Raw genomic sequence first — 109,752 nt, 5'->3', positions numbered from 1 at the left:
GATCAAGGCAGTCGAGGTCGAAGCTCACGTGCAGATGCGTGTCTTCGCCGACGTCCTGCAGCGCCTCGGTCATCGTCGTGCGCATTCCGTGCTCGTCGATGTGGCGCATGTCGAACACATTCAGGCCAAGGGCGCGGATGGCGGCTTTCTCGTCGGCATCGACGCTGCGGATGCCAATGAAGCGGATCGCGTCGTGTTCGAGCGCCGCCCGATCACCGCTCCAGCCTGTCAGGGCCGCCGGCCCGTGGCCGAGCAGGCATGAAACCGGCATTCCGTGCAGGTTGCCGCTCGGGCTCGTGGTTTCGGTGTTGACGTCCGAATGGGCGTCGAGCCACAGCACGCGCAGCTTCTTGCCGCGTTGGCGCGCATGCCAGGCCACGGCGCTGATGGAGCCGATCGCGATGCTGTGGTCGCCCCCCAGGAGGATTGGCAGGCGATTCGCATGAAACGCCTGATCCACCGCCCCGTAGACCGCCCGGTTCCATGCGATCACCTCATCAAGGTGATGCAAACCTTCAGCCGGCGCAACCCAGGGCGTCGAAGGGCCGGCCAGGTTTCCGCCGTCCACGACCTTGAAGCCCAGGCGCTCGAGCATCACCGCGATTCCCGCGACCCGCAGCGCATCGGGTCCCATGCCCGCGCCCCGGGTGCTTGCGCCAATGTCGGTTGGCGCGCCGATCAGTTGAAGGGTCGCGGTCATGCTGGAGGTTCCTTGAAGTGCCGGTGTGTTCCAACCCCTGACGGTACTCCAGCTGCAGCCGCGTTGCGTCCGATCAACGACGCAGCAACTCGTCGCTGATGATGACCTTGCGAACTTCGGTCGTGCCGGCGCCGATCTCCAGCAGCTTGATGGCGCGGTAGAGCCGGTTGATTTCGGACTCCCAGATGTACCCGGTGCCGCCGTGGATCTGCACCGCCTCGTTCAACACCTTGTTCATGGTCTCCGCCGCATACATGACCGATGCGGCCGTGATCATGTGGATGTCGCCGCGTCCGCCCCCCCCGATCTCCAGGTCGTTCGCTGCGCGCAGGGCCTGGTAGGTAAAGACGCGCATCGACTCGATCCACACGTACATGTCCGCCAGCTTGGCGCGGATCATCTGGAAGTTGGCGATCGGCTGGCCGAACTGCTGGCGGGTGCGCGCATAGTCGAGCGCCAGTTGCAAGGCCCGCTCGCAGATCCCCAGGCAGATCGGCGAGATCATGGCGCGCTCGAGATCCAGGCCGCTCATCACGACCTGCACCCCGCGGTCTTCTTCGCCGATGCGGTTGCGTGCCGGCACCCTGCAGTTCTCGAACACGAGTTCCGCCGTCTGGCTGCCGCGGAATCCCATCTTGGTGAGCTTCTGGGCGACCTTGAAGCCGGGCATCTCCTTCTCGACGACGAAGGCCGAGATGCCCTTGGCGCCCTTGTCCCGGTTGGTCTTGGCATACACCAGCATCACGTCCGCCACCGCGCCGTTGGTGATGTAGATCTTGCTGCCGTTGAGCAGGTAGTCGTCACCGTCGCGCGTGGCCGTCGTGCGCATCGAGCCCAGTGCGTCGGAACCCGCGCCGGGCTCGGTCAGCCCCAGCGCGCCGATCGTCCTGCCGCTGCAAAGGCCCGGCAGCCACATCTTGCGCTGAGTCTCGTCGGCGTTGCGGTAGATGTTGTAGAGGCAGAGGTTCTCGTGAGCGACCCAGCTCAATGCCAACGCGTGGTTCCAACGCGAGAACGCCTGGACGACGAGCCCGCTCGCGAACAGGTCGAGCCCTGTGCCGCCGTAGGCTTCCGGCACCGGGATGCCGAAGTAGCCGGTCGCGCCGATTTGTGCGAACGCTTCAGGTGGCCACCATTCCTCGTCGTCCATGCGTTGGGAGAGCGGATACAGCTCGTTGCGCGCGAAGCGGTCGGCCTGGTCGAGGATGGCCTGTTCGTCGTCTGAAAGGCCGGAGAAGCGCTGTGCCGCGCTCATGGTCGAAGCGATGGTGTTCATGAAGATGCGATACCGGGGTGAAAGATGGGAAGAGAGATGTGCGCCGGGATCAATCCACGCGCTGGCTGTCGTCGAGAGGAAAGCGCGCGAGCTCGTGTCGCTGCAGCTTGCCGGTGGTGCTGCGCGGCAGTTCCTCCGAACGCACGAACTGCAGATACCGTGGCCGCTTGTAGCCCGCAAGCCGCTCGCGGCACCAGGCAACGATCTCTTCGCGCGTGGCGGTCTTGCCCGCCTGTAGCACCAGCACGGCCTTGATGGTCTCGCCCCAATGCGCGTCGGGCACCCCGAACACGCAGGCTTCCTGGATGGCCGGATGCCGGCCGATCACCGCCTCGACCTCGGCGGGGTAGACGTTCTCCCCGCCCGTCTTGATGAGGTACTTCTTGCGGTCGACGAAGCTGAGCGTGCCGTCGTCCTCGCGACGCAGCAGATCGCCAGTGTGGAGCCACCCGCCCCTGAAGACTTCGGCATTGGCGGCATCGTCGTCGAGGTAGCCGGACATCACCGTCGGGCCGCGGACCACGCATTCGCCAGGTTGCCCGATGGGCATGTCGTTCATGTCGTCGTCGACGATGCGCACGTCCATCAGCGGTGAAGGCAGCTTGCGCAAGGTCGGCGTCTCGCCCGGCCCCGAGCGCCGGTGCGCGAGCAGGTAGCTGGTCTCGCTCTGCCCGAAGGCATCGTAGAAATCGATGCCGCAGCTCTCGGTCAATCGCGCAACCACCTGCGGCATCATGTTCGCGTAGCCGATGGCGAAGCGCAGCGTCGACAAGTCGTGCGCGGCGCGTGCAGGGTGGTCGAGAAAATCGGTGATCACGCCCGGCAGCAGCAGCGTCCAGGTCAGGCGGTCGCGCGCGATCAGCTCGAACATCTGCACGACGTCCGCCCGTCTGAAAGTCGCGTAGGTGCCGCCGGTCCAGACCGTCGCGTAGAGCGATTCGTCGCCGCCGCAATGAAAGAGCGGAAGCCATCCGATGAAGCCGTCGTGCTCGGTGAGGCCGAACCACTGCGCGAGCCGCAGCCCGCGCGTCGCCGCCGCCTGCTGGCTGATCAGCGCGCCCTTGGGTTGGCCGGTGGTGCCACTGGTGAAGAGAATGTTGTGGATGTCGCCGCCTTGCGCGATGCGCGGTGGTTCGGCTGGATGGCTCGCGCGCAGCAGGGCCTCGTAGTCGTCGAATCCTTCCGCCGGGCCGAATGAGATCCAGTGCCTGATCTCCGGTGCGTCGGCGCGAAGCTTGACGGCGAGCGGCGCGAGCGTGTCCGACACCAGCATTCCGACAGGGCCGCATTTGCGCAGGCAAGCCGCGAGCTCGGCCGGATGCAGACGCACGTTCAGCGTCGCGACGGTGATACCCAGCGCGGCCATGGCTGCATAGCACTCGATGTACTCGGGCCGGGTCTCGGAGAGCACCGCGACGCTGTCGCCGCGGCGATAGCCGAGCGAATGCAGCGCGTTGGCCAGCCGCCAGGCGCGATCACCCAGTTCGGCGTAACTGCGCCGGCCGTCGGCCCAACTCACCGCGGTGCGGTCCGCATGGAGCGAGAACGCGCGGCGAAACATCGCATCGACCGTGATGCTGCCGGCCTGCTCAGCTTGCGTGCGCCAATCACTCATGGCGCACCCCCTTGGATGGCCGCGCATCGCCGCGGGATGCGAATGCGGCGACCCGATTTGCGAAGTCCTCGGTCGCCGCGCAGCGGATGAAGGCTGCCTTCTCGCGGTCCAGATGAGCCTGCAGGGCATCCCGGGTCTGCACCGCAGTCAGCTGCTTGAGCTCGGCGATCGATTGCCGGGGCATCGCGGCAAGCTTGCGCGCCCACTTGTGCGCTTCTTCGTCGGCACTCTCCGCATCGACGACGTGATTGATGAACCCGAGCGCATGTGCCTCCTCGACCGTGAGGGTGCTGCGCAGCGTGAGCAGCTCGAAGGCACGCGACGCACCGACGCGCTGCGTGAGCCTGAAGCTCAGGCCGCCATCGGCCGATCCCCCGAGCTGCGCATACGCCGTCACGAAGCGCGTGTTGCGCGTCGCAAGCACCAGGTCGCAGGCCAGGGCCAGCGAAATGCCACCGCCCGCGACCGCGCCCTGCACGCTCGCAATGACGGGGAGCTCGGTCCGGTTGAGCGTCATCACACTGGCGTGAAAGCTGTCGATCATCCGGTTGATGAAGGCCGGCAGGTCACCGCGATGGGCGTGCATCGCCGCCACGTCGCCGCCGCCGCAGAACGAGCGGCCTTCGCCGCGGATCACGATGGCGCGGGCGTCCGGCGCCGCAATCGCGCGGTCGATGGCATGGCGCAGCGATTCGATGGCGGCGTAGTCGAGCGCATTGAGCGCAAGCGGACGCTGCAGCGTGATCGTGGCGACTTCGCGGTCGACGTCGACGCGCACGGCTTGGTCGTTGTTCATAGCTCTCCGGAACGTCGCTCGTGCAGTTCATCTGCGTTGTTGACCATCACTCAATAACCTGGGTGCGACGCGATACAGATCAGACACGCGATCGCCTGGATTGGGAAGTGTCGATGCGTCGGGTTTTACCCTTAGACGCTATAAACGAGAGTGGAGATCAGATGGGGCGATCTCCGAATGGCAGCATCGGATTTCATTGAAGAACGTCCATTCAAAGAAATTGAGTAGGGGTCAGAAAAACTGTTGACACCCCCAATTTGCCAACGCAATATCCGCCTCGATCAATCCCATCAAGCCGGCACCGGCGCGGAGACAAAGCCTTGATCCTCGAACCCGCATCGCCCTCCGAGGGGCAGCGCCCATGCTGAGCATCGCCAATCTGCAGGTGTTCTACGACCACGCGGTCGAGGCGGTGAGGGACGTTTCGCTCGAAGTGGGCAAGGGCCGCATCGTCGCGCTGCTCGGCAGCAACGGCGCGGGCAAGTCGACGGTGCTCAAGTCGATCTGCGGTGTGCTCTATCCGGAAGACGGCGAGATCACGGGCGGTTCGATCCGCTATGACGACGCGGCCATCGACCATTGCCCACCCCACGAGATCGTGCGCCGGGGCCTGGTGCAGGTGCCCGAGGGGCGGCGCCTCTTCGACACGCTCACGGTCGAGGAGAACCTGCGCATGGGCGGCTATCTTCGCTCGGCCGGCGCTGCTGCCGAGGCACTGGCGAGCATCTATGCACTGTTTCCGGCGATCGAGGCGCACAAGCATCGCGTGGCCGGCTACCTGTCGGGCGGCCAGCAGCAGATGGTCGCGATCGGACGCGCGCTCATGGGCGAGCCGCGCCTTCTGCTGCTCGATGAGCCGTCGCTCGGGCTGGCACCGCAGATCATCGAAGAGATCTTCGACATCATCCGGCGCCTGCGCGACGAGCGCGGCCTCACGGTGCTGTTGGTCGAGCAGAACGCGAGGCTTGCCCTGTCCATGGCCGACTACGGCTACATCATGGAGCGAGGCCGTGTCGTGCTCGACGACACGCCCGCGCGGCTGCTGGCCAACGACGACGTGAAGGAGTTCTATCTTGGCGTGCAGGCCGGTGGCGAGCGCCGCAGCATGCGCGAGATCAAGCACTACAAGCGGCGCAAGAGGTGGCTGTCATGAGCCGCCCGGTATTGCTGGAACTCGAGGGCGTCGGCAAGCGCTTCGGCGGCCTGGAGGCTCTGGCAGGCATCGACCTGCGGGTGCAGCAGGGGCACATCTTCAGCGTGATCGGGCCCAACGGCGCCGGCAAGACGACATTGTTCAACCTGATCTCCTGCCTGCTGCCGCCGAGTTCGGGACGCATCGTGTTCGACGGCCGGGACATCGCGGGCTCGTCTGCGCACAGCCTGCCGAAGCGCGGCATTGCGCGCACCTTCCAGAACCTGGCGGTGTTCAAGCACGAGAGCGTCATCGACAACATCCTCACCGGGCTGCATGCGCGACTGTCGACCGGGGTTTTCGGCGCCGCCATGTTCTGCGGCGCGGCGCGGCGTGCGGAGATCGCCGCGCGCGAGACAGCCGAGGAGATCGTGGAGTTCCTCGAGATCGAGACCGTGCGCGACCTGCCTGTCGGAACGCTGTCCTATGGCCTGCAGAAGCGGGTCGAGCTGGGCCGCGCGCTCGCCATGCAGCCGCGCCTGCTGCTGCTGGACGAGATGGTTTCGGGCATGAACCAGGAAGAGACCGAGGACATCGCCCGCTTCATCCTCGACATCCGCGAGGAACGCAACATCACGGTGATGATGATCGAGCACGAGATGGGTATCGTGATGGACATCTCCGATCACGTCTGCGTGTTGAGCTTCGGCCGCAAGATCGCCGATGGGACGCCGGCCGAGGTCGCGGCCGATCCCGCGGTCGTGACGGCGTATCTCGGCGTGGGCATGGAGGCACTGGCATGACGCGCGACCATCGTCTGCTCGCGGACTCCACGCTGCCGCCGGGCGTGGCCGAGGGCCGCGCGACCATGCCGGGCCTTCTGCGCCACCGCGCGCGCCACACGCCGGATCGCGTCGCCCTGCGCGAGAAGGTTCGCGGCATCTGGAAAGGCACCACCTGGGCCGACTACTTCGAGCAGGTGCGCGCCTTCGCGCTGTTCCTGCAGGACGCGGGCTTCGGGCGGGGCGACAAGCTGGTGATCGCGTCGGACGGCACGCCCGAGTGGTTCATTGCGGATCTCGCGGCGCAGTCGCTCGGCGGCGTGACCGTCGGGATCTATCCGACCAACCCCTGGCCGGAGCTGCAATACATCGTCAGGCATTGCGGCGCCAAGGTCGCGGTGTGCGGCGACCAGGAGCAAACCGACAAGGTGCTCGAAGCCATGCGCCAGCCGGGTGGCCTGCCTGCGCTCCAGCGGGTGCTCACGGTCGACTGGAAGGGCATGCGCCACTATGACCAGCCGATGCTCATGCCTTTCGCGAAGGCCCTCGAACAGGGCCGCTCGCTGGCGCAGCAGACCGGCCGCAGCGACGCGTGGGAATCGATCGTCGACGGCCTGAGCGCCGACCAGGATGCGCTCATCGTCTACACCTCGGGTACGACCGGCATGCCCAAGGGCGCGCGCATCTCGCATGCGGGCATCCTCTTCGATGCCGCCGTGCTGGGCCAGGTACAAGGCTTCGCCGGCAAGCCGCTCACGGTGGTGTGCTACTTGCCCTTGTGCCATGTGGCGGAGCGGCTGATGTCGCCCGTGATGCAGCTCGTGTATGGCTCGGTGGTCAACTTCGCCGAGTCGATCGACGCGGTTGCGCACAACCTGCACGAGATCGGGCCGAGCTTCTTCTTCGGCGTGCCGCGCATCTGGGAGAAGCTGCAGTACGAGATCCTCATCAAGTCGCGCGATTCGCGGCCCATCGCGCGCCGCGCCTTCGAGCGTGCGATGGCCATCGCAACGCCGATCGCCGAGCGCACCATCGCCAACGGCGGCCGCCCGGAGAGCCGGCGCGATGCCTTCGTCGCCTGGCTGCTTCGCGTCGCGGTGTTCAGCAACCTGCTCGCGAGCATCGGGCTCGACCGCACCTGGGTCGCGATGACGGGCGGCGCGTCGATCTCGCCGTCGGTGATCCTGTTCTTCCGCGCGCTCGGCGTGCCGATCTACCAGATCTACGGCATGACCGAGACGAGCGGCGCGACCCACGCGCAGTCCGCCGCCATGTCGCGGCTGGGATGGTGTGGCCCGCTGCTGCCGGGCATCGTGGAGCAGCGCGTCGCGCCTGATGGCGAGCTTCAGGTGCGCGGTCCGGTGGTGTTCAAGGGCTATCTCCATGACGACGAGGCGACGCGCGCCGCGTTCGATGACGGCTGGCTGCGCACCGGCGACATCGTCGAGCTGGACGAGGCCACCGGCCAAGTGCAGATCGTCGATCGCAAGAAAGCCATCCTGATCACCAGCGGCGGCAAGAACATCACGCCTTCGCTGATCGAGAACGCGTTGAAGGAAAGCCTCTACATCAGCGAAGCCGTGCTGCTGGGCGATGGCCGGCATTTCGTCTCGGCGCTGATCCAGATCGACCTCGACACCGTGGGCAAGTGGGCGCAGGAGCACGGCATTGCCTACACCACCTACGAGACCCTCGCGCAGCTCGACGCCGTGCGTGAACTGATCGGCATCGAGGTCGAACGGGTAAACGAGCGTTTCTCGCGCGTCGAGAGCATCCGCAAGTTCGTCCTCATCCGCAAGCAGCTCGACCACGACGACGGCGAACTCACGGCGACCATGAAGGTTCGCCGGAGAGTCATCGAGCAGAAGTTCGCGGCCGAGGTCGCGTACATCTACGGACCGGTGGAGGAGGCCGCCTGATGAACTACTTCCTGAACCTGATCACCTCGGGTCTCGTGATCGGCGCCCTGTACGGGCTGGTCGCGATGGGCTTCGCCATCGTCTACCGCGCCACCGGCATGGTCAACTTCGCCCAAGGCGAGGTGATGATGCTCATCGCCTACATCAGCTTCAGCATCGCGACGATCCCGGGCATCGGCTTTGGTCCGCTGCTGGTCGCTGTGCTGGCGGTGTCGGTGCTGCTGGGGCTCGCGATCGAACGGGTGTTCATCCGGCCGATGCTCGGCGAGCCGATGTTCTCGCGCGTGATGGTCACCATCGGCCTGGCGGTGGTGATCCGCTCGGTGGTGATCCTGGTCTGGGGCGTGGAGCCGACCGCGTTCCCGCGCCCCTTCGGCACTGCGGTGATCCGCTTCGCGGGGCTGGCGCTCTATCCGGGGCAGATTTTCGCGCTGGTGTCGCTGGCCGTTCTATGCGTGCTGATGTGGCTCTTCTTCTCGCGCTCGCGCATCGGTATCGCGATGCGCGCGACTTCGAACAACGAGACGACCGCATTGCTGATGGGCATCAACGTCAAGCGGATCAGCGGTATCGCATGGGCGCTGTCGGCGGTGTTCGCGGCCTTCGCGGGGCTGGCCTTCTGCCTCATGTTCAGCCTGGAGCCCGAGATCTCGCAGATGGGCCTGCGCGGCTTTCCGGCCACCATCCTCGGCGGGCTTGACTCGGTCGTCGGCGGCGCGCTCGGCGGACTGGTGATCGGCGTGTTCGAGAACCTTGCCGGCGGCTACCTCGGCCGCGGGCTCAAGGAAATCGCCGGTTTCGTGCTGATCATCGTTGTGCTGATGGTCAAGCCCTATGGCCTCTTCGGCCAACGTGAGATCGAAAGAGTCTGATGCGCAGCAGAACCTATCAAGTCTCCTACGCCGGTCTGGTGTCGCTCTCGACACAGCCCGCAACCTGGTGGTGGACGTTCGCCGGGCTGGCACTGCTGGCGTTGGCGCCAGCGTGGTTCGGCTCGCACGGCCTCAACATGCTGACCAGCATCTTCGTGGTGTCGATCGGCGTGCTCGGGCTTAATCTGCTCTCGGGCGTGGCCGGGCAGATATCACTGGGCCACGCGGGCTTTCTGCTGATCGGCGCCTATGCGCAGGCCATCCTGACGACCGACTATCGCGTGCCGACGCTGCTGGCGATCCCGCTTTCGGGTGGCGTGGCCGCGCTGGCGAGCCTCATCGTCGGCGTGCCTTCGCTGCGCCTCAAGGGCCTGTACCTGGCGATCACGACGCTGGCCTTCACGTTCATCGTGCGGCATGTGGTGCTCTTCGCCGAAGACATCACGCGCGGGTCGGCGGGGATGCCGGTCGAACCACTGAGCGTGCTCGGCGTGTCTTTCAAGGGCGACCAACGCTTCTACTACGCAGCGCTGGCCATTCTGGTGCTGTTCGTGCTCATCACGCTGAACCTGATGCGCACGCGCATCGGCCGGGCCTGGCTTGCCCTGCGCGACCACGACATTGCCGCCCGAGCCATGGGCATTGACCTCATGCGCTACAAGCTGCTGGCTTTCATGGTCAGCGCCTTCTACACCGGGGTGGCCGGCGCGATGGTCGCGTTGCAGACCCGCTTCGTCAACGTCGATACCTTCAGCGTGCTGATCAGCATCGAGGCGCTGGCGATGATCATCGTGGGCGGCATGGGCCGCATCCATGGCGCGATCCTCGGCGTGGCGCTGATCCTGCTGCTGCCCGAACTGCTGAACCTGGGATTCGATGCCGCGGGCGACGGCGTGCGCACGCTGATGGCCGATCGCATCTACGAGGTCAAGGGCCTGATGTACGGCGTGGTCATCCTGCTGTTCCTGCGGCTCGAGCCCGAAGGGCTGGCCGGCATCTGGCGCAAGTCGAAGCGCTTCTGGGTGCAGTGGCCGCTGTCGCAATGAACGAGGTTTCGAACACTACAAGGAGACAAGCATGGACGAGAGAGAAGAAGCGGTCAGGACAAGCGCGCGGAAACGCGCTGCGCTGCGAGGCGCCTTCATTGCGCTGGCAGCTTGGGTTGCTGCATCGGCTGCGATGGCGCAGGACGTGGGCGTCACGGCCACCGAGATCCTGATCGGCGAGGTGCAACCGATGTCGGGTCCTGCGTCGCTGATCGGCAAGGCCGGCGCGGCAGGCTCCAAGCTGGCCATTGCGGAGATCAATGCGGCGGGTGGCATCAACGGCCGCAAGCTGCGCGCCATCTACGAGGACGATGGCTACGTGCCCGCGCGCTCGGTGTCGGCCGTCAAGAAGTTGATCGACTCCGACAAGGTCTTCGGCCTCACCGGTACCACCGGCAGTTCGCACATGGTGGCGATGCTGCCGGCCATCGAAGAGGCGAAGATCCCGACCATCGTGCACATGGCGCCCAACCCGGCGGTGGTCACGCCGCGCCGGCCCAACGTCTTCATGATCGGACCGGACTACGACTATGCGGGCTACGTGCCGATCCGCTACATGGTCGAGAAGATGGCCAAGAAGGGCGGCAAGTTCGGCATCCTCTACCAGGACGACGACTTCGGAAAGGCACTGCTCGCGGGCTACCAGAAGGCGGTGAAGGAATACGGGCTCAACAGCGTCGCCGAGATCTCCTTCAAGCGCGGCGCCAAGGATTTCTCGGCCGAAGTGCTCACGCTGAAGGAGAAGGGCGCCAACGCCGTCTACCTTGGCACGCTCACCACCGAGTCGGCATCGATCATGTCGGAGATGCGCCGCCTCGACATGGACGTGGCGATCGGGACCTTGTGGGCGGGGCAATTGCCGGCCGCGGTGAAGTTGGCGGCGCCGGCAGGCTACCAGTACCTCATCCCCGACTACTACGCGTCGAACTACGACCCGGCGGGCGTGGCGCTCATGACGTCGGCCAAGAAGTTCCTGAGCGCGGACGACTACGCCAACTTCAACCGCTACACGGTCAGCGGCTACGTCGGCACGATGGTGTTCGCCGAAGGCGTGCGCCGCTGCGGCGCCAACGTGACGCGCACCTGCGTCATTGCCCAGCTCGACAAGCTCAAGGATTTCAAGGTCGGCGGCCTCAGCGGGCCCGTCTCCTTCGACAACCCGAAGGGGCAGGCCGTGATGCCGATCAAGCTCTTCCAGACCGATCCGCAAAGCGGCACCGTGAAGTCGCTGACCGACTTCGTCGCGTATTGAACTGAACCGCCCGCGCACCGCGCCGCACCGATTCGCCACGACCATGACGCAAGCTTCATCCCTCAAGAGCACCGAGCGCTACCGCTCGGCCTTTCGCCCTGGCCTTTTCGAGGGCCGCACGGTCGTGGTGACCGGCGGCGGCAGCGGGCTCGGTCGTTGCACGGTGCACGAACTGGTCAGCCTCGGCGCGCGTGTTGCGCTCGTCGGGCGGCAGATGGCCAAGCTCGATACGGTGGCCGAGGAGATTGCCGCGATCTACCCGGAGCGGGCCGGCGGCGTCACGCGCCACGCCTGCGACATCCGCGACGAGGATGGCGTCAAGGCCACGGTGGCGGACATCGTGGCGCAGCACGGGCGCATCGATGGGCTCTTCAACTGCGCCGGCGGGCAGTATCCGGCGCGGCTGCGCGACATCTCCCTCAAGGGCTGGGATGCCGTGGTGCGCAACAACCTGCACGGCACCTTCCTCTTCTCGCGCGAGTGCTATGTGCAATCGATGGAAGCCCATGGCGGGAGCATCGTCAACATGCTGGCCGACATCTGGGGCGGCCTGCCGGGCATGGGGCATTCCGGCGCGGCACGTGGCGGCGTGCTGACCTTCACCGAAACGGCAGCCTGCGAGTGGGGACATGCGGGCGTTCGCGTCAATGGTGTCGCGCCGGGCTGGATCGCATCCGCCGGCATCGACACCTACGACGAGGACTACCGCAACGTGCTGCGCGGGCTGCGTGACAAGGTGCCGCTGCAGCGCTTCGGTACCGAGGCCGAGCTGTCGTCGGCCGTGGTGTACCTGCTGTCGGAGGCCGCCGGCTTCATCAACGGCACCGTCATCCGGGTCGATGGCGGCGTGCCCACCGCGCGGCCCACCTGGAAGCTGGAGCCGGCCGAGCGCAGCTTCCCGTTCGACGGATTCCCGCAGTATCAGCCGCCCGAGACCTTGGCGGACCGGCAGCCGGCAGGAGATGGGAAATGAGCGCCGAGAACGAGGCCGCCGGGCGCCCGCAGGTCGAGGTGGAGCGCGACGGTGCGGCCTGCCGCATCACCATCGACCGGGCGCCATCGCACAACACGATGTCCGACGCCGCGATGCTGGAACTCGTCCAGGCCCTGCGTACGGCAGAGTCGATGGAGGGCGTGCGCGCCATCGTCCTCACCGGTGCGGGCGACAAGACCTTCTGCGCGGGCGGGCAGCTCAAGCCGACAGCCGACGGTTCGCCCTTCGCGCTGGAGCCGGGCCGCTTCGACAACCCGGTGGCCGACCTGTTCCGCGCCCTCGACAAATGCAACCTGCCGGTGATCGCGCGGGTCAACGGCAGCGCCTTCGGAGGCGGCCTCGGCCTGGTCTGCGCATGCGATTTCGCGGTGGCCTGCGATGACGCCATGTTCGGCACCACCGAAGCGAAGGTCGGCGTGTTTCCGATGATGATCCTGCCGCTGCTGATGCGCGTGATTCCGCGGCGCAGGCTGCTGGAGATGTGCTTCTTCGCGCAGCGCTTCAGCGCCGCGGATGCCGAGCGCTTCGACATCGTCAACCGCGTGGTGCCGCGCGACGGCCTGGATGCGGCGGTCGACGAGATGGTCGCGCGCCTGACCGCCAACTCGCCCGTGGCGCTGCGCATCGGGCGCCGCGCGATCGGTGCGATCACCGACCTTTCGTATCACGATGCCCTCAACCTCGCGCAGGCCGTACTGCCGGTGCTCTCGCAAAGCGAAGACACGCGCGAAGGCATGCGGGCATTCGCCGAACGCCGGGCACCTGTCTGGCCCGGACGGTGAGATCGACATGAGCACACCTGCCACTTCTCCGCTGGGCCGCCCGCTGCGGATCGGTTGCGCCAGCGGCTTCTGGGGCGATTCCGAGGCCGGCGCGGCGCAGCTCGTGCGTCACGGCAACGTCGATTTCCTCGTGTTCGATTTTCTGGCGGAGATCACGATGTCGCTGCTGGCGCGGGCCCGGGCCAAGTCGGCCGATGCGGGTTATGCGCCGGACTTCGTCCGTATCGTCGCCGCACTGGCGCCCGAGCTGAAGTCGCGCGGCATCCGGGTGGTGTCGAATGCGGGCGGGGTCCATCCGGCGGCGTGCCGCGATGCATTGAAGAAGGCGCTCGATGCGCAGGGCATTGCCATGCGGATCGCGGTCGTCGAGGGCGACGACATCGCCTCGCAGGTCGACGCACTGCGTGCCGCAGGGACGCGGGAGATGTTCAGCGGTGCGCCGATGCCGGACAACTTCCTCAGCGTCAACGCTTATCTTGGCGCGCAGCCGATCGCGGCGGCGCTCGACGCCGGGGCGGACATCGTCATCACCGGCCGCGTGGTCGACAGCGCCGTGACGCTCGCGCCGCTGGTGCATGCCTTCGGATGGCGCTGGGACGACTGGGACAAGCTTGCGACGGGCAGCCTCGCGGGCCACCTGATCGAATGCGGTGCGCAGGCCACCGGCGGCATCTTCACCGATTGGGAACAGGTGCCCGGATGGGACGACATGGGTTTCCCCATCGTCGAGTGCGAACCTGATGGGAAGAGCTTCGTGCTCACCAAGCCGCCGGGCACCGGCGGGCTGGTCTCGCCCGGTACGGCCGCCGAGCAGATCGTCTATGAAATCGGCGATCCGCGGGCCTATCTGCTGCCGGATGTCTGCTGCGACTTCGCCGACGTGAACTTGGCTCAGGAGGGCGAGCATCGCGTGCGCGTGAGCGGCGCGAAAGGCACCCCGGCACCGCGGACCCTGAAGGCGAGTGCGACCTATGCCGACGGATGGCGCCTGCTCGGGACGCTCATGATCGGCGGCCAGCGCGCGGCGGACAAGGCGCAACGGGTTGGCGAGGCCATCTTCGCCCGGTGTCGTCGTTTCCTGGCCGAGCGAGGCCTTGCGGATTTCAGCGAGACGAGCCTCGAAGTGCTCGGTGCCGAAGGCACCTACGGCGCCCATTCGCGCATGCGGGCGAGCCGCGAAGTCGTCCTGAAGATCGCCGCGCGGCACGGCGAGCGCGCTGCGCTCGAACTGCTTGCGCGCGAGATCGCCCCGTCGGCCACCGCGATGGCGCAAGGCATCACCGGTTTCGCCGCCGGCCGGCCTTCGCCGTCGCCAGTGGTGCGACTCTTTTCGCTGCTGGTGGACCGCAAGACGGTTCATGCGCGCGTCAGCCTCGACGGAGAGCCGTTGCCCTTCGATGAATTCGTGCCGGCGGCGGCCGGCGAGGCGCCGCGGCAGACCGACATCGCGCCTGCACGGCAGGAGGATGGACCCACCGAGCGTGTGCCACTCCTGCGCATCGCCCATGGGCGCAGCGGCGACAAGGGCGACATGGCCAACATCGGCCTCATCGCGAGGTCGCCCGCGGCCTGGCGCGTGCTGCTGCAGGAACTCGATGCCGACAAGGTGGCGGCGTACTTTGCGCATGTCTGCAAGGGGAAGGTCACGCGCTACACGCTGCCGGGCTTCCATGCCATCAACTTCACGCTCGAAAACGCACTCGGAGGCGGCGGCATCGCGTCGCTTCGCTACGACCCGCAAGGCAAGGCCTTTGCACAGATGTTGCTCGACCTCGAGATCGACGTGCCGACAGCGGTACTGCGAACACTCACATGAAACAGAACGCCAAAACCCAATCCAACAGCGGCGATACCGACAAGGTGACTCCGATCGCCGCCGGCAAGCAGACGCCCCGACGCATGCGGCGCGCGGCGGAGATCCTTGCCGCCGCGCGCGAGGTCTTTCTCGAAAAGGGCTTCGAACGCTCGTCGGTCGGCGAGATCGCGACCCGCGTCGGCGTGGTCGAAGGGTTGGTGTACTCGTACTTCCCGACCAAGCGCGACCTCCTCAACGAGGTGCTGCGTGGCATGTACGAGCCACTGATCCAGGACATCGCCGACAGTTTCGCGCGCATCCACGGCCTGCGCAGCCGCTTGCGCTACCTCGTGTGGCGGCATCTGCGCGTGTACGTCGAAGAGCCCAGCCTGTCGCGCATCGTGCTGCACGAGGTGCGCACCAGCCCCGAGTACTTCAAGTCGGTATTGCACGACCTGCACGTGCACTACACCTCCTTCCTGCTGCTGACCGTGCGCGAGGCCATGCAGCAGGGCGAGCTGCCCGCTGACACTGATGCCGAGACGGTGCGCAGCATGGTCTATGGCGGCATCGAGCACCGGATGTGGTCGCTGCTCTACGGCCGGGGCTCGATCGACGTCGAGGCCATGGCGGACAGCTATACCGCGATGCTCCTCAACGGCATCCTGTCGCCGAAAGCGCGCGCAGGCGGCGCTGAAATCGAGGCGCGTGCTGCTGGCCCCGATGACGCGGGTCCGGCCGACGACATCGAACGCCGCCTCGCAAGGCTCGAGCGCATCGTCGCGCTGGGTCTGACACCGACGCCTGCCGCAACCGCCCCATCCGCCCCATCCGCCGCCGCCAAGCGGCTCAGGAAGTCGACATGACCGCGATCCGCAAGCTCTTCATCGCCAACCGCGCGGAGATCGCGCTGCGCATCGTGCGCACGGCCACGCGCATGGGCATCGATACGGTGGTGCCGTGGCACGAGAAAGACCGGGCGGGTCCGGCGCTTGCCGCGGCGACGGAGACGGTCGAACTCTTCGGCGAACCGCCAGTGGCCGCGTGGCTCGACGCAGAGGCGATGATCCGCGCCGCGCGAGACACCGGCTGCGACGCCATCCACCCGGGCTACGGCTTCCTGTCGGAGAACGCGGCGTTCGCGCAGACCGTGGCGGACGCCGGACTGGTCTTCGTCGGCCCCACGGCTGCCGCGATCGAGCTGATGGGCGACAAGATCAGCGCACGCCGCTTCGCGATCAGCCACGACGTGCCGGTGACGCCTTCGGCCGACGAGGCGGACGATCCGGCGAGCTTCGCCCAGCGGGCGCGGGGCATCGGTTTTCCGCTGCTCATCAAGGGCGCTGCCGGCGGCGGCGGCAAGGGCATGCAGATCGTCCGTCGGGAAGAGGACCTCGCGGCCGCGATCGACATCGCGCGCGGCGAGAGCCAGCGCTACTTCGGCGACGGTCGCCTGTTCGCCGAGCGCTTTGTCGAGCGGCCGCGGCACATCGAAGTGCAGGTGTTCGGCGACGTGTATGGCAAGGTCATCCACCTGGGCGAGCGCGAGTGCTCGATCCAGCGCCGTTTCCAGAAGCTCATCGAAGAATCGCCAGCACCCGGGCTCGCACCTGCATTGCGCGAGCGAATCTGCAGCGCGGCAGTGCGACTGGCGTCGGCGGCGGGCTATGTGAATGCCGGCACCGTCGAATGCATCGTGTCGCCCGAGGGCGAGTTCTTCTTCCTGGAGATGAACACCCGGCTGCAGGTGGAGCACCCGGTCACCGAGATGGTCACCGGGCTCGACCTGGTCGAGCTGCAGTTGAGGGTTGCGCAAGGCGAGCCGCTGGGCATCTCCCAGGACGATGTGCGCGCGTCCGGCCATGCGATCGAATGTCGCATCCTGGCGGAAGATGCGGACGCGGGCTTCGTGCCCGACACCGGGCGCGTGCTGCTGCTGCGCACGCCGCAGGGGCCCGGCGTGCGCTTCGACGGCGGCGTGACCGAGGGCGCAGCGGTGACGGCCGACTTCGACTCCATGCTGGCAAAGCTGGTCGTCCATGGCGCGGACCGCCGACTCGCGATCTCGCGCATGCGCACCGCACTGGCCGAAACCACGATGCTTGGCGTCACCCTCAACAGCGACTACCTCGCGCGGGTGCTCGGTCATCCGGACTTCGGGCGGGGCGAGACCGACACGGGCTTTCTCGAACGGCATCGGGACGCGCTGCGACCGGCGCCGCTCACCGATGGCGAGCGCCGCGCGGTGCTCGCCGTGGCCGCCAGCGCCGCACCCGACCGTGCTGCGTATCCGGCGCCCGAGCCGTATGCCTCCATGGGCGCGTGGCGCAACTGAATCACTCGAAGCGACCTTCATGACGACCCTACTTTTCAGCAATGCGCCGGGCGAGCGGCATCAGGTGCACCGGCATGTCGATGGTGTGCAGGTGGACGATGTCCGCCTCCCGGTCAGGAGCCTCGGCCGGGGCGACTTCGTCGCCAGCATCGACGGCCGCGGTGAGCGTCTGTGCGCGGTGGCGCATGGGGATGCGATCTATGTGCAGCTCAAGGGACGGGCCTGGCGACTCGATCGCGTGGACGCCACGCGCTCGCGCGGCGGCAGCGCAACGGAAGCCGCGGGCGCGTCGATCGCGCCGATGCCCGGCGTCGTCGTGTCCGTGCACACCGGCGCGGGAGAGGCCGTGCGGCAGGGCGATCCCCTGCTGGTCATCGAAAGCATGAAGCTGCAGATGACCATCGGCGCCGCCGCGGACGGTGTCGTGGCCGAGCTGCCCTTCGGCGTCGGCCAGACCTTCCAGCGCGGCGCGACGCTGGTGCGCATTGCCGCAGCGGAGGCCACCGCATGAGCCGCATCGAAAGCCGTATCGACACTGCAAGCGAAAGCTTCAAGCAGAACCGCAAGGCCATGCTGGCGCACGTCGAAGGCCTGCGCACCCGCTTGCACAAGGCGCGCTTCGAGCGGCCGGAGCGCGACATCGAGCGACTGCACCGCCAGAACAAGCTCACGGTGCGCGAGCGGCTCGACCTGTTACTGGATCCGGGCACGCCCTTTCTCGAGATTGGCGCCCTGGCGGCGAACCGCGCCTACGAGGGTGAGGTTCATGGGGCAGGGCAGGTGTCGGGCATCGGGATCATCGCGGGGCGCGAGGTCGTCATTCATGCCGACGATCCGAGCATCAAGGGCGGCGCCTGGTATCCGCTTTCGGTCAAGAAGATCGTGCGCACGCTCGATATCGCGATCGAGAACCGCCTTCCTGTCGTGCACCTGTGCGACAGCGCCGGTGGCTTCCTGCCGCTGCAGTCCGACCTTTTTCCCGACCGGCATGCGGCCGGGCGCATCTTCCGCAACCAGTGCACGCTGTCGAAGATGGGCGTGCCGCAGATCGCCGTGGTGCTCGGTCACTGCACTGCCGGCGGTGCCTACATCCCTGCCCTGTGCGACTACAGCGTGATCGTGCGCGGCAACGGCGGCGTCTTCCTCGGCGGTCCGCCGCTGGTGAAGGCCGCGACCGGGGAGGTCGTCTCGGCCGAGGCCCTGGGCGGTGCGCAGATGCACACGACGGTTTCGGGCACTTGCGACTACGCCGCCGACGACGAGCCGCACGCCATGGCCATTGCGCGGGACATCCTCGCCCAGACCACGCCCATCCGCAAGCAGCAGATCGACCGCGTCGATGCCCAGCCGCCGCACTACGACCCCGCCGAGCTGTACGGCATCATCCCGACCGATTGGAAGACCGGCTTCGACATGCGCGAGGTGATCGCGCGCATCGTCGACGGCAGCGAGTTCCACGAGTACCAGCCGGGCTACGGCACCACGATGGTCTGCGGCTTTGCGCGCATCTGGGGATGCAAGGTCGGCATCCTGGCCAACAACGGCGTGCTGTTCAACGACAGCTCCCTCAAGGCCGCGCACTTCATGCGCCTTTGCGACCGCGACCGCACGCCACTGGTCTTCCTGCAGAACATCACCGGCTACATGGTGGGGCGCGAATACGAGGAGCGCGGTATCACGAAGGACGGGGCCAAGATGATCATGACGCAGGTCGGCTGCACCGTGCCCAAGTTCACGGTGATCGTCGGCGGCTCGTTCGGCGCCGGCAACTACGGCATGTGCGGCCGCGCCTTCGACGGGCGATTCCTCTGGATGTGGCCACAGTCGCAGATCGCCGTGATGGGCGCCGAGCAGGCCGCCAACACACTGGCCGAGGTCAAGGTCCGGCAGCTCCAGCGCAAGGGCCATGAACTGTCGGCCGGGGAAATCGCGGCCATCCGCGATCCGGTGCTCAAGAGCTTCGAAGAGGAAAGCGATGCCTACCACTCGACGTCGGAGCTGTGGGATGACGGCATTCTCGACCCGGTCGACACGCGCAATGCGCTGGGCATGGCCATCGTCGCTTCGCTCAACGCGCCGTTCAGCGAAGACATCGGCTACGGCGTGCTGCGGCTCTGACCGGCGATCCCGCAGCGCAGGAGATCCGTATCCATGATCACGATCGACGAAGACACGACCATCGGCAGCGCCTTCTTCAGCGCCGCCCGCAGCTACGGCGGCAATGCCTTCCTTGCGGTGCCGGCGAATCTTGCGCGCAGCTATGCGGCAGAAGGCAGCGAGATCAGCTATGCCGACGCGGCGGCGGAGGTCGAGCGGCTGATGCGCGTGTACACGGAAGCGGGCTACGGCGTCGGCCATCGGGTCGGCCTGCTGCTGGAGAACCGGCCCGAACACCTGTTGCACAAGCTGGCGATGAATGCGCTGGGCATCTGCTGCGTGCCGCTGAACCCGGACCACCGTGCTGGCGAAATGGCCTTCGTCATCGAGCATGCGCGTGTCGACATGGTGGTGGTCATTCCTGCGCTCGAGCCGTTGCTGCGCAGTGCAATGGACGAATCGGCGCGGCAGCCCCTGGCGGTCCGGCTGGGCGCCTTCGACGGTGGCAACGCCGCGATCCCTTCGCCGCGCGTTCGCGCGGCTTCCACCACCCCCGGGCCGGATACGCCCGCGAGCGTGCTCTACACGAGCGGCACCACCGGCCGGCCCAAGGGTTGCGTGCTCTCGCATCGCTACGAGCTGGCCGCCGGTGCCTGGTATGCGACGCGCGGCGGACTGGCCAGCTTCGGTGAAGGCTGCGAAAGGATCTACAACCCCCTGCCGCTGTTCCACGTCAATGCGTCGATCTTCTCGTTCTTCTGCGCGATGGTGAAAGGCAATTGCCAGATCCAGACCGACCGGTTCCAGACCTCGCGGTGGTGGACCGAGGTGCGTGAGTCGCGGGCAACCGTCGTGCACTACCTGGGCGTGGTCGTGCCGATGCTGCTGGGGCAGCCCGCTTCGCCGCAGGACCGCGACCATCAGGTTCGTTTCGCGATCGGTGCCGGTGTCGAGCCGCAGCGGCACGCCGCCTTCGAGGCGCGCTTCGGCTTTCCGCTGATCGAGATCTGGGGCATGACGGAAATGGTCCGGGCCCTGATCGACAACATGGCGCCGCGCCAGGTCGGCACGCGCGCCTTCGGCCGGGCACAACCCGGGGTGGAGGTCCGTGTGGTCGACGACGCCGACGTCGATGTGCCGGACGGCACCGACGGCGAAATGATCGTGCGCCACTCGGCCGCCGACCCGCGCAAGGACTTCTTCAGCGGCTACCTGGACGATCCGGCCGCGACCGAAGCGGCATGGCGCGGCGGCTGGTTCCACACTGGCGATATCGTCAACCGCTCCGCCGACGGCATGCTTCACTTCGTCGACCGGCGCAAGAACATCATCCGCCGCTCGGGCGAAAACATCGCGGCCGCCGAGGTCGAGGCCTTGCTGCAGACGCATCCGCTGGTGGAGCAGGTCGCTGTGCTGGGCGCACCCGACGAGATACGCGAGGAAGAAGTGCTGGCCTGCATCGTCCTGCGCGAGAGCGCCATGGCGGACGTCGACGCGGCCGTGAAGACGCTCTTCGACCACTGCAATGCGCGGCTGGCGTACTACAAGGCGCCGGGTTGGGTCTGGATCACCGACCAGATCCCGACCACCGCCACGCAGAAGATCCAGAAGCACCAGATATTTCCAAAGGGTGTCGACCCACGCACACTGGCCGGCATGCGCGATCTGCGCAGCTGGAAGAAGCGGGGCTGACCGAAAGATTCGCCATGCCGATGCCTCCGCTCTTCCAGCGCGCCCTGTCGCTTCCCGCAATCGGCTCGCCGATGTTCCTCGTGTCCTTTCCGACCCTCGTCACTGCGCTGTGCAAGGCGGGCGTGGTCGGCACATTCCCACATGTCAATGCCAGGCCGCAGTCGCAGCTGGATGCGTGGCTGGGGGAAATCGAGCGCGATCTCGCGGCCTGTCGGGCGTCGAACCCCGATGCAGTCGTCGCACCGCATGGCATCAACCTGATCGTGCATCGCACGAACGCGCGTTTCGAGCCCGATCTCGAAGTCGTGGTGCAGCACCGCGTGCCCTTCGTCATCACATGCCTGGGCAATCCGGCGCCGGTGGTGGAGGCGGTGCACGCCTATGGCGGCACGGTCTTCTGCGATGTCACGAGCGCCGACCACGCGCGCAAATCGGTGCATGCAGGGGTCGACGGCCTCATCTGTGTGGGCGCCGGGGCGGGTGGACATGCGTCGAGCCAGAGCGGGTTCTCGCTGGTGCGGGAGATCCGCGAGTTCTGGGACGGCTGCCTGGTGCTGGGCGGCGCGATCAACGATGGCTGGCAGATCCGTGCCGCCGAGGCGCTCGGAGCCGACCTGGTCTACATGGGCACGCGCTTCCTTGCGACGAAGGAGTCGCAGGCACAGGAGGCGTACAAGCAGATGGTGGTCGATTCCAAGGTGAGCGATCTCGTCTACACCGACCGGTTGTCGGGCGTGCACGCCAACTATCTCCGTCCCTCGATCGAGCGTTTCGGGATCGACGTCGAGAGGCTACCGCCCAAGGCGCCCGACATGAGCGCCCTGACCAATACGGAAGCACGGCTCTGGAAGGACCTGTGGAGCGCAGGGCAGGGCGTTGCGACCATCCACGACATTCCCACGGTGGCGCAGCTCGTCGAACGCATCTCGGCCGAGTACCGTGCGGCCTGCGCGTTGCCGCCGAGCGCGGCGCTGGCACCATTGGCACCGTCGGCGCGATGATGCGGCCGCCAATCGATTTCTGGTTCGACTTCGCTTCGCCCTACGGCTATTTCATGGCCGAGAAGATCGAGGTCGTCGCGGGCCGCCATGGCCGCCGCGTGCGATGGCGGCCCGTCATTCTGTTCGCCGTGCTGCGTGCACTGGACCTGCCGCCGCCGATGGGCCACGAGGTCAAGCGCGCGTACATGCAGCTGGACTTCGAGCGCTCCGCCCGTTTCCTCGATGTGCCGTTCCGCTTACCCGCGGGGTTCCCGGCGGTCACCCAGCACGCGGCACGCGCCTTCTATCTTCTGGAGCGCCTGGAACCTTCCCTGGCCGTCGACTTCGCGCGTCTGGCGTTGCGGGCTTACTTCGTCCAAGGTGCCGACCTGGGCGATGCCATGCAGGTCGCGCGATGGGCATGCGAAGCGAATCCGGCGCTCCCCGATCCGGCGGATTTCGCGCTGCGCATGCGGGCCGACGACGCCCGGGCGATGCTGGCATCGGCCGTCGATGAAGCAGTGCGGGAACAGGTGTTCGGTTCGCCAACGGTCGTGATCGATGGCGAGCGGTTTTTCGGCGTCGATCGCCTTCCGCAGATCGAAGCCTGTCTTGCGGGGACTCTATGAACCAATCGTCTTCAGATGCGCATGTGCTGGTCCATGTCGAGGGCGCGGTCGGCGTCATGCGCTTCAATCGCGGCGCCACGCTCAACACGCTCGACATCCCGATGCTGCTGGCCATGGAAGCCGCGCTCGGCGAGTTCGAGGCGAACGACGCGGTGCGCGTCGTCGTGCTGACCGGCGCGGATGAGCGTGCATTCGTCGCGGGCGGCAACATTGCCGATCTCGACAGCCGGCGCGGCCTGCAGCATTACCAGGAGTTCGGCGACATCGTGGCGCGGGTGTTCCAGCGATTCGAGGCGTGCCCGAAGCCCACCGTGGCCGCGGTCAACGGATGGGCGCTCGGCGGCGGCATGGAGTTGCTGCTGTGCACGGACATCCGCCTCATCGCCGAGGACGCGCAGATCGGCTTGCCCGAGATCAAGCTGGGCCTCTTTCCGGGCGGCGGCGGTTCGCAGCGCTTGATGCGCCAGTTGCCCCTGTGCCAGGCCAAGCGGCTGATGTTCCTCGGCGATCCTGTGTCGGCACGGGAGGCAGTGTCGCTGGGCCTGGTCAATGAATCGGTACCGCGCGAGGACCTCATGCACGCGGCCATGACGCTCGCGCACAAGCTCGCCGCGAGGGCTCCCCTGGCGCTGAAGATGCTGAAAAGCGCGATGCACATTGGGGCCGACATGCCGCTCGGCAATGCGCTGCAGTACGAGCGGGCGATGATCAGCCTGGTCTTCGACAGTGACGACGCGCACGAGGGCTGCGCCGCATTTCTCGAAAAGAGGCCCGCCAGGTTCAAGGGAGCCTGAGAGACTGCCTCCGGCCGTTGCTAGTGCCTTCTCAGCGAGGCAAGCGACAACGCAGTGCGTTCAACGGTCGCGCTCGCGCACACCGAGCACTCGCCAGGCCAGCTTCGACAGTTCCGCCGCGACTTCGTCGGGCGACAGGCGACCGTCGGGCCGGTACCAGCTGTAGAGAAAGCCGGGGAGGCTCAGCGCAGCGAAGGCGGTGATCTTGGTCTCGCCAAAGTCGAGGTCGCCGTCGGCGCGTGCCTGCTCCAGCAGCGGAAAGAGCTGGTCGTAGAAGTGACGCGCCAGCTTCTTCTGTGCAGCGAGGTACTCGGGCCGATAGACCTGCGGCTCCTTGTAGGCAAAGAAGGCGCAGGGGTGGTGCGAAACCGTTGCGCGGATCAGGCGTTCGATGCCTTCCTTGACCTTCTCGACCGCACGCCGGTCATCGTCCTGCGCGAAATCCATCGAGGTGAAACAATCGACCGCGGGCCGCCACGACAGCGTCTCGAAGATCTCCTGCTTGTCTCGGAAGTAGTAGTAGACGAAGGGCTTGGTGGCGTCTAGCGCGCGCACGATCTGCGCCATCGTCGTGTTTGCATAGCCCTGCGCCGCAAAGAGCTGCGCCGCCGCCTGCAGGATGCGCTCGCGCTGCATGTCGGTGCCGGCGGTCGCGGCGCGCTGGCGGCCCGTGCCCTGCGGCAGATCGCTTCTTCTCGAAGCCGCATCGCCGCGTCCGGATGGTTCGTGAGAGGGTTTGTGCGGTGTCGCCGAAGTTATACCCATGGGTAGGATTGTTGGGGCACCATGCAGCGATGGCAAGCGGCCAACCCTATCGATAACCCTGTGAGAGTGACGCCATGGAGACAACGCAGCCCCCGATCGTCCGCAGCAACCGCTGCACGAATACCTCCGGACCCATGCGCGCGAGCGCGGCACCGGCGCCGGAAAAGTGTTGCGCCGCCTTCTCGAAGGCTGACGGACGATGATGAAGAAAGTCCTGATTGCCAATCGCGGCGAGATCGCGGTGCGGCTGGTTCGCGCGGTGCGTGATCTCGGCATCGAGAGTGTCGTCGTCCATGCCGTCGACGACGCATCGGCGTTGCACGTGCAGCTCGCCGACATTGCAGTGCCCTTGCATGCGACCGGCCCGTCGGCTTACCTTGATGTTGCCGCGTTGATCACGATCGCGCGCGATCATGGATGCGATGCGGTGCACCCCGGCTACGGGTTCTTGAGTGAACGCGCAGACCTCGCGAAGGCATGCGCAGACGCGGCCCTGCGGTTCATTGGCCCGACGCCGGATCAACTTGCGCTCTTCGGCGACAAGGCCCGTGCGCGCGCGCTCGCCGAGCAGTGCGATGTGCCGGTGATGCCCGGCAGCGCCGGTGCCGCGACGCTCGCGGAGGCCCAGGCCTTCTTCGCTGCGCAAAAGGCCGACGGCGCGGGCGTGATGGTCAAGGCCATCGGTGGTGGTGGCGGGCGCGGCATGCGAGCCGTGCTGAACGCCGACGAGCTTCCAGAGGCACACGCACGCTGCATGTCCGAGGCCAAGGCGGCTTTTGGTGTCGAAGGCGTCTACGTCGAACGCTTGATGCGCAATGCGCGCCACATCGAAGTACAGGTCATCGGCGATGGCAAAGCGGTTGCCAGCCTGGGCGAGCGCGAATGCACGCTTCAACGGCGGTTTCAAAAGCTGGTCGAAATTGCACCGAGCCCCTCGCTGCCCAACGCGCTGCGCGAGCAGATCACGCAAGCGGCGCTCCGCATGGCCAAGGCAGTGGGCTATCAGAGCCTTGGCACGTTTGAATTCCTCGTCGACGAGCATTCGTCGACACTGCCCTACGTCTTCATCGAAGCCAATCCAAGATTGCAGGTGGAGCACACCGTGACCGAAGCGGTGACGGGCCTGGACCTCGTGCAATTGCAGATTGGCATCGCGACGGGGCAGACACTTGCTGACGTCGGCGTCGATACCGGGCGCATAGCACCTCAGCGCGGGTTTGCAGTGCAATGGCGCATCAATGCCGAGACGCTCGATTCGCAAGGCAATGCGCGGCCTTCCGGCGGCACGCTGAGTCGCTTCGATCTGCCGGCCGGACCCGGCGTGCGTGTCGATACGCATGGCTATGCCGGGCTCGCGCCTTCGCCGCACTACGACACGCTGCTTGCCAAGCTGATCGTGCATTCGTCCTCGCCGCGCTTTGCCGACGTCGTGCGCCGCTCGCTGCGCGCGCTGGAGGAATGCCGTATCGAGGGCATCGCGACGAACCTCTCGCTGCTGCAGGCCATCGCAATGCGGCCGGAATTCGGGAGTCAAACGGTACACACCCGATTCGTCGAAGCGCATCTGGCCGATCTGCTGGCCGCCGCCGGGCAAGTGAACGCGGCCGCTGCGAAGCACGCGCGCCCTGCGGCCTCTGTGGCCACTGAAGCTGCAAAGACAGTTGCGGAGGATGAGGACGACGAACTCATGGTGAAGGCACCCATGCCCGCCAAGCTCGTGCAATTCGAAGTGGATGTCGGCGACGTCGTACCCGCTGGCGCCCAGATCGGCGTGCTCGAAGCCATGAAGATGGAGCACCTGCTGCACGCCCCTGTTGCGGGCCGCGTCATCGCGCTCATGGCGCAGCCGGGTGACTATCTCGTCGAAGGGCAGTCTTTGGTGAAGCTCGAAGCCGTGGACGCGCATGCCGTCGAAGCTGAAGCGCGTACTGAACGTGACCTGGACGAGATCCGCCCCGATCTGCGGAAGGTCATCGACCGGCACGCATTCACGCTCGACACGAACCGTGCCACCGCGGTCGCGAAGCGTCATGCACAGGGTGGCCGCACTGCGCGCGCCAACGTCGCTGATCTTTGCGATCTCGCTGACGACCCCGGCAACTTCGCCGAGTACGGCGCACTGGCGATTGCCGCGCAGACGCGCCGCCGCTCGCTCGAGGACTTGATCGCCAACACACCCGCGGACGGCATGGTGACCGGCATCGGAAGCATCAATGCGAAGCAGTTCGGCGCAGAGAAGTCGCGCTGCGTGGTCATGTCCTACGACTACACCGTGCTGGCGGGCACGCAGGGCATGCGCAACCATCACAAGACCGATCGCATGCTGGGCATCGCGCACCAGCTGGGCTTGCCCGTGGTTCTGTTTGCCGAAGGCGGCGGCGGCCGGCCCGGGGACACCGACATGCCGATCGTTGCCGGGCTGAACAACCACACGTTCAGCCAGTTTGCGGCGCTCTCCGGAAAGGTGCCGGTCGTCGGAATCGTGCATGGACGCTGCTTCGCGGGCAATGCGGCGCTCCTGGGTTGTGCGGACGTGATCATCGCCACCGAGGCCAGCAACATCGGCATGAGCGGCCCCGCCATGATCGAAGGCGGCGGTCTCGGCACATTCGCGCCTGAGCAGATCGGCCCGAGCAGCGTGCAGTCGCGCAACGGCGTGATCGACATCCTCGTGAAGAATGAAGCGGAGGCGGTTGCCGCGGCAAAGCAGTACCTGTCGTACTTCCAGGGCCCGACGAGTGCATGGGAATGCGCCGATCAACGCGCGTTGCGCCACGCCGTCCCTGAAAACCGGCTGCGTGTGTACGACGTGCGTGCCGCAATGCGCGGCGTGGTCGACACCGGCTCGCTGCTGGAACTGCGTGCCGGATTCGGCGCCGGCATCGTGACCGCGCTGGCACGTATCGAAGGCAAGCCGGTAGGGCTGCTCGCCAACAATCCGCATCATCTCGGCGGCGCGATCGATGTCGAGGCCGCGGACAAGGCTGCGCGCTTCATGCAGCTTTGCAATGCGCACGGATTGCCGCTGGTTGCGCTGTGCGACACACCCGGCTTCATGGTGGGCCCCGAGGTCGAAGCGCAAGCGCAGGTACGGCATGTGTGCCGGATGTTCATGGTGGCATCGCACCTGCGCGTGCCGTATTTCGCGGTCGTGTTGCGCAAAGGTTATGGGCTCGGAGCGCAGGCAATGACCGCCGGCGGTTTCGATGCGCCTGTGTTCACCGTCGCGTGGCCGACGGGCGAGTTCGGTGCGATGGGGCTTGAAGGCGCGGTGCGGCTGGGCTTCCGAAAGGAGCTCGAAGCTGCGCCCGAAGGGCCTGAGCGCGATGCACTGTTCAAGAAGCTGGTGGCGCAGCAGTACGAGAACGGCGAGGCCATCCACATGGCGCAAACGCTGGAGATCGATGCCGTCATCGATCCCGCCGATACGCGATCGTGGCTGGTACGCGGGCTGGCGTCATCCGCCGCATCGCACCGTCCGGCCACGGCGTACGTCGACACATGGTGAAGAGGATTCCGTAAACTGCGCTGCTTTGCGCATGAACCTGGTTGCACGACTCTTTGGCGCTCTGATGCTGGGCGTGGCGCTGGCCCATCCGCCAGCGCTCGCGCAGACGGCGCAGACGGCGCAGTCGGCGCAATCGCACGACGAGGTTCGCTGGGCAGGCAGTTGGGCGGCGGCACCGCAGGACTACGCGCAGCCGCTTCCGTGGGTTGCAGCGCCGACGTCGCCTCCGCCGCTGCTTGAAAACCAGACCTTGCGGCAGGAACTCCAACCGACCCTGGGCGGACGCCGTGTGCGCGTTCGTTTCTCGAATCGCTTCGGCAAGAAGCCGCTTCATATCGCGTCGGCCAATGTGGCGCGGAACACGGGCGGACACGCGGTGTCTCCTGCTTCGCTGCAAAGTCTGCAATTCGGCGGCCATGCAGACATCACCATCGCGCCCGGCGCGGAAGCCTGGAGCGACGCCGCTTCGTTTGCCGTCGCGCCTGACCAGACCGTATCGGTCAGCTTCTACGTCGATGCGCCGGTGCCTTTCGCGACGGTGCATCACCTGACGCCGGGTGCGACCTGGGTCTCGCCGGGCAACAGGGTCCGCGAGGCCACTTTGCCGGATGCCGCGCGTACCGACTGGAACCACATCGTGACGGGCCTGGATGTCCTCGGGCCGAGGGCAGCGCGTGTCGTGGTCGCGTTCGGCGATTCGATCACCGAAGGTGCGGGCATCGAAGGCGACGGGCGCATGCTGCGCTACCCCGAGCGCCTCGCGTTGCGCTTGCGCGGAAGGCCTGGCAGTGCAGGGCAGTTCTCGGTGCTCAACGAGGGCATATCGGGCAATCGCCTACTCAGCGACGGCGCCGGACCCAAAGGCATCGATCGCTTCCGGCGCGATGTGCTGGAGCAAAGCGGCGTGACGCACGTGATCATCCTGATCGGCATCAACGACATCGGCTTGACCTTGCCGCAGGGCTCGAGCGGACGGCTGGGCCCTCCGGAAATCGATCAGATCACCGCGGGCTTGCAGCGGTTGATCGACGAGTCGCGCGCCTGGGGCGTCAAGGTGCTGCTGGGCACGCTGCTGCCTTTCAAGGGGTCGCCCTACTGGACTGCGGAAAAAGAGCTCCGCCGGCAGGCCGTGAACCGTTGGATCCGCGGCCAGCAGGGCGTCGATGGCGTCGTCGATTTCGATGCGGCACTGCGCGATCCTGCCGATCCCCAGTCGCTGAAGCCCGTGTACGACCTGGGCGATCACTTGCATCCCGGCGTTGCGGGCCATGCGGCGATGGCTGACGCTATCGACTTGCGCGCGCTGCAGAAATAGAGATGTCGCCGCAGGATCGGCCGAAACAGGTTTACACAAGACTTCGCCGGGCGCTTACGAAGGATTCACATGGGGCATGGAGGATGAAGTCTCCAGCAACTCAAAGGAATCCTCATGAAAAAACTCGCTGTCACTTTTGCGATGGGTGCCGCATCACTTCTGTCGCTCGGCGCGATGGTTGTGCCGACAGCCGCACAGGCGCAGGCCGTGGTTTCGGTGCGCGTGGGTCCGCCGCCCGCGCCGCGTCGTGAGCACGTTCCGCCACCCCGCCCCGGCTATGTCTGGGCACCGGCCCACTATGAATGGAACCACGGGCGCTATGTCTGGCAAGGCGGAAACTGGATGCGCGCCCGGCCAGGCTACGCCTACCGCGCGCCTCAATGGCACGAGCACGGCGGCCGCTGGGAATACCAGGCTGGCGGGTGGGACAACGACCATGATGGCGTGCCGAACCGCTACGACCGCCGGCCGAACAATGCGTCTCGCAGCTGATCTCCTGAAGGGCGCCGCCTAAGGCGCGGCGCCCTGGAGCGGGAAGTGAGCTCCCGCTCTCGCCATTTGACTGTTTCGGCTTCGGCAACAGACTTGTGCAGGAGTACTAGGGTTTCTACTAAGAATTCGAGCGCAGAATTCACTCCACAGGACAGCAGCAGCAAGCAGTTCTGAGTGAACAGGGCCCCCGAGAGAGGTGGCCGCCCTCCAGGGACGGCGCCCCACCCAAGACCGGTTCGAAACCATCCTCACAGTCAAAAGGAACCGAAATGAAGACCTCGAAGATCATCGCCGCAGCAGCCCTCAGCCTCCTGGCCGCCGCCGGTGCCCAGGCAGAAACGTACGAAGGCGTACAGCCCCTGGTGTCGGCAAACAGCCGCGCTACGATCCAAGCCGAAGCCGTGACCGCAGCGCACCGTGCCGACCCCTACTCTGATGGTGCCGAGTCCGGCGTCCAGGCGCTTGTAGCGAGCACCACCCCCCGCTCGGCAGTGCGCGACCAAGGCGTGGCTGCTGCGCACAGCGCGAACCCGTACGCTGAAGGCGCAACGGCCGGTGTGGCGCCGATCCTCGCCAGCGCCGTCAATCGCGACGCCGTTCGTGCCGAAGCACGCGCCGCTGCGCGCGGCAACTCGCTCGCGCTGTAACCCACGCGCTTTCGCGCCACCCTCATGCCGGTCATGCGAAATGCATGGGCCGGCTTTTTTGCGCGCCGGCGCAGAAGATCAGGAGATCAGAAGAGCCGAAAGACCAATGGCATCAGCAGCGCCGCCAGAACCACCTGCATGCCGAGGGCAAGGCCGGCATACGCGCCGGCATCCGCATTGACGTGCAGCGCCCTCGCTGCGCCGATGCCGTGCGCGGCGGTGCCGAGTCCGAACCCGCGCGCGGCATAGCCTTCAGCACTGGTGCGAATCCGAAGCACATCGAAGAGGTATTTGCCCGACAGCGCTCCGACCATGCCGGTCAGCACCGCGAACACGGCCGAGAGTGCCGGAATGCCGCCGATCTTTTCTGAGATCCCCATCGCCACCGGCGCAGTGACCGACTTGGGCGCGAGCGATAACACCACGTCGTGCGGCAATCCCATCGCCCACCCCAATGCCACCGCGGAACCGCCAGCCGCCGCGCCACCCAGCAAGGACGCCAGCACCAGCCGGCCGAATCGCGCGCGCAACTCGGCGCGCCGCTGCCAAAGCGGCCATGCCAGCGCCACCACCGCGGGGCCGAGCAGGAAGTGAATGAACTGCGCGCCCGCGAAGTAGGTCTGGTAGTCGACGCGCGTGAGGAGCAACCCACTCGCCAGCACGACCACCGACCACAGCACCGGGTTGGCCCAGGGTACGGCGCCAAGCCGTGTGTATGCCGCGTTCGCGAGCAGATACACGACCAGTGTGGCCGTAAGGCCGAAGAGCGGCGTGGCGGAAAGATAGATCCAGAGTTCGACGAAGCGGGGCATGTTCAGGCCTCGTGTTTGCGATCCGGCCAGTACAGCACCATTGCCGTCACGGCGAGTCCGATCCAGGTCGACAACGCGATGACGACGAGCATGCGGCCGCCGTATTCGTTGAGCAGCGCAAGATGCGTCATCACGCCCACGCCGACCGGAACGAAAAGCAGCGAAAGATGACTCAGCAGAAAGGTGGCGCATTCGGCCACTGGTTCGCGCACCACCGCAAAGCGCAGGCCGACGAGCATCAGCATCATTCCGAGCACTGGCCCCGGGAGAGGCAAGGACAAGCCCCGCGACAAAACTTCGCCCGCCGACTGGAAGACCAGCAGCCATGCCATGCCGCGCAAGCCGTTCATCTCAGAACCGCGGAAGGTCGGCAAAAGGCTGTGGCTTGCCGGCGCGGAACACCTGCTTGCCGTATTCGGCGCAGCGCTGCAGCGTCGGAATCACCTTGCCTGGATTGAGCGTGCCGGCCGGGTCGAAGGCGCGCTTGACGCCGAACATCTGCTCGTTCTCGGCCGCCGTGAACTGCACGCACATGCTGTTGAGCTTCTCGACCCCGACGCCGTGTTCGCCCGACACCGTGCCGCCCATTGCAACGCTGGTTTCGAGAATGTCGGCGCCGAAGAGCTCGCAGCGGTGAAGTTCGTCCGGATCGTTCGCGTCGAACAGCACCAGCGGATGCAGGTTGCCATCGCCCGCGTGGAAGACGTTGCAGCAGCGCAGGTTGTATTTCTTTTCCATTTCCTGGATGGCCAGCAGGATGTCGGCCAGCCGTTTGCGCGGGATCGTCGAATCCAGGCACATGTAGTCGGGGCTGATGCGGCCCGATGCCGGAAACGCGTTCTTGCGGCCGCTCCAGAACCTGAGTCGTTCCTCTTCGTTCTCGCTGCACGCGATGGCAGTGGCACCGCAGCCGCGCAGCACGTCCGTCATTCGGCCGATTTCCTCTTCGACCTCTTCGGCCGTGCCGTCGGATTCACACAGCAGGATCGCGGCGGCGTCGAGGTCGTAGCCCGCATGCACGAAGTCTTCGACCGCGGCAGTCATCGGCTTGTCCATCATCTCCAGGCCCGCCGGAATGATGCCGGCAGCAATGACGGCAGCGACCGCATCGCCGGCTTTACGAACATCATCGAAGCTGGCCATGATGCAGCGCGCCAACTGGGGCTTGGGCACGAGTTTGACGGTCACTTCGGTGGTCACCGCGAGCATGCCTTCGCTGCCGATCACGAGGGCCAGCAGGTCGAGCCCTGCGCAGTCGAGCGCCTCGCTGCCGAAGTCGATCGGCTCGCCTTCGGCCGTGAAGCCGCGCACGCGCAGCACGTTGTGCAGCGTCAGGCCGTACTTCAGGCAGTGCACGCCGCCGGAGTTCTCGGCCACGTTGCCACCGATGGTGCATGCGATCTGGCTCGAGGGATCCGGCGCGTAGTAGAGGCCGAAAGGCGCCGCCGCCTCACTGATCGCGAGATTGCGCACGCCGCACTGCACGACAGCCGTGCGGCTGATTGGATCGATCTTGAGGATGCGATTGAACTTGGCGAGCGAGAGCGTCACGCCCAGCGCGTCCGGCATCGCGCCGCCGGAAAGGCCCGTGCCCGCGCCGCGCGCCACCACCGGGACGCCGAGCGCATGGCAGGTTCTGAGCACGGCCTGCACCTGGTCTTCGTTCTCGGGCAGCGCAACGACCAGCGGGCGCTGGCGGTAGGCCGTGAGCCCATCGCATTCATACGGGACAGTGTCCTCGTCGTTCGAGAGGATGGCGTGCGACGGCAGCTTCTCCCTGAGCGCGCCAACCACCTTGGCCTGAAGTTCTCTGCGGGGAAGCGAGACTTTTCGCGGTTCGATGGACGCTGTGTTCATGCGCCATTGTCTCCGTCTTCACCGACCTTTCATCGACTTCGACGCCGGCTGAACGCCAGGCTCAGCGGAAGACCACGGTGCGGTGCCCGTTCAGCAGGACCCGATGCTCGCTGTGCCACTTCACGGCCCGCGCCAGAACCTGGCTCTCAGTGTCGCGACCGCGTGCGGTGAGGTCTTCGACGGTGTCGGTATGGTCGGCGCGCTCGACGTCCTGCTCGATGATCGGGCCTTCGTCGAGGTCGGCCGTCACGTAGTGCGCGGTGGCGCCGATCAGCTTCACGCCGCGGTCGTGCGCCTGGTAGTAGGGCTTCGCGCCCTTGAAGCTGGGGAGGAAGGAGTGATGGATGTTGATGGCGCGACCGGCGAGCTTGACGCACAGGTCGTTGCTCAGGATTTGCATGTATCGCGCCAGCACCACGAGATCGGCGCCTTCGGCTTCGATGATCTCGAGCTGCTTCGCCTCGCCCTGCGCCTTGGTCGCGGCAGTCACCGGAATGTGGTGAAAGGGCACGTTGTAGCTCGCCGCCAGCTGGTAGAAGTCGCGGTGATTCGAGACGATCGCGCGCACGTCGATGGAGAGCAGGCCGCTCTTCCAGCGGAAGAGCAGGTCGTTCAAACAGTGGCCTTCCTTGCTGACCATGATGACCGTCTTCATGGGCTCGGCAGCGGCATGGAGCTCCCAGCGCATTCCGAACTTCGCCGCCAGTTCGCCGATTTGCTCGCAAAGGGCCGCTTCGCTCTGATCGCAGGCGAAGCGCACGCGCATGAAGAACAGGCCGGTGCCGCGGTCGTTGTACTGGGCTGCTTCTTCGATGTTGCCGCCGCGTTCGAGCAGGAATCCGGAAACGGCATGAACGATGCCGGTGCGATCGGGGCAGGAAAGGGTAAGGATGTACGCGGGATTCATAAGGCCGGCCATTGTCGCAGGGCGCACGGGGGGCGCAGCCGGTGCCAAAATGAACCTTTTCAAGCAAGAACGTACCCCTCAGGAGCGATTCATGGCCTATAGCGACTTCAACATGGACAACCAGTGGTTGCCCTTCACCCCGAATCGTCACTTCAAGAAGGACCCGCGCGTCTTCGTGGCGGCCGACGGGATGGAGTTCACCACGCATGACGGGCGCAAGGTGATCGACGGCATCTCCTCCCTCTGGTGCGTGGGCGCGGGGCACAACCGCAAGCCGATCAACGAGGCGATCAAGACGCAGCTGGACACGCTCGACTACGCGACGGCTTTCCAGGTCAGCAACGACAAGGCCTTCAAGGCGGCTGAGATGATCGCCGCCATGGCGCCGGGCGATCTCAACAAGGTGCTGTTCTGCAATTCAGGCAGCGAAGCGGCTGACACCTCGCTGAAGGTGGCGCTGGCCTATCACCGCGCGCGCGGCGAAGGCCACCGCAATGTCTTCATCGGCCGGGAAAAGGGCTACCACGGGGTTGGCTTCGGCGGCATGTCGGTGGGTGGCATTCCGGGCAATCGCAAGGTGTTCGGCTCGGCATTCCTGCCGCGCGTGGACCACATGCGCTTCATCCATGACCCGGTCAATCATGCGTACATCCACAACCAGGAGCCTGTCTGGGTGGAGGATGCATTGGCCGAACTGGAGCAGCGCATCCTGCCGCTGCACGATCCCAGCAATGTGGCCGCGATCATCGTGGAGCCGGTGGCCGGTTCGGCCGGCTGGTACCTGCCGCCCAAGGGCTACCTGCAGAAACTGCGCGAGATCTGCGACAAGCACGGCATCCTGCTGATCTTCGATGAGGTCATCACCGGCTTCGGGCGCATGGGCACCAACTTCGCGTCGGACTATTTCGGCGTCGTGCCCGACATGCTGAACTTCGCGAAGTGCGTGACCAATGGCGTGATTCCGCTGGGCGGCGTGATCTGCCGCGACAAGCTCTACGACGCGATGATGAACACTTCAGCGCCCGAGCACGTGGTGGAGTTCTTCCATGGCTACACGTATTCGGGCCATCCGGTGGCTTGCGCGGCCGCCATCGCGACGCTGGAACTGTTCCAGAAAGAACAGCTTTTCGCTCGCGCCGGCGAGATGGGCAAGGTGTTGGGCGATGCGTTCCACAGCGCTTTCAAGGGGCTGCCCAATGTCATCGGCATTCGCAGCCTCGGGCTGGCAGCGGCCGTCGAACTCGCGCCGATTGCGGGCCTGCCGGGCAAGCGTGCCTATGACATCTTCCTGGAGTGCTTCCACAACGGCGCGCTGGTGCGGCCCGCTGGCGATGTTCTGGTGATCGCGCCGCCTTACATCGTCGAGAAGTCGCACATCGACAGCTTGGTCAACACGCTGTCGGACGCGATCAAAAAGCACGCCTGACGCACGTCACACATCACGCCTGACGAAGCGTGATCAGCCGGGCTGGCGGCGCTCCGTTCGCAGCTCGGCGCAGTAGTCTTTTTCAGGAAGGGCAGGCGTCGACCATGCGACGTCGTACACGTCAGCGTCAGCATGCGGAGCGCCTGCCTGCATCTGCACCACTTTCACTGAGATGTCGGTCGGCAAGTGCTGCGGAACCCCCAGCATCTTGTCCGCATGCCCGGCGCCGCTCACGAGCAGCACCGTCTTGCCGGGCACACGCGCCTTGACGATCGCCTGCGCCATCGACCGGTCGCGCGCGATCTGGATGCGCGTCATCGGGACGATTTGCGACTCGGGCAGCAAGTTGCAGTGGCCGCTTCGTACCGCCTCGCGTTGGGCCGACTGGGCGCCATCGGCGAGTTGGGCGTCGAGCGAAACGTCCTTCATCGCATCCTTCATGTGCTCGCGCGGCAGATTGGCGCCGATCACGGGCACGCCTGCACGCACTGCGGCCATCACAATGGGACCGTAGTCGCTCCAGGGCCAGGCGTTGTCGTTCCAGCTCAATGCGGTCTGTACCTGGGCTTCGATCGCATCGGCGCCAAGATGGCCGGTGCTGTTGCCTGCGTCGGCCATTTCGAGGGCCAGCGCCGCCAGCCGGCCATCGGCGGCGAGTGCTTCGACGGTTTGGCGCTCCAGGACATGGTGTTCGGGGGCATCGTGCTGCTCGCCGAGCAGCAAGGCGTCGACGGGCAGGAGCTTTGCGACGCGGCGGGAGACAGGAGCGTCGGCGGCCGTCGTTCCCGCGGCGCAGCCGGCCAGGAGAGCGGCGCCAATGATTGCGCTGATTGGTGCGACGAACGTCTGCGTGAAAGCGCGTCGAAGGAGCATGGCAAAAAAAGAGCGCCGAAGCGCTCTGGGTGATCAGTGGACGAGCACAGGAGTGTGCGCCAACTCGGCGTACCCCTCCAGGGTGTCCTCGACTTCTTCCTGCGTGGGTGTATTGAGTTGCCACGCGGCGATCTGCTGTTGGAAGAGTTCGGCCCATGAGCCGTCGAGGTACACCTCCTTGCCCGAGCGTTTGTCGACGATCTCGAAGCCGTGGCGCGCCAGAACTGGCAGATGAGGCGCCAGTGGCGCTTCTCCTTCGGTCGGCTGCACGTGCACGACGACGAAGGAGTCGGAGTCGTAGAGCATTTGCATTTCGGGTCCTGTGAGGATGTCGATGGCATTCATAGTCGTTAGATAGCAATCAACGCGCCAGTTTCAATATCCTTCGTGCGCTGTAGGAGCCTGCCTGTATCGTTTTGTGTCCGGATCAGCTCTTTGCCTCGACGGTCGTGAGATCGGGATCGGCCAGCCAGGCTTCCAGCAGGGTGTACGAGACCGCCAGCATGACCGGTCCGACGAAGATGCCGACCAGCCCGAAGCCGAACAGCCCGCCGATCACGCCCGCGAAAATCAGCAACAGCGGAAGATCGGCGCCGCGCTTGATCAGCCACGGACGCAGGAAGTTGTCCATCGTGCCCACGATCAGGGTCCAGATGAGCAGAAAAATCCCCCATCCTGTCGAGCCGCTCCAGAAGATCCAGACCACTGCCGGCGCCAGCACCAGCGTGGGGCCGATCTGGACGATGCAGAACATGAACATCACCGCCGTGAGCAGCGCCGAAAAGGGCACGCCGGCGATCGCCAGGCCGATTCCGCCCATCACCGCCTGCACGATGGCCGTCACGCCCACGCCCAGCGCGACACCGCGGATCGCCTGACCGGCGAGGATCACGGCGTCTTCGCCACGCTGACCGCCAAGTCTCCGGCCGAACAGGCGCACGGTCGCCGCCGCAGCCTCGCCCTGCGCGTACATCAGCCCGGCGATGACGACTGTCAGCAGGAACTGCAGCGTCAGCGCGCCAACGACGCCCGCCTGGGCAAACACCCATCCGGTGACTTGCTTGGCGTAAGGCGCGATTTCGGCTTCCAGCCCCGCCACGCCTGATGCGACCTGCGCGTTCCACGCCGTCGTCAAGCGCGGTCCGATGAAAGGCAGCCGGCCCAGCCAATCCGGCACCTGCGGCGGCCCCTGGCTGATGAGCGACCTGACCCATGCCGTGACCTCGTTCGCATTGGCGGCAATGGTCGAGATCGCCATCGTCAGCGGCAACACGAACAAGAGCAACAGAATCAGCACCATCACGAGCACCGCGAGGCTGCGGCGCCGCCAAAGCCGGGCTTCGAACCACAGCAGCGCCGGCCATGTCGCCACCACCACCATCGCGGCCCAGATCGTCGCGCCCAGGAACGGCCGCAGCACCCAGAGCGAAGAACCGATGAGCAGGGCGATGCTCAGAACGTTGAGCGTGATCTTGGCCAAATCGGTGCGGGGTTCGGTCATGGTGCGGTGCATCTTTGCTTGAATGCCCCGCAGTGTCCCCGAAGTCGGCCGGCCGGCAATCGTCAAGATGGGTGTGGTGCTAGTTCGATGTGCGCAAGGGGACCTGTTCGCGCAACTGGAGATCCGCGAAATCCTGGTTTGCCTGCGTCTGCTTGATCCTCACCGGCAGATAGCCCATGTCCGGTGCAAGCCAGAGTTCGACCTTGTCATCGAACGGCTGGCGCGGATTGCGGGTGAGCCTTCGAACCGAGAATTCGCCTGCCGGCACCGTCACGCGCTCTTCGCCTGAGACGTTGAAGGTCCAGATTTCGGCGTCGGAGGGCCCGACCGTCTGCACGGCGACGACTGAGCCCGGCGGATAGCGCCCCGGGTCGCCGGCCATCAAGGCGCCCAACTGCATCACGACGCTGAGCCGGTCTTGCGCGCCCGCCAACAACGGCACGCTGGGCGCGTTGTTGCTGAAGACCACGGTCTTCTGGTCTCGAACGAAATGCGAAGCGACCTCGGTCTTGCGCTTGTCGGCAAAGCGAAGCGGCTCGATTCCTGTCGGGCCGATGACGCCATTGCTGTGCAGGCTGCGAAAAGTCTTGAACAGAAATGTGAGCGACAGCTTGGCATCGTAGTGCTCGCCATCTTGCAGCCAGACGAGATCGCCGAACACGCCTTGCATGGGCGTCGAGCCCTGCTGCGCGGTGGCGGCAAAGGCGAGGCGAACGGAGCCTGGAATGCGCAGCGGTACCGAGCCGGGCATGTTGGCTTGCGACGCTTCGCTGTCGGGCTTGGCGGCGCCTTGGTCGCCGTTCGTTCCTGAGCCAGCTTCGTTGCCGGTCCCGGGCGACATATCAGTAGCCTCCGGCGAGGTGTTGGTTGGCGGGGCGATTTCCTGCCACTGCGGCAGGGGCTGCGGCTGGGTCGGGATCGCCGCTTCGGATGCGGGTGTTGGCGAAGGTGTCGCTGGACGTGGCCGAACGCGGGGGCGGGGACGCGCGGGCTTGTTTTCCGCGGCAGGCGTTGCCGGTTCTGGTGCGGCGGCGGGCTCAGACTCAGAGATGGGCGGAGGTGCGACAACGATCGTCCGGGTGATGAATCTTTCGGTCAGCGTCGTCGGGGGTGCTCCCATGCCCGATGGGGCGAGCCCCAGCAGCATCAGGTGGACGATCACCACCGCGGCGGTGAGCAACGCCAGCACGCGCCAGGGCGGACGGGGTGCTTCGGGCATGGCGGGGAGAGTGAACGTCGGCATGGGAGGTGGACCCGGTGCCGGCCGCGAGGTTCATCTCGGTACACTGCCGCCCGGTCAATCAGTTTAGTAGCGATGCCGCGCCGGCATCGGCCGCCACCATGAAACTCGCCACTCTCAAAGACGGTTCGCGCGACGGGCAGCTCGTCGTCGTTTCGCGCGATCTCGCCACCGCGCATTACGCCACCGGCATCGCCAGCCGCATGCAGCAGGTGCTGGACGATTGGAGCTTCATCAGCCCGCAGTTGCAGGATCTCTACGACGCGCTCAACGGCGGCCGTGCGCGTCATGCTTTTCCGTTTGACCCGACTCAGTGCATGGCGCCGCTACCGCGCGCCTATCAATGGGCCGATGGCTCCGCTTACATCAACCATGTCGAACTCGTGCGCAAGGCCCGCAACGCCGAGGTCCCCGAGAGCTTCTACGTCGACCCACTGATGTATCAGGGCGGCAGCGACGATTTCATCGGTCCGTGCGATCCGATCGTGGTTTCCAGCGAGGCTTTCGGCATCGACTTCGAGGCCGAGGTTGCGGTCGTTACCGGCGACGTCAGGATGGGCGCGACACCCGCGCAGGCGCTCGATGGGATCCGGCTGGTCATGCTTGCGAACGATGTGAGCCTGCGCAACCTGATTCCGGCCGAGCTTGCCAAGGGGTTCGGGTTTTTCCAGAGCAAGCCATCGACGGCTTTCAGTCCCGTGGCGGTCACCACCGACGAACTCGGCAACGCCTGGCAGGGCGGCCGCGTACACCTTGCGCTGCAAAGCACCTGGAATGGCCGGAAGGTCGGCATGTGCGATGCGGGCGAGGAAATGACCTTTCATTTCGGCCAACTCGTCGCGCACATTGCCAAGACGCGAAACGTGCGCGCCGGGAGCATCGTCGGCAGCGGGACCGTGAGCAACAAGGGCGTCGAGAAGGGTGGCCGGATGGAATGGCCGAAGGGCTACAGCTGCATCGCCGAGAAGCGCTGCATCGAAACGATCCAGGACGGCCAGCCTTCGACCGAGTTCATGAAGTACGGCGACACGATCAGGATCGAGATGAAGGGGCAGGACGGTCAATCGATCTTTGGGGCGATCGATCAGGAAGTGGTGGCGCCGGGCGGGGGCTCATGACTGCTCGCAGCCCGCGTCATGCGCGGCTACGCAGCAACTCCTTCATGTTTGCAACGCCCAACCTTCGAAACGCTCGGTACTGATGCGTCCTCGCGGTCGTGAGCTCGATGCTCATTTCTCGCGCCGCTTCCTTGGCCGTCTTGCCGGCCAGCAGATGACCGATCACCTCGCGCTCGCGAAGGCTCAACCCCGGCAAGCGCGAGGCGAGCGTTGGCTCGGCCGCTTCCCTGGCGACGACCGCACTGCGGCCGTGCGCTGCTGTTGCATCTGCCAAGAGCATTGCATGCGCTTCCAGCAGGTGGAAGTCCTCCGGGCTGAAATCCGGCTGTGCGAGGCTCCTGTAAAAGCTCACGGCGGCGCGCTGCCCTGAAGGCAGGAGAAGCAGCACCGACGCACGCTCGCGAATTCCAACGTCCCCGTAGCAAGCCGCGCGATAGGCAGGGTCGGCCACTTCTTCCGCACGCTGGTGGCCCAGCCATAACTGCGCCCGCTTCGGCAGCTTTCGGGCGGCCAGCCATGCCATGTTGGCGTCGAGCAGGTCGAAGCGCTGCGCCACATAGCGCTCGGCGGTGCGTTCGGCAGTGTTGCCGTAGGAGCTGGCGGCCGAGACGGTTTCGATGCGGCCCGCCGAGTCGACTGCAAAGACGGTGCAGAAGGTCACCGGCAGCACGGCGTGCATCGCCGCCAGATAGCTGGCGGCCAAGTGCGACGTGCCGACGCCGGCGAGCACGTTGCTCACGACCGACGCCGCGATCGGCCGATCTTCGCCTTTGACTGGCCAGCGTCTCATCGTGGGGGAAGGGTTTGCACTTCGTACGAAGTTACGACAACGACGGCTCTCGTGCATCCGGACAATCCCTTCGCATGACTACCGCTGTCGTGCCCCATCCCTCCGCGCGTGCAGGCGATGCTGCAACCGGACCGCTGCCTCCGCAGGCGGCCCATCTGCCGCCATCCGTCGGCGCGTTTCACTACACGCGCCACGAACCACGCCTTCCATCGCTGGTAAACGGACAGGAGCCCGCTCGCCATCCGGTGGTGATTGCCGGAGGTGGCCCCGTCGGCATGTCGCTCGCGCTTGGCCTGGCGAACCATGGCGTCCGAAGCGTGATCCTGGAGGCCGACGACACCGTTTGCGTCGGCAGCCGGGCGGCATGTATTTCGCGCCGGAGCCTGGAGATCGTCGAACGCCTCGGCGCGCTCCCTTCGTTTCTGGCCAAGGGTTTGCCGTGGACCGGCGGTCGCAGCTTCTACAAGACGGACGAGGTGTTCCGCTTCGAAATGCCGAACGACGCCAGGCAGAAGCTGCCGCCGATGATCAATCTCGAGCAGTACTACATCGAGCAGTACCTGCTGGACGAGATCAATCGCCGCAACGAGTCGACGCCGGGGATCATCGACATCCGCTGGGGCACCGAACTCACGGGGTTTGTCGAGGATGCCGACGGCGTCTCACTGTCGGCACGCAATGCGCAAGGCGCCTACGCATTGAGTGCCCAGTGGCTGGTCGGCTGCGACGGTGGCCAGAGCTTCGTGCGAAAGTCGCTCGGGCTCAACCTCGAAGGCACGGCTTACGAAGGCCGCTACGTGATCATCGACATCGAACTGCACAGCGAACATCCGACGGAGCGGCGCGCATGGTTCGATCCGCCGTGGAACCCCGGCTCGACCGTGCTGATGCATCGGCAGCCGGATGACATCTGGCGCATCGACTATCAACTGCGCGCCGGGCAAAGCACCGAGGAAGCGCTCCAGCCGTCTGCGGTGCACGATTTCGTGCAGCGTCACCTCGATGCAATCGGCGAAGGTCACCTGCCATGGAAGACGGTCTGGACGTCTGTCTACCGTGCCGGCGCGATGACCCTGGAGAGCTACCGCCACGGCCGCGTGCTTTTCGCCGGCAATGCTGCGCATGCGATGCCGATCTTCGGGGTGCGCGGCCTGAACTCGGGCTTCGATGATGCGGACAACCTCGCCTGGAAGCTGGCGCTGGTGGCGCGCGGCGTGTCGAGCGCGGCGCTGCTCGACAGTTATTCGCAGGAGCGCGTTGCCGCTTTTCATATCAACGCTGAAAGCGCGATGCGCAGCACCGAATTCATGTCGCCGCCGACACGAGGTTTCGATTTGCTGCGCGAGGCGGCGCTGTCTTTGTCAGGCGCGCATCGCGAGATCGCAAACCTGATCAACCCGCGCCAGACGCAGGCGGTGCAGTACGAGAACTCGGCGCTTTCGAGCGATGACGATGCATCGATGCCGGGCCCGCAACCAGGCGACGCCATGCCCGATCAACCGCTTGCACTGGACCTTCACCTCACCGACTGGCTACGGCCGGCTTTCATGGTGCTCGTCCTTAACATGACGCGCACGGACGCCACGCTCACAGCCGAAATCGCGGCCGCCCAAGCGACGCCGCTGGCGGTGGTGATCTGCGAGCTCCCGCCGGGAAGCGCCGATGCATCGGTGTTCGCCGCCCTGGGTGCGGAAGAGGGCGCCGTCTATCTCTTGCGGCCGGACGGGCACGTCGCCGCGCGGTGGCGCCGAGTCCCTTCGGGCGCGCTGCGGCATGCCCTGGAACGCGCGTCGGCGCTCGCCGAAACGGAGCACGCATGACTGCCTTGTCACTCGAGGCGCGTGATCGCGTCTATGCCGAATGTGCTCGCGCCATCACCGAGGCTGGCGCCGAGCGAGAATCGCTTTTCCTCGCGCGGCTCGCGCTGCTGCTGTTCGAACAGGTGGGCGATGAGGCGCGTTGTCGGGCCGCGTTGGCGCAAGCGCTGCGCGATCTGCCAGCGCCGTCGCTGTCCGCGGGGCCCACCTGAATTCACGTCAACGCTTCAGAAAAACCAGGAGACTTATTCGATGGATCGCAGAACCCTGCTCACCACCCTCGCCGCTGGCGCCGCGGCAGCCGCCGCACCTTGGGCGCGAGCCCAGACCTATCCGGACCAGCTGATCAAGTGGGTGGTGCCGTATCCCGCCGGCGGCGGAACGGACGTGATCGCGCGCACGCTCGCGGAGGCGATGCGCCAGACGCTGGGCCAGCAGATCGTCATCGACAACCGCCCGGGCGCGTCGACCAACATCGGCGCCGAATTGGTCGCGAGGGCCAAGCCGGACGGCTACACCATCCTGTCGGCCGACAACGCCGTGCTGGCCTTCAACGAGCATCTCTTCACCAAGCTGCCTTTCAACCCGTCCAAGGACTTCACGTACATCGGCGCGATCGGCAAGTTTCCGCTGGCACTGGTGGTCAACCCGAACTTCCCGGCGAAGGACTTCAAGGAGTTCCTCGCCTATGTGAAGGCCAATCCGGGCAAGGTCAACTACGCATCGCCAGGCAACGGTTCGCCGCATCACCTGGCGATGGAGCTGTTCAAGAACCGCACTGGCACCTTCATCACGCACATCCCATACCGGGGCGCGGCGCCCGCGATGGCGGACGTGATGGGCGGTCAGGTGCCGTGCATGTTCCTCGATCTGGCGTCCGGCCTGTCCATCATGCAAAGCAAAAAGGTGCGCGTGCTGGCCATCGGCTCCGGCGCTCGCTCGAAGCTGCTGCCGGACGTGCCCACGCTCGCGGAAGTCGGCGTGCCCAATGCGGAGGTGTTCGCGTTCCAGGGGATCCTCGGCCCGGCCGGTATGCAGCCAGCCGTAGTGACGCGGCTCAACACCGATCTGAATCGCGCGTTCGCGGCTCCCGAGGTGCAAAAGCGCTTCAACGACTTCGGCATGGAGGCAATGCCCGGCACTCCCCAGCAGTTCTTTGCGCTGTCGCGGGCGGAGTCGCAACGCTGGGGTCCCATCATCAAGGCCGCCGGCATCAAGCTCGACTGAGGCTGCGAGGCTGCTCAGGGCCGGGCGAAGGCCTTTCGGGAGCCGTCCTCGAAGACCTCGTCGTCGCGTTCGAGTTTGCCAAGGGCGTCCCACACGCGTTCGCGGGTGACACGCCCCTTGTCGTCGTAGACCGACTCAGCGATGAGCGTGCCGTTTTCGCTGAAGCGCTGATGCGTTCCGATGGGGATCTGCCGGAAGCGGTCGATCGCCACGTAGCGGCCGACGGCAGCACGCTGTCCGTTGTCGTGGAATTCGGTGATTTCGATCAGCCGTGCGTCGCCGTCGGCGCCATAAACGGCCTTGCTCCGCGGCTGGCCGTTCAGGTAGAAGCTTTCGTCGCTGGTCGGGTCGCCGGCCGCGTTCCAGCGTTGGTCGCGCACGAGCGTGCCCTTTTCTGAAAACTCCTGTTCGCGCTGCTTGATCGGGCCACGTTCGCTCAGCAGGGAGACCACTTCGCGGCGCTTGATGCCTTCGGACGAAAAGCGTCGCTCGGTGCGCTGGTTGGGCAGGAATTCGTCGGTTGCCGAGGGCTTGCCGTTGTCATAGAAGTCTTCGCTTCGCACACGCTTGCCCGCCAGATAGGACACACGGGAGCGCAGTATTCCCTTGGCATCGAACAGGTCGACACGCGACGGCCCGCTTCCGAAGCCGCAGAGTCGCGCGTCGTCGGCAACGGGCGCGAGCACCGGCTTGTCGCCACAGCGCAGGGCCGACAGCTGGCCCCGATCGGTGAACTCGACCGATGCGCGTTCGCCTGCGGCATCCGCGAAGTAGGTCGCTTTGCGCAGCTGTCCGGAAGGATAGAAGCTGCGCACGAGGCCCGTTTCGCGGCCGTCGTCGTAAGTGGCGTCCCTCACGACCTGTCCGTTCGGTGAAAACTCTCGGGCGCGTCCGTCCATGTTGCCGCTGGCGTTCACCGAGTATTCCTTCGCCAGCTTTCCGTTTTCGTAGAGGCGCACGCGGCCCGTGAAGGTGCCGCCCCGAACCTCTTGCTCGCGAACCAGCTCGCGGCTGTCGTGGTCCCTGCAGCGCATCAAGCCGGTCTTGCCGGCAGTGCTGTTGCCGTCCGCGGGATTGACGGCGGCGCCGTTGAGATCGCAATCCTGGGCAGCGTAGGCCGCGCCCGGGCCAAACAGAAGAAGGCCGGCCAGCACTCCCGCGACCCGTAGCAAGGTCGACGCGGCAGCGCTTGCGGAGCGCGGCGTCATGTGTCGTAGACGGTATCCAGCGACCGGAAGCCCTTGGCCTCGATCGGATTGCCGAAGGGATCGCAGAAGAACATCGTCCATTGCTCGCCGGGCTGGCCTTCAAAGCGAACCTGGGGTTTCAGGACGAAGTCGGTCCCGGCGGATTCGAGGCGTGCAGCCAGTGCGCGCCAGGCGGGCAGTTCGAGCACGATGCCGAAGTGAGGCATTGGCACCATCACGTCGCCGACGCGGCCTGTGCGCGAGGTGGCGAATGGCTCGCCGAGGTGCAGCGAGATTTGATGGCCGAAGAAATCGAAATCGACCCACGTGTCGGTGCTCCGTCCTTCGGCGCATCCGAGTACGCCGCCATAGAAGCCCCGCGCTACGTCGAGGTCGCGGACGTGAAAGGCGAGATGAAAGATGGACATGTGACTTTTGTGTCGAATCGTTCATTGTCCACAAGCCGGGGGGAGATGGCGAGGGTTGATTGATAATCCCTTTCGATGTCCCCACTGCGCCGCGCCCACCGCCTGATCAGCTTCGTGCTGATCTGGTTTGCGCTGTCGCTCGGCGTGGCGATCGCCTCGCCGGTGGTTCATCCCCAGGCGATGGAGCTGCTCTGCTCCAGCGCCGGCGCGGTCAAGGTGGTCGTGCAGACGGACCATGGCCTGCAGGAAGTGGGCGGCGCGCACATGGACTGCCCGCTGTGCGTCATAGCAGGCGCCCCTCCGCCCACGCCAGCTGTCGTGCTGCCAGCGATCCACCCGCTGGCGCATGCCGTCCAAGCCATCCCTGCCGCGCGCATCGCCGCGGCGACCGCGGCGCCGATGCCGGCGCGCGGTCCTCCAAGTCTCCTCTGAAGTAATTCGGCCTTGCCACGCCCGGGCGCCACTTCTGGTGGTGCGCCCGAGCCGGCTTCCCGCAATTCACCGGCGCCAGGAGGGCGCCGAGGAGCACTTTTCGATGAACAACAAAACCGTGCTGTCGCTCGCCATGAGCGCGGCATTTCCGTGGGCGGGCGCGTGGGCACAGGCTGCCGACGACGCGCCCGAGCGGGTCAAGTCGCTCGGCGTGGTGACGGTGACCGGTGGCCAACCGAGCTCGCTGCCCACGCAGATCCCGACCACGATCGAAGGCATCACGCGCGAAGAAATCCAGACGCGCATCAACGCCACCGACAGCGAGGACGCGCTCAAGTACATGCCAAGCCTGCTGGTGCGCAAGCGCTATATCGGCGATTACAACCACGCCATCTTGTCGACCCGCGCCTCGGGCACCGGCAACAGCGCGCGCTCGGCCGTGTATGCCGACGGCATCCTGCTGTCGAATTACCTGGGCAACGGCATAGCCAACGGAACGAATTACGCGCCCCGATGGGGGCTCGTCACGCCGGAGGAGATCGAGCGCGTCGATGTGATGTACGGCCCGTTTTCGGCAGCCTACCCGGGCAACTCGGCGGGCGCGGTGGTCGACTACGTCACCCGCATGCCGACCCAGCTGGAGGCGCACGTCAAGGCAGGCTATTCGTCGCAGCCCTTTGATCTCTACAACACGCACCAGACTTTCAACAGCTGGCAGACCAGCGCCTCCCTGGGCAGTCGCAGCGGCGACTGGTCATGGTGGATTGACGTCAGCCGCACCGACAGCCAGGGGCAGCCACTGACCTTCACGACCGCGACGGTGGCTTCGGGCACGGCGGGCAGAGCCGGAACGCCCGTCACCGGCGCCGTGCTGGGCCTTAACACCACCAACACGCCCTGGTACATCCTGGGCACCGGCACCCAGTACCACACCGTCCAGGACCACGCCAAGATCAAGCTGGCGTACGACTTTTCGTCCACGGTACGGGCAACCTACACCGTCGGCTGGTGGCAGAACACCGCGGAGGGTCGCCCCGCCACCTACCTCGGCAATTCGGGCGGCCAGCCGGTCTACACCGGGCTCGTGAACATCGCGAGCCGCAGCTTCAGCCTGGGGCCCACCGCCTTTCCGCTCACGAACGACAACCAGACGCACTCCATGCACGGGCTTTCGGTCAAGAGCAACACGCAGGGCGAATGGGACTGGGAAGTCGCCGCGAGCCTTTACGACTACGCGAACGACCAACAGCGCGCACCGACCATCGCGCCGCCACTGGCGAACTTTGGTGGCGCCGGCACGTTGCAGGACCAGGGCGGGACCGGCTGGAACACGGTCGCGGCCAAGGGCACCTGGCGGCCGCAGGGCGTGGGCGGTGCCCACATCGTCGATTTCGGCGTCGGCCGCGACGCCTACAAACTCGGCATCCTCAAGAACAACGTGCTCGGCAGTTGGCTCGATGGCCCGCCAGCCTCCCTGGTCAGCGATGTGGGAGGGCGGTCCCAGACCCTGAGCGCCTGGGCGCAGGACGCCTGGTCCTTTGCGACCAAGTGGAAGGCGGTGCTGGGATTGCGCTATGAGGACTGGAAGGCCATGGATGGATTCACCTCCACGGCCACCAACACTCTGGCCTACCCGGATCGCGGCGAATCCGACTTTTCACCGAAGGCCGCGATCGCCTACCAATGGAGGCAAGACACGGTGCTGAAGGCTTCGCTCGGACGCGCGGTGCGGTATCCAACGGTGGGCGAGCTCTACGGAACGACGACGGGCGGCGCACTGTCCTTCATCAACGACCCGTTCCTGAAACCCGAGAAATCATGGACCAGCGAACTGTCGGCCGAGAAGGACCTTGGCAACGCCCTGGCACGTGCAACGCTCTTCCACGAGACGACAGACGACGCGCTCTACAGCCAGCTGATCCCCAACACCACGATCTCGCGCGTTCAGAACATCGAAAAGGTGCGCACCACCGGCTTCGAGCTGGCCTACACGGGACAGGACGTGTTGGTTCGTGGCGTCGAGGTCGGCGCCAGCCTCACTTTTGCCGATTCGAAGATCGTGGCGAACCCCGGCAATCCGGCGAGCGTCGGCAAATGGCAACCGCGTGTGCCGCGTTGGCGGTCCACGGTTTTCGCGACGTACAAGCCCGATGCGCAATGGGCCTTTACCGCCGCCGCGCGCTACAGCGGAACCCAGTACTCCAACCTGGACAACAGCGACGTGAACGGCTTCGCCTACTTCGGCGCCAGCCGGTACTTCACGGTCGACCTGCGAGCCCGCTACCAGATCGACAAACGCTGGTCGGCTGCCCTGGGCATCGATAACGCCAACAACTACCAATACTGGAATTTCCACCCGTACCCGCAGCGCACCTACACCGCTGAACTCCGTTTCGACCTCTGACTCCACTCTTCACCAAGGATCTGCCATGAACCCCGCATTCAAACTCAAGCACGTCGCTGCCTGCATTCTGCTGACTGGCGCCGGCGGTGCCTTCGCCCACGTGACGCTGCCGCCGGGCGGCGCGACCGCCGGCAGCAACTACGAAGCTGCTTTCCGTGTCGGCCATGCATGCAAGGATGCGAAGAGCACCACCGGCATCGCCGTGCGGCTGCCCAAGGGATTTGCCTTCTCCGATGCGCAGGCGCGCAAGGGCTGGAAGCTCGAAGCGCCGCCCGCGGGTGACAATGGCGGCGAAGTGCGCTGGACTGCCGAAAGCGCGCAGTCGGCTCTTCCTGCCAACGAGCGCGCCGAGTTCGTCGTTCGCGGCAAGCTGCCCGCGACGCCCGGCGTGTTGTGGTTCAAGGTGCTGCAGTCTTGCGACAACGGCAGCGCCGACTGGGCGCAGATCCCGGCCAGCGGCAATGACACCGCCGGCCTCGAAAGCCCGGCGGCGCGGCTCGACGTGCTCGCGCCCGGCATTGCCGCGGTCGATGTGCGCGATGCGTGGATTCGCGCATCGGTGCCCGGTCAGAGCGGCACCGGCGCTTTCATGAAACTCAGCGCGCCGTCGGGCGCGCGACTGGTCGGGGCTTCGACGCCGGTCGCCGGCGTGGCGGATGTTCACGAGATGAAGATGGAGGGCGACACCATGCGCATGCGCGCAGTCGAGGGCGGGCTCGACCTGCCGGCGCGCCAAACCGTCGAACTCAAGCCGGGCGGCTATCACCTGATGCTGACTGACCTGAAGCAGTCGCTGGCCAACGGAACCAACGTGCCTCTGACGCTGCGCTTCGAAGATGCCAAGGGGCAGAAGACTTCGCTGAACATCAACGTGCCCGTGCTCACTGGCGCCGCGGTGCCCGCGGGCGGCGAACACAAGCACTGAGCGATCCAAAGGCCGGCGACGTTGGAGTAAGCTGCCCCACACAAGAACACTCTTCCGGAGACCCCTCATGAGCGACGCAAGCAAGCCTTTTGCCTTCAGCCAGTTCGTTCCCGGCTTCGATTTCTTGCGGAACCTGGCGAGCGGAGGCGCTGCGGCCAGCGCGAGCGCGGTTCCGGGCATGCCGAGCCTCTCCAGTTGGGTGGCGCCCACGCTCAGCGTGGAGGAGGTCGAAAAGCGGATCCAGGAACTCAAGACGGTGCAGTTCTGGCTCGAACAAAACGGCCATGCGCTCAAGGCGACGATCCAGGCGCTCGAAGTGCAGAAGATGACCCTCTCCACGTTGCGCGGCATGAATGTGCAAATGGAAGATCTCGCCAGCGTCTTCACCCGGCAGGCCGCCGCGACGCCGGCGTTCAGCACCGAGTCCCCGCCGCCCGCGGCTGCGGCGGCTTCGAAGGCGAAACCGCAAGCTGAAGAGGAACTGGAATCGAAAGAGACTGGCGCCCCGGCCGGCCTCGAGGGCAGGGCGGGCGCGGCAGGCGTGGTCGACCCGCTTCAATGGTGGGGCGCACTCACGCAGCAGTTCCAGCAGATCGCGAGCTCTGCCTTGCACGAAGCTTCACAGGTCAAGATGCCGATGATGCCGCCGCTGACCGAAGCGCACGGCGAGAAGACGCCGGCGGCATCGGGCAAAGCGCCACGAAAGACGGCTACCGCCGCATCCAGTAAAAAATCCGCCGGCGGTCGCAGTGCCGCCGGAAGCAGCACATCGCCCACTCCGGCGCGCAAGCGGGCGCGCGGACACTGACGACGCCTTCTTCCCTTCCCGCACAGAAAGCCGAGCGCATGAAGCTCTTTCCTTCCGGGCACGCCACTCATCCGCAATGGCGCATGGCGGCCGGACTCGTGCTCGCCCAACTGCGTGCGCAGATGGCGCTGGCCGACTACGCGCGCGCACCCACGCTGGGCCTGCTCTACATCACCGATCACTACTCGGCCGATGCGCAGGAGATCCTCGATCACCTGGGCGCCGAACTGCCAGAGATCACCGATTGGTCCGGCACCGTCGGCGTCGGCGTCGCCGCGAACAACGCCGAATACTTCGACGAGCCGGCGCTCAGCGTCATGCTGTGCGAGTTGCCGACCGATCAGTACCGTGTGTTCTCCGGCGTGGCGCCGCTTGCGAGTTCGGAGATGAGCGGTTTCGCGGCGAAGATGGCGCTGGTGCATGCCGACCCGCGTACGCCGGAACTCGCCGAACTGATCGCCGAGATGGCTGACCGTACCGATACCGGCTACCTGTTCGGTGGCCTCTCGTCGGGGCGCGCAGGATCCTTGCAGTTCGCGGTCGGCGGCAACGGCAACATTCCCGGGCACGGTGCGGTGGGCGGAGTTTTCTCGGGCGGCTTGTCGGGCGTGGTGTTCGGCGAAGGCGTGCGCCTGGTGTCGCGCGTCACGCAGGGTTGCCAGCCTGTGTCGCAGGAAAGAGAAATCACGCACGTGGACGGCAACCTGCTGCTCGAGCTCGATGGCGAGCCGGCCCTCGACGTGCTGCTCGACGACCTGAATGTTTCGCTCGATGCGCCCGAGCATGCCGTCGATGCGGTGCGCGCCACCCTGGTGGGCTTGGCCGAGGCCGGCAGCGATGGCGTAAGGCGTACGCGCGACTTGGGCGCTGACGTTCGTGTGCGGCACATCATCGGACTGGACCCGACGCGTCGCGGCGTGGCGATTGCCGACGTGGCGGAGCCCGGCATGCGAGTGAGCTTCTGCCGACGCAACGCGCAGGCGGCGCGAGCCGATCTGATGCGCGTGTGCGCCGAAATCCGCGAAGAACTGGAGCCGGAGGAGCAGACCTTGGCCACGGCGCGCGCTGTAGCCGCCGGCGAAGCCGAGGCCGCGCCGCACCCCGCGCGCCGCATCGCCGGTGCGGTGTACGTGAGTTGCTCCGGTCGAGGTGGCCCGCATTTCGGCGCTCCCGGCGCCGAATTGCAGATCGTGCGACACGCGCTGGGCGATGTCCCGCTGGTCGGCTTCTTCGCCGCAGGCGAGATCGCCCGCCATCACCTCTATGGCTACACGGGCGTGTTGACGGTCTTCACCAGCGACGACTGACGTTTCGCGCCGCGTCCGATCGCGCCGGTGAAGCTGAAATCCACTTCCGGTGTGAGACCGCTGACGATCCGCGCGATCGACTTGCCCGAACCGCAAGCGTGCGTCCAGCCGAGTGTGCCGTGGCCGGTGTTCAGGAACAGATTCGGCAGTTTCGTCGCGCCGACCAGGGGCACATTGCTCGGCGTGGCGGGGCGAAGGCCCGTCCAGAACTGCGCCTGCGTAGGGTCCCCGGCGCCCGGGAACAGCTGCTGGACGCGGCGAACGATGGCTTCGCAGCGAACGCGGTTCAGGTCGCGGTCGTAGCCATTGAGTTCGGCGGTGCCTGCGATCCGCATCCGATCGCCGGTTTCCGAGGTGTAGCGCGAGAAGACGAGCTTGAATTCGTCATCGGTCAACGACACCTGGTACGCCTTGGCTGCGTCGACCACCGGCATCGTGACCGAGTAGCCCTTTGCCGGATAGATCGGCAGACGAAGGCCCAGCGGAGCGGCAAGGAGCGGGCTCAAGGAGCCCATCGCCAACACGAACGCGTCGCCGCGAATGCGTTGGAATCTGCCCTCGTCGTCCGTGACTTCGGCGTGCTCGATCGAGCCACCGGCTTCGCGCAGGGCGGTCACGGTATGGCTCATAAGGAAGCGAACGCCCGCTGCCTGGGCGAGAGCGGCGAGTTCGCGTGCGAATCGGTTCGCGTCGCCGGATTCGTCTTCGGCCGTGTAGGTGGCGCCAGCCAATTGCGGGCGAATGTGGGCCAGCGCGGGCTCGAGCTTCACCGCCTCGTCGGCCGAGATGACCTGCCGGTCGCAGCCCAGCGCGCGCATCTGTTCGGCAGGCGCCAGTGCGGCGTCGAATTCCTTTTGCGTCGTATAGAAGTGAAGGATGCCCTGCATGCGCTGGTCATAGGCAATGCCTGTGTCCCGCCGCAGTTGTTGCAGCGTTTCGCGGCTGTAGGTCCCCAGGCGAACGATCTGCTCTATGTTGTGGCGGGTGCGCGCCGGCGTGCATTCGCGCAGGAACTGCAATCCCCAAAGCCATTGCCGCATGTCTGGGCGCAGACGGAACAGCAGGGGGGCGTCTTCCTTGCCGAGCCATTGCAGCACCTTCAGCGGTGCACCCGGATTGGCCCAGGGCTCGGCATGGCTCACCGAGATCTGGCCACCGTTGGCAAAGCTGGTTTCGGCGGCTGGTGTGGCCTGCCGGTCAATGACGGTCACTTCGTGGCCGAGTTGCTGGAGGAAATAAGCCGAAGTCACGCCGAGCAGGCCGGCGCCAAGAACGATCACGCGCATTTGAGTAAACCTCTAAGGTTGCAGCGATTGGATCGAACGAAAACGGATGCTGTGAAAACGAAAGCAACCGGACCGTGCGTCCAAGTTGCCGCTCCCCCTGTCCTCGGTACCTGAGAGATTCACCCGTTGCGCCCGCAACGGGTTTGCTCCTTCGGTGCATCACTTTGCGTGATGGCTCTCCAGACGGCTCTGACAGTTGGTGCAGTACAGGCTCGTTGTTGCGAGCCGACCTGAGCGTTTATGGGAGTTTGCGCCTTCGGTGAGGCCGCCAGGCGGCCTGCTCTCCTGCAGTGGGCTGATTGTAGGGGCGCTGCGGCGTGCTGGCTACAGGCCCCTGAAGGCGAAGTCGAGTTCGGGTCGCAAGCCGCTGACGATACGGGCGACCGATTTGCTCGCGCCGCAGGCGTGGGCCCAGGTGGGTGTACCTGGGGCCGTGTTGAGGAAAAGATTGGGTACTCGCGTCTTGCCGATCATCGGCAGGCGGTTTCTGCTTACCGCGTGCATCGCCGTGTCGAGCGATGCCTCATCGGTTTTCGCCATTCCGGGAAACAGAATGTCGATGCGGCCCAGCATTGCTCGGAAGCGGTCCGAATCGGGCTCGCTCTCTTCGTCATCGCGTACACGCACCGTGGAGGAGACCCGGAGATACACACCGTTTGCGCTTTCGAGCCGTCTGATGCGCAGCTTGCCCTGGCGATCGTGCAGTGCGATGTGCGGTGCACGCGCCGCGTCCTTGACCGGCACCGTCGCGATGTACTCACGCACGAAGTTCAGCGGCATGGCGATACCGAGCTCTTCAGCATGCGGGACGCTCGATGCGCCCAAGGCGAGCACATAGGATTGCGCGCGCAGGGCTACCGGTTGTCCTTGCGCATTGAGCAGGTCCACGTGACTGATCCGGCCATCGCGGATTTTCAGCGAAACGACCGTGTGCTTCATCATGAATCGCACGCCGGCCGCGCGGCACAGGAAGACGATGCTGGCTGCGAACTGGGCTGGATCGCGTGCCGGGTCTTCGGGCGAGAACGTTGCTCCGGCGAGCGCGGCGCCAACGGCATGCAGTGCGGGCTCGAAGGCCATCGCTTCCTCGGGCGAGAGCAGGCGCTCCTCGCAGCCGAGTTCGGACCAATGGGGTGCCCGCGCCACGCGCGCTCGAAAAGCTTCGGCGTCGGTAAAGAACTTCATCAGCCCGTTCGAGCGCGGCCGCTGAGGCATGCCAGCCTCGTCATGAAGCGCCCGTGCGGTGTTGCGGCTGTAGGCTGCCAGGCGCACCAGTTGATCGAGCGGATCGCGTTGAGGCGGCGCACCGATGGCGCGGTCGAGCAGTTCGGAGAGGCGGCGACGCACTTTCCCCCAGACCCGGGGCCCATTGCCTTTGCTTCGCCGAGCACGGGCCGAAGCCGCACCGCCGCCGTGCAATGCGATGGCAGGCTCGCCGGGTTCGACCCTGCCCCTGGCTTTGGCGGCGGGGGTCCCGTGGCGGTCCACGACGATCACCTCGTGACCGAGCTGCTGAAGGTAATAAGCCGTCGTAACGCCGAGCAAACCAGCGCCGAGCACAACCACGCGCATGTCCGAATCCTTTTGGGATGGCATGAACGGCGGGCGTTGGCGCTTACTGTGTCAGCGCCGAAAACCCGTGTTCAGACTGCCGCTCCCCCTGTCTTCTTTACCTGAGAGATTCATCCGATGCGGCATGCAGCGGACTTGCTCCTTCGGTGCACCACATGGCGTGGTGTCTCTCCAGTCGGCGATTGATCAATGTGGGGCAGTCGCCGAACCGCACGTGCGGTTCACCTGAGCGTTCATGGGAGTTTGCGCCGACGGTGGGACGAAAGGGTCCGCTTTTCTGCGGGCCGCATCTTATCCAAGAAACCGGTTTCTGTGTGTTCATCCTTTGTTCACGCTCTTCGAAGGCGGGTGAACAGTTCGAACTCCCAATTGCGCATCCCCAAAAGCAATGTGTAGCCCTCGCGTTCCTTGGGCGACAGCTTCTGGTCGGTCTGATGCTGTTGGGCAAAGTCCTGGGCCACACGCTGCAGACGGTCCAGAAAAGCAGGCGCAAGCGACTTGCTGATGGACCCATGCACCAGCAGCAAGCCTTCGGCGGGGCCGTCGAAGCCGCCCCGGTAGTAGTCGAGCACAACGTTCTCGCGAAAGAAATCCATCACCGGACCGTGGGGACGCCAGCGGAAGGTCTTGGCGAGTTTCAGGCGATAGCGATTCAGGGGGCGCAGTTCGATGATTCCGATGCGGTCGAGTTGCGCGAGATAGCCGATGCATTCGGCTTCGCTGATGCGGTAGGCCGCGACGATCTGCTCGAGGGTCCACTGGCTCAGCACGCAGATGGCGAGCAGCAGCAGCTTCTTGTCCTTCACGACGGCCTTTTCCTGTTCGAGCGTCAATTCCTTCAGCAAGGGTTGAGCGTCCGCGACACGGCGGGCGAGTTCCGCGAAGTCGATCTTGAGAGCCCGGCAAATCGCATCGACTCGCGTGAGCGGCATATCGCCCTTGGCGAGCATCCGCTTCACGCTTGATTCCGCCATGTCCAGCGACCTGGCGAGGTCCGCATACGTCATGTGGGCGTTTTTGAGTTCGTTCTTGAGGGCGACGACCAGATCGACGGTGGTGCTCATGGGTGGCGACAGAAGGGCGAGTGTTGATGTTGATATCGGAACCGGTACTGCCGGGCGATACCGCCGGTGGTGAAAAAGTGCTCCGTATCGATTCTCGATGCCTCCGAAGGGGCCGGCAACCTAGATTGCGCCGATCGAACTTTTCACCGGAGTCCGTCATGCCGCTGTCGTCCTTGGATGTCCTGAGCAATCTGCCATTGGCCCTGATTGGCATCTGGGGCTTGCGTTGGCTCCATTGGCTCGATCGGGCGCACGAAGACGCCCTCGACGCCGCGCCGCTGCCCCAGGCGGCCACTCGCCTTCCTGTGAACGCGCTGGATTGTGCGTGGATGTTCTTCGCGGGGCTGATCTTCACCGCGGCGGCGTCCGCCTTCTATCACGTGCAGCCTGATGCGACGCGGCTCGCGGCGGACCGAGCAGGGACGGCCATCGCGTTGTCGGGTCTCGTCGGCCTTGCGGTTTGCGAGCGGGTGAGCGAGCGCGCCGGATGGCCCGCCGCCTGGCTCACGATGAGCGGCGCCCTGGTGGCGGCGGCCGTCCAATACAGGACGGGCAATGCCTTGCCCTGGACGCTGGTGCAGTTTGGTGGAATGGCACTGATTTTGGTCCTCTCGCTCGCAAGATCATCGCCTGGCGCCATCGATCTGAAGCTGGGGTGGGTGGTCTTCTTCTATGTCTTGGCCAAGCTGTTCGAGTTGTCGGACGCGTCCATTTGCGAGGCCACCCGGCAATTGATCTCGGGCCACGGCCTCAAGCACTTCATGGCTGCATTGGCGGCGCTCCCGGTGTTGCACGCATTGCAGGCGATGGGCCGGCAGACGCTGCGGCACAATCCGGGCGCCGCTGCCCTAACGGCTTGAGGAACTTGCCAACCAGGCTTTGCGAATGACCACAACCGCCAACGCATCATCGTCCCCCACGCCTGATCCGCATGCGCATGCCAACCAGTTCGCGCTTCTGGGTCAGCGGCGCTTTGCGCCATTCTTCTGGACGCAATTCGCTGGAGCGGCCAACGACAACCTCTTCAAGTTTGCTTTCACGGTCATGGTGACCTACCAGCTACAGCTCAGCTGGATGCCCCCCGCCATGGCGGGGCTCGCGATCGGAGCGCTGTTCATCCTGCCTTTCCTGCTCTTCTCGGCGACTTCCGGGCAACTCACCGACAAGTTCGACAAGACGAAGATGATCCGCTTCGTCAAAAACCTCGAGATCGCGATCATGCTGATCGCCGCGTGGGGCTTCATGCGGGCCGATGCGGCTGTGCTGCTCGGTTGCGTCTTCCTGATGGGACTGCATTCCACCTTGTTCGGGCCCGTGAAGTTTGCCTATCTCCCGCAGGTGCTGGACGCGCGCGAGCTCACTGGCGGCAATGGCATGGTCGAGATGGGCACTTTCGTTGCCATCCTGCTGGGGCAGGTCGCCGGGGGTCTTCTGATCGCGGTGCCGCATATCGGCCACACGTCGGTGGCACTGGCATGCGTGCTGCTCGCGCTGGCGGGGCGAGGCGTTGCGCAGGCGATCCCGCAAGCGCCCGCCACCGATCCGGAGCTTCGGATCAACTGGAACCCGGTGAGCGAGACGTGGCGCAATCTCAAGCTGGCCCATGGGAACATCGTTGTTTTCCGCTCGCTGCTTGGCATCTCGTGGATGTGGTTCTTCGGCGCGATCTTCCTTAGCCAGTTTCCGAGCTTTGCCAAGGAGGTGCTCCACGGAGACGAGCAGGTGGCCTCGCTGCTGCTGGTGGTTTTCTCGGTCGGCATCGGGATTGGATCGCTGCTCTGCGAGACGCTGAGCCGGCGCCAGGTCGAGATCGGCCTCGTCCCGTTGGGTGCGATCGGGATGAGCGTATTCGCAATCGACCTGTACTTCGCGTCGCGCGCGCTGCCCGCGCTTGGAGAACTGGGATTGGGCGGCTTTCTTCGGGAGAAGGCCCACTGGCGCGTGATGGCCGACCTCGGTCTGCTGTCGCTGTTTGCCGGGCTCTACAGCGTGCCGATGTATGCGCTGATCCAGTTGCGCAGCCAGTCCACGCACCGGGCGCGCATCATCGCGGCCAACAATATTCTCAACGCGCTGTTCATGATTGCCAGTTCAATCATTGCGGGCGCGCTTTTGAAGTCTGGTTTTACGATTCCACAGATCTTTCTCTTCACGGGAATTGCCAATGCGGTGGTCGCGTTCTACATCTTCATGCTCATGCCCGAATACCTGCTGCGCTTCGTCGCCTGGGTGCTGTCACGCTTCGTCTATCGGTTCGACGTGAAAGGGGACGAACATATTCCGGGCGAGGGGGCGGCGATCCTGGTTTGCAATCACGTGAGCTTCATCGATGCGGTGCTGCTCATGGCGGCGAGCCCGCGTCCCATTCGCTTCATCATGGATCACCGCATATTCCGCGTGCCCGTGCTGGGCTGGCTGTTCAGGCTGGCCAAGGCCATTCCGATTGCGCCGCAGAAGGAAGATCCCGCCGCCTACGAAGACGCTTTCGCGCAGGCCGTGCAGGTGCTGCGGGAGGGCGACCTCCTCGCCATCTTTCCCGAAGGCGCGATCACTCGCGACGGGCAGCTCCAGCCGTTCAAGGGCGGTGTGATGAAAATCCTCGAGGCCGCGCGCGCCGAAGGCATCGACGTTCCGGTGGTTCCCATGGCTCTGACGAATTTGTGGGGCTCGTACTTCAGCCGGGTCGAAGTGCGAGACGGAGAAAACGTCGCGATGGTGCGACCCTTCCGGCGAGGCCTGTTCAGTCGGGTGGGCCTCAATGTCGGCGACGCGCTGCGCCATGCCGAGGTGCAGCCCGACATCCTGCAGCGGCGCGTGAGCGGGCTTCTTAGCGCATGAATTTCGACTGATGTCCTTGCCTTTTCCCCAATGGTTTTGGGTCGCTGTGACCTGGTTCGGTGACAGTGGCTTTCTGCTGCCGGTCGCGCTGTGGATCGCGGTGTGGCTCGGCATTCGCGAAGCGACGCGCCCATCGGCGTGGCGCTGGGTACTTTTGTTCGGGCTCGGGTGCTGCGTGATCGCCGTGTCGAAAATCGCGTTCCTGGGCTGGGGCATCGGCATCGCCTTGATCAACTTCACCGGCTTCAGCGGTCACACGGCTCTATCGGCGTGCGTATGGCCTGTGGCATGCTGGCTCGCTGCCTCTCAGCAGTCGCATCGTGTCCGCGTTTCCGCCGCGTCGTTCGGATTGATGTTTGCGGTGTTCATCGGTGCGTCCCGGCTGGCGCTGTACGCGCATTCGAAGTCCGAAGTCGCGGCTGGATTCGCGCTGGGCATGGCGGTCAGTGGCGCATTTCTTCTGTGGCAGCACCGGCTTCCGCATCCGCGGTTGAGCTGGAGTCTCGTGTTGCTCAGTCTGCTCACGCCTCTGGCTTTTCTGAACCCGGGCACGCCAGCACCCACGCAGGGCGCGCTCGAAGTGATCGCCATGCGCCTCGCCGGAACCGACAGGACCTACACGCGCGACGATCTGCTCGCGCGCCGGCTGAAGCCTCAGGCGAGTATCGAGTAGCGATACCGAAAGCGCTGGAAGTTGCCACTGATTCGCTAACTTGTTCCGCGACGTTCAGATGCGAAACATCATCCGCGCACCTTCACTTCGCCCTGAGGCTTGCATGCAGACAATCTCTTTCAACATGTCCCTGACTGTCGGTTTGATCTGCAGCGAGGTGTTGTCGTGAAGAGGGTCCCGACCAATTTCGGGCCGTACGACCGCGAATACCAGGCGCGTGTTTCGCGCACGCGCCGCCTCCTGAAAGCAGCGATGCAAGCGATCTTGACGGCTGTCGTGGTCGCGCTCGCGGGCACGTTCCTGTTCCCGTTGAAGGCGCATGCGGGCCGTTCATGCGAACAGGCCAAGCCGACTGTGGCGCTGAGACCCTAGACCAGAATCGCGTTATCCAGGTTTTTTGAATTCCCAATGAAGAAGGAACCCGATGAGCAAGTCCTTGCGCCTGTCTGAAAAATGGTTTCGCCGCGGTCTCTGGGTCGTGGCGGTGGTGTTCGCCAGCTTTCTGATCGGCCTCGGGAGCACGATCGTCGGAGATCTGCCGCGCGTCGAGCACAGTCTCGACATCGATGACTTTATCGATCATGCCGCGGCCGATCCACTGCGCAAGACCGTCCGCGACGCCGAAAAGGTGGAGCAGGATGCGGCGCGCGAACGGGAGCAGGCGGACCTCAAGCTCGTCGCCGCTCGGCAGGCAAGTCGCGCGGCGAGAGAGACCTTCTCGAATTGGATCGCGACCCGCCACGCCACTGCACAGCCCGACCAGGACCCTGAGCTCGTCTCCCGCACCAAGGCGCTGGATGCGCTGAAGCTCAAGGAGGACGAAGCCGAACGGGCCGTCGGCGCGCAGCGGCAAATCGCGCTCGACGCCCGGCAGTCAAGCCAGCGCGCGCAACAGCAGCTGACCATCCTTGAGGACCAGGCGCGGACTCGCCTGGACGCCGAAAACCGCCGAGTCGAGCTGCGCGTCTTCGGCTATCGGCTGGCGCTCACGCTGCCGCTGCTGATGATTGCGGGCTGGCTCTTCGCGAAGAGGCGCAAGAGCACATGGTGGCCGTTCGTCTGGGGGTTCATCTTCTTTGCGCTGTTCGCGTTTTTTGTCGAGCTCGTGCCCTATCTGCCGAGCTACGGCGGCTATGTGCGTTACGCGGTCGGCATCGTGGTGACGGTGCTCGTCGGGCGATATGCCATCGTCGCGCTGAACCGATATCTGGCGCGTCAGAAACTCGCTGAGGCGCAGCCCGACACGGTTCGCCGCAACGAGCTCAGCTATGACACAGCGCTCGCCCGACTCGCGAAGAGCGTTTGCCCTGGATGCGAGAGACCCGTGGACTTGAAGAACACGGCCATCGACTTTTGCCCGCATTGCGGCATCGGGCTCTTCGACCACTGCCACGTGTGCAAGTCGCGCAAGAGCGCCTTCGCCAGGTTCTGCCACGCTTGTGGAACCGGCGCAATGGCCGCCGCCATGCCGCGCGACTTGCCGCCGGACTTGCCGTTTCAGGTCCAGCCGGCGTCGACCACGTAGTCCTGCGCGGTACACATCTTCGAATCGTCGGCCGCAAGGAACAGCGCCATGCTGGCAATGTCCTCGGCCATGACTCGGCCAGGGAGGCATTGCGCGGCATCGATCTCGGCGCCCGATTCGGGCTTGACCCAGAGCTGCAGCTGTCGCTCGGTCATGACCCAGCCGGGGACGATGGAATTGACTCGGATGTTCTGCTTGCCAAGGTCGCGCGCCAGTGATCGGGTCAGTCCGCGCGCCGCGGATTTGCAGGCCTGGTAGACCGGATACCCCCGGCCCTTGATCATCCAGCTGATCGATCCGAAGTTGATGATCGATCCGCCACCCAGCGCGCGCATGTCGTCCGCGACCGCCTGAGCGGCAAAAAACTGGTGCTTGAAGTTGACTGCGACCAGACGGTCGAAGTCGTCGCTGGTGACGTCCGCCATTTCATGGCGTCGGTCATTTGCGGCGTTGTTGATCAGCACCTTGATCGGTCCGAAGCGGGCGCGCATTGCGCCGATCGCGGCTTGCAGGGCCGCCACGTCGGTTACATCGCATTCGACGAAGAGCGCCTCGTGCGCCCCGCTGTTCGTGCCGAGCTGACTGGCCAGCGCTCGGCCCGCGGTTGCGTCGAGGTCGCAGAAGCCGACGCGTGCGCCCTGGGCATGAAAGGCGCGCACCAGCGCTTCGCCGATGCCGCTCGCGCCGCCGGAGATGAAGACAGTACGGCCGGCCAGCGATGGATAGCGCGCCGACGGGGAAGGAGAGGTTGAATCTGTCATCGAGGTATTTTGGCCTTCGGTCGTGCGAATCCGCTACCCGTGTGAACGAGAATGCCGCGATCGCAATGACCTGTGGTGCGAATTGCATGAAAGAAAACGACACGAAGCTGATACAGCTTTCAGCGGGATCCGTGCGGCTGGTGCTGGCACCCGAATTGGGGGGATCGATTGCAGCGCTCTATGACGAGCAGTCTGGAGACCGCTTCGATTGGCTTCGGTCCGCGACCGACGACGCCCTGGCGCGGCGGGACCCGTTCTCGATGGCGAGCTTTCCGCTGCTGCCCTGGTGCAACCGTATTCGAGATGGCCGCGCGCGATTTGGTGGCCGGGACATCGCGATCGCGACAGGTCATGCCGCGGGACCTTCGGGCAAGCATCCCTTGCACGGCATCGGATGGATGCGCCCATGGAAGGTCGCGCGGTCTTCGGCAACCCAGGCGACGCTTGAACTCGCGGTCGAAGCCGACACCCAATGGCCCTGGCGCTTCGAGGCTGCGCAGACGTTCGAACTCGACTCGTCCGGCCTGCGCTGCAAAGTCACCTTGACCAATCGCGATTCAGTGCCGATGCCGGCGGGAATCGGCCATCACCCCTACTATCCGCATCGCGACGGCACGCGCTTGCAGACGACAACTGCTGCCATGTGGAAAGGCGACGCCGAAGTCATGCCCGTAGCGCTGGCAGAGACGCCTGAAGTGAGCCGGCTTCGAGAGGGCGTGCTGCTGTCCGAACTCGACCTGGACAACAACTTCATCGGCTGGTCGCGCACGGCGCGCATCGATTGGCCGAATGAAGGGCGTGCGCTGGTGATGTCGGCGGACCAGCCGCTTGATTTCTTCGTGCTGTACTGCCCGCATGGCGCAGGACACTTTTGCGCCGAACCCGTCAGCCAATGCACCGATGCGATCAATCTGTCGGGCCGTTACTCACCGAGCGAACTCGGTGGCGCGGTGCTGGCGCCAGGCGAATCGCTGTCGGGAAGTTGGTCTCTTCGGTCCGTCTAGACGCCTCGTGCGCGGTCGGCCTTGAACTTCGCGCGGAACTCGGCGAAGCGCCCCGCGTCGAGCGCCTCGCGAATTTCCTGCATCAGGTTCAGGTAGTAGTGCAGGTTGTGGATGGTCGTGAGCATCGGCCCCAGCATCTCGCCGCAGCGGTCCAGGTGATGCAGGTAGGCGCGGCTGAAGCCATCGCGGCCGCCTTCGTTCCATGGCACGCCTGATGCACCCGCGCAGGCGTGGCAGGTGCAACTCGCATCGATGGGCTGTGGATCGCTCTTGTGGCGCGCGTTGCGCATCTTGAGATCGCCGAAGCGCGAGAACAGCGTGCCGTTGCGGGCATTGCGCGTCGGCATCACGCAGTCGAACATGTCGACGCCCTGCGCCACGCCTTCGACGAGGTCCTCCGGCGTGCCGACTCCCATCAAGTAGCGCGGCTTGTGCGCCGGCAGCTTGTGCGGCGTGTGCGCCATGATGCGCAGCATTTCGTCCTTGGGCTCACCCACGCTCACTCCGCCGATTGCGTAGCCCGGAAAGTCCATGTCGATCAACTTTGCAAGGGATTCTTCGCGCAGGTTTTCGAACATGCCGCCCTGGACGATGCCGAAGAGCGCATTCGGATTTTCGAGTCGACTGAATTCGGCTTGGCAGCGATGAGCCCAACGCAGGCTCAGTTCCATCGACTTGCGCGCGTCGGATTCCGTTGTGACGTGGCCTTGGGTCTCGTACGGCGTGCATTCGTCGAACTGCATGACGATGTCGCTGTTGAGGATGGTCTGGATCTGCATCGAGACCTCGGGCGTGAGGAACAGCTTGTCGCCGTTGACGGGCGAGGCGAACTTCACGCCTTCTTCACTGATCTTGCGCATGGCTCCGAGAGACCACACCTGAAAGCCACCCGAATCGGTGAGGATGGGCTTGTTCCACTTCTCGAACTGATGAAGACCGCCGAAGCTGGCCATCACGTCGAGTCCCGGCCGCATCCAAAGGTGGAAGGTGTTGCCAAGAATGATCTGCGCGCCCATCTCTTCGAGGCTGCGCGGCATCACGCCCTTGACGGTCCCGTAGGTACCCACGGGCATGAAGATGGGTGTCTGCACCACGCCGTGGTTCAGCGTTAGCGTGCCGCGGCGCGCGTGGCTTCCAGGGTCGGTTGCGAGAAGTTCAAAGTTCAGCATGGATCAGTGCTTTCTGGCGAGCAGCATGGCGTCGCCGTAACTGAAGAAGCGATAGCGCTCGCGAATGGCGTGGGCATACAACGCCATCACGTGTTCGTAACCGGCGAAGGCGCTGACCAGCATCATCAGTGTGCTTTTGGGCAGATGGAAGTTGGTAACGAGCAAGTCGACATGCTCGAAGGCGAAACCAGGGGTGATGAAGATGCGTGTGTCGCCTGAGGCCTCGCCGCTCTTGGCCCACGATTCGAGCGTGCGAACGGTGGTCGTCCCAACGGCGACGATGCGGCCGCCGCGCGCCTTGGCGTTGGCAATGGCGGCTTGCGTGGCGGCGGGCACTTCATAGCGCTCGGCATGCATCGTGTGCTCGGCGATGTTCTCCGTCTTGACGGGCTGAAAAGTGCCGGCACCAACGTGAAGGGTGACATTGGCGCGCTGCACGCCGCGCGCTTCGAGCTTGGCGAGCAGCGCCGAATCGAAATGAAGGGCCGCCGTCGGTGCTGCCACGGCGCCGGGCACCCGCGCGAACACTGTCTGATAGCGGCTTTCGTCGTCAGCCGAATCGGTATGCGTGATGTAGGGGGGCAGTGGCACATGGCCGCAGCGGGCCATCAGCGCATACGGGTCTTCGCCCGCCGGGCTTTCCAGGCGAAAACGGAAGAGGGCCCCATCTTCTTCCGGCCAGCGACCGAGCAGCGTTGCGCTGAAGCCGCCCACCATCGCGAGTGTGGTGCCCACCTGCGGCTTCTTGCTGACTTTCATGTGCGCGACCACCTCAGCTCCTTGCAGCACGCGCTCGACGAGCAGCTCAAGCTTGCCGCCGGTAGGCTTTTCGCCGAAAAGGCGGGCCTTGACGACAAGCGTGTCGTTGAAGACAAGCAGGTCGCCCGCCTGGAGCAGCGAGGGGAGGTCTCTGAAGATCCGGTCGACCGGTGCCTGACCGGATCCGTCCAGAAGACGGGAAGCACTGCGTTCGGCAGCGGGATGTTGGGCCACCAGTTCAGGCGGCAGGTCGAAATCGAAATCGGAAAGCGTGTAGTCGCGCATGAGTGCTTGAGGGCCGGACAGGCCCGTGCCAAGGAAGCGGAGGAATGGATGCAAGGAGGCGGGCAGAATTGTCCCATGCCCGCCGCCGCCAAACCTTCGCCCCCGGAAAAGCCTACTGCAGCGTCGGCCACCGTAAATGCGACCGCATCCGCGCCTGCGCCTGGCACGGGGCTGAGCGCGGTTCAACGCGCGCTCCGCAAGCTGGGACTGGTGCGCGACATCGATTTCGCCCTCTACCTGCCGATGCGCTACGAGGACGAGACGCAGGTCGTGCGACTGGCGGACACGCGTGACGGAGACATGGCACAGATTGAAGCGGTGGTCACCGAATGCGAGGTGGTCTTCCGTCCCCGTCGGCAATTGATCGTCACGGTCTACGATGGCAGCGACACCTGTCAATTGCGCTTCTTCAATTTCTATCCGTCGCAACAGAAGCAGCTTGCAGTGGGCGCAAAGGTGCGCGCGCGGGGCGAAGTGCGCGGCGGGTTCGTCGGGCGGCAGATGATGCATCCGACCGTCAAGGCCTCCGGCACCGCGCTGCCGGAGGCGTTGACGCCGGTGTATTCGACCATCGCCGGGCTGGCTCAGCCGGTGTTGCGGCGCGAGGTTCGCTCCGGGTTGGCCCGGGCCGTGCTTGACGAGACGCTCCCGACAGGCGCAGCTCCGCACGGTGCATGGGATCTGCGTCGTGCGCTGACCTTCCTCCACTATCCAACCCCCGACGTCGCGGTGGCCACGTTGGAGGATCACAGTCATCCAGCCTGGCAGCGCCTGAAGGCCGACGAACTCCTCGCCCAGCAACTTTCGCAGCTTCAGGCGCGGCGGGCGCGAGCAGCGCAACGGGCGCCTGTTCTGGAGGCTGACGCGTCCGGAGGCGCGCTCCATCGCGATCTGCTGGCGGCACTGCCCTTTGCTCTGACGGGCGCGCAGCAGCGAGTCGGAAGCGAAATCACGCGCGATCTCGCCCGAGAGGTTCCGATGCACCGGTTGCTCCAGGGCGATGTGGGATCGGGGAAGACGGTCGTTGCAGCGCTGGCTGCCGCGCGTTGCATCGACGCCGGCTACCAATGCGCGCTGATGGCGCCGACCGAAATTCTCGCGGCTCAGCATTTCGGCAAACTCGTCGGCTGGCTCGATCCGCTGTTGGCCGAGCGCGGCTTGCGCGTCGCGTGGCTCACCGGCAGTCAGAAGAAGAAGGAACGCGATGCGATGACAACTGCCGTCGAGAGCGGCCAGGCGGCGCTTGTCATCGGAACCCACGCTGTCATTTCCGAGAAGGTGCGGTTCAAGAATCTGGCTCTCGCCGTCATTGACGAACAGCATCGCTTCGGCGTGGCACAGCGACTAGCCCTTCGCGGAAAGGCGAACGGCGATTTCGAGCCGCATCTGCTGATGATGAGCGCCACGCCGATTCCGAGAACCTTGGCAATGAGCTACTACGCCGACCTGGACGTGTCCACCCTCGACGAACTGCCGCCAGGCCGCACGCCGATCGTCACGAAGCTCGTCGCGGACCACCGGCGGGATGAAGTCGTCGATCGCATTCGCGCCCAGCTCGCACAAGGGCGACAGGTCTACTGGGTATGCCCTTTGATCGAGGAAAGCGAAGCGGTGGACCTGCGGAACGCGACCGAGACGCGAGATGAACTGGCCGATGCACTGGGTTCTGACGTCAGCGTCGGCCTTCTTCATTCGCGCATGCCAACGACTGAGAAGCAGGCGGTCATGGAGGCCTTTACAGCCAACCGCCTGCAGGTGCTCGTAAGCACCACCGTGATCGAAGTCGGCGTGGATGTGCCCAATGCTTCGCTGATGGTGATCGAACATGCGGAGCGCTTCGGCTTGTCGCAACTGCACCAATTGCGCGGTCGTGTGGGTCGGGGTGCGGCTGCTTCCGCCTGTGTCTTGCTCTACGCACCTAACGAAGGTGGCCGCGTTGGAGAAGCTGCTCGCGCGCGCCTGAAAGCCATGGCCGAGACCAGCGACGGCTTCGAGATCGCGAGACGCGACCTCGACATTCGCGGCCCCGGCGAATTTCTCGGCCCCCGCCAGTCCGGCGCCCCTCTTCTGCGCTTCGCAGACCTGAGCACAGACGTTCTCCTCCTGGACTGGGCCCGGGAGCTTGCGCCCAAAATGCTCGACCGTCACCCCGATCTGGCGCAAAAACACATCGATCGCTGGCTTGGCGCTAAGGCCGAATATCTAAAGGCATGAGCTTGCGGCGAGCAATAATTTCCAACTATGACGTTGACAGAACTCAAATACATCGTCGCGGTTGCGCGAGAGCGGCATTTCGGCAAAGCCGCAGAGGCCTGCTATGTGTCGCAGCCAACCTTGTCCGTGGCGATCAAGAAGCTGGAGGACGAACTCGAGGTCAAGCTGTTTGAGCGCAGCGCGGGCGAAGTCACCGTCACGCCGCTTGGCGAGCAGATCGTGCAGCAGGCGCAGAGCGTGCTGGACCAGGCGGCCAGCATCAAGGAAATCGCCAAGCGTGGAAAGGACCCGCTGTCGGGTCCGCTCAACCTGGGCGTCATCTACACCATCGGGCCGTATCTCTTGCCTGATCTCGTGCGCCAGAACATTGCACGTAACCCGCAGATGCCGCTGGTGCTGCAAGAGAACTTCACCGCCAAGCTGCTCGAAATGCTGCGATCCGGCGAGATCGACTGCGCCATCATGGCCGAGCCGTTTCCGGACACGGGCTTGGCCATGGCGCAACTTTACGACGAGCCATTCGTGGCCGCATTGCCCGCCAACCATCCGCTGGCAAACAAGGAGTCCGTCACTTCCGACGAACTCAAGAGTGAAACGATGCTCCTGCTCGGGACGGGACACTGTTTTCGCGACCACGTGCTGGAGGTTTGCCCCGAGTTCGCACGCTTTTCCAGCAATGCTGAAGGGATTCGAAAGAGCTTTGAGGGCTCTTCGTTGGAGACCATCAAGCACATGGTCGCCTCGGGAATGGGCGTCACCCTGGTGCCGCGGCTGTCGGTCCCGGCTGATGCGCTCAAGCCCAGGGCCAAGGGACGAAGAGAGCCTGAGCAGATCGTGCGCTATCTCCCCGTTCGCGATACGCAAGGCGGTGAGCCGCCGACGCGCCGCGTCGTGCTGGCGTGGCGGCGCAGCTTCACCCGCTACGAGGCGATTGCGGCACTCCGAAACGCGATCTACGCCTGCGAGCTGCCGGGCGTCAAGCGCCTTTCCTAAGAACCGTGAGAAACGCGCCGCACGTCGACGGACCCATCCTGCGCCGGATGCAGAGGCTGCGCTAGAGTGCTGCTTTCCTGACGTCAATTCACTTGAAGAAAGAGCTCATCGCCATGGCCAAAGTCGTGAAGAAACCCAAGTCTCCAGACACCAGCGCTCCGTCTGCCGGAAAGGTGCCCAAGAAGGGCGATGTCGTGGTCGCGGAGGCCTCGGGCAGCCGCAATGCCCCGATCATCAATATCGGCATTGAGCGCCAGGATCGCGCCGCGATCGCCGAGGGCTTGAGCCGCGTGCTTGCGGACACCTACACGCTCTATCTCACCACGCACAACTTCCACTGGAACGTGACGGGGCCTCACTTCAACTCGCTCCACGCGATGTTCATGACCCAGTACACCGAGCTTTGGGGCTCGACGGATGTCATCGCCGAACGCATTCGTGCGCTGGGGCACTACGCGCCCGGCTCGTACGCTGAATTCAGCAAGATCGCGACCGTGCCCGACGTTCCGCAAAGTCCGCCAAAGGCCATGGAGATGGTGCGCATTCTGGTCAAGGGTCATGAAACAGTCTCGCGCATCGCTCGCGAATTCATCCCGGTTGCCGAGGAGGCAGGAGACGATCCCACGGCGGACATGCTGACGGCACGCTGCACCGTGCATGACCAGACGGCTTGGATGCTGCGTTCCCTCCTTGAAGACTGACGCACCGGTGATGCCCGCTGGTGGGCCCTTCCAACCCGCGCCCGAGCCGCAACGCGGGCGTTTTGCGCTGTACCTGGATCTGATCCGATGGAACCGCCCGGCAGGTTGGCTCCTGCTGCTTTGGCCAACACTTGGCGCACTGTGGTTCGCAGCCGAAGGATGGCCGGGTTGGCATCTCCTGACGGTGTTCGTCCTCGGCACCATCCTCATGCGCAGCGCAGGCTGCTGCGTCAACGATGTTGCTGACCGGGAGTTCGACCGCCACGTCAAGCGAACAGCCCAGCGGCCAGTCACGAGCGGTGCCGTTTCGGTGAGAGAAGCGCTTGCGCTCGGGGCCGTCCTCGCGCTGGCTGCTTTTGCACTGGTCCTGACCACCAATCGCGTCACAGTCTCGTTGTCGTTCGCGGCTCTTGCGGTGACGCTGGCTTACCCGTTTGCCAAGCGCTTCGTGTCGGTTCCACAGGCTGTCCTCGGCATCGCGTTCAGCTTCGGCATTCCGATGGCGTTTGCCGCCGTGCGCAGCAGCGTGCCCGAGTTGGCCTGGTGGCTGCTCGCAGGCAATTTGTTCTGGGTATTGGCTTACGACACCGAATACGCAATGGTCGACCGCGACGACGATCTGAAGATCGGCATGAAGACCTCAGCAATCACGTTCGGTCGATTCGATGTGGCGATGGTCATGGTCAGCTATGCAATCTTCCTTGCCGGATGGGCGGCCGCCGGTGCCGGAAGAGCGCTCGGCGCAATCTTCCATGTCGCCATAGGCGTCGCCGGCGCTCAAGCCGTCTGGCACTGGCGTCTGATTCACGATCGCACCCGCGACGGTTGTTTCAAGGCCTTCAGGCTCAATCATTGGCTCGGCTTCACAGTGTTCGCCGGTGTCGCGGCAGGCTACATGCTGCGTTGAGTCGGGCATCAGCCCTGCCGGCCAAGGCTTCGACCCTTGGCTTCGCCTTCAAGACTTTCCAAATTCTTGGCCGAGTTCAGCGGCGCGCTCATGCGCCGCGCGGATTGCGGCCTTGAACTTGGCTTTGAGCTGAGCGTCGTCCATGTTCGTCATCGCCGCATGGGTGGTCCCGCCCTTCGAAGTGACCCGTTCACGCAATGCGGAAGGCGGCTCCGTCGCATTGCTTGCCAGGGCCGAAGCGCCGGTGAAAGTTCGAATGGCGAGTCGATGTGCCTGCTCTGCCGTCAGTCCTAGTTCAATACCTGCCTCGGTCATGGCCTCGATGAAATAGAACACGTAGGCCGGACCAGAGCCGGAAACGGCGGTCACAACGTCCAGTGCCGCCTCCGCGTCGACCCACATCAGATCACCGGTGGGGGCCAGGACCTGTTCGACGAGCTTGCGACCTTCATCGCCGACAGCGTCGCGTGCAAACAGGCCAGTCATTCCTTGACCAATGAGGGCGGGTGTGTTGGGCATAGCGCGAGCCACCTGTTCAGTGGCGAGCCAACGGGCAATGCTGTCGGACGGAATTCCCGCCGCGACACTGAGATGTAGCGCGTTTGGTGCAAGTCCTCGTATTGCATCCGTTGCCGTCGCAAAACTTTGCGGCTTGACTGCCCACACGATGACTTCGCAGCGGCCCAGCGCGGCGCCCGCTTCCGGCTGCGCGTCGATACCGAAATCGTTCGCCAGCTTGATGCGAGCTTCGGCGAGCGGCTCCACCACTTCGAACGCGCTGGCGGGAGCATTTTGTTTCACAAGCCCGCCGATGATGGCGCTTGCCATATTCCCTCCCCCAATGAAGCCTATGGGCGGGAGGGGGGCGAGTTCCTGGCGAGGAAGGAAGGTGACTGCGATGTTCATGACTACCTCGGTAAATTCAAAGGCTAAAGCAGCTGGTCTGCGAAGGAAATTGTGTCCCTTGTCGCAACAAGAATGCGGCTGAACGCTTGAAATCACTTGTAGGAGCCACCACGAGCTGTTGGCTGTTGTCACTACGCCACGGGTCGATCAGCTGAGCCCAACCTGGAGGGCGCTCGCCGCCGTTGGACCCTCCCTGGTGGACGCAAGCGCCATCTGCGAGGGTGGCACTAACATTGACGTCCGGCCAAAAATCGTCGGCTTGCAGGCCGGCGCACGAAGTAGTGTGTTGACGGCCGCAAAATGCTGTGCAACAATCGCGGGCTTCGCTTCAGAAAGGCGAAGCTTCTGCCCAGCGGAAGCGCATCGAAGTGGTTTCGGTGCGTGGACGACGGGCCCAAGACTGATCGTTAAATCGCGTCGGAGTTGTCCGATCGGTAAGCGGTACAAGTTGGGAATATCACAAAATGATCCAAACTGAATCCAGGCTCGACGTAGCCGACAACACGGGCGCGAAATCCGTCTTGTGCATCAAGGTGCTAGGTGGCTCCAAGCGGCGCTATGCCAGCGTAGGTGATGTCATCAAGGTCAGCATCAAGGAAGCCGCTCCGCGTGGTCGCGTCAAGAAGGGCGAGATCTACAGTGCAGTGGTGGTTCGCACCGCCAAGGGCATTCGTCGCAGCGACGGCTCGCTTGTTAAATTCGATGGCAATGCGGCTGTGCTGCTCAATGCCAAATTGGAGCCCATCGGCACCCGTATCTTTGGACCAGTCACGCGCGAGCTGCGCACTGAAAAGTTCATGAAGATCGTGTCGCTGGCACCTGAAGTTCTGTAAGGACAGTGCCATGAACAAGATTCGCAAAGGCGACCAAGTCATCGTATTGGCTGGACGCGACAAGGGAAAGCGCGGCACCGTGTCGCTGCGCAAGGACGACTCGCATGTCATCGTTGACGGCATCAATCTCGTCAAGAAGCACACCAAGCCGAACCCTCTGAAGGGTACGACCGGCGGTATCGTCGAAAAGGCCATGCCGATTCACCAATCCAACGTGGCGATTTTCAATGCTGTGACCGGCAAGGCTGATCGCGTGGGCATCAAAGTCGCGGACGGCAAGCGCGTGCGCGTCTTCAAGTCCAGCGGCGAAGAAATCAAGGCCGCCTAAGGGGTACTCACATGGCTCGTCTCCAACAACACTATCGCGAAAAGATCGCGAAAGACCTGACCGAAAAATTCGGCTACACGTCTCCTATGCAGGTTCCGCGCTTGAGCAAGATTACGCTCAACATGGGCGTCGGCGAAGCGGTTGCCGACAAGAAGGTGCTCGACAATGCTGTCGCTGACCTGACCAAGATTGCTGGCCAGAAGCCGGTGGTGACCAAGTCGAAGAAGGCGATCGCAGGCTTCAAGATTCGCGAGAACCAGCCCATCGGCTGCATGGTCACGCTGCGTGGCGTGCAAATGTACGAATTCCTGGACCGCTTCGTGACTGTCGCGCTGCCGCGTGTTCGCGATTTCCGCGGTATCTCGGGTCGCGCTTTCGATGGTCGTGGCAATTACAACATCGGCGTCAAAGAGCAGATCATCTTCCCTGAGATCGAGTACGACAAGGTCGATGCGCTGCGCGGCCTCAATATCAGCATCACGACGACGGCCAAGACTGACGAAGAGGCGAAGGCGCTTCTCGCTGGCTTCCGTTTTCCGTTCAAGAACTGAGGTGGTTTGTGGCTAAAGTAGCTTTGATCGAGCGCGAGCTCAAGCGAGAAAAACTGGTCGCAAAGTACGCCGCGAAGCACGCGGAACTGAAGGCGATCGCCAACGATGCGAAGAAGAGCGACGAAGAGCGCGCTGCCGCCCGCCTGGGTCTGCAGAAGCTCCCGCGTAACGCCAATCCGACCCGTCAGCGCAACCGTTGCGAAATCACTGGTCGCCCGCGTGGCACCTTCCGTCAATTCGGTCTGGCTCGGGCCAAGATCCGCGAACTGGCCTTCAATGGCGACATCCCTGGTGTCACCAAGGCCAGCTGGTAAGCCAGGCAGGAGCAAACAACATGAGCATGAGTGATCCCATTGCCGACTTGCTGACGCGTATCCGTAACGCGCAGATGGTGGCAAAACCGACCGTGTCGGTCCCGTCTTCCAAGGTGAAGGTTGCGATCGCGCAGGTCCTCAAGGACGAGGGCTACATCGACGGCTTCAAGGTCAAGACTGAAGCCGGCAAGAGCGAACTCGAAATCGCGTTGAAGTACTACGCCGGTCGCCCGGTCATCGAGCGCATTGAGCGTGTAAGCCGTCCCGGCCTGCGCGTCTACAAGGCCAGCTCAGCCATTCCTCAAGTCCAGAACGGCCTGGGTGTGGCGATTGTCACGACCCCAAAGGGTGTGATGACCGATCGCAAGGCGCGCGCTGCCGGTATTGGCGGCGAAGTGCTGTGCTACGTCGCCTAAACGAGACATCTAGGAGAAACTGAAATGTCCCGAGTAGGAAAAATGCCGGTCGCCATTCCCACAGGTGTGGATGTGTCGATCAAGGAAGACCAGATCAGCGTCAAGGGTTCGGGCGGCACGCTCAACCTGCCTCGCAATGCGCTGGTCATCGTTACCAGCGAAGATGGCAAGCTCAGCTTTGCGCCAGCAAATGAATCGCGTGAAGCAAACGCGATGAGCGGCACGGTTCGCCAATTGGTTAACAACATGGTGGTGGGCGTAACCAAGGGCTTCGAAAAGAAGCTCAGTCTGGTTGGCGTCGGCTACAAGGCTCAGGCGCAGGGCGCCAAGCTGAACTTGCAGGTTGGTTATTCGCATCCGGTCAACAAGGACATGCCGCAGGGCATTACGGTGGCGACACCAACCCCGACCGAAGTCATTGTCAAGGGTGCCGACCGTCAGCGCGTCGGCCAGGTGGCCGCTGAGATCCGAGCTATTCGTCCGCCAGAGCCGTACAAGGGCAAGGGCATCCGCTATGTGGACGAGAAGATTGTGATCAAAGAGACCAAGAAGAAGTAAGGGGCAGCAAAATGATGTTGACCAAAAAAGCACAGCGTCTTCGCCGTTCACGCCAGACCCGCATCCGCATTGCGACGCAGCGCGTGGCACGTTTGACGGTGAATCGCACCAATCTGCACATTTACGCCACCGTCATTTCCGACGACGGCACAAAGGTGATCGCAACTGCGTCGACGGCCGAAGCCGAGGTGCGCGCTTCGCTAGGTGGGTCGGGCAAGGGTGGTAACGCCGCTGCTGCGATCGCCATTGGCAAGCGGATCGCCGAAAAGGCAAAGGCTGCCGGCGTTGAGAAGGTTGCTTTCGATCGCGCAGGTTTTGCATACCACGGTCGCGTAAAGGCGCTGGCCGATGCCGCCCGCGAAGCTGGCTTGCAGTTCTAACCGGACACGAGATTCAAAATGGCAAAGATTCAGGCAAGAACGCAGAACGAAGGCCCCGAAGACGGCTTGCGCGAGAAGATGATCGCGATCAACCGCGTCACCAAGGTGGTGAAGGGTGGTCGCATTCTCGGGTTCGCGGCGCTCACGGTCGTGGGTGACGGCGATGGCCGCGTCGGCATGGGGAAGGGTAAGTCGAAGGAAGTCCCAGCTGCGGTGCAGAAGGCGATGGAAGAGGCTCGGCGCAATCTGGCAAAGATTTCGATCAAGAACGGGACCCTCCACCACCGCGTGACGGGTCACCACGGTGCCGCATCCGTGGTCATGATTCCAGCACCTAAGGGTACGGGCATCATCGCTGGCGGTCCGATGCGCGCAGTCTTCGAAGTCATGGGCATTACGGACATCGTGGCGAAGAGCCATGGTTCTTCGAATCCCTACAACATGGTCCGTGCCACGCTGGATGGGTTGAAGAACTCGACCACCGCTTCTGAAGTGGCAGCCAAGCGTGGCCTTACCGTCGAAGAACTCTTCGCCTAAACCTGGGGTAATGAGATGACGACGCAACAACAAACATTGAAGGTGCAATTGGTCAAGAGTCCGATCGGCACCAAGGAATCGCATCGCGCCACCGTGCGCGGACTGGGCCTGCGCAAGCTCAACAGCGTGAGCGAGCTGCAGGATACGCCGGCGGTGCGAGGCATGATCAACAAGATCAGTTATCTGGTCAAAGTGCTCTAAAAGAGCCGCTGAGAGAGACGTATATGGAACTCAATGGCATCAAGCCGGCAGCCGGCGCCAAGCACGCGAAGCGGCGAGTCGGCCGTGGTATCGGCTCTGGCCTCGGCAAGACTGCAGGTCGTGGTCATAAGGGGCAGAAGTCGCGCGCAGGCGGCTTCCATAAGGTCGGCTTCGAGGGCGGTCAAATGCCTCTGCAGCGTCGGTTGCCCAAGCGTGGCTTCAAGTCGCATTTGCTGAAGTACAACGCCGAGGTGACGCTGACGTCCCTCGAAAATCTGGGTTTGGCCGAAGTCGACGTGCTGGTGCTTAAGCAGGCGGGTCTCGTTGGCCAGATCGCTAAGGTCGTCAAGATCATCAAGTCAGGCGAGATCACCAAGGCGGTTAAGCTGACGGGAATCGGCGCCAGTGCCGGGGCCAGAGCAGCGATTGAAGCCGCTGGTGGTAGCGTCGCCTAAACACGAACCGAAAGAAGTTCTTCGTGGCAACCAACGCGGCAACGCTCGCAAAGACAGGTAAGTTCGGTGACTTGCGTCGCCGGCTTGTCTTTTTGCTGCTCGCGCTCGTGGTCTATCGCATCGGGGCGCACATCCCGGTGCCGGGCATAAATCCGGACCAACTGGCGCAGCTGTTCCAAGGTCAGCAAGGTGGCATCCTGAGCCTGTTCAACATGTTCTCCGGCGGAGCCCTTTCGCGCTTCACGGTGTTCGCGTTGGGCATCATGCCTTACATCTCCGCGTCGATCATCATGCAATTGATGACCTACGTCGTGCCGACCTTTGAGCAGTTGAAGAAGGAGGGCGAGGCGGGTCGCCGGAAGATTACGCAGTACACGCGCTACGGCACGCTGGCTCTCGCACTCTTTCAGTCGTTCAGCATTGCGGTTGCATTGGAGTCGTCGGCCGGTTTGGTTATTTCGCCTGGCTTCGGTTTTCGCCTTACTGCAATGATCAGTCTCACGGCTGGCTCAATGTTCTTGATGTGGCTCGGTGAGCAAATCACGGAGCGTGGGCTTGGAAATGGGATCTCGATCCTGATCTTTGCCGGAATTGCGGCAGGTCTTCCGAACGCGATCGGGGGGCTGCTTGAACTGGTTCGTACCGGCGCCATGAATGTGCTGGTAGCACTGTTCATCGTGGCTGTGGTTGTGCTGGTGACCTACTTCGTCGTCTTTGTCGAGCGGGGTCAGCGCAAGATCCTGGTGAACTATGCGCGGCGACAGGTCGGCAATAAGGTTTATGGCGGTCAGTCATCGCATCTTCCACTCAAGTTGAACATGGCTGGCGTGATCCCACCGATCTTCGCCTCCTCGATCATCCTGCTACCGACCACGGTTGTGGGCTGGTTCAGCACCGGGGAGAGCATGCGCTGGATCAAGGACATTGCCAGTGCGCTCAGACCTGGGCAGCCCATTTATGTGCTGCTGTACGCTAGTGCGATCGTGTTTTTCTGCTTTTTCTACACGGCGCTCGTGTTTAACAGTCGTGAAACTGCTGACAATCTGAAGAAGAGCGGTGCTTTCATTCCGGGGATCCGTCCGGGTGACCAAACCGCGCGCTACATAGACAAGATCCTCGTCCGGTTGACGCTAGCGGGGGCGGTCTACATCACCTTTGTTTGCTTGCTGCCCGAGTTCCTCATTCTGAAGTACAACGTGCCGTTCTATTTTGGGGGGACTTCGTTGTTGATCATCGTGGTCGTCACGATGGACTTCATGGCACAAGTACAGAACTACATGATGTCTCAGCAATATGAATCGCTCTTAAAGAAGGCGAACTTCAAGACGTCATGAAGATAGGGACGCGGACGCGTCGTATCTGGATCCCTCCAGGTGTGACAGCGTCACCAATGAGTTATCGCCCTACGACTTAAGCCGGGCGCGCATAGTGTTTCAGGCGAAATCGGTCGCCGGTTGAAAAAGAGTTTAGGAGAATGAAATGAGAGTTTCGGCTTCGGTCAAAACGATTTGCCGTAATTGCAAGATCATCCGCCGCAAGGGTGTGGTGCGTGTGATCTGCACCGACCCGCGCCACAAGCAGCGCCAGGGTTGATCGTAAGAGTATTAGAGGACGCACATGGCACGTATTGCTGGCATTAACATTCCGCCGCACAAGCACGCTGAAATCGGTCTGACCGCTATTTTCGGCATCGGTCGCACGCGCGCTCGCAAGATTTGCGAAGCAAGTGGCATCGAGTATTCGAAGAAGATCAAAGATTTGACGGACGCCGATCTCGAAAAGATTCGCGATCAGATCGCTCTATTCACGATCGAGGGCGACCTGCGCCGCGAGACGACGATGAACATCAAGCGCTTGATGGACATCGGCTGCTATCGCGGTTTCCGCCACCGTCGCGGCCTGCCGATGCGTGGTCAGCGCACGCGCACCAATGCTCGCACTCGCAAGGGTCCGCGTAAGGCTGCGCAGTCCCTCAAGAAATAAGGATAGACCAGCATGGCTAAAGCTCCTGCCAACAACGCCGCACAGCGCGTTCGCAAGAAGGTTCGCAAGAACGTTGCGGACGGCATTGCCCACGTGCACGCCTCCTTCAACAACACCATCATCACCATCACGGACCGCCAGGGAAATGCTCTTTCTTGGGCGTCCTCCGGTGGTCAGGGCTTCAAGGGCTCCCGCAAGTCGACACCGTTCGCTGCGCAGGTCGCCTCGGAAGTTGCCGGCCGGGCTGCGGTCGAGCAAGGTATCAAGAACCTTGACGTCGAGATCAAGGGTCCGGGACCTGGTCGTGAATCGTCGGTGCGAGCGCTCGCCGCGCTCGGTATTCGGATCAATTCCATCGCCGATGTGACTCCGGTGCCGCACAACGGTTGCCGTCCACAGAAGCGTCGTCGCATCTAAGGCGAAGACGTACGCGCAGCCGCTTCGCAGCGGCTGCGCATTTGCTTTTTACAAGCCCACCGCCATCAGCACGCCGCTGACGGCTCCCGCAGTCCCCTGCGGCAGATGACCCAAAGGAAGATCAAGTGGCACGCTATCTAGGCCCCAAGGCCAAACTCTCCCGCCGCGAAGGCACCGATCTGTTCTTGAAGAGCGCGCGTCGTTCAATTCAAGACAAGGCTAAGTTTGACTCGAAGCCTGGCCAACACGGGCGGACCTCTGGCCAGCGCACTTCGGACTTCGGCCTCCAACTGCGTGAAAAGCAGAAGGTAAAGCGCATGTACGGCGTGTTGGAAAAGCAGTTCCGCCGCTACTTCGAAGAAGCCGATCGTCGCCGTGGCAATACCGGCGCCAACCTGCTTTTCATCCTTGAATCGCGCTTGGACAACGTCGTCTATCGCATGGGCTTTGGTTCGACGCGCGCGGAAGCACGGCAGCTCGTTTCGCACAAGGCGATCACTGTGAATGGCCAATCGGTCAATATTCCGTCCTATCTGGTCAAGACGGGGGACGTAATCGCTGTTCGCGACAAGTCCAAGAAGCAGAACCGTATTGTCGAAGCACTCCAACTGGCGCAACAGGTCGGCATTCCAGCGTGGGTAGAAGTTAATGCCGATAAGGCCGAAGGCACCTTCAAGAAGGTCCCCGATCGCGACGAATTCGCAGCTGACATCAACGAATCGTTGATCGTCGAACTGTATTCGCGTTGATTTACCTGCCTTCCTCGCAGCCTCAGGTGGGTTTCGTCGAGGGCTGATTGTTTTTATTCACGTTCCTGCCTTGAGCCTTGCTGCAAGGCAGGTGCTTCACCAGCCTTACCGGTGTAACGAGCCGGGGGTATTGAGAGGAAGTCTGCATGCAAACCACCCTGCTGAAACCCAAGACCATTCAGGTCGAGCAACTCGCGCCTAACAAAGCTAAGGTCACGCTCGAGCCTTTTGAGCGTGGCTATGGCCACACGCTTGGCAATGCACTGCGCCGTGTCCTACTGTCGTCGATGGTTGGTTACTCAGCGACCGAAGTCACGATTGCAGGCGTGCTGCACGAGTACTCGTCCATCGATGGCGTGCAGGAAGATGTCGTTAACATCTTGCTGAACTTGAAAGGCGTGGTCTTCAAGTTGCACAACCGTGACGAAGTCACCCTGAGTCTGCGCAAAGACGGCGAAGGCGCCGTGACGGCCTCGGATATCCAAACGCCGCACGACGTGGAAATCATCAATCCTGATCACGTGATCGCGCACTTGTCGCAGGGCGGTAAGCTCGACATGCAGATCAAGGTCGAAAAGGGCCGTGGATATGTGCCGGGTACGATGCGCCGTTACGCGGATGAGCCGACGAAGTCGATTGGTCGCATCGTCCTCGACGCCTCGTTCTCTCCAGTCAAGCGCGTAAGCTATACCGTTGAAAGCGCTCGGGTGGAGCAGCGCACGGACCTTGATAAGCTGCTAGTTGAAATCGAAACCAACGGCGCGATCACCGCTGAAGACGCCGTGCGTGCTTCGGCCAAGATCCTGGTCGAGCAATTGGCAGTCTTCGCTCAGCTCGAAGGCGGCGAATTGGCTGCATTCGATGCACCGGCGCCGCGCAGTGCCCAGCAGTTTGACCCGATCCTGCTGCGTCCGGTCGATGAGCTTGAGCTAACGGTTCGCTCGGCCAACTGCCTCAAGGCGGAAAACATTTACTACATTGGCGACCTGATCCAGCGTACCGAGAATGAATTGCTCAAAACGCCGAATCTGGGCCGCAAGTCGCTCAACGAGATCAAGGAAGTGCTTGCCTCCCGTGGGCTAACCTTGGGTATGAAGCTCGAAAGCTGGCCGCCGGCCGGTCTCGACAAGCGCTGATTTTCAAGATAGGCCTCATAGGCCTGTGCACCGGGCAGTACCTGACACGGCTGCCTGTTTTTATAAAGTAAAGGAAAGCACCATGCGTCACGGACACGGACTCCGCAAACTCAACCGCACCAGCTCGCACCGTCTAGCGATGCTGCAGAACATGATGAATTCGCTCATCGAGCACGAAGTCATCAAGACGACGGTACCAAAGGCCAAGGAACTGCGTCGTGTCATTGAGCCGATGATCACGTTGGCAAAGAAACCTACGGTCGCCAATAAGCGTTTGGCATTCGACCGCCTCCGTGATCGCGACAGCGTCGTGAAGCTGTTCGGCGAACTCGGTCCCCGCTTCCAGGCTCGCCCAGGCGGCTATACGCGCATTCTGAAAATGGGTTTCCGCGTTGGCGACAACGCACCCATGGCGCTGGTCGAGTTGGTGGATCGTCCCGTAGTAAATGAAGCTGCTGCGGACGAGCAGAACGCTGCGGAATAAGCTATAATTCAGTCTTGCCGCGCGATGGAGCAGCCTGGTAGCTCGTTGGGCTCATAACCCAAAGGTCGCAAGTTCAAATCTTGCTCGCGCAACCAACATGGGCGTGTAAACGCCGATCAAAAAGCCCACTTCGGTGGGCTTTTTTGTTTTTGTCCTTTGGCGTTTGCGTTTGATCTCTGCCAACGTTCTGGGGTTAGTTGCGAGACCATATTGCGCAGTTTGCAGACCGCACATGGACAGAGCACTCGAGCCCCGCGACTCGCGACGTCCCCAAGTGCTGGTGCTCAGTCAGGCACTACCGCCGTCACTTCGATCTCAACCTTTGCCCGTAATTCGACGAGCGCCGCAACCTGCACGCATGTCATCGCCGGGAAGTTTCTCCCCATGGCCTCGCGGTAGACGGGGCCGAGCTCGCCCAGACGTCGGTTGTATTCGTCCCGATCAGTGACATACCAAGTCATGCGCACCATGTGCTCCGGTCCGGCCCCGGCTTCTCGCAGCACTTCCACGATGTTTCGGAGCGCCAGACCTGTCTGTTGAATGAAGTCGTCCGATTCGAACTGCTGTTGAGCATTCCAGCCGATTTGCCCGCCGACGAAGACCGTGGTTCCACGGGCGGCGACGCCATTGGCATAACCCCTGGGAGGAACCCAGCCGGGAGGTTGGAGAAACTTGATCATGCGAATTGCCTCAATTTGAATCGTTGGAGTTTCCCGGTCTCTGTACGGGGCAGACTTGCCACGAACTCGATCTCTCGGGGGTATTTGAAGGGCGCAATGGTCGCCTTTACGTGGTCTTGCAGTGCCTTGACCATGGCAGCATCGGCGGCATTCCCGGGCTTGAGCACGCAGAAAGCCTTGACGATCATGCCGCGCTCCTCGTCTGGTTTGCCGATGACGCCGCATTCGGCGATGGCCGGGTGCTTCAGAAGTGCGTCCTCAACCTCCGGGCCACCGACGTTGTACCCAGCCGTGACAATCATGTCGTCAGCGCGAGACTGATAGAAGAAGTAGCCGTCGTCGTCCTGGATGAATGCATCTCCAGGGTAATTCCATCCGTTTCGCACATAGTCCGCTTGCCGCGCGTCGTCCAGGTAGCGACAACCAACAGGACCGATGATGGCCAGCTTGCCGACCGTTCCTCGAGGAACTTCATTGCCGTGGTCATCGACGATCTTTGCGGTAAAGCCTGCGACAGCTTTGCCAACCGCACCTCGGCGGACCTGATCGCCCGCAGCGGATATGTAGATGTGAAACACCTCTGTCCCCCCAATGCCGTCGAGCATCTCGATGCCCGTGGCCCGCTTCCACAATTGACGTGTGGCGTCGGGAAGGGCTTCGCCGGCGCTGACGCTGATGCGAAGGGTGGGCACGCCGGCAGCCTTGGCGAACGCGGCCATTTGCCGGTAGAAGGTCGGGGCGGTGTAGCTGATGGTCGCGCCGACTGTGCGGATCACCTGGACCATCGATTCCGGCGTGTACGGCGCATCGTGAAAGTACACAGAGGCGCCCGCGTACATGGGGAAGATCAACAGCCCGCCGAGCCCGAAGGTAAAGGCCAAAGGTGGAGAGCCGATGACGATGTCGTCGGTGCGAGCCCGCAATACATGGCGCGGCCAGGTCTCGCACATCGCGAGCACGTCGCGATGCGTGGTGACGGGCGCCTTGGGCTTGCCGGTCGTGCCTGAGGTGAAGGCCAGAAGGGCGATGTCGTCCGCAGAAGTCGGACAGGCGTCGAAGATGCCACTCTTTGCGCCGCTGCGCGCCGACAGCGAATCAGGTGCGTCCGGCTGGTTGAAAGCGACGATCGTCTTCAGCACAGGATGCTGCAACTGCGCGGCTTTGAGTTCGTCCAGCAGCTTTCCATCGCAAAGCGCGACTGTCGGCTGAGACTTCTCCAGGATGTCTCCGAGTTCCTTGGCACGCAACAAGGGCATCGTCGCAACGGCAATCATCCCGGCCTTGACGACAGCCAGCCACGACAAGGCCATCGCAATTGAGTTTCCGCCCCGCAGCAGCACGCGGTTGCCGGGCACAAGGCCGAGGTCTTCGGTCAGCACTTGGGCGATGCGGTTGACTTCGACAGCAGCCTCCGCATAGGTCAACGTCCGGCTCGGCGAACGCAGCATCGGATTGTCGGCAAAGCCCTTGGAAGCCGCCTTGTCCAGCAGCTCTTCCACCAGATTCAACTGGTCGGGCAACTGAAGCTCGGGCAGGTCATACCTGAAGATCGGTAGCAGGTGCGCCGGCGGGAGCCGGTCATGTACGAAGCGGTCGATCTGCGCGCTTGGAGTCATTTGGCCCTCAATACGGATTTGCCGATGATCAGTTGTTGCACTTCCGTCGCGCCTTCATAGATGCGCAGCGATCGGATGTCGCGATAGAGGCTCTCGACTTTCGTCCCTACCTTGACGCCAAGGCCGCCGTGCATCTGTAGCGCCATGTCGATCACGCGGCTTGCGTTCTCTGTCGCCGTCATCTTGGCCATTGCTGCCGCGGCGGTCAGATCGCCCACTGGAGGCTCGCCCCGGCGTTCGCAGTCGTCACGCATCCAGGCGGCTCGATAGGTCAGCAGTGCGCCTGCGTCGATCAAGGCGGCCATCTCGCCGAGCTTCGCCTGCGTGAGCTGAAAGTCCGCGAGCGTGTGGCCGAACATCTTTCGCTTCTGTGCGTGCTGTACGGCTTCGGAGAGCGCGCGGCGAGCCATTCCGAGTGCAGCGCCGGCAACCGACGCGCGAAAGATGTCGAGCGTGCGCATCGCGAGCTTGAAGCCGCCATTCAGTTCGCCCAGTTGCGCGCTGCGCGGCACCACGCAGCCGTCGAAGCGCAGGGTCGCGAGAGGATGCGGCGCCATCACGTCGATGTGCGCGGACGTGTCGAGCCCGGGAGTCTTTGCGTCGACGATGAAGGCAGTGATTCCGCGAGCGCCAGCTGTCGGATCTGTCTTCGCGAACACGCAGTAGAAGTCGGCGATGCCGCCGTTGCTGATCCAGGTCTTTTCACCGGTCAGCCGCCAGCCATCAGCCGTTTCTTCTGCGCGCATCGCCATCGCACCGACGTCAGACCCTGCTTCAGGTTCGCTGAGCGCGAAGGCGGCGATCTTGTCGCCCCGCCCCACGGGTGCGAGATAGTCCGCATGCTGTGCGGCCGACCCCGCCAGGGTGATGGCCCCGCTGCCCAGGCCCTGCATCGCGAAGGCGAAGTCGGCCAATGGCGAGTGGAATGCCAGCGTCTCGCGCAGCAACACCAGTGCGCGTGAATCGAGCTTGTCGAGCGCGCCGCCCGACGCAGCGGGCACGCAGAAGCGCAGCCAGCCGGCGCTGCCCAGCCGGCGGACCCAATCGCGGCATGCTGCGCGGTCGTCGCGCTCGTCCACGGACTGCGCGGCGGCCCAAGGCAGAAGTCCGCGCGCGAGTGCGCGGTGCGCCTCCTCGAAAAAAGGCAGCGCCAGGTGCGCTGTGGAGGGATCGACAGCAGAAGCGGCCATGAATCAATCTCCTCCGAACACAGGTTTGCGTTTTGCCGAGAAGGCTTCGTAGGCGCGCTTGAAGTCTTCGGTCTGCATGCAGATCGCCTGTGCCTGCGCTTCTGACTCGATGGCCTGGTCGATCGTCATGGACCATTCCTGCGACAGCATGGTCTTGGTCATGCCATGCGCAAAGCTCGGGCCGTCGGCGAGTTCGCGAGCCATGGCAGTTGCGGCGCCGACGAGAGCATCGCTTTCGTGCAGCGCGTTGAAGAAGCCCCATGCGTGGCCTTCTTGCGCAGTCATGGCCCGGCCCGTAAAAAGAAGTTCCGACGCGCGTCCCTGGCCGATGACGCGAGGCAAGAGTGCGCAGGCACCCATGTCAGCGCCCGCGAGGCCGACCCGCGTGAAGAGGAAGGCGGTGCGCGTGCCGGGCGTTCCGTACCGCAGGTCGCAAGCCAACGCGATCATGGCGCCAGCCCCGGCGCAGACGCCGTCGATTGCTCCGACGATCGGTTGAGGGCAGTGTCGGATCGCCTTCACCAGATCGCCCGTCATGCGCGTGAACTCCAGGAGCTCGGGCATGCGCATTCGCGTGAGCGGCCCGATGATTTCGTGCACGTCGCCGCCCGAGCAGAAATTGCCGCCTGCGCCCGTCACGACGATCGCTTTCACGTCCGTGGCGAAGCTCAAAGCGCGGAACAGGTCGCGCAATTCGGCGTATGAGTCGAAGGTCAGCGGGTTCTTGCGCTCCGGGCGGTTAAGTGTGATGGTGCCGACGCCAGCCTCGAAAGACCACGAAAAATGCGTGGCGACATACCCGGCCTTGGATTCGAACTGCGCGCGCAGGGGACTGTCCGCGCCGATGTAATGCTTCATAGAGCCTCCGCCAATTGATGATGTGAATGTTGCTTGACCTTGCCCAGCAGCTTGTGCAGTTGGGCGATCTCCTTGCCGTTCAGTGCGGCGAAGGCATCGCAGATCCATGCCTCGTGTTGCTGTGCCATTTCATTGAAGAGCTTGCGCCCCCGCGCCGTCAGTCGAACGCGCCAGGCGCGGCGATCGCCCGCGACGTCGACGCGCTCCACGAGCCCTTCCGTGACGAGCTGGTCGGTGATGCCAGTGACGTTCCCGCCCGTCACCATCATGCGGCGCGACAGCTCGTTCATCTTGAGCCCTTCGGGGGAGCGCTCCAGTTGCGACATGAGATCAAAGCGAGGCAGCGTGGTCGCGAACTGCTCGCGCAGTTCATTGCGCACCTGCTTCTCGATGAGTTGAGTGCAAGTCAACAGACGCAACCACAGGCGAAGCTCCTCGGGGTGCTCGCTGTGGGCTCTGGCTTCGAGATCCATCTATTGCTCCTCTTCAGGTATGCGCGGCGCCGCGGCCATCGCAGCCGCGAGTTGCTGCTGCTTCGCAATCTCGCGATACAACTGATCGCGGCCGCTCAGGTATTGCTTAGGCCATTCGATGTCGCGGGTCTGCAGCTTGGCGGTCTCGTGCAATGTCCACGCTGGGTCTGCCAAGTGGGGGCGCGCGATCGCACACAAGTCCGCGCGTCCCGCCGCAATGATGCTGTTGGCTTGGTCGGCGTCTGTGATGGCGCCGACGGCGATCGTCGAAATGCCAACCTCATTGCGAATTCGATCGGCAAACGGCGTCTGGTACATGCGCCCGTACACCGGCTTCGCGGCGCGGGTGGTCTGGCCCGAAGAAACATCGATGAAATCGCTGCCCGCTTCCTTGAAGGCACGTGCAATCACGATGGCGTCGGCGTCGGTATTTCCGCCAGGGGCCCAGTCGTGCGCGGAAATTCGGACGCTCATCGGCCGGTCGGCCGGCCATGCGGCGCGCATCGCGCGAAACACTTCGAGCGGATAGCGCAGGCGGTTGTCGATATCGCCGCCGTACTCATCCGTGCGCAGGTTGGTCAATGGACTGAGAAAAGACGCGAGCAGATAACCATGCGCGCAGTGCAGCTCGAGCCAGTCAAAGCCTGCTTCGGCCGCACGCTTCGTCGATGCGACGAACTGATCCCTCAACAGATCCATGTCCGCGCGCGTCATCTGGGCCGGCAGCTGGTTTTGTTCGCCGTAGGCGAGCGCGCTGGCTGCCAGCAGGGGCCAGTTGCCAGCGGGCAGCGGCTCGTCGGTGCCTTCCCAGCCGACTTGCGTCGAACCCTTCGGGCCGCTGTGGCCCAGTTGCATGCCGATTTTTGCGCTCGACTGCGTGTGGACGAAATCGACGATGCGCTTGAATGCCGCCGACTGCGCATCGTTGTAGAGCCCGGTGCAACCCGGCGTGATGCGGCCTTCGGGTGTCGGGCTCGTCATTTCCACGAACACCATGGCGGCTCCGCCGAGCGCGCGAGCCCCGAGATGAACGAGCAGGAAATCCTGCGGTACGCCATCAACGGCGCTATACGTCGCCATCGGCGAGACGACGATCCGGTTCTTGAGCGTCAACCCCCGGACCGTGAGCGGCATCAACATCGGCGGCAGCGATTTGCCGCCCGATAGCCATTGCTCGTAGCCGCCGAGCCATTTGGTATCGCGCACGCGCAGGTTTTCGTGGCTGATGCGCTGCGATCGGGTGAGCAGCGAGTAGGCAAATTGCTCGATCTCCATGCCCGTATAGCGCGGCACGTTCTCGAACCACTCGGTCGAGTTGCGCGCTGCGTTCTGGATCTTGAGCACCTCCACGCTGCGGCGGGACTCGTAGGCTTCCAACACATCGTCGATGCCGCCGCCGGTGGCGAACTCATTGGCGAGATCGATGGCGTCCTCCAGCGCAAGCTTGGTGCCAGAGCCAATGGAGAAGTGCGCGGTGTGGGCGGCGTCGCCCATCAGCACCACGGGAACGGGCTTGCCGTTGACTTCGATGCGATGCGTCCAATGCTTGCAGACCACGCGCGGGAAGCGGATCCAGTTCGCCGAGCCGCGCAGGTGCGTGGCATTGCTGATGAGTGCGTGGCCGCCCAGGTATTTGGAGAAGAGCCTTTCGCAGAACGCGATCGCTTCGGGCTGCTCCATCTTGTCCAGACCGTGGGCCTGCCAGACGGCCTCGGGCGTCTCGACGATGAAGGTCGACGTCTTGTCGTCGAACTGGTATGCGTGAGCCTGGAACCAGCCATGCTCCGTCTGTTCGAACGCAAAAGTGAAGGCATCGAAGGTCTGATGAGTGCCGAGCCATACAAACCGGCATTGGCGCAGATCGACGTCGGGCTCGTACACCTCCGCATAGCGCTGGCGGATGCGGCTGTTGAGCCCGTCGCTCGCGATCACGAGATCCGCGTTGTACTGCGCCGCCAGCGCTTGGTCATCCGCGACATCGGTTTCGAACACCAGCTTGACGCCGAGCGCCAGGCAGCGTTCCTGCAGGATGTTCAGGAGCCGCTTGCGGCCGATGCCGCAGAAGCCGTGCCCCCCCGACCGGACCTGTCGTCCCTTGAAGAAGACCTGGATGTCGTCCCAATGATGGAACTCGCTGCCGATCAGCGATGCGGTGTCGGGGTCGGCCGCCGCCAGGTTGGCAAGCGTCTGGTCGCTCAGCACGACACCCCAGCCGAAGGTGTCGAACGGGCGGTTTCGCTCGACCACCGTGACGTCGAGGCTTGGCTGCCGGGCTTTCATCAGCAGCGCGAAGTACAGGCCGGCAGGGCCGCCGCCGATGCACAAGACGCGCTGAAGGTTCGGGGTGAAGCTATTCATGGATAAATAGTTTAGACATAAACGATCTGGTGTCAACCCGGGCTGGCCCAGGGGGCGTCGGGGGACCCCAGTTGACGAGCCTCTGCGCGCTCGCAAGAATCAGATACATGCAAAGCCTGATACCGAAGATCGAGTCCCAGCTTTCCACCTTGTCAGTTCCGGTCACGCTGCAACTGCCGGATGGCCGGCAAGTCGCCAAGCCCGGCTCACGTGTCACGCTGGCCTTCAACGAATGGTCCGCCCTCGCCAAGCTGGCGGGGCGCCAGATCGGTGCCATTGGCGAGGCGTACGTCGAGGGACGCGTCCAGATCGAAGGCGCGATGCGCGACCTGATCGATGCGGCGGTCGGCCTTCTGCCTGGAAACCCCGCCGAGACCAACACGAGCTGGTGGAGCCGCCTGCAAAGGCGAGCCAAGTCACGCGGCGCGCACTCACTCGGGAAAGACGCCGCGCAGATCCAGTTCCACTACGACGTGTCGGACGACTTCTACGCGTTGTGGCTCGATCCGCGCCGCGTGTATTCGTGTGGCTACTTCCGCGACGCCGACATGACGCTGGCCCAGGCGCAGGAGGCCAAGCTCGATCACATCTGCCGCAAGCTCATGCTCAAGCCGGGCGAGCGCTTTCTGGACATCGGCTCTGGCTGGGGTGGGCTTCTGATGTGGGCGGCCGAGCACTACGGCGTGGATGCCACCGGCATCACGCTGTCCAAGAACCAGCATGCGCACGTGCAGCGGCTGATCAAGGAGAAGGGCCTGGAGGGCCGCGTGCGCGTCGAGCTGCTCGACTATCGCAAGCTCGACGAGGGCAAGCCTTTCGACAAGATCTCGTCCGTGGGCATGTTCGAGCACGTCGGCAGCGCCAACATGCCGACGTACTTCCGGAAGATCAACGCGCTGCTCATGCCGGGCGGGCTGGTACTGAACCATGGCATCACGTCAGGCCAACTCGACTATCAGCAACTCGGCGCCGGCATGGGGGACTTCATCGAGAAGTACATCTTTCCGGGCGGCGAGCTCCTGCACGTGACGCACGTGCTGCGCGAGACTGCCGCCGCGGGGCTCGAGATGGTCGACACAGAGAACCTGCGCCCGCACTATGCGCGCACGCTCTGGGCGTGGTCGGATTCGCTCGAAGCCCAGCTCGACGCGGCCCGCGAAGTGCTCAAGCGCGCCGGAGGACGGCAAGGAGAAAACGCCGAACGCATCCTGCGCGCCTATCGGCTCTACCTTGCGGGATCGGCCATGAGCTTCGAGCAGGGCTGGATCGCGTTGCACCAGATGCTGTCCACCAAGCGGGACGGGAACGTGGAGGCCAGAGCGCTCCGCGGCGCACAATCGGAGTACCCTTTTGTCCGCGATTACATCTACAAGTGAGGATCCATGCTCTATCGTTTCAACTCTCGCGCTACGCCCCCTTTCGTGATGCTCGAAGTCCATGCCCGACAGCTGTTCGACATCATCGGGAAGGCGCCAGCGCCGCAGGGTGTGGTGACCATCGAGCAGATGCCTGCCGCCATTTCGGCCCTGGAAGCGGCCATGGCGCGCGAAGGACGAAACGCCCATAACGCTGACGACTATGCCGTCGAAGGGCACGATGAAGATGCCGAGAAGCAGCACGTCGGGCTGCGCCAGCGTGGGCAGCCGTTGCTGCACATGCTCAAAGAGTCCCTTGCCGATGGCAAGGATGTGACCTGGTCTGTTTGAGCTCGCCCCCAGGCTCGCGCACTTCGTGTCGCTCTCCACCCCCCTGACCGGGGGCAACACCGGCGGCCCGGCGAAGCCGGTTCCGCGGTGTTTCTGGAAGAGGCCTGGCCTCGGCGGATTTTCTAGTCGACTTTTGCGCCGGAGGTTTTGACGACCGCGGCCCACTTGACGTGTTCGCTCTGGATGAGCTTGGCGAATTCGGCGGGGGTGTTGCCGCTGGGGATGGCGCCTTGGGCGACCATCTTTTCCTTGAGGGCGGGGGTGGCCAAAGCCTTGGCGACTTCCTGCTGGATGCGGTTGATGATGTCCGGAGAGGTGCCAGCGGGCGCCAGCAGGCCGAACCATGAACTGGCTTCGTAGCCTTTGAGCGCAGGGCCGCCGACTTCCTCGATGGTGGGCACATCGGGCAATGCTGGAGAACGCTGCGAGCTCGTCACTGCAAGCGCCTTGAGCTTGCCGCCCTTGATCTGCTGCATCGACGAGGGCAGGTTGTCGAACATCACATCGGCATTGCCGCCCACGAGGTCCATCAGCGCGGGGCCCGATCCACGATAGGGAATGTGGATCATGTAGCTGCCCGTCATGCTCTTGAAAAGCTCGCCAGCCAGATGGATCGATGTGCCGCTGCCGCTCGACGCCATGTTGAGCTTGCCCGGGTTGGCCTTGGCATATTTGACGAAGTCGGCCACGTTGTTGATGTTCAGCGCCTTGGCCTTGTCGACGTTCATTTCCATGACGTTCGGCACTGCTGCGACGAGCGTGATCGGTGCGAAGTCCTTGATCGGGTCGAAGGGCATCTTCGGGTACAGCGCACGGTTGATGCCGTGGGTGCCGACGGTGCCCATCAGCAGCGTGTAGCCGTCATTTGCCGATTTCGCGACGATTTCGGCGCCGACGTTGCCGCCCGCGCCCGCACGGTTGTCGACGATGAACTGCTGGCCGAAAGCCTTTGAAAGCTCGGGTGCGACCGCGCGCGCAAGGATATCGGTGGTGCCGCCAGGCGCGAACGGCACGACGATGCGCACGGGCTTGGTGGGCCAGGTGTTGTCGGCGGCAGCGGGGCCGGCGACAACCATGAGCGCGGCGCTTGCAAGCACCGTCAGGGCGCCGCGGCGCGGAAGTGAAAAGAGGGCCATTCGAGTGTTCCTTTGATTCGATTCTGGTTTTACACGTGAAGAGCGCCCACCGTCGCGACTGGAAACCCCGTGCGTCCGGCGCTGCAGCTTCCGGCGACAGAGGCGATCAACCTGTCGAGCGTAGCGTCGAGTTGCTGCAACTCATCGGCGGCGAGCCCTGCGAACAGTTCGGCCTCGCGTTCGTGTGCCTGGACGAGTACCTCGGCATACAGCGCCTTGCCGATACTGCTCAGATGGAGCCGGCTGCGCCGCAGGTCGGTCGGATCTTCATGGCGGTGAAGGCGCTTGTTGCGCTGCAGCCCGGCCAGGGCTCGGCTGACCGCCATCTTGTCGAGCCCCGTCAAGTCGGCGACCTGCGTCGCCGTGAGGCCGGGCCGTGCGCCCAGCACCGCCATCGTGCGCCATTCGTTCAGCGTGAGTTGATGTTGCCGGCCGACGCGCTGCTGAAAGGGCCTCGCCGTCAGGTTCACCACGCGGACCAGCTTGAAGAAGACCGAGTCTCCGGTGGCAGCGATCTGCGGCGCTGGCATGTTGGTCTCCACCGCGGCGTTCATCGCTGCAACTTCCTGGCCGCGTTCACGATCTGGCCGACGCTCACGCGCGATTGCGCCTCCAGCACCGGTGCGTAGCCCACAGGAATACGCGGCGCACCCAGCCGCGCGACGCGGCAACCCGTCGCTTCGGCCGCCGTCGCGGCGATCTCCGCGCCAAATCCCGCCGCCTGCACAGCTTCGTGGACCACCAGCAGGCGACCGGTGCGTCCGCACGATGCGAGCACCGTTTCGCGGTCCCAGGGCCAGAGCGTGCGCAGATCGATCAGGTCGACTTCGATGCCGTCGGCTGCGAGCCGGTCACAGGCGGCGATACAGGCTTGCATCTGGCGACTCCAGCTGACCAGCGTCAATGCATTCCCCTGGCGCACGTGCGCAGCCTTGCCAAGTGGCACTTCTTGCGCCTCGTCCACAGGCCCACGTGTGCCCCACAGGGTCTTGTGTTCGATGTAGACCACTGGGTCGCCGCACTGCAATGCCGCGCGCAGGAGCGCATAGTTGTCCTGGGGTGTCGACGGAGTCACCACCACCACGCCGGGCAAGTGCGCAAACCAGGCCTCCAGCGATTGCGAATGCTGTGCCGCCGAAGCGTCCCAGATGCCGCCCGGCATCCGCGCCACCAGCGGCACGCGGCCCTGACCGCCGAACATGAAGCGGTTCTTGGCGGCTTGGTTCACCAACTCGTCCATGCCGCAGAGCGCGAAGTCGACCACGCGCATTTCGACCACCGGACGCAGACCCGCGAGCGCCATGCCGACCCCGGCACCCATGATGGCCGCTTCGGAGATCGGGGTGTCGATCACGCGCTCGCGGCCAAAGTCATGCTGCAAGCCCTTGTACTGGCCGAAGATGCCGCCGCGTCCGACGTCTTCGCCGAGCACGACGACGCGAGGGTCTGCCTCCATTTCGCGGCGCACTGCGAGCACGGCGGCCTCGGCGTAGCTGAGGTCTTGAATCGCCGTCGATGCGGGCAAGCGGTCTCGGGCAATGTCGTTGCTCATATCCATTGGCCCGCTCCGGTGGTCTGCACGTCCGCGAATGCAGCGTCGGCCTTGGGCCAGGGCGCGGCGTCGGCTGCGGCAAGGGCGGCCTCGACCTCGGCGTGCGCTTCGTTCTCGATCGTGTCGAGCGCGGCATGCTCGATGCCCTCGCCAATCAGTCGGCCCCGTGCATGTGCGATCGGATCGGTCTCCAGCGCGGCAGCCAACTCGGCTGGATCGCGGTAGGCGGCAGGATCGACCGATACATGGCCTTTGACCCGATAGGTCAGCGCATGCAAAAGCCGAGGGCCGCTTCCGCTTCGAATTTCCGCGATCAAGCTTCCAGCCGCAGCGTCGACGGCAAACACGTCGTTGCCATCGACCTGCGTCGCCGCGATGTCCATGGCCTCTGCCCGCGCCGAGGCGCCGTCCCCGGCCGTCATCGGCCCGCTCGCGGTGGTGGCGCTCCATCGGTTGTCTTCGCAGACGAACAGCACCGGCAGCTCGTAGACCCGCGCCCAGTTGAGCGCTTCGAGAAAGGGACCGCGATTGATCGCACCGTCGCCGAAGAAGCAGACGGTGATCGCGTTCTTCTTCAGCAGCTTCTGCGCGTGCGCTGCGCCCACAGCAATCGGCAGGCCCGCCGCCACGACGCCGTTCGCGCCCAGCATGCCGACCGAGAAGTCGGCAATGTGCATGGAGCCGCCCCTGCCGCCATTGAAGCCTGTCGCCTTGCCGAAAAGCTCGGCCATCATGCGGCCGAGGTCCGCGCCTTTGGCCAGCGTATGGCCATGGCCGCGATGCGTGGAAGTCAGATAGTCGGCAGCAGTGAGATGCGCGCAGACGCCTGCGGGGACGGCTTCTTGCCCGGTCGAGAGATGCAGCGGCCCGCGCACCTTCGCCGCGCCGGCCGCTTCCTGACCATAGGCGCTGACGCCGCCCTGGCTCGCAGCCTCGGCCGCGTTCTCGAATGCGCGGATGCGCACCATCGTTCGATAGAGCGCTGTGCGCGAGGCGCCCCCATTCCCGGTCTCCATGTGTTCCCCAGCGCACGAACCGCGTGCGTTTCGCCGGAAATCGTATCGAACGTGACGATTAGAGATATAGCGCATTTACCCGCAGGGATAGTCCCGATGGCTGCGCGGCTCCACGGCTGCGATAGTTAGTTCGGCACTCGAACTAACTCGAAGCCAACGAACCACCAAAGCCTGGAGACATGCCCATGAAGCTCGCCCGTACCTTGACCACCCTGGCCTTCGGCCTGACTGCCATCGGCGCTTGCGCCCAGACCGTGGTGGGTGTCAGCTGGTCCAACTTTCAGGAAGAGCGTTGGAAGACGGACGAGGCGGCCATCAAGGCGCAACTGGAAAAGCTGGGCGCGAAGTACGTCAGTGCCGATGCAGGTGGCTCTCCGGAAAAGCAGCTCGGCGACATCGAAGGTCTGATGTCCAAAGGCGCGAAGGCGTTGATCGTGCTGGCCATGGACAAGGACGCCATCCTTCCGGCGGTCAACAAGGCGCTGAAGCAGAAAGTGCCCGTCGTCGCCTATGACCGCCTGATCGAAACGCCGGGCGTCTTCTACATCACCTTCGACAACACCGAGGTCGGCCGCATGCAGGCGCGCGCGGTCTACAAGGTGCAGCCGAAAGGCAACTACGTGATGATCAAGGGATCGCCGACCGACCCGAACGCCAACTTCCTGCGCGCGGGCCAGCAAGAGGTCATCGCCGATGCCGTCAAAAAAGGCGACATCAAGATCGTCGGCGACGAATACACCGACGGCTGGAAGCCCGAGGTCGCCCAGAAGAACATGGAGCAGATCCTGACCAAGGTCGGCAACAAGGTCGATGCGGTGGTGGCATCGAACGACGGCACCGCGGGTGGTGCCGTGGCCGCGCTCTCGGCCAAGGGCATTCGCGGTATTCCTGTGTCGGGGCAGGACGCGGACTTCGCAGCGCTCAACCGCATTGCGCTCGGCACGCAAACCGTCACGGTGTGGAAGGATTCGCGCGAGCTCGGCCGCGAAGCCGCCTCCGCCGCGGTTGCGCTGGCGCAGGGCAAGCCCGCGGAAAAGGCGTCCAACTGGAGCGGCGGCGAGAAGAAGGTCGCGATTTCCTCGCGCTTTCTCACCCCGGTGCCCATCACGCGCGACAACCTGGATGTCGTCGTGAAGGAGGGCTGGATCAAGAAGGATGAGCTCTGCAAGGGCGTCCCCGCCGACAAGGCTCCTGCCGCATGCAAGTAACGCAATGAGTTCTCCCGGGTTCTGGCGCCGCACGGGCGTCGACCTTCGGCTGCTGCTGATGTGCCTGCTGCTGGTGGTGATGGCGATCGTGTTCAACATGCTCTCGAGCGGGGTGTTTCTCTCGCCCGAGAATCTCTACAACATCGCGCAGCAGACGGCAGTGGTGGGCATCGTGTCCACCGTGATGGTGCTGATCATCGTGGCGCGCCACATCGATCTGTCGGTGGGCTCCGTGATGGGCTTCGTCGGCGTGCTGGTGGCTTACCTGCAATACACGGCCGGTTGGTCCTGGCCGGCGGCGAGTCTTGCGGGACTTGCCGTCGCGTTGCTGGTGTCGCTGTACCAGGGCGGACTCACGGCGGTGCTGGGCGTGCCTTCTTTCGTAGTGACGCTTGGCGGACTCATGTCATTCCGCGGCGCGGCGTTCCTGGTCGCGGACGGCAAGACGCAGCCGGTCAACGACGAGTTCTTCCAGCGGTTGGGCGGCGGCTACGACGGCGGCATCGGCACGACGGCAACGTGGGTGCTGGCCGTGGTCGTCGGCGTCATCTTTTTTGCACGCATGTGGCAAAAGCGTCGTGCGCGGCAGCGTCACGAGATGCCGGTGGAACCGCTCTGGATGGACCTGCTGCTGACCGCCGTGCCCGTCGCCGTCGTCTTCGCCTTTTCGGCCACGATGAACAGCTACCAGATCTCGTCGAAGACGGAGCCGCAAGGCATGCCCATCCCGGTGCTGATCTGGGCTGCGGTCGCGGTGGTGCTGTCTTTCATCGTGCATCGAACGCGCTTCGGCCGCTATGTGTTCGCCATGGGCGGCAACCCGGATGCGGCGGCGTTGGTGGGCATTCCGGTCAAGCGTGTGACGCTGATGCTCTTCGCGCTGCTTGCGGTGCTGGTCACCATTGCGGCGATCGTTTCCATCGCGCGCCTCAACGCCGGCACGAATTCGCTCGGCACAGGCATGGAGCTCTACGTCATCGCCGCGGCAGTCATCGGCGGCACTGCGCTGGCAGGCGGCAGCGGCTCGATCTTCGGATCGGTTCTTGGCGCACTGATCATGCAATCGCTGGACAGCGGCATGCTGCTGCTGGATGTGCCGATCGGCAAGCGCATGGTGATCATCGGTCAGGTGCTGATCGTCGCTGTCGTATTCGACGTGCTCTACCGCAAACGCTTCGGAGAGAGCTGATGACCACGAACCCACCCTTGGTCGAACTGCGCGACATCCACAAGGCCTTTGGCGGCGTGAAGGCCGTCGACGGCGTGAGCGTCAACCTGCATCCCGGCGAAGTCGTCGCGCTGCTTGGCCACAACGGCGCAGGCAAGTCGACGCTCATGAAGATGCTGGCGGGCGCCTACCCGATCGATTCGGGCGACACACTGATCGCAGGCGAGAAGGTCACCATCCGCACGCCTTCCGAAGCGCAGGCACAGGGCATCGAGTCCATCTACCAGACGCTCGCGCTGGCGGACAACCTCGATTCGGTCGCCAATCTCTTCCTTGGCCGCGAGAAGCTCACGCCATGGCGCACGCTCGACGATCACTTCATGGAAGGGCAGGCGCGCAAGGTCTTCCAGCGCCTGAACAAGAACTTCACCAACATCCGCGTGCCGGTGCGGCGCCTTTCGGGCGGTCAACGGCAGGTGGTGGCGATATCCCGGGCGCTGTATTTCAACGCTCGCATCCTGATCATGGACGAGCCCTGCGCGGCCCTCGGGCCGGAGGAAACGGCCATGGTCGGCGCGCTGGTGAAGCAACTCAAGGCTGACGGCGTGGGGATCTTTCTCATCACGCACGACATGCCCGACGTGTTCGGGCTCAGCGACCGGGTCGCCGTGATGAAGAACGGCCGGCTGGTGGGCACCTACCGCACGGCCGACGTGACCGAGGACGAAGTGCTCGGGATGATCATCGCGGGCAAGCGCCCCGAAGGAAAGGAGCAGGCGCACCGGTGATTTGCCACACGAGTGGGCGAACCTTGGGGGTGAGTTCATGATCGGCGATCAGCAACTGGTCAAACGCATCAATCGCAGCGTGCTGCTGCGCCTGGTGCGGGCGCAGCCGGGTCTGTCGCGCGCCAGGCTGGCGGCAGAGAGTGGCCTCACCAAGTCGACCGTGAGCCTGCTGGTGCGCGAACTGCTCGACGATGGCTGGCTCGAAGAGGCTGGCGCGCCCGTTGTCGATGGCCTCGGGCGCCCGTCGACACCGCTGCGCATCAACGTCGGCGTGCGAGCGTTGATCGGCGTCGAGATCGCCGTCGAAATCGTGCGCGTGGTGTGCGTCTCGTTGCAGGGCGACGTTCTCCATGCCGATGCGCAGTCGCTCGACGACCACTCACCGCCGGCAGTCTGTGCGCAGGTGGCGCGCATGGTTGCCGCTGCGCACCGGCATCTGCTGGCATCGGGCCTGAGGCCTTCGGGCATCGGCGTGGGTGTTCCGGGTGCTGTGCACGACCCGACGGGCGTGGTGCGCTTTGCGCCCAATCTGGGTTGGCGCAACGTGGACTTGTTGCCGGGACTCACCGGCGCTCTCGCCATCGAAGGCGTCTCCGGGATCGCCGTGCAACTGCAGAACGATGCGGACGCGGCGGTGCTCGGTGAATATGAGTTTTCGCCAGGCGAGGGCGAAGATCCCCTGGTCTATGTGAGCTGCGACGTCGGCGTGGGTGCCGGCATCGTGTTGAACGACCGGCTGTTCATCGGAGCACAAGGCATGGCCGGTGAGATCGGGCATACGGTGCTGCAGATCGATGGACCGCGCTGTTCGTGCGGCCGGAGGGGCTGTGCCGAAGTCTTCCTCGGTTCGCGCGTGCTGGAGCGCAGTGCTGCCGATCGCGAACGTGCGGCGGGTTTCCTCGGTGTGCTGCTCCAGAACCTGTGGGTCACCTTCGAGCCGCGTGCGATCGTTGTCGGTGGCAAGTCGTGCCAGGCGCATCCGGACTTCCTGCGCGGCGCGATCGACACCGTGAAGCGCTACGCCGAAAGCGCCGGCATCCCTCCGCCGGTCGTGCGCGGAGTGCGCTATGGCGAATGGACGCCCGCCATCGGCGCCGCAGCGCTCGCACTGCACGAACACCTGCGGCCGCTGCATCCGAACACCGAAGCCCGGCGCGAACGCGCGGCGGCGGGCTGACGGCTTCACGCGGAGCGGCTACTCGGTACTCGGGTATTGGGGGTCTAGGGAAATCCCGAGGATGTACAAAGCTGCCAAGAAGACGATCCTTCGTCCCACAACGAAGGAGACACACGATGACCAAGACACACGCCAGGCTGGCGTTGGGCGCGTTGCTTTGCATGGCTGCCGTGGTTGCGGGCGCCGAGCCCGCGAAAGGTTCTCCCGAATTCATCAAGTCGGCGACGCAACACGTTGACGGCGCATTCATCCGAGCCAACGCTGCGAAGACGCCCGACTGGCCCAGCTACGGGCTGGACTATGCCGAGACGCGCTTCAGCAAGCTTGACCAGGTCGATGCCGCCAACGTGAAGGATCTCGGGCTCGTGTGGTCGTACGATCTTCAATCCACGCGCGGCGTCGAGGCGACGCCGCTTGTGGTCGACGGCATCATGTATGTCACCGCTTCGTGGAGCGTCGTGCATGCGATCGATGCGCGAACAGGCAAGCAGATCTGGACCTACGACCCGGGCGTCGATCGGTCCAAGGGCTACAGAGGCTGCTGCGACGTGGTCAACCGCGGGGTCGCCATCTACCAGGGCAAGGTGTACGTGGGCGCATACGACGGGCGCTTGATCGCTCTGGATGCATCGACCGGAAAAGTCGTCTGGGAAAAAGACACTGTCATCGACCACTCGAAGTCCTACACGATCACCGGCGCGCCGCGCGTGGTCAAGGGCAAGGTGCTGATCGGCAATGGCGGCGCGGAGTATGGCGTGCGCGGCTACATCACGGCCTATGACGCCGCGTCCGGCCAGCAGAAATGGCGCTGGTTCGCGGTGCCCGGCGATCCGTCGAAGCCCTACGAGGACGCGTCAATGGCCAAGGCCGCGAAGACGTGGGACCCGAGCAACAAGTACTGGGAATCGGGCGGTGGGGGAACGCCATGGGATTCGATCGCCTTCGATCCCGAACTCAACCTGCTGTACATCGGCACGGGCAACGGTTCGCCATGGGCACGCAGCCAGCGCAGCCCCAAGGGCGGCGACAACCTCTATCTCGCGTCGATCGTCGCGCTCAATCCAGACACCGGCAAGTACGTGTGGCACTACCAGGAGACGCCCGGCGACAACTGGGACTACACCTCGACGCAGTCGATGATCCTGGCCGACATCAAGCTGGACGGCAAGCCGCGCAAGGTGATCCTGCATGCGCCGAAGAACGGCTTCTTTTTTGTGGTGGATCGAACCAACGGCAAATTCATTTCCGCCAAGAACTTCGTCGACGTGAACTGGGCGAGCGGCTATGACAAGAACGGCCGGCCGATCGAAATCGCCTCGGCGCGCGAGGGCACCAAACCCAACGACACCATTCCAGGGCCCTTCGGAGCGCACAACTGGCATCCGATGTCCTTCAATCCGCAGACCGGTTACGCCTATCTGCCCGCTCAGCACGTGCCGATCAATCTCATGGACGACAAGGACTGGAAGTTCAACGAGAACGTGCCCGGGCGCCCGCATGCCGCGCTGGGCTGGAACACCGCCAAGTTCGCGAACGTCCAGCCGCCCGTCAGCAAGCCCATGGGCAGGCTCGTCGCCTGGGACCCGATCGCGCAAAAGGCGGCGTGGAGCGTCGACTACGTCTCGCCATGGAACGGCGGCACGCTCACGACCGCAGGCAACCTCGTGTTCCAGGGAACGGCCGACGGGCGCCTGGTCGCCTACAACGCCAAGACCGGCGACAAGCTCTGGGAAACACCCACCGGCACCGGCGTGGTGGCGGCGCCGAACACCTACATGGTCGACGGCAAGCAGTACGTGTCGGTGGCGGTCGGATGGGGCGGCGTTTATGGCCTGGCCGCCCGTGCGACCGAGCGGCAGGGCCCGGGCACCGTCTACACCTTCGCCATTGGCGGCACCGCGCCCAAGCCCGCGTTCGTGCAATACCGCATGGACGCGCTGCTGCAGGGCGTCAAGTACGACCCTGCCAAAGTCGAAGCGGGCACCATGCTCTACGTGAGCAACTGCGTCTTCTGCCACGGCGTGCCTGGCGTGGATCGGGGCGGCAACATCCCGAACCTGGGCTACATGAACTCGGCCTTCATCGAGAACCTCGACAAGTTCGTGTTCAACGGACCGGCGACGACACGCGGCATGCCCGACTTCACCGGCAAGCTGACGACCGAGGACGTCGAGAAGATCAAGGCGTTCATCCAGGGGACTGCGGACGCGATACGGCCGAAGTAGGGCGCCAGAGGCGCGCATGAATGGAAAGGCGCCGCACCCTCGTCGCTGTGCTTTGTGGGTGTGCCGCGCTGCCGGACGTGGATGCGCAGCCGAAGCCCCGCGCTTTTCGAATCGGCTACTTGCACCCGACGGATCCGCAGGATGTCGCCTATCCAGCCTTTTTGCGGGGGCTGAAGGAGCTTGGCTATACCGTGGGCCAAGACCTGCTTGTTGAAGCGAAGTTCGCCGACGGCAAGCCGGAGCGGCTGGACGCGATGGCCGCCGACATGGTCGATCAGCACGTCGACGTCATCGTTGCTTCGTCGCCCGCGGCGATTCATGCCGCCCGTGTCGCCACGCGAAACATTCCGATCGTCATGGCTTTCAGCGGCGACGATCCGGTCAAGACCGGCATTGCAGCGTCGCTCTCGCATCCTGGCGGCAACACGACAGGGCTGACAGCCATTGCGGCCGACATCGTTGCGAAGAAGCTGGAGTTGCTTCTGGCGCTTGTTCCGGGGCTGAAATCCGTCGCCGTGATGAGGTCGCCGCGAGGGGTGGACCATACGGCGCAGATCGATGCACTGCGTGTTCCGGCGCAAGCCCGTGGCATTCGCTTGCAGGTGGTCGAAGTGACCGAGGCCGCGGACTACCCACCGGCGTTCGCTCGCATCGTCGATGCCGATACCCGCTCATTGGTTGTTCTTTCCGGCCCTGAATTCACGCAGCAGCGACAGCAACTCGTGTCGCTCTCGGCGCGCTATCGATTGCCCGCCGTCTACAGCTTCTCCAATTTCGTGGAGATCGGCGGGCTTGCATCGTACGGTCCCGACATCGTCGATCTTTCCTCCCGCGCTGCAGGATACGTGGACAGGATTCTTCATGGGGCCAACCCTGCAGACATGCCGATCGAGCGGCCGCGCAAGCTGTATCTGGCAATCAACCAGACAACCGCCCTCAGCCTCGGGCTCAAAATCTCGCAGACGCTGCTGCTGCAGGCTGACAGATTGATTCGATGACAGGGGCTCCGCTGTCAGACTGGGCGAGATGCTCCAGCAGTGCCCGCAGCTTGCCCGCCGGCGCCGGCTTGAGCATGACCGGGCATCCCGTTGCGCGCGCTGATGCCATGAGTGCCGGTGAAGCTTCACCGGTGACGAATGCGCACGCCAGGCGGGGGCCCAGCTCGCTTTGAAGCTTTTCCACGATTTGCACACCGGTTTCGCCTTGCTGCAAATCCAGGTCGCACAGGACGATGTCGGGCCGACGCAGCCTCGCGTGCGCCAAGGCGACGTCGCCATTGGCGGCGGCCATGACGTCGCAGTGCCATCGTGTGAGCAGGCCGCGCATAGCTTCGCGAACGGGCTCTTCATCGTCGATGACCAAAACGCACTTGCCGCGCAGACTGTCAACGATCGACGCGCGCGGTGCCTTGTCATCGGTCTCAGCCTCGGCGTTCGCCGGTGCGTCGACACACGGCATCCATACGCGCACGAGCGTTCCCTTGCCCGGCAGGGATTCGATCTCTATGCGATGCCCAAGCAGCAGCGCAAGCCGCTTGACGATGGCAAGGCCAAGTCCGAGACCGCCGGTCATGCCTTCGCCGGTGCCGCGATCTGTCGCGCCCGCCCGATAGAACTCCTGGAAAACGCGAGGCAGGTGCTCTGCCTCAATGCCGACACCAGTGTCTGCCACCACTACCGCGACTTCGCCGTCGCGCCGGCGGCAGCCGATCACGATCCGGCCCTTACGCGTGTAGCGCACGGCATTGGCGATCAGGTTGAGCAGAATTCGCTCCAGCAGCAATGGATCGGAGCGAACCCACGCCGAAGTTCGCACCTGCGTCAACGCCAGCCCTTTCGCTTGCGCAGCTAGCGCGAATTGGGAGGCAAGGCGCGACAGGAGCGGTTGCAGCGCCAGCGGCTGGGGATCCGCGTGAATGGCGCCAACATCGAGCTTGGAAAGATCCAGCAAGCCATCGAGCAAATCCGCGAGCGCGCCGGCCGACTGTTCGATCCGCTCTACGAGCACGCTCGCCTCTGGCGGCAATGCGACCGTGCGCAACTCGCCGACGAACAACGACAGGGCGTGGATTGGCTGGCGCAGGTCGTGACTGGCCGCGGCAAGGAAACGAGTCTTTGCCTCGTTCGCCACCGCCAGGTCATGAGTCCGCTCGGCGATTCGTGTTTCCTGGTTCGAGTGCGTTTCCTGCAAGCGCTCGGCCATGCGGTTGAACTGGGTGGCAAGGCCATCGAGCTCGTCACCGGTGCGCAGCGCAATTCGCTGATCGAGTTGACCACTACCCAGTTGTCTGGCGCGCGTCTCGATCTCGCGGATGGGCCGCACCATGCGCCGAGCGAGCAGCACGCTGGTGGCAATGGCAGCGACGATGCCCAGCAAGACCAGCGCGACCGATCGGCCGACGGACGCGTAGACAGGGCGGAAAGCCTCCGCGAGCGACTGTTCGGCAAACACAGTCCACCCCATTTCGGGCACCGGCGCGGCGATCGAAACCACCGGCGTGCCATGGACGTCGAAAGCTTCGCCGATGAAGGCGCTGGTTTGTGTTCCGCCGTCGAGTACTCGGCGCACGTGGGCGAGGGCAGACAGGTTCGACTTGGACAGAACCAGTGAAATGTCGGGATGGGAGATGAGTTGCCCTTCGCGATCCACCACGTAGGCAACGCCACCGGACTTCAGGTGCGCCTGCGCAATCACATCCCACACGTACTTGAGATTGACCTCTGCTTCGAGCACGCTGCCCATCGCCTCACGCGTCACGGCAACGACCACGTACGGCTCGGTTCCCTGAAGGAAATGGACCCGCCCGACGTAGTCCGTCGATTGATGTTCCTTCTCGAAGCTTGGATCGGCGGACCAGTCGCGGCCGCTGTCCGGCACATTGAAGCCGAAGCGGGAGAGAAAGAGTTGCTCTTTTCCCGCCGCCGTGATCCAACGCAGCTCGCTGATCTCCGGGTGATGTCGAAACAGGGCCACCAGTTCGAGTTGCAGGTCGCCGGTGTCGATGTTTGCCGAAGTGCCGAATTTGCCCACGCTGATGTGCATCGCGTCCTGCACACCGCGGATGAAGTTCGCGATTTCCTTGGCGGCATAGTGCGCCGTGGCGCCTTGGACTTCCGCCAGCGCGGCAACTGACCCCCGATACGCGAAGTAGCCGCTGATTGCGCCGCTCGCGGCGAGCAGGACGCTCACCAGCCCGGCGAAATACGCGGCGTACTTCCACAACAGTGTCCGGCGCGCGAAAAGCTGCATGAGCCTTGCCCTCGGATGACAGCATCGCGACATCGCAGGCTGCGCGTTCGCGGGAGCGCAGCGTACCCGGCTTCCGAGCTGGTGTCACCGTTCGCCCTGACAGGGCGCTGAACGGTCCGGGCAGACAGCTGGCGTGTTCGTGCCGGTTGATGCACTGTCAGTCAATGCAGTCGGCATGTAGCCGCCGCCACCACCACCGCAAGCGTGGACAAGCAATGTTGAGGCGACGACCGCAAGCCGGATCGCGCCTCTTGCCTGAAAGCGCATCGCATTCATGGCGGCCTCAATGACCATCGCGCCGACTCCTGGACGGCGAGACTCGGGCCAGCGTGCCCTGGAAGATATTGGCTGAGTTGTTGGGCGCTGTGTTCTGAATGAACCATCCTTCGTCGCCGTCCGGCCCCATGTAGATTGTGTGGCTCAAACCGTCGGAGAAATTGAGCGTCCCCGTACAGTCCGCGAGCAGGCTGTAGGTCCCGACACTGCCAGTGGTCACTCTCAAGGTGCCATTCATGCTCACCGTGGCGTTCGGCGACGTAACGGCGCCTTCGCCATCGAAGCGAAGTTGCTCGATGATCGCCTTCGGAAGGGCCGTGGTGGTGCCCGGCGGAATGGTGAAGCCGCTCGCCGCAAGGACGTACGAGCCGCTCAGCGTATGCAGGCTGCACTGCTGCGGTCCGTTCGCGTCGTGCGCCGAGCCTGGCGCGGACCACGCCATTGCACATATTGCCAATGCGGCCGCGGTCCATGCATGATTCGATCGATTTGTCATGTTCAGGCTCCAGTAGGGTGATTGGGTGGTCCGCACGGCCCGGGATTGCACCGTTGCGTGGCCCCATTCTGGGCAGACGCGGCTGGCAAATGAATCGGACCAAAGGGCCGGCGCCTGCCCAATCTCCATGGAGTCCCGCGCCAGACAATCGCGCCAAAGGAGCGACATGCCGAATGACGATCCGGGCTTTTCACTGCAGGGCATCCGGCCCTTTCGGGCCTACCCCAAAGGGCCGGCATGAGAGTGCTTGTCGTCGATGACCATCCGCTCATCCAGGAAGCGATGAGCAATGTGCTGCGGCGCCTCCATGCGCAAGTCGACATTGCTGTGGCGAGCGACTGCGGGCGCGGCCTCGACATGGCGTCGCAAGGTGTCGAGCCTGATCTTGTGCTGCTCGATCTGAATCTGCCGGGGCTCTCCGGAATTGCGGCACTCAAGACATGGCGCGCGCGATTTCCGGCTGTGCCGGTGGTCGTGCTGTCTGCAACGGATGATCAGCAGACGGTGCTTGGCGCCTTCGCAGCTGGCGCGGCGGGGTTCGTCCCGAAGTCCTCCAGCAACGAAGTCACCCTCGACGCTGTGCGCCTCGTGCTCGACGGCGGCAAATACCTCCCGCCAGAGTTGCTGTCGTCCACCGATCGCCGCAGGCCGCCGGCAACTCGGGTGCGCACAGCCAAGTTGTCACTCGAAACATTGGGCCTTACCGGCCGTCAACTCGCCGTGCTGCAGCACATCGCCAACGGCGCCCCCAACAAGATCATTTGCCGCGACCTTGGCTTGGCAGAGCGCACCGTGAAGGCGCACATCACAGCCGTCTTCCGAGCCCTCAACGTCACCAGCCGAACCCAGGCCGCGATCGCCGCGGCCGCTCTAGGCTTGCCCCCGCGAGGCCAAATCGACCCGCACCCCGCCGCGGACCCCCGGCCGCCAGGAGGTCAACCCAAATCGACATGACCATCGAGCGCCCCCGTTCGGCAGGGAATTCGCGAAACACCGCGGAACCGGCTTAGCCGGGCCGCTGGTGTTGCCCCGGGTAGGGGGTGGAGAGCGACACGAAGTGCGCGAGCCTGGGGGCGAGCCCTATCTTCTAGTCTGCATAAACGCCAGCTGCCTTGATGATCGGGCTCCACTTCGCGATCTCGGCCATCACGAACTTCTTGTGACCCTCCGGTTCGATGCGGCCGTCATTGGCCACGACCGCGCCGAGCCCTTCCTGCTTCTTGACGAATTCAGGGTCCTTCAGGGCGACCTTCAACGCATCGTTCAGCTTCTTGGTGACGGCAGCCGGCGTGCCCTTGGGCGCATAGAGGCCATGCCAGATCGTGACCTGGAAGTCCTTCAGGCCGGCCTCTTGCAGCGTCGGCAGGTCCTTGAGCAACGGTGTGGTCAAGCGCTTGTCCGTGGTCACGGCAAAGGCCTTGACCTTCTTGCCTTCGATGTGCGGAGAGGTGTTTGTCGTCTGATCGCACAGCAGGTCGATCTGCCCGCCGATCAAGTCAGTGATGGCGGGCGCCGTGCCCTTGTAAGGGACCGGCGTCATTTCGGTCTTCATCGCGGTCTGGTAGAGCAGGCCGCACAGGTGCGAGGCCGAGCCGACGCCCGCATTGCCGAGGTTGATCTTGCCCTTGTTGGCCCCGATCCAGGCGGTGAGTTCCTTGTAGTTGCTGGCCGGCAAGCTTGGCTTGGAGATCAGCGTCATCGGAACGTCGTTGACGATGCCGAGGTACTCGAAGTCCGTGTCGACCTTGAAGGGCACGTTGCGCACCAGCGTGGGTATGGTGGACATGGCGATGTGGTTGAGCAGCAGCGTATAGCCGTCCGGCGCCGCCCGCGCCACCTTGGCCGCACCGATCGAACTGCCGGCACCGGGCACGTTGTCGATCACGATGCTCACGCCTCCGAGCGGCTTGCGCAGGGCTTCGGCAAGGTCTCGCGCGACCCGGTCGGTCGGGCCGCCCGCGGCGAACGGCACCACGATGCTGATGGGCTTGCCGGCAGGGAAATCCTGTGCGTGGACGCACGCGACAGCCGCGGCAAGCGCCGTGAAAGCGAGCAATTTCTTCATGGTCACTCCAGATCGAAAACGAAATGGTGGTGATCTTAAGATCTGACCAGAAGCTGACTTATCCCGGATTGCCCTTAGTGCAAGAATCCGTGGCCCCGTCCGAAAACCCTGTTCCCGCCGATTCGATGACAGAAAGCCAGCAGCCCTTGCAGACCGCCATCGAGCTGCTGCGGGAGGCAACCCGCATCGTCGTCTTCTCGGGTGCGGGGCTGTCCAAGGCGTCGGGTATTCCGACCTACCGCGACGCCGATGGGCTCTGGATGAACCAGAACGCGGTGCAGTTCTCGCATGCCGATGACCTGCAGCGCGACCCAGCGGGCTTCACGCGGTTCTGGGCGCAGCGGCTCGCGGCGGTCGAGGGCGCCAAGCCCAACTCGGCACACGTGGCCCTGGCTCGATTGCAGCGGCTTCGTCCCGCGACGCGGCTCATCACGCAGAACGTCGACGGCTTGCTGACGCTGGCTGGCTGCGTCGACGTGCTCGAGCTGCACGGATCGCTGCGCCGCTGGCGTTGCGATCACTGCGGCAATCGCCGCGGCCCCTGGCTGCTGCACCGGTGCAAGCGTTGCGGGTCGCGCGCACGGCCGGACATCGTGATGTTCGGCGAGATGCTGAACGAGGGCGTGCTGCTCGATGCTCAAACGGCCGCGCAGGAGAGCAACGCATTCATCGTCGTCGGGAGCACCGCGGTCGTCTATCCGGCTGCCGCCTTGCCGCTGGAAGCGGTGGGGCACGGCAGCAAGCTCATCACGCTCAACATGGAGCCGCTGCATCTCGACGCCTCGGCCAGCGCGGTTTTGCGCGGTCCCGCCGAAGACCTGTTGCCGAAGCTCATCGCGGGCATCGACTACACGAGCACCACTCTCGGAAAATAGAACGACACCACCCAGTTGGGCACGTCGACGATCGAACTGATGCGAAGGTCCGCGCACACGCTGCAGAGCATGTAGGCGTCGATCGGCTCATAGCCATAGCGGCTGCTCAGGAGCTCGATCATTTCCGAAACGGCCATCCGGGTGCCTGTCATGAGGTCGGGACCGATGCCTGTGGTGACCTCGTAGCCGTGCGTGTCGAAATGGCGGCTGACCGGGCCCGGTGTCACGTAGCGCGGCGAGCGCAGCCGGGCATCCTTCACGAGTTCGAATTTGAGCGCCACGTCGATGGGACTTTCGATGGCGGTGCCGCAGACCTCGCCGTCGCCCTGCGCAGCATGCGTATCGCCCACGGAAAAGAGCGCGCCTTCGACTTCGATCGGGAGGTAGAGCTCGGTCCCCTCCGCAATGTCGCGCGCATCCATGTTGCCGCCGACATTGCGCGGCGGAATGATGCTGTGCAAGCCCGGTTCCGCAGGTGCGACGCCGATGGTCCCGGTGAACGGCTTCAATGGCACGCGGCCGCCCGGTCCGTACATTGCCGGCGTGAGGCCCGGATCGTAGTTCCAATGATGAAGTCTCGCGTCCGGGAACTGGTCCGTGAGCAATCCGAAGCCGGGAATGTTCGCGGTCCAGCCCCAGCCCGACGGCCGCAGTGACAGCACGGTCACCTTGAGCGCGTCACCGGGCCTTGCGCCGTCGATATACACCGGCCCGGTCACCGGATTCACGTGCGCAAGATCGAGCTTCCCGACGTCGGTCGCGGTCGACGTGCGCGTGAGTTGGCCGGAAGATGCGTCGAGCGTTTCGAACTGCACCGTCTCTCCCGGCGCGATCGTCAGGCGGGGTGGAAAGGCATTGTTCCAGCCGTGATGGATGTGCTTGCTGTGGATCGTATGGTGCGTCACCGGTTCGCTCATGGCCAGCACTCCTAGACGGCCACCGTCAGCGCGCCGTCGATCACTAGGTTGGTCCCGGAGATCCGGCTGGCGGCCGGGCTCGAAATGAACACCACGCCGCGAGCGACCTCATCGGGCGTGCCGAACTTGCCCGTCGGGTTGACCTTGAGGGTGGACGCGTACAGGTCCGGCAGGTTCTTCTCGATGTTCTGCCAGATCCCTCCTTCGAAATAGGTGTTGCCCGGCGAGACGCTGTTCACGCGGATCCCTTTGCCGACAAGCTGCCGGCTCAGCCCCTTGGCGTAGTGAATGAGCGCCGCCTTGATCGCTCCGTAGGAGCCGGCTGCGAAGTCGACCTCGAACCCCGAAACGCTCGAGATCAGCACGATGGAGCCGCAGTCGGATTTCTCCAGGAACGGCACTGCCGCCGCGACCGCATTGACGCTATGCATCATGTCGGTGCGGAACGACTTCTCCCAGGACTCGGCGTTGTCCCCGACCGCCAGCGCGCTCACGTTGCAGACCAGGGCGTCGATGCCGCCCAGCACGCCGGCGCTCGCGGCGATCCACGCCGAAAGCGCAGGGCCGTCGGCCACGTCCAGCGCGCGTCCGAAGGATTTCGCGCCCTTTGCCTGCAAGGCCGCAGCGGCTTCGCCCACCTCGTCTTCCTTGCGCGCGCAGATGGCGACATCCGCGCCTTCGACCGCGAAGCACTCTGCGATGGCCCTGCCGATTCCCCGGCTGCCGCCGGTGACGAGGGCGCGCTTGCCCTTGAGTCCGAGATCCATGGCCACTCTCCTTTGAAGGATGGGGGCTTGCATTCTGAGCGTCCACCGCAGACCTGTAAATGTCGGGGCGGGCGTGGGGTGCATTGGCTTGTGACGACCCTGCAGGCCGCGCAGAATGGAAACTGGAAACGATTGCCCCATCCGGAGAAAACGACTCATGAAAACAGTGGCTGAAATCCTCAAGGCCAAAGGCGATTCGAGCGTCTTTTCGATCGAGCCTTCGGCCTCGGTCTTCGACGCCGTCAAACGCATGGCAGAGAAGAACGTGGGCGCACTCCTCGTCATGGAGGGTGACCGCATCCTGGGCGTGGTGACCGAGCGCGACTACGCGCGCAAAGTCGTCCTGCTGTCGCGCTCATCGAAAGACACGCCGCTGCGCGAGGTGATGACTTCGGCGGTGATCTACGTTCGGCCCAACCAGACGAGCGAGGAATGCATGGCGCTCATGACCGAGAACCGCGTGCGCCACCTGCCGGTGATGGACGACGGCAAGCTGGTGGGCCTGATCTCCATCGGGGACATCGTGAAGGGGATCATCTCGGAGCAGAACTTCATCATCGAGCAGTTGCAGCACTACATCGCCGGGGAGACCCGCTGACGGGAGGCCCATGCCCCTGACCTCCGAAGAACTCGAACACATCGAAGCACTCACGCTCGCCCATTACGACGGGCAGGCGGAAGATTTCTGGGCCGGCACGCGCGGCCACGACGTGAGCCAGAACATCGCGGCGCTGCTCGAGCACATCCAGGCAACGCCGCCGTTCGAGATCCTGGATTTCGGCTGCGGCCCCGGTCGCGACCTCCGGACCTTCCGCCAGATCGGCCACATCGCCACCGGGCTCGATGGCGCTGCGCAGTTCGTCGAGATGGCGCGTTCCTACAGCGGTTGCGAGGTATGGCACCAGAGCTTTCTGTCTTTGGACCTCCCGCCCGCCCGGTTCGATGGCGTGTTCGCGAACGCATCGCTGTTTCACGTGCCTGCACAAGAGTTGCCGCGCGTGCTGGGCGAATTGCGCGAGACACTCAAGCCTGGGGGTGTGCTGTTCAGTTCGAACCCTCGGGGCGAAGGGCAGGAAGGCTGGCGCGGGGACCGCTACGGGGCCTTTCATGACCTCGCGGGTTGGCGCCATCTCATGACGGCCGCGGGCTTTATTGAACTGGCTCACTACTTTCGGCCCGCCGGCTTGCCGCTCGAGGAGCAGCCGTGGCTGGCAAGCGTCTGGCGAAAGCCAGCGTCCTGATCCTGCTGAGGGCGGGCTGCTTCAGTCGGCCGTTTCGCCGCCCCTGAAGCCCCGGTCGGCAGGTCCGCGCGCCAGCAATTGGCGCAGTCGCTTTCGCAGCGCCGGAATCGGCTGGGCGGCGTTCGAGGCATGGGCCGCATCCCATTGCCGGTACACCTCCCTTTCCTGCTTCAGGCATTGGCCGAGTGCCTCAAGATTGCGCTCGTTGTAAGCCCAGATGCCCCGAACCACGAAGTTGCCGGGCGTTTCCGAATCCGGCATCGGCGAGATCGTCACCGCCTCGGCGCCCATCGCCTGCAGGAGCGCAGAGCGCGCGCCGGCCACTTGCATTCCGTCGCCATGCATCTCGATCTCACGATTGAGCACATAGCGCACCGCCTGCAGACCCTGGAAGTTCTCTGTGAGAAATGCGGTGGTTTCGAGCAGCACCAGTGGACCGAAATTTCGCTTCTGGACTTTCACGAACTGCGATGGCAGAAAACGCCCGATGGACACTTCGGTTCCGTCGCGGCTGACGCTCACGGGATCGAGCGTGCCGAGGTGGACGTCTGCGTCGTGCACCTCCATGGCTTCGCCGAGCTCGTAGTCTTTTCCGCAGTGTCCGGTAATTCGAAGTCTCTCAAAGGTCATCGTGTCATCGTGTCATCGAGCTGCGCCTCTGTTTGAAGGCATGACGAGGATGCCATGAGTGGCTCCGGCCCTGCGCCCGCCGCTGAACACGCCGGATTCGGCCCGCGGCAAGACCGCACGAAAAGACGCGAAAACTTGGACGCTGCGACCCAGACCGTGCGAATGCTCAGCCGACCATCAGATCGTCGAGCAGGCGGTAGTCCGGCAGTGTCGTGTCGATGGCGCGCCCTGCACGAACGATCGTGCGATCGAATTGCGTGCGGGCCAGCATCTCCGAATAGTTGCGGGCCTTCAGCACGAGAAAGTCCGCTGGCGTGCCGGCCTTCAGCACACCCCGGTCGATGCCCATGATCGCCGCCGGCGTTTCAGTCGCGGCGCGTATCCAGTCGCCCAACGGGTGGTCGAGGTGCAGGATCTTCACGGCTTGCGTGAAGGTGTCGAGCATGTCGTGATCGCCGTAGGCGTAGAAGGGATCGCGGCAGTTGTCGCCCGCCACCGCCACGCGCAGCCCGCGCGCCTTCATTTCGTGCAGCACGGTCACGCCGCGCCATCTGGGTGTGCGGGCTTGCTGGCTGCGGTCCTGCAGGTACATGTTGACCGTCGGCAAGCTGACGATGTCGATGTTGGCGTCCTTGCACGCAGCGATCGTCTCTTCGATGAACTCGTCAGTCTGCAGGGCCAGCGAAGTGACGTGGCCGCACAGGATGCGCCCCTTGAAGTGCTGTGCCACAGCGGTGCGCGCCACCCGGATGAGCGCTCGCGCGTGCGGATCGGTCGATTCGTCCACGTGCAGGTCCAGGTTCAGCCCGCGC

Annotated in this window: 111 protein-coding genes, 1 tRNA gene and 3 riboswitches (2 of these 115 cut by a window edge); of the genes, 71 read left to right on the top strand and 41 right to left on the bottom strand. The window is 64.3% G+C overall.

Annotated features, from left to right (window positions below):
- The 4 genes from rocF to AC1DMA_RS11385 all read right to left on the bottom strand — a co-directional run.
- Nucleotides 1–700, bottom strand: the 5' portion of a protein-coding gene (gene rocF / locus AC1DMA_RS11400) for an arginase (protein WP_478144242.1). 212 nt of this gene lie to the left of the window's left edge; the window shows 700 of its 912 coding nt (coding positions 1–700); its start codon is at nt 698–700; the stop codon falls past the left edge of the window.
- Between the two features lie 73 nt (nt 701–773).
- Nucleotides 774–1,976: an acyl-CoA dehydrogenase family protein gene (locus AC1DMA_RS11395; protein ID WP_478144241.1), complete on the bottom strand. Its 1,203-nt coding sequence runs from the start codon at nt 1,974–1,976 to the stop codon at nt 774–776.
- Between the two features lie 49 nt (nt 1,977–2,025).
- The gene (locus AC1DMA_RS11390; RefSeq protein ID WP_478144240.1) at nt 2,026–3,591 is read right to left on the bottom strand and encodes a class I adenylate-forming enzyme family protein; all 1,566 of its coding nucleotides are present in this window, start codon (nt 3,589–3,591) and stop codon (nt 2,026–2,028) included.
- Complete coding sequence (locus AC1DMA_RS11385) at nt 3,584–4,387, bottom strand: enoyl-CoA hydratase/isomerase family protein (RefSeq protein WP_478144239.1); 804 nt, start codon at nt 4,385–4,387, stop codon at nt 3,584–3,586. Before AC1DMA_RS11385 ends, AC1DMA_RS11390 begins: the two co-directional genes overlap by 8 nt.
- 361 nt (nt 4,388–4,748) lie before the next feature.
- Between AC1DMA_RS11385 and AC1DMA_RS11380 the strand changes: the two genes are divergently transcribed.
- Genes AC1DMA_RS11380 through AC1DMA_RS11300 form a run of 17 tightly spaced genes read left to right on the top strand, consistent with a single transcriptional unit; the run spans nt 4,749 to nt 23,488 of the window.
- The gene (locus tag AC1DMA_RS11380) at nt 4,749–5,540 is read left to right on the top strand and encodes an ABC transporter ATP-binding protein (protein WP_478144238.1); all 792 of its coding nucleotides are present in this window, start codon (nt 4,749–4,751) and stop codon (nt 5,538–5,540) included.
- On the top strand, nt 5,537–6,322 hold the full coding sequence (locus AC1DMA_RS11375) for an ABC transporter ATP-binding protein (protein ID WP_478144237.1): 786 nt from the start codon (nt 5,537–5,539) through the stop codon (nt 6,320–6,322). The genes AC1DMA_RS11380 and AC1DMA_RS11375 overlap by 4 nt, the downstream gene beginning before the upstream one ends.
- On the top strand, nt 6,319–8,220 hold the full coding sequence (locus tag AC1DMA_RS11370) for an AMP-dependent synthetase/ligase (protein WP_478144236.1): 1,902 nt from the start codon (nt 6,319–6,321) through the stop codon (nt 8,218–8,220). The genes AC1DMA_RS11375 and AC1DMA_RS11370 overlap by 4 nt, the downstream gene beginning before the upstream one ends.
- Complete coding sequence (locus tag AC1DMA_RS11365) at nt 8,220–9,092, top strand: branched-chain amino acid ABC transporter permease (protein WP_478144235.1); 873 nt, start codon at nt 8,220–8,222, stop codon at nt 9,090–9,092. The genes AC1DMA_RS11370 and AC1DMA_RS11365 overlap by 1 nt, the downstream gene beginning before the upstream one ends.
- A complete protein-coding gene (locus AC1DMA_RS11360) occupies nt 9,092–10,138 on the top strand; it encodes a branched-chain amino acid ABC transporter permease (protein WP_478125161.1) in 1,047 nt (348 codons plus the stop codon). The genes AC1DMA_RS11365 and AC1DMA_RS11360 overlap by 1 nt, the downstream gene beginning before the upstream one ends.
- A 31-nt stretch (nt 10,139–10,169) precedes the next feature.
- Nucleotides 10,170–11,390: an ABC transporter substrate-binding protein gene (locus tag AC1DMA_RS11355; RefSeq protein ID WP_478144234.1), complete on the top strand. Its 1,221-nt coding sequence runs from the start codon at nt 10,170–10,172 to the stop codon at nt 11,388–11,390.
- Between the two features lie 43 nt (nt 11,391–11,433).
- Nucleotides 11,434–12,363, top strand: coding sequence for an SDR family oxidoreductase (locus tag AC1DMA_RS11350; protein WP_478144233.1), 930 nt, complete (start codon nt 11,434–11,436; stop codon nt 12,361–12,363).
- Nucleotides 12,360–13,166, top strand: a complete 807-nt coding sequence (locus AC1DMA_RS11345; RefSeq protein WP_478144232.1) for an enoyl-CoA hydratase-related protein — start codon at nt 12,360–12,362, stop codon at nt 13,164–13,166. The genes AC1DMA_RS11350 and AC1DMA_RS11345 overlap by 4 nt, the downstream gene beginning before the upstream one ends.
- A gap of 7 nt (nt 13,167–13,173) precedes the next feature.
- Nucleotides 13,174–14,982, top strand: coding sequence for an acyclic terpene utilization AtuA family protein (locus AC1DMA_RS11340; protein WP_478144231.1), 1,809 nt, complete (start codon nt 13,174–13,176; stop codon nt 14,980–14,982).
- Complete coding sequence (locus tag AC1DMA_RS11335) at nt 14,979–15,827, top strand: TetR/AcrR family transcriptional regulator (protein ID WP_478144230.1); 849 nt, start codon at nt 14,979–14,981, stop codon at nt 15,825–15,827. Before AC1DMA_RS11340 ends, AC1DMA_RS11335 begins: the two co-directional genes overlap by 4 nt.
- Nucleotides 15,824–17,296, top strand: coding sequence for an acetyl-CoA carboxylase biotin carboxylase subunit (locus tag AC1DMA_RS11330; RefSeq protein ID WP_478144229.1), 1,473 nt, complete (start codon nt 15,824–15,826; stop codon nt 17,294–17,296). Before AC1DMA_RS11335 ends, AC1DMA_RS11330 begins: the two co-directional genes overlap by 4 nt.
- A gap of 19 nt (nt 17,297–17,315) precedes the next feature.
- A complete protein-coding gene (locus AC1DMA_RS11325) occupies nt 17,316–17,807 on the top strand; it encodes an acyl-CoA carboxylase biotin carboxyl carrier protein subunit (RefSeq protein WP_478125154.1) in 492 nt (163 codons plus the stop codon).
- Complete coding sequence (locus tag AC1DMA_RS11320) at nt 17,804–19,414, top strand: acyl-CoA carboxylase subunit beta (protein ID WP_478125153.1); 1,611 nt, start codon at nt 17,804–17,806, stop codon at nt 19,412–19,414. The genes AC1DMA_RS11325 and AC1DMA_RS11320 overlap by 4 nt, the downstream gene beginning before the upstream one ends.
- 33 nt (nt 19,415–19,447) lie before the next feature.
- Nucleotides 19,448–21,085: an AMP-binding protein gene (locus tag AC1DMA_RS11315; RefSeq protein ID WP_478144228.1), complete on the top strand. Its 1,638-nt coding sequence runs from the start codon at nt 19,448–19,450 to the stop codon at nt 21,083–21,085.
- 14 nt (nt 21,086–21,099) lie between these two features.
- Nucleotides 21,100–22,086 carry an NAD(P)H-dependent flavin oxidoreductase gene (locus tag AC1DMA_RS11310; RefSeq protein WP_478144227.1) on the top strand — a complete coding sequence of 329 codons (987 nt, stop codon included), beginning with the start codon at nt 21,100–21,102 and terminating at the stop codon, nt 22,084–22,086.
- 53 nt (nt 22,087–22,139) lie between these two features.
- Nucleotides 22,140–22,694, top strand: a complete 555-nt coding sequence (locus AC1DMA_RS11305; protein ID WP_478144226.1) for a DsbA family protein — start codon at nt 22,140–22,142, stop codon at nt 22,692–22,694.
- Nucleotides 22,691–23,488, top strand: coding sequence for an enoyl-CoA hydratase/isomerase family protein (locus tag AC1DMA_RS11300; protein ID WP_478144225.1), 798 nt, complete (start codon nt 22,691–22,693; stop codon nt 23,486–23,488). Before AC1DMA_RS11305 ends, AC1DMA_RS11300 begins: the two co-directional genes overlap by 4 nt.
- A gap of 60 nt (nt 23,489–23,548) precedes the next feature.
- On the opposite strand, the gene AC1DMA_RS11295 is transcribed toward AC1DMA_RS11300, so the two are convergent.
- Nucleotides 23,549–24,253: a TetR/AcrR family transcriptional regulator gene (locus AC1DMA_RS11295; RefSeq protein ID WP_478144224.1), complete on the bottom strand. Its 705-nt coding sequence runs from the start codon at nt 24,251–24,253 to the stop codon at nt 23,549–23,551.
- 199 nt (nt 24,254–24,452) lie between these two features.
- Here AC1DMA_RS11295 and AC1DMA_RS11290 point away from each other — a divergent pair, with 199 nt between their 5' ends.
- The 4 genes from AC1DMA_RS11290 (at nt 24,453) to AC1DMA_RS11275 (ending at nt 30,215) form a co-directional block, all read left to right on the top strand.
- Nucleotides 24,453–27,761: an acetyl-CoA carboxylase family protein gene (locus AC1DMA_RS11290; protein WP_478144223.1), complete on the top strand. Its 3,309-nt coding sequence runs from the start codon at nt 24,453–24,455 to the stop codon at nt 27,759–27,761.
- A gap of 31 nt (nt 27,762–27,792) precedes the next feature.
- Nucleotides 27,793–29,076 carry an SGNH/GDSL hydrolase family protein gene (locus AC1DMA_RS11285; protein ID WP_478144222.1) on the top strand — a complete coding sequence of 428 codons (1,284 nt, stop codon included), beginning with the start codon at nt 27,793–27,795 and terminating at the stop codon, nt 29,074–29,076.
- Nucleotides 29,077–29,190: 114 nt separating this feature from the next.
- Nucleotides 29,191–29,568, top strand: coding sequence for a YXWGXW repeat-containing protein (locus AC1DMA_RS11280; RefSeq protein ID WP_478144221.1), 378 nt, complete (start codon nt 29,191–29,193; stop codon nt 29,566–29,568).
- Between the two features lie 269 nt (nt 29,569–29,837).
- Nucleotides 29,838–30,215 carry a helicase SNF2 gene (locus tag AC1DMA_RS11275; protein WP_478144220.1) on the top strand — a complete coding sequence of 126 codons (378 nt, stop codon included), beginning with the start codon at nt 29,838–29,840 and terminating at the stop codon, nt 30,213–30,215.
- Nucleotides 30,216–30,301: 86 nt separating this feature from the next.
- On the opposite strand, the gene AC1DMA_RS11270 is transcribed toward AC1DMA_RS11275, so the two are convergent.
- The 4 genes from AC1DMA_RS11270 to purU form a co-directional block, all read right to left on the bottom strand.
- Nucleotides 30,302–31,027, bottom strand: a complete 726-nt coding sequence (locus AC1DMA_RS11270; protein ID WP_478125143.1) for an LrgB family protein — start codon at nt 31,025–31,027, stop codon at nt 30,302–30,304.
- Nucleotides 31,028–31,029: 2 nt separating this feature from the next.
- Nucleotides 31,030–31,377: a CidA/LrgA family protein gene (locus AC1DMA_RS11265; RefSeq protein WP_478144219.1), complete on the bottom strand. Its 348-nt coding sequence runs from the start codon at nt 31,375–31,377 to the stop codon at nt 31,030–31,032.
- Nucleotide 31,378: 1 nt separating this feature from the next.
- Nucleotides 31,379–32,884 (bottom strand): FAD-linked oxidase C-terminal domain-containing protein, encoded by a 1,506-nt coding sequence (locus AC1DMA_RS11260; protein ID WP_478144218.1) that lies wholly within the window; start codon nt 32,882–32,884, stop codon nt 31,379–31,381.
- A gap of 61 nt (nt 32,885–32,945) precedes the next feature.
- On the bottom strand, nt 32,946–33,791 hold the full coding sequence (gene purU, locus AC1DMA_RS11255; protein WP_478144217.1) for a formyltetrahydrofolate deformylase: 846 nt from the start codon (nt 33,789–33,791) through the stop codon (nt 32,946–32,948).
- A gap of 91 nt (nt 33,792–33,882) precedes the next feature.
- Between purU and aptA the strand changes: the two genes are divergently transcribed.
- Nucleotides 33,883–35,217 (top strand): omega-aminotransferase AptA, encoded by a 1,335-nt coding sequence (gene aptA, locus AC1DMA_RS11250; protein ID WP_478144216.1) that lies wholly within the window; start codon nt 33,883–33,885, stop codon nt 35,215–35,217.
- A 33-nt stretch (nt 35,218–35,250) separates the two neighbouring features.
- On the opposite strand, the gene AC1DMA_RS11245 is transcribed toward aptA, so the two are convergent.
- The 4 genes from AC1DMA_RS11245 to AC1DMA_RS11230 form a co-directional block, all read right to left on the bottom strand.
- The gene (locus AC1DMA_RS11245; protein WP_478125138.1) at nt 35,251–36,090 is read right to left on the bottom strand and encodes a ChaN family lipoprotein; all 840 of its coding nucleotides are present in this window, start codon (nt 36,088–36,090) and stop codon (nt 35,251–35,253) included.
- Nucleotides 36,091–36,123: 33 nt separating this feature from the next.
- The gene (locus tag AC1DMA_RS11240; protein ID WP_478125137.1) at nt 36,124–36,402 is read right to left on the bottom strand and encodes a BTH_I0359 family protein; all 279 of its coding nucleotides are present in this window, start codon (nt 36,400–36,402) and stop codon (nt 36,124–36,126) included.
- A 115-nt stretch (nt 36,403–36,517) separates the two neighbouring features.
- Nucleotides 36,518–37,591: an AI-2E family transporter YdiK gene (gene ydiK / locus AC1DMA_RS11235; protein ID WP_478125136.1), complete on the bottom strand. Its 1,074-nt coding sequence runs from the start codon at nt 37,589–37,591 to the stop codon at nt 36,518–36,520.
- Between the two features lie 79 nt (nt 37,592–37,670).
- Entirely contained in the window at nt 37,671–38,834 is a 1,164-nt protein-coding gene (locus tag AC1DMA_RS11230; RefSeq protein ID WP_478125135.1) for a DUF3108 domain-containing protein, read from the bottom strand.
- A 98-nt stretch (nt 38,835–38,932) separates the two neighbouring features.
- Between AC1DMA_RS11230 and AC1DMA_RS11225 the strand changes: the two genes are divergently transcribed.
- The gene (locus AC1DMA_RS11225; RefSeq protein WP_478144215.1) at nt 38,933–39,949 is read left to right on the top strand and encodes a fumarylacetoacetate hydrolase family protein; all 1,017 of its coding nucleotides are present in this window, start codon (nt 38,933–38,935) and stop codon (nt 39,947–39,949) included.
- A 16-nt stretch (nt 39,950–39,965) separates the two neighbouring features.
- Here the strand turns inward: AC1DMA_RS11225 and AC1DMA_RS11220 are convergent, their stop codons facing one another.
- Complete coding sequence (locus AC1DMA_RS11220; RefSeq protein ID WP_478125133.1) at nt 39,966–40,739, bottom strand: response regulator transcription factor; 774 nt, start codon at nt 40,737–40,739, stop codon at nt 39,966–39,968.
- Between the two features lie 74 nt (nt 40,740–40,813).
- On the opposite strand from AC1DMA_RS11220, the gene AC1DMA_RS11215 reads away from it, so the two are divergent.
- From AC1DMA_RS11215 to AC1DMA_RS11205, 3 genes are read left to right on the top strand one after another with little or no spacing between them, the layout of a single operon-like run.
- Entirely contained in the window at nt 40,814–42,559 is a 1,746-nt protein-coding gene (locus AC1DMA_RS11215) for an FAD-dependent monooxygenase (RefSeq protein ID WP_478144214.1), read from the top strand.
- Nucleotides 42,556–42,768: a hypothetical protein gene (locus tag AC1DMA_RS11210; RefSeq protein ID WP_478144213.1), complete on the top strand. Its 213-nt coding sequence runs from the start codon at nt 42,556–42,558 to the stop codon at nt 42,766–42,768. Before AC1DMA_RS11215 ends, AC1DMA_RS11210 begins: the two co-directional genes overlap by 4 nt.
- A gap of 40 nt (nt 42,769–42,808) precedes the next feature.
- Entirely contained in the window at nt 42,809–43,783 is a 975-nt protein-coding gene (locus AC1DMA_RS11205) for a Bug family tripartite tricarboxylate transporter substrate binding protein (RefSeq protein ID WP_478144212.1), read from the top strand.
- A 14-nt stretch (nt 43,784–43,797) separates the two neighbouring features.
- Here the strand turns inward: AC1DMA_RS11205 and AC1DMA_RS11200 are convergent, their stop codons facing one another.
- Nucleotides 43,798–44,991 (bottom strand): toxin-antitoxin system YwqK family antitoxin, encoded by a 1,194-nt coding sequence (locus tag AC1DMA_RS11200; RefSeq protein WP_478144211.1) that lies wholly within the window; start codon nt 44,989–44,991, stop codon nt 43,798–43,800.
- Nucleotides 44,988–45,398, bottom strand: coding sequence for a VOC family protein (locus AC1DMA_RS11195; protein WP_478125128.1), 411 nt, complete (start codon nt 45,396–45,398; stop codon nt 44,988–44,990). Before AC1DMA_RS11195 ends, AC1DMA_RS11200 begins: the two co-directional genes overlap by 4 nt.
- Nucleotides 45,399–45,473: 75 nt before the next feature.
- Here AC1DMA_RS11195 and AC1DMA_RS11190 point away from each other — a divergent pair, with 75 nt between their 5' ends.
- The 5 genes from AC1DMA_RS11190 to AC1DMA_RS11170 all read left to right on the top strand — a co-directional run bounded on the left by AC1DMA_RS11190 (nt 45,474) and on the right by AC1DMA_RS11170 (nt 51,274).
- Nucleotides 45,474–45,830, top strand: a complete 357-nt coding sequence (locus AC1DMA_RS11190; protein ID WP_478125127.1) for a DUF2946 family protein — start codon at nt 45,474–45,476, stop codon at nt 45,828–45,830.
- A gap of 103 nt (nt 45,831–45,933) precedes the next feature.
- The gene (locus AC1DMA_RS11185; protein ID WP_478144210.1) at nt 45,934–48,234 is read left to right on the top strand and encodes a TonB-dependent receptor; all 2,301 of its coding nucleotides are present in this window, start codon (nt 45,934–45,936) and stop codon (nt 48,232–48,234) included.
- Between the two features lie 25 nt (nt 48,235–48,259).
- Nucleotides 48,260–49,159: a copper chaperone PCu(A)C domain-containing protein gene (locus AC1DMA_RS11180; RefSeq protein ID WP_478144209.1), complete on the top strand. Its 900-nt coding sequence runs from the start codon at nt 48,260–48,262 to the stop codon at nt 49,157–49,159.
- A 67-nt stretch (nt 49,160–49,226) separates the two neighbouring features.
- Nucleotides 49,227–49,967, top strand: coding sequence for a PhaM family polyhydroxyalkanoate granule multifunctional regulatory protein (locus tag AC1DMA_RS11175; RefSeq protein WP_478144208.1), 741 nt, complete (start codon nt 49,227–49,229; stop codon nt 49,965–49,967).
- A 38-nt stretch (nt 49,968–50,005) separates the two neighbouring features.
- Entirely contained in the window at nt 50,006–51,274 is a 1,269-nt protein-coding gene (locus AC1DMA_RS11170) for an FIST signal transduction protein (RefSeq protein WP_478125123.1), read from the top strand.
- On the opposite strand, the gene AC1DMA_RS11165 is transcribed toward AC1DMA_RS11170, so the two are convergent.
- The 3 genes from AC1DMA_RS11165 to AC1DMA_RS11155 all read right to left on the bottom strand — a co-directional run bounded on the left by AC1DMA_RS11165 (nt 51,235) and on the right by AC1DMA_RS11155 (nt 55,196).
- Nucleotides 51,235–52,560 carry a D-amino acid dehydrogenase gene (locus AC1DMA_RS11165; RefSeq protein ID WP_478144207.1) on the bottom strand — a complete coding sequence of 442 codons (1,326 nt, stop codon included), beginning with the start codon at nt 52,558–52,560 and terminating at the stop codon, nt 51,235–51,237. The genes AC1DMA_RS11170 and AC1DMA_RS11165 overlap by 40 nt on opposite strands.
- A gap of 87 nt (nt 52,561–52,647) precedes the next feature.
- A riboswitch (glycine riboswitch) is annotated at nt 52,648–52,753 on the bottom strand.
- 4 nt (nt 52,754–52,757) lie between these two features.
- Nucleotides 52,758–52,858, bottom strand: a riboswitch (glycine riboswitch).
- A gap of 26 nt (nt 52,859–52,884) precedes the next feature.
- Entirely contained in the window at nt 52,885–54,132 is a 1,248-nt protein-coding gene (locus AC1DMA_RS11160) for an FAD-dependent oxidoreductase (RefSeq protein WP_478144206.1), read from the bottom strand.
- Nucleotides 54,133–54,210: 78 nt separating this feature from the next.
- A riboswitch (glycine riboswitch) is annotated at nt 54,211–54,317 on the bottom strand.
- A gap of 144 nt (nt 54,318–54,461) precedes the next feature.
- Nucleotides 54,462–55,196 carry a helix-turn-helix domain-containing protein gene (locus tag AC1DMA_RS11155; RefSeq protein WP_478144205.1) on the bottom strand — a complete coding sequence of 245 codons (735 nt, stop codon included), beginning with the start codon at nt 55,194–55,196 and terminating at the stop codon, nt 54,462–54,464.
- A 158-nt stretch (nt 55,197–55,354) separates the two neighbouring features.
- Between AC1DMA_RS11155 and AC1DMA_RS11150 the strand changes: the two genes are divergently transcribed.
- The 5 genes from AC1DMA_RS11150 to AC1DMA_RS11130 all read left to right on the top strand — a co-directional run bounded on the left by AC1DMA_RS11150 (nt 55,355) and on the right by AC1DMA_RS11130 (nt 60,232).
- Complete coding sequence (locus tag AC1DMA_RS11150) at nt 55,355–56,056, top strand: hypothetical protein (RefSeq protein ID WP_478144204.1); 702 nt, start codon at nt 55,355–55,357, stop codon at nt 56,054–56,056.
- Between the two features lie 25 nt (nt 56,057–56,081).
- Nucleotides 56,082–58,034: an MFS transporter gene (locus tag AC1DMA_RS11145; protein ID WP_478144203.1), complete on the top strand. Its 1,953-nt coding sequence runs from the start codon at nt 56,082–56,084 to the stop codon at nt 58,032–58,034.
- A gap of 10 nt (nt 58,035–58,044) precedes the next feature.
- Nucleotides 58,045–58,707, top strand: coding sequence for a phosphatase PAP2 family protein (locus tag AC1DMA_RS11140; RefSeq protein WP_478125117.1), 663 nt, complete (start codon nt 58,045–58,047; stop codon nt 58,705–58,707).
- A 165-nt stretch (nt 58,708–58,872) separates the two neighbouring features.
- Nucleotides 58,873–59,079 (top strand): hypothetical protein, encoded by a 207-nt coding sequence (locus tag AC1DMA_RS11135; protein ID WP_478144202.1) that lies wholly within the window; start codon nt 58,873–58,875, stop codon nt 59,077–59,079.
- A 52-nt stretch (nt 59,080–59,131) separates the two neighbouring features.
- The gene (locus AC1DMA_RS11130; RefSeq protein ID WP_478144201.1) at nt 59,132–60,232 is read left to right on the top strand and encodes a serine endopeptidase; all 1,101 of its coding nucleotides are present in this window, start codon (nt 59,132–59,134) and stop codon (nt 60,230–60,232) included.
- Here AC1DMA_RS11130 and AC1DMA_RS11125 read toward each other — a convergent pair.
- Nucleotides 60,205–60,993: an SDR family NAD(P)-dependent oxidoreductase gene (locus tag AC1DMA_RS11125; protein WP_478144200.1), complete on the bottom strand. Its 789-nt coding sequence runs from the start codon at nt 60,991–60,993 to the stop codon at nt 60,205–60,207. The two genes, AC1DMA_RS11130 and AC1DMA_RS11125, sit on opposite strands and share 28 nt — an antisense overlap.
- An 86-nt stretch (nt 60,994–61,079) precedes the next feature.
- On the opposite strand from AC1DMA_RS11125, the gene AC1DMA_RS11120 reads away from it, so the two are divergent.
- On the top strand, nt 61,080–61,997 hold the full coding sequence (locus AC1DMA_RS11120) for an aldose 1-epimerase (RefSeq protein WP_478144199.1): 918 nt from the start codon (nt 61,080–61,082) through the stop codon (nt 61,995–61,997).
- Here the strand turns inward: AC1DMA_RS11120 and tgt are convergent.
- Both tgt and queA read right to left on the bottom strand, forming a co-directional pair.
- Nucleotides 61,994–63,166 (bottom strand): tRNA guanosine(34) transglycosylase Tgt, encoded by a 1,173-nt coding sequence (gene tgt / locus AC1DMA_RS11115; RefSeq protein WP_478144198.1) that lies wholly within the window; start codon nt 63,164–63,166, stop codon nt 61,994–61,996. The genes AC1DMA_RS11120 and tgt overlap by 4 nt on opposite strands.
- A gap of 3 nt (nt 63,167–63,169) precedes the next feature.
- Nucleotides 63,170–64,210, bottom strand: coding sequence for a tRNA preQ1(34) S-adenosylmethionine ribosyltransferase-isomerase QueA (gene queA, locus AC1DMA_RS11110; protein WP_478144197.1), 1,041 nt, complete (start codon nt 64,208–64,210; stop codon nt 63,170–63,172).
- A 75-nt stretch (nt 64,211–64,285) separates the two neighbouring features.
- Here queA and recG point away from each other — a divergent pair, with 75 nt between their 5' ends.
- From recG to ubiA, 4 genes are all read left to right on the top strand, one after another.
- Entirely contained in the window at nt 64,286–66,424 is a 2,139-nt protein-coding gene (recG, locus tag AC1DMA_RS11105; protein WP_478144196.1) for an ATP-dependent DNA helicase RecG, read from the top strand.
- 27 nt (nt 66,425–66,451) lie between these two features.
- Nucleotides 66,452–67,417, top strand: coding sequence for a LysR substrate-binding domain-containing protein (locus tag AC1DMA_RS11100; protein ID WP_478144195.1), 966 nt, complete (start codon nt 66,452–66,454; stop codon nt 67,415–67,417).
- Nucleotides 67,418–67,530: 113 nt separating this feature from the next.
- Nucleotides 67,531–68,118, top strand: a complete 588-nt coding sequence (locus AC1DMA_RS11095; protein WP_478125108.1) for a Dps family protein — start codon at nt 67,531–67,533, stop codon at nt 68,116–68,118.
- A 10-nt stretch (nt 68,119–68,128) separates the two neighbouring features.
- Nucleotides 68,129–69,025 (top strand): 4-hydroxybenzoate octaprenyltransferase, encoded by an 897-nt coding sequence (gene ubiA / locus AC1DMA_RS11090; protein WP_478144305.1) that lies wholly within the window; start codon nt 68,129–68,131, stop codon nt 69,023–69,025.
- Between the two features lie 48 nt (nt 69,026–69,073).
- On the opposite strand, the gene proC is transcribed toward ubiA, so the two are convergent.
- Nucleotides 69,074–69,931, bottom strand: a complete 858-nt coding sequence (proC, locus tag AC1DMA_RS11085) for a pyrroline-5-carboxylate reductase (RefSeq protein WP_478144194.1) — start codon at nt 69,929–69,931, stop codon at nt 69,074–69,076.
- Between the two features lie 464 nt (nt 69,932–70,395).
- Between proC and rplN the strand changes: the two genes are divergently transcribed.
- The 18 genes from rplN to AC1DMA_RS10995 all read left to right on the top strand — a co-directional run bounded on the left by rplN (nt 70,396) and on the right by AC1DMA_RS10995 (nt 79,368).
- On the top strand, nt 70,396–70,764 hold the full coding sequence (gene rplN / locus AC1DMA_RS11080) for a 50S ribosomal protein L14 (protein WP_093105273.1): 369 nt from the start codon (nt 70,396–70,398) through the stop codon (nt 70,762–70,764).
- Between the two features lie 10 nt (nt 70,765–70,774).
- Nucleotides 70,775–71,092 (top strand): 50S ribosomal protein L24, encoded by a 318-nt coding sequence (gene rplX, locus AC1DMA_RS11075; protein ID WP_478125106.1) that lies wholly within the window; start codon nt 70,775–70,777, stop codon nt 71,090–71,092.
- 11 nt (nt 71,093–71,103) lie between these two features.
- Nucleotides 71,104–71,643 carry a 50S ribosomal protein L5 gene (rplE, locus tag AC1DMA_RS11070; protein ID WP_478144193.1) on the top strand — a complete coding sequence of 180 codons (540 nt, stop codon included), beginning with the start codon at nt 71,104–71,106 and terminating at the stop codon, nt 71,641–71,643.
- 8 nt (nt 71,644–71,651) lie between these two features.
- Nucleotides 71,652–71,957 carry a 30S ribosomal protein S14 gene (gene rpsN, locus AC1DMA_RS11065; RefSeq protein WP_068674578.1) on the top strand — a complete coding sequence of 102 codons (306 nt, stop codon included), beginning with the start codon at nt 71,652–71,654 and terminating at the stop codon, nt 71,955–71,957.
- A 20-nt stretch (nt 71,958–71,977) separates the two neighbouring features.
- Complete coding sequence (rpsH, locus tag AC1DMA_RS11060; RefSeq protein WP_478125104.1) at nt 71,978–72,373, top strand: 30S ribosomal protein S8; 396 nt, start codon at nt 71,978–71,980, stop codon at nt 72,371–72,373.
- Between the two features lie 24 nt (nt 72,374–72,397).
- On the top strand, nt 72,398–72,931 hold the full coding sequence (gene rplF, locus AC1DMA_RS11055) for a 50S ribosomal protein L6 (protein ID WP_478125103.1): 534 nt from the start codon (nt 72,398–72,400) through the stop codon (nt 72,929–72,931).
- A 14-nt stretch (nt 72,932–72,945) separates the two neighbouring features.
- Complete coding sequence (gene rplR, locus AC1DMA_RS11050; protein WP_478125287.1) at nt 72,946–73,311, top strand: 50S ribosomal protein L18; 366 nt, start codon at nt 72,946–72,948, stop codon at nt 73,309–73,311.
- Nucleotides 73,312–73,329: 18 nt separating this feature from the next.
- Nucleotides 73,330–73,848 (top strand): 30S ribosomal protein S5, encoded by a 519-nt coding sequence (gene rpsE, locus AC1DMA_RS11045; RefSeq protein WP_028250822.1) that lies wholly within the window; start codon nt 73,330–73,332, stop codon nt 73,846–73,848.
- A 15-nt stretch (nt 73,849–73,863) separates the two neighbouring features.
- Nucleotides 73,864–74,049, top strand: a complete 186-nt coding sequence (gene rpmD / locus AC1DMA_RS11040) for a 50S ribosomal protein L30 (RefSeq protein WP_009124818.1) — start codon at nt 73,864–73,866, stop codon at nt 74,047–74,049.
- Nucleotides 74,050–74,072: 23 nt separating this feature from the next.
- A complete protein-coding gene (rplO, locus tag AC1DMA_RS11035) occupies nt 74,073–74,504 on the top strand; it encodes a 50S ribosomal protein L15 (RefSeq protein ID WP_478125102.1) in 432 nt (143 codons plus the stop codon).
- Nucleotides 74,505–74,527: 23 nt separating this feature from the next.
- Nucleotides 74,528–75,838, top strand: a complete 1,311-nt coding sequence (gene secY / locus AC1DMA_RS11030; protein WP_478125101.1) for a preprotein translocase subunit SecY — start codon at nt 74,528–74,530, stop codon at nt 75,836–75,838.
- 145 nt (nt 75,839–75,983) lie between these two features.
- Complete coding sequence (rpmJ, locus tag AC1DMA_RS11025) at nt 75,984–76,097, top strand: 50S ribosomal protein L36 (RefSeq protein ID WP_038201958.1); 114 nt, start codon at nt 75,984–75,986, stop codon at nt 76,095–76,097.
- 24 nt (nt 76,098–76,121) lie between these two features.
- Complete coding sequence (gene rpsM / locus AC1DMA_RS11020) at nt 76,122–76,487, top strand: 30S ribosomal protein S13 (RefSeq protein WP_019653977.1); 366 nt, start codon at nt 76,122–76,124, stop codon at nt 76,485–76,487.
- A gap of 12 nt (nt 76,488–76,499) precedes the next feature.
- Complete coding sequence (gene rpsK / locus AC1DMA_RS11015; protein WP_009124825.1) at nt 76,500–76,904, top strand: 30S ribosomal protein S11; 405 nt, start codon at nt 76,500–76,502, stop codon at nt 76,902–76,904.
- A 125-nt stretch (nt 76,905–77,029) separates the two neighbouring features.
- Nucleotides 77,030–77,653 (top strand): 30S ribosomal protein S4, encoded by a 624-nt coding sequence (gene rpsD, locus AC1DMA_RS11010; RefSeq protein ID WP_478098886.1) that lies wholly within the window; start codon nt 77,030–77,032, stop codon nt 77,651–77,653.
- 146 nt (nt 77,654–77,799) lie between these two features.
- On the top strand, nt 77,800–78,789 hold the full coding sequence (locus AC1DMA_RS11005) for a DNA-directed RNA polymerase subunit alpha (protein ID WP_158721727.1): 990 nt from the start codon (nt 77,800–77,802) through the stop codon (nt 78,787–78,789).
- A gap of 82 nt (nt 78,790–78,871) precedes the next feature.
- On the top strand, nt 78,872–79,273 hold the full coding sequence (gene rplQ, locus AC1DMA_RS11000) for a 50S ribosomal protein L17 (protein WP_478125100.1): 402 nt from the start codon (nt 78,872–78,874) through the stop codon (nt 79,271–79,273).
- Nucleotides 79,274–79,291: 18 nt separating this feature from the next.
- Nucleotides 79,292–79,368: transfer RNA gene (locus AC1DMA_RS10995), tRNA-Met, on the top strand.
- A gap of 189 nt (nt 79,369–79,557) precedes the next feature.
- Here AC1DMA_RS10995 and AC1DMA_RS10990 read toward each other — a convergent pair.
- From AC1DMA_RS10990 to AC1DMA_RS10965, 6 genes are read right to left on the bottom strand one after another with little or no spacing between them, the layout of a single operon-like run.
- Nucleotides 79,558–79,953, bottom strand: coding sequence for a RidA family protein (locus tag AC1DMA_RS10990; RefSeq protein ID WP_478125099.1), 396 nt, complete (start codon nt 79,951–79,953; stop codon nt 79,558–79,560).
- On the bottom strand, nt 79,950–81,569 hold the full coding sequence (locus AC1DMA_RS10985; protein ID WP_478125098.1) for an AMP-binding protein: 1,620 nt from the start codon (nt 81,567–81,569) through the stop codon (nt 79,950–79,952). The genes AC1DMA_RS10990 and AC1DMA_RS10985 overlap by 4 nt, the downstream gene beginning before the upstream one ends.
- On the bottom strand, nt 81,566–82,759 hold the full coding sequence (locus AC1DMA_RS10980; protein WP_478125097.1) for an acyl-CoA dehydrogenase family protein: 1,194 nt from the start codon (nt 82,757–82,759) through the stop codon (nt 81,566–81,568). Before AC1DMA_RS10980 ends, AC1DMA_RS10985 begins: the two co-directional genes overlap by 4 nt.
- Before the next feature lie 3 nt (nt 82,760–82,762).
- Nucleotides 82,763–83,617, bottom strand: a complete 855-nt coding sequence (locus tag AC1DMA_RS10975) for an enoyl-CoA hydratase family protein (protein ID WP_478125096.1) — start codon at nt 83,615–83,617, stop codon at nt 82,763–82,765.
- A complete protein-coding gene (locus AC1DMA_RS10970; RefSeq protein WP_478125095.1) occupies nt 83,614–84,090 on the bottom strand; it encodes a MarR family winged helix-turn-helix transcriptional regulator in 477 nt (158 codons plus the stop codon). The genes AC1DMA_RS10975 and AC1DMA_RS10970 overlap by 4 nt, the downstream gene beginning before the upstream one ends.
- The gene (locus tag AC1DMA_RS10965; RefSeq protein ID WP_478125094.1) at nt 84,091–86,448 is read right to left on the bottom strand and encodes a bifunctional salicylyl-CoA 5-hydroxylase/oxidoreductase; all 2,358 of its coding nucleotides are present in this window, start codon (nt 86,446–86,448) and stop codon (nt 84,091–84,093) included.
- Nucleotides 86,449–86,555: 107 nt separating this feature from the next.
- On the opposite strand from AC1DMA_RS10965, the gene AC1DMA_RS10960 reads away from it, so the two are divergent.
- Together AC1DMA_RS10960 and AC1DMA_RS10955 are read left to right on the top strand one after the other, a co-directional pair.
- Entirely contained in the window at nt 86,556–87,824 is a 1,269-nt protein-coding gene (locus tag AC1DMA_RS10960; RefSeq protein ID WP_478125093.1) for a class I SAM-dependent methyltransferase, read from the top strand.
- Nucleotides 87,825–87,830: 6 nt separating this feature from the next.
- Nucleotides 87,831–88,154 (top strand): DUF1840 domain-containing protein, encoded by a 324-nt coding sequence (locus AC1DMA_RS10955; RefSeq protein WP_478144192.1) that lies wholly within the window; start codon nt 87,831–87,833, stop codon nt 88,152–88,154.
- Between the two features lie 122 nt (nt 88,155–88,276).
- On the opposite strand, the gene AC1DMA_RS10950 is transcribed toward AC1DMA_RS10955, so the two are convergent.
- Genes AC1DMA_RS10950 through AC1DMA_RS10935 form a run of 4 tightly spaced genes read right to left on the bottom strand, consistent with a single transcriptional unit; the run spans nt 88,277 to nt 91,858 of the window.
- Entirely contained in the window at nt 88,277–89,290 is a 1,014-nt protein-coding gene (locus AC1DMA_RS10950) for a Bug family tripartite tricarboxylate transporter substrate binding protein (RefSeq protein WP_478144191.1), read from the bottom strand.
- 29 nt (nt 89,291–89,319) lie between these two features.
- Nucleotides 89,320–89,844 (bottom strand): MarR family winged helix-turn-helix transcriptional regulator, encoded by a 525-nt coding sequence (locus tag AC1DMA_RS10945; protein WP_478144190.1) that lies wholly within the window; start codon nt 89,842–89,844, stop codon nt 89,320–89,322.
- A complete protein-coding gene (locus tag AC1DMA_RS10940; RefSeq protein WP_478144304.1) occupies nt 89,841–90,842 on the bottom strand; it encodes an alpha-ketoacid dehydrogenase subunit beta in 1,002 nt (333 codons plus the stop codon). Before AC1DMA_RS10940 ends, AC1DMA_RS10945 begins: the two co-directional genes overlap by 4 nt.
- Nucleotides 90,839–91,858, bottom strand: a complete 1,020-nt coding sequence (locus AC1DMA_RS10935; RefSeq protein ID WP_478144189.1) for a thiamine pyrophosphate-dependent dehydrogenase E1 component subunit alpha — start codon at nt 91,856–91,858, stop codon at nt 90,839–90,841. The genes AC1DMA_RS10940 and AC1DMA_RS10935 overlap by 4 nt, the downstream gene beginning before the upstream one ends.
- 185 nt (nt 91,859–92,043) lie before the next feature.
- Between AC1DMA_RS10935 and xylF the strand changes: the two genes are divergently transcribed.
- The 6 genes from xylF to AC1DMA_RS10905 all read left to right on the top strand — a co-directional run bounded on the left by xylF (nt 92,044) and on the right by AC1DMA_RS10905 (nt 99,422).
- Nucleotides 92,044–93,066, top strand: a complete 1,023-nt coding sequence (gene xylF, locus AC1DMA_RS10930; protein WP_478125088.1) for a D-xylose ABC transporter substrate-binding protein — start codon at nt 92,044–92,046, stop codon at nt 93,064–93,066.
- A gap of 4 nt (nt 93,067–93,070) precedes the next feature.
- The gene (locus AC1DMA_RS10925; protein WP_478144188.1) at nt 93,071–94,255 is read left to right on the top strand and encodes a sugar ABC transporter permease; all 1,185 of its coding nucleotides are present in this window, start codon (nt 93,071–93,073) and stop codon (nt 94,253–94,255) included.
- Nucleotides 94,255–95,022 (top strand): ATP-binding cassette domain-containing protein, encoded by a 768-nt coding sequence (locus AC1DMA_RS10920; RefSeq protein WP_478125086.1) that lies wholly within the window; start codon nt 94,255–94,257, stop codon nt 95,020–95,022. Before AC1DMA_RS10925 ends, AC1DMA_RS10920 begins: the two co-directional genes overlap by 1 nt.
- A gap of 37 nt (nt 95,023–95,059) precedes the next feature.
- A complete protein-coding gene (locus AC1DMA_RS10915; protein WP_478144187.1) occupies nt 95,060–96,199 on the top strand; it encodes an ROK family transcriptional regulator in 1,140 nt (379 codons plus the stop codon).
- Between the two features lie 116 nt (nt 96,200–96,315).
- Nucleotides 96,316–98,424 (top strand): PQQ-dependent dehydrogenase, methanol/ethanol family, encoded by a 2,109-nt coding sequence (locus AC1DMA_RS10910; protein WP_478125084.1) that lies wholly within the window; start codon nt 96,316–96,318, stop codon nt 98,422–98,424.
- 20 nt (nt 98,425–98,444) lie between these two features.
- Nucleotides 98,445–99,422: an ABC transporter substrate-binding protein gene (locus tag AC1DMA_RS10905; RefSeq protein ID WP_478144186.1), complete on the top strand. Its 978-nt coding sequence runs from the start codon at nt 98,445–98,447 to the stop codon at nt 99,420–99,422.
- On the opposite strand, the gene AC1DMA_RS10900 is transcribed toward AC1DMA_RS10905, so the two are convergent.
- The 3 genes from AC1DMA_RS10900 to AC1DMA_RS10890 all read right to left on the bottom strand — a co-directional run bounded on the left by AC1DMA_RS10900 (nt 99,373) and on the right by AC1DMA_RS10890 (nt 102,445).
- The gene (locus AC1DMA_RS10900) at nt 99,373–101,673 is read right to left on the bottom strand and encodes a hybrid sensor histidine kinase/response regulator (RefSeq protein ID WP_478144185.1); all 2,301 of its coding nucleotides are present in this window, start codon (nt 101,671–101,673) and stop codon (nt 99,373–99,375) included. The two genes, AC1DMA_RS10905 and AC1DMA_RS10900, sit on opposite strands and share 50 nt — an antisense overlap.
- An 84-nt stretch (nt 101,674–101,757) precedes the next feature.
- Nucleotides 101,758–101,967 (bottom strand): hypothetical protein, encoded by a 210-nt coding sequence (locus tag AC1DMA_RS10895; protein ID WP_478144184.1) that lies wholly within the window; start codon nt 101,965–101,967, stop codon nt 101,758–101,760.
- A complete protein-coding gene (locus AC1DMA_RS10890; protein WP_478125080.1) occupies nt 101,957–102,445 on the bottom strand; it encodes a hypothetical protein in 489 nt (162 codons plus the stop codon). Before AC1DMA_RS10890 ends, AC1DMA_RS10895 begins: the two co-directional genes overlap by 11 nt.
- 237 nt (nt 102,446–102,682) lie before the next feature.
- Here AC1DMA_RS10890 and AC1DMA_RS10885 point away from each other — a divergent pair, with 237 nt between their 5' ends.
- Entirely contained in the window at nt 102,683–103,399 is a 717-nt protein-coding gene (locus tag AC1DMA_RS10885) for a response regulator (protein ID WP_478144183.1), read from the top strand.
- Between the two features lie 133 nt (nt 103,400–103,532).
- On the opposite strand, the gene AC1DMA_RS10880 is transcribed toward AC1DMA_RS10885, so the two are convergent.
- On the bottom strand, nt 103,533–104,510 hold the full coding sequence (locus AC1DMA_RS10880; protein WP_478125078.1) for a tripartite tricarboxylate transporter substrate-binding protein: 978 nt from the start codon (nt 104,508–104,510) through the stop codon (nt 103,533–103,535).
- A gap of 89 nt (nt 104,511–104,599) precedes the next feature.
- Between AC1DMA_RS10880 and AC1DMA_RS10875 the strand changes: the two genes are divergently transcribed.
- Nucleotides 104,600–105,385: an SIR2 family NAD-dependent protein deacylase gene (locus AC1DMA_RS10875; RefSeq protein ID WP_478144182.1), complete on the top strand. Its 786-nt coding sequence runs from the start codon at nt 104,600–104,602 to the stop codon at nt 105,383–105,385.
- Here the strand turns inward: AC1DMA_RS10875 and AC1DMA_RS10870 are convergent.
- Both AC1DMA_RS10870 and AC1DMA_RS10865 read right to left on the bottom strand, forming a co-directional pair.
- Complete coding sequence (locus AC1DMA_RS10870; RefSeq protein ID WP_478144181.1) at nt 105,358–106,302, bottom strand: acetamidase/formamidase family protein; 945 nt, start codon at nt 106,300–106,302, stop codon at nt 105,358–105,360. The two genes, AC1DMA_RS10875 and AC1DMA_RS10870, sit on opposite strands and share 28 nt — an antisense overlap.
- A gap of 11 nt (nt 106,303–106,313) precedes the next feature.
- Nucleotides 106,314–107,069: an SDR family NAD(P)-dependent oxidoreductase gene (locus AC1DMA_RS10865; protein WP_478144180.1), complete on the bottom strand. Its 756-nt coding sequence runs from the start codon at nt 107,067–107,069 to the stop codon at nt 106,314–106,316.
- 157 nt (nt 107,070–107,226) lie between these two features.
- On the opposite strand from AC1DMA_RS10865, the gene AC1DMA_RS10860 reads away from it, so the two are divergent.
- Entirely contained in the window at nt 107,227–107,667 is a 441-nt protein-coding gene (locus AC1DMA_RS10860; protein ID WP_478125074.1) for a CBS domain-containing protein, read from the top strand.
- A gap of 10 nt (nt 107,668–107,677) precedes the next feature.
- A complete protein-coding gene (locus AC1DMA_RS10855; RefSeq protein WP_478144179.1) occupies nt 107,678–108,310 on the top strand; it encodes a class I SAM-dependent methyltransferase in 633 nt (210 codons plus the stop codon).
- 21 nt (nt 108,311–108,331) lie between these two features.
- Here the strand turns inward: AC1DMA_RS10855 and AC1DMA_RS10850 are convergent, their stop codons facing one another.
- Together AC1DMA_RS10850 and AC1DMA_RS10845 are read right to left on the bottom strand one after the other, a co-directional pair.
- Nucleotides 108,332–108,940: a hypothetical protein gene (locus AC1DMA_RS10850; protein WP_478144178.1), complete on the bottom strand. Its 609-nt coding sequence runs from the start codon at nt 108,938–108,940 to the stop codon at nt 108,332–108,334.
- A gap of 166 nt (nt 108,941–109,106) precedes the next feature.
- Nucleotides 109,107–109,752 carry the 3' end of a cytosine deaminase gene (locus tag AC1DMA_RS10845; RefSeq protein WP_478144177.1) on the bottom strand. The gene runs 698 nt beyond the window's last position, so 646 of the gene's 1,344 nt are visible here — the last part of the coding sequence; its start codon lies off the right edge, out of view; it ends in the stop codon at nt 109,107–109,109.

This window comes from Variovorax sp. 05N34 (assembly GCF_056397405.1).
This window is presented reverse-complemented; position numbering and strand designations above follow the sequence as displayed.

Bases quoted from the DNA above. Each gene is read 5' to 3' on its own strand.
- AC1DMA_RS11395 (WP_478144241.1), bottom strand. From the start codon at position 1,976: ATGAACACCATCGCTTCGACCATGAGCGCGGCACAGCGCTTCTCCGGC.
- AC1DMA_RS11390 (WP_478144240.1), bottom strand. From the start codon at position 3,591: ATGAGTGATTGGCGCACGCAAGCTGAGCAGGCCGGCAGCATCACGGTC.
- AC1DMA_RS11385 (WP_478144239.1), bottom strand. From the start codon at position 4,387: ATGAACAACGACCAAGCCGTGCGCGTCGACGTCGACCGCGAAGTCGCC.
- AC1DMA_RS11380 (WP_478144238.1), top strand. From the start codon at position 4,749: ATGCTGAGCATCGCCAATCTGCAGGTGTTCTACGACCACGCGGTCGAG.
- AC1DMA_RS11375 (WP_478144237.1), top strand. From the start codon at position 5,537: ATGAGCCGCCCGGTATTGCTGGAACTCGAGGGCGTCGGCAAGCGCTTC.
- AC1DMA_RS11370 (WP_478144236.1), top strand. From the start codon at position 6,319: ATGACGCGCGACCATCGTCTGCTCGCGGACTCCACGCTGCCGCCGGGC.
- AC1DMA_RS11365 (WP_478144235.1), top strand. From the start codon at position 8,220: ATGAACTACTTCCTGAACCTGATCACCTCGGGTCTCGTGATCGGCGCC.
- AC1DMA_RS11360 (WP_478125161.1), top strand. From the start codon at position 9,092: ATGCGCAGCAGAACCTATCAAGTCTCCTACGCCGGTCTGGTGTCGCTC.
- AC1DMA_RS11355 (WP_478144234.1), top strand. From the start codon at position 10,170: ATGGACGAGAGAGAAGAAGCGGTCAGGACAAGCGCGCGGAAACGCGCT.
- AC1DMA_RS11350 (WP_478144233.1), top strand. From the start codon at position 11,434: ATGACGCAAGCTTCATCCCTCAAGAGCACCGAGCGCTACCGCTCGGCC.
- AC1DMA_RS11345 (WP_478144232.1), top strand. From the start codon at position 12,360: ATGAGCGCCGAGAACGAGGCCGCCGGGCGCCCGCAGGTCGAGGTGGAG.
- AC1DMA_RS11340 (WP_478144231.1), top strand. From the start codon at position 13,174: ATGAGCACACCTGCCACTTCTCCGCTGGGCCGCCCGCTGCGGATCGGT.
- AC1DMA_RS11335 (WP_478144230.1), top strand. From the start codon at position 14,979: ATGAAACAGAACGCCAAAACCCAATCCAACAGCGGCGATACCGACAAG.
- AC1DMA_RS11330 (WP_478144229.1), top strand. From the start codon at position 15,824: ATGACCGCGATCCGCAAGCTCTTCATCGCCAACCGCGCGGAGATCGCG.
- AC1DMA_RS11325 (WP_478125154.1), top strand. From the start codon at position 17,316: ATGACGACCCTACTTTTCAGCAATGCGCCGGGCGAGCGGCATCAGGTG.
- AC1DMA_RS11320 (WP_478125153.1), top strand. From the start codon at position 17,804: ATGAGCCGCATCGAAAGCCGTATCGACACTGCAAGCGAAAGCTTCAAG.
- AC1DMA_RS11315 (WP_478144228.1), top strand. From the start codon at position 19,448: ATGATCACGATCGACGAAGACACGACCATCGGCAGCGCCTTCTTCAGC.
- AC1DMA_RS11310 (WP_478144227.1), top strand. From the start codon at position 21,100: ATGCCGATGCCTCCGCTCTTCCAGCGCGCCCTGTCGCTTCCCGCAATC.
- AC1DMA_RS11305 (WP_478144226.1), top strand. From the start codon at position 22,140: ATGGCCGAGAAGATCGAGGTCGTCGCGGGCCGCCATGGCCGCCGCGTG.
- AC1DMA_RS11300 (WP_478144225.1), top strand. From the start codon at position 22,691: ATGAACCAATCGTCTTCAGATGCGCATGTGCTGGTCCATGTCGAGGGC.
- AC1DMA_RS11295 (WP_478144224.1), bottom strand. From the start codon at position 24,253: ATGGGTATAACTTCGGCGACACCGCACAAACCCTCTCACGAACCATCC.
- AC1DMA_RS11290 (WP_478144223.1), top strand. From the start codon at position 24,453: ATGATGAAGAAAGTCCTGATTGCCAATCGCGGCGAGATCGCGGTGCGG.
- AC1DMA_RS11285 (WP_478144222.1), top strand. From the start codon at position 27,793: ATGAACCTGGTTGCACGACTCTTTGGCGCTCTGATGCTGGGCGTGGCG.
- AC1DMA_RS11280 (WP_478144221.1), top strand. From the start codon at position 29,191: ATGAAAAAACTCGCTGTCACTTTTGCGATGGGTGCCGCATCACTTCTG.
- AC1DMA_RS11275 (WP_478144220.1), top strand. From the start codon at position 29,838: ATGAAGACCTCGAAGATCATCGCCGCAGCAGCCCTCAGCCTCCTGGCC.
- AC1DMA_RS11270 (WP_478125143.1), bottom strand. From the start codon at position 31,027: ATGCCCCGCTTCGTCGAACTCTGGATCTATCTTTCCGCCACGCCGCTC.
- AC1DMA_RS11265 (WP_478144219.1), bottom strand. From the start codon at position 31,377: ATGAACGGCTTGCGCGGCATGGCATGGCTGCTGGTCTTCCAGTCGGCG.
- AC1DMA_RS11260 (WP_478144218.1), bottom strand. From the start codon at position 32,884: ATGAACACAGCGTCCATCGAACCGCGAAAAGTCTCGCTTCCCCGCAGA.
- purU (WP_478144217.1), bottom strand. From the start codon at position 33,791: ATGAATCCCGCGTACATCCTTACCCTTTCCTGCCCCGATCGCACCGGC.
- aptA (WP_478144216.1), top strand. From the start codon at position 33,883: ATGGCCTATAGCGACTTCAACATGGACAACCAGTGGTTGCCCTTCACC.
- AC1DMA_RS11245 (WP_478125138.1), bottom strand. From the start codon at position 36,090: ATGCTCCTTCGACGCGCTTTCACGCAGACGTTCGTCGCACCAATCAGC.
- AC1DMA_RS11240 (WP_478125137.1), bottom strand. From the start codon at position 36,402: ATGCAAATGCTCTACGACTCCGACTCCTTCGTCGTCGTGCACGTGCAG.
- ydiK (WP_478125136.1), bottom strand. From the start codon at position 37,591: ATGACCGAACCCCGCACCGATTTGGCCAAGATCACGCTCAACGTTCTG.
- AC1DMA_RS11230 (WP_478125135.1), bottom strand. From the start codon at position 38,834: ATGCCGACGTTCACTCTCCCCGCCATGCCCGAAGCACCCCGTCCGCCC.
- AC1DMA_RS11225 (WP_478144215.1), top strand. From the start codon at position 38,933: ATGAAACTCGCCACTCTCAAAGACGGTTCGCGCGACGGGCAGCTCGTC.
- AC1DMA_RS11220 (WP_478125133.1), bottom strand. From the start codon at position 40,739: ATGAGACGCTGGCCAGTCAAAGGCGAAGATCGGCCGATCGCGGCGTCG.
- AC1DMA_RS11215 (WP_478144214.1), top strand. From the start codon at position 40,814: ATGACTACCGCTGTCGTGCCCCATCCCTCCGCGCGTGCAGGCGATGCT.
- AC1DMA_RS11210 (WP_478144213.1), top strand. From the start codon at position 42,556: ATGACTGCCTTGTCACTCGAGGCGCGTGATCGCGTCTATGCCGAATGT.
- AC1DMA_RS11205 (WP_478144212.1), top strand. From the start codon at position 42,809: ATGGATCGCAGAACCCTGCTCACCACCCTCGCCGCTGGCGCCGCGGCA.
- AC1DMA_RS11200 (WP_478144211.1), bottom strand. From the start codon at position 44,991: ATGACGCCGCGCTCCGCAAGCGCTGCCGCGTCGACCTTGCTACGGGTC.
- AC1DMA_RS11195 (WP_478125128.1), bottom strand. From the start codon at position 45,398: ATGTCCATCTTTCATCTCGCCTTTCACGTCCGCGACCTCGACGTAGCG.
- AC1DMA_RS11190 (WP_478125127.1), top strand. From the start codon at position 45,474: ATGTCCCCACTGCGCCGCGCCCACCGCCTGATCAGCTTCGTGCTGATC.
- AC1DMA_RS11185 (WP_478144210.1), top strand. From the start codon at position 45,934: ATGAACAACAAAACCGTGCTGTCGCTCGCCATGAGCGCGGCATTTCCG.
- AC1DMA_RS11180 (WP_478144209.1), top strand. From the start codon at position 48,260: ATGAACCCCGCATTCAAACTCAAGCACGTCGCTGCCTGCATTCTGCTG.
- AC1DMA_RS11175 (WP_478144208.1), top strand. From the start codon at position 49,227: ATGAGCGACGCAAGCAAGCCTTTTGCCTTCAGCCAGTTCGTTCCCGGC.
- AC1DMA_RS11170 (WP_478125123.1), top strand. From the start codon at position 50,006: ATGAAGCTCTTTCCTTCCGGGCACGCCACTCATCCGCAATGGCGCATG.
- AC1DMA_RS11165 (WP_478144207.1), bottom strand. From the start codon at position 52,560: ATGCGCGTGATCGTTCTTGGCGCCGGCCTGCTCGGCGTGACTTCGGCT.
- AC1DMA_RS11160 (WP_478144206.1), bottom strand. From the start codon at position 54,132: ATGCGCGTGGTTGTGCTCGGCGCTGGTTTGCTCGGCGTTACGACGGCT.
- AC1DMA_RS11155 (WP_478144205.1), bottom strand. From the start codon at position 55,196: ATGAGCACCACCGTCGATCTGGTCGTCGCCCTCAAGAACGAACTCAAA.
- AC1DMA_RS11150 (WP_478144204.1), top strand. From the start codon at position 55,355: ATGCCGCTGTCGTCCTTGGATGTCCTGAGCAATCTGCCATTGGCCCTG.
- AC1DMA_RS11145 (WP_478144203.1), top strand. From the start codon at position 56,082: ATGACCACAACCGCCAACGCATCATCGTCCCCCACGCCTGATCCGCAT.
- AC1DMA_RS11140 (WP_478125117.1), top strand. From the start codon at position 58,045: ATGTCCTTGCCTTTTCCCCAATGGTTTTGGGTCGCTGTGACCTGGTTC.
- AC1DMA_RS11130 (WP_478144201.1), top strand. From the start codon at position 59,132: ATGAGCAAGTCCTTGCGCCTGTCTGAAAAATGGTTTCGCCGCGGTCTC.
- AC1DMA_RS11125 (WP_478144200.1), bottom strand. From the start codon at position 60,993: ATGACAGATTCAACCTCTCCTTCCCCGTCGGCGCGCTATCCATCGCTG.
- AC1DMA_RS11120 (WP_478144199.1), top strand. From the start codon at position 61,080: ATGAAAGAAAACGACACGAAGCTGATACAGCTTTCAGCGGGATCCGTG.
- tgt (WP_478144198.1), bottom strand. From the start codon at position 63,166: ATGCTGAACTTTGAACTTCTCGCAACCGACCCTGGAAGCCACGCGCGC.
- queA (WP_478144197.1), bottom strand. From the start codon at position 64,210: ATGCGCGACTACACGCTTTCCGATTTCGATTTCGACCTGCCGCCTGAA.
- recG (WP_478144196.1), top strand. From the start codon at position 64,286: ATGCCCGCCGCCGCCAAACCTTCGCCCCCGGAAAAGCCTACTGCAGCG.
- AC1DMA_RS11100 (WP_478144195.1), top strand. From the start codon at position 66,452: ATGACGTTGACAGAACTCAAATACATCGTCGCGGTTGCGCGAGAGCGG.
- AC1DMA_RS11095 (WP_478125108.1), top strand. From the start codon at position 67,531: ATGGCCAAAGTCGTGAAGAAACCCAAGTCTCCAGACACCAGCGCTCCG.
- ubiA (WP_478144305.1), top strand. From the start codon at position 68,129: ATGCCCGCTGGTGGGCCCTTCCAACCCGCGCCCGAGCCGCAACGCGGG.
- proC (WP_478144194.1), bottom strand. From the start codon at position 69,931: ATGAACATCGCAGTCACCTTCCTTCCTCGCCAGGAACTCGCCCCCCTC.
- rplN (WP_093105273.1), top strand. From the start codon at position 70,396: ATGATCCAAACTGAATCCAGGCTCGACGTAGCCGACAACACGGGCGCG.
- rplX (WP_478125106.1), top strand. From the start codon at position 70,775: ATGAACAAGATTCGCAAAGGCGACCAAGTCATCGTATTGGCTGGACGC.
- rplE (WP_478144193.1), top strand. From the start codon at position 71,104: ATGGCTCGTCTCCAACAACACTATCGCGAAAAGATCGCGAAAGACCTG.
- rpsH (WP_478125104.1), top strand. From the start codon at position 71,978: ATGAGCATGAGTGATCCCATTGCCGACTTGCTGACGCGTATCCGTAAC.
- rplF (WP_478125103.1), top strand. From the start codon at position 72,398: ATGTCCCGAGTAGGAAAAATGCCGGTCGCCATTCCCACAGGTGTGGAT.
- rplR (WP_478125287.1), top strand. From the start codon at position 72,946: ATGTTGACCAAAAAAGCACAGCGTCTTCGCCGTTCACGCCAGACCCGC.
- rpsE (WP_028250822.1), top strand. From the start codon at position 73,330: ATGGCAAAGATTCAGGCAAGAACGCAGAACGAAGGCCCCGAAGACGGC.
- rpmD (WP_009124818.1), top strand. From the start codon at position 73,864: ATGACGACGCAACAACAAACATTGAAGGTGCAATTGGTCAAGAGTCCG.
- rplO (WP_478125102.1), top strand. From the start codon at position 74,073: ATGGAACTCAATGGCATCAAGCCGGCAGCCGGCGCCAAGCACGCGAAG.
- rpmJ (WP_038201958.1), top strand. From the start codon at position 75,984: ATGAGAGTTTCGGCTTCGGTCAAAACGATTTGCCGTAATTGCAAGATC.
- rpsM (WP_019653977.1), top strand. From the start codon at position 76,122: ATGGCACGTATTGCTGGCATTAACATTCCGCCGCACAAGCACGCTGAA.
- rpsK (WP_009124825.1), top strand. From the start codon at position 76,500: ATGGCTAAAGCTCCTGCCAACAACGCCGCACAGCGCGTTCGCAAGAAG.
- AC1DMA_RS11005 (WP_158721727.1), top strand. From the start codon at position 77,800: ATGCAAACCACCCTGCTGAAACCCAAGACCATTCAGGTCGAGCAACTC.
- rplQ (WP_478125100.1), top strand. From the start codon at position 78,872: ATGCGTCACGGACACGGACTCCGCAAACTCAACCGCACCAGCTCGCAC.
- AC1DMA_RS10990 (WP_478125099.1), bottom strand. From the start codon at position 79,953: ATGATCAAGTTTCTCCAACCTCCCGGCTGGGTTCCTCCCAGGGGTTAT.
- AC1DMA_RS10985 (WP_478125098.1), bottom strand. From the start codon at position 81,569: ATGACTCCAAGCGCGCAGATCGACCGCTTCGTACATGACCGGCTCCCG.
- AC1DMA_RS10980 (WP_478125097.1), bottom strand. From the start codon at position 82,759: ATGGCCGCTTCTGCTGTCGATCCCTCCACAGCGCACCTGGCGCTGCCT.
- AC1DMA_RS10975 (WP_478125096.1), bottom strand. From the start codon at position 83,617: ATGAAGCATTACATCGGCGCGGACAGTCCCCTGCGCGCGCAGTTCGAA.
- AC1DMA_RS10970 (WP_478125095.1), bottom strand. From the start codon at position 84,090: ATGGATCTCGAAGCCAGAGCCCACAGCGAGCACCCCGAGGAGCTTCGC.
- AC1DMA_RS10965 (WP_478125094.1), bottom strand. From the start codon at position 86,448: ATGAATAGCTTCACCCCGAACCTTCAGCGCGTCTTGTGCATCGGCGGC.
- AC1DMA_RS10960 (WP_478125093.1), top strand. From the start codon at position 86,556: ATGCAAAGCCTGATACCGAAGATCGAGTCCCAGCTTTCCACCTTGTCA.
- AC1DMA_RS10955 (WP_478144192.1), top strand. From the start codon at position 87,831: ATGCTCTATCGTTTCAACTCTCGCGCTACGCCCCCTTTCGTGATGCTC.
- AC1DMA_RS10950 (WP_478144191.1), bottom strand. From the start codon at position 89,290: ATGGCCCTCTTTTCACTTCCGCGCCGCGGCGCCCTGACGGTGCTTGCA.
- AC1DMA_RS10945 (WP_478144190.1), bottom strand. From the start codon at position 89,844: ATGAACGCCGCGGTGGAGACCAACATGCCAGCGCCGCAGATCGCTGCC.
- AC1DMA_RS10940 (WP_478144304.1), bottom strand. From the start codon at position 90,842: ATGAGCAACGACATTGCCCGAGACCGCTTGCCCGCATCGACGGCGATT.
- AC1DMA_RS10935 (WP_478144189.1), bottom strand. From the start codon at position 91,858: ATGGAGACCGGGAATGGGGGCGCCTCGCGCACAGCGCTCTATCGAACG.
- xylF (WP_478125088.1), top strand. From the start codon at position 92,044: ATGAAGCTCGCCCGTACCTTGACCACCCTGGCCTTCGGCCTGACTGCC.
- AC1DMA_RS10925 (WP_478144188.1), top strand. From the start codon at position 93,071: ATGAGTTCTCCCGGGTTCTGGCGCCGCACGGGCGTCGACCTTCGGCTG.
- AC1DMA_RS10920 (WP_478125086.1), top strand. From the start codon at position 94,255: ATGACCACGAACCCACCCTTGGTCGAACTGCGCGACATCCACAAGGCC.
- AC1DMA_RS10915 (WP_478144187.1), top strand. From the start codon at position 95,060: ATGATCGGCGATCAGCAACTGGTCAAACGCATCAATCGCAGCGTGCTG.
- AC1DMA_RS10910 (WP_478125084.1), top strand. From the start codon at position 96,316: ATGACCAAGACACACGCCAGGCTGGCGTTGGGCGCGTTGCTTTGCATG.
- AC1DMA_RS10905 (WP_478144186.1), top strand. From the start codon at position 98,445: ATGGAAAGGCGCCGCACCCTCGTCGCTGTGCTTTGTGGGTGTGCCGCG.
- AC1DMA_RS10900 (WP_478144185.1), bottom strand. From the start codon at position 101,673: ATGCAGCTTTTCGCGCGCCGGACACTGTTGTGGAAGTACGCCGCGTAT.
- AC1DMA_RS10895 (WP_478144184.1), bottom strand. From the start codon at position 101,967: ATGGTCATTGAGGCCGCCATGAATGCGATGCGCTTTCAGGCAAGAGGC.
- AC1DMA_RS10890 (WP_478125080.1), bottom strand. From the start codon at position 102,445: ATGACAAATCGATCGAATCATGCATGGACCGCGGCCGCATTGGCAATA.
- AC1DMA_RS10885 (WP_478144183.1), top strand. From the start codon at position 102,683: ATGAGAGTGCTTGTCGTCGATGACCATCCGCTCATCCAGGAAGCGATG.
- AC1DMA_RS10880 (WP_478125078.1), bottom strand. From the start codon at position 104,510: ATGAAGAAATTGCTCGCTTTCACGGCGCTTGCCGCGGCTGTCGCGTGC.
- AC1DMA_RS10870 (WP_478144181.1), bottom strand. From the start codon at position 106,302: ATGAGCGAACCGGTGACGCACCATACGATCCACAGCAAGCACATCCAT.
- AC1DMA_RS10865 (WP_478144180.1), bottom strand. From the start codon at position 107,069: ATGGATCTCGGACTCAAGGGCAAGCGCGCCCTCGTCACCGGCGGCAGC.
- AC1DMA_RS10860 (WP_478125074.1), top strand. From the start codon at position 107,227: ATGAAAACAGTGGCTGAAATCCTCAAGGCCAAAGGCGATTCGAGCGTC.
- AC1DMA_RS10855 (WP_478144179.1), top strand. From the start codon at position 107,678: ATGCCCCTGACCTCCGAAGAACTCGAACACATCGAAGCACTCACGCTC.
- AC1DMA_RS10850 (WP_478144178.1), bottom strand. From the start codon at position 108,940: ATGACCTTTGAGAGACTTCGAATTACCGGACACTGCGGAAAAGACTAC.